Below are 111,162 nucleotides of genomic sequence, written 5' to 3'. Positions count from 1 at the left end.
AGGAGATGTGCGCGACGCAGTTGCGCTCGCTGCGCGAGCACGTCAGGGCCTTGTTCGCCGCCCGGGTCGCCGCGCTGCCCGCCCTGCCCGCGGCCCTGTCCGCCGTCAACGACGCGCTGAGCAAGGCCCCCACGGCCGCCCTGCTGTACTGGGACGAGAAGAACGGCCCCTACCGTGCGGCGCCGTGCCCCACCAACGAGATCCTCGACCGAGCCCTGGCGGCCATCGCCGCCAACACGGCCGACCTGCTCACCGGCCCCGACGCCGAACGCCTCACCAGCTGCGGATCTCCTCCCTGCAACCGCTTCCTGCTGCGCCACGGCCGCCGCCACTGGTGCTCCACCAGATGCGGCGACCGCGCCCGCGCCGCCCGCGCCTACGCCCGGCGCACCCAGCCGAAACCACGCTGACCGACCCGATCGAAGTGCCACCGCCGTTCGCGGGCGAATTCCGGCGGTCGTCGCAACACGATGATCAACTATTGGAGGAGCAGAGCGAGACGCTTGGCCGGTGATGCGCCGCCGCACCCGCTCACCGTCAGCGCCAGTACGGTCAGCAGCCTGGCCGTGCCTCTCGCGAGGGCGTCGTCATGGGAGTCATCTTGACCCCTGATCGGTTGTGACGGCCGTCCGCTCTATAGGTAGGTGACCGGTATATATTGATCACATGAGACAGATGCAGGAGCCGACCTTCCTGATCCTGACCGCGTTGGCTGCCGGTCCACAACACGGATACGGCATCATCACCGACGTGGAGCGCATCTCGGACGGCCAGGTTCGCCTGCGCGCCGGCACCCTGTACGCCGCTTTCGACCGCCTCCAGGACGAGGGCCTGATCACCGAGGACCGGGAAGAGATCGTCGACGGCCGGGTGCGCCGCTACTACCGGCTGACCGGCGACGGCGCCGCGAGGCTGGCGGCGGAGGCCGAGCGGATGCGCAGGCACGCCACGGCTGCCACCGCACGCCTGCGCGCGATCGGCTCGGGAGGAACGGCATGACCCCGCTCGAATCCCGCTACCGGCGGCTGCTGGCCTGATATCCCCGCGACCACCGGGCGCGGCACGAAGCAGAGAAGATGGGAGTGCTGCAGGCGGGGGCACGGCCCGAACAGACCCACCCGGACCTGGCCGACGTGGCCGACCTGCTGTGGGGCGCGGCGCGGGTGCATGCCCGGCGGGCCTTCGGCGCGGTCTCGGCAGTCGCCTGGCGCGACGGGCTGGCCGTCGCCGTGGCGCTGTGGCCGTTCCTGATGCTGGTCGCCGAGGTGGCGACCGTGTCGCTGCGAGCCGCCGAGTCCCTGCGTCACGGCGCTGCCTTTCTGGAGCAACCAAGCTCGATCCGTTTCCTGACCGAGCCGGCCCTGGTCGCGGCCCTGCCCGCGCTGGCCGTGCTGTTCGGCCGCCGGTGGATCGCCGTGCTCGCCGTCGTCGCGTTCGCGCTGCGTCAGGCCGGCTCCCCGGGCCCTGAACTGAATCTGGACATGCTGTTCGTCCCGAACTACGGCCCCCTCCTGGTGGCCGAGGTGATGGCGCTGGTCATCGCCTTCATGCCGGTGGCCTACCGTGCGGTCGGGCTGATCTCCCGGGGCGCCTTCCTGCTGTGGGGGCCGCTCGCCCTCATGGGGCTCATCGTCGGCAGGCCATCGTGCGCGCGCGCTGGGTAGACGTGATCGCCGACCATGTCATCACGAGCTGGAAGCCGGTGCCGTGGCTGATCGTGGTCGCGCTGGCGGCCGGGTACGCGTGCCGGTCGACCGTGGGTCGGCGGGCGGCGCTGCTGCTGTTCCTGCCCGCGGCGGCCCTGGGCGACCTCGGGGACCTGCCGTCGGTGCCCACCTCCACGGCCCTTGCCCAGCTCGGGTGTGCGGCCCTGGCCTTCACCGCCGCGGCTGCCTTGACCCGGTGGCGGGGCAGTCTGAGACGAGCCCCGGCTGCTTGAGGAAGAACGCCCAGCAGATCAACGACCAGGCAGCCCCGATGGGCCGGGACCGCCGTCGCTGAGCCTGGTACCAGAACGCACGCGTAGACCTAGGGTCTAGGTGCTTGCGGTGAGTGGCGTGGCCAGGCGCTCGGCCGGGGAGTCGTTGGAGCCGCGCTGCCACGGACTGACCGGAGGGCGTCGCGCATGCGCTCGGCGCTGCGGTCGATGGGGAGGTGGACGAGCATCACGTAACGCGTCGTGCGCTCGACCAGGATGCCGAGATCCATAAGCCGGAAGTATGCCTCCCGCTCACGGGTCAGGGAGGGCGGGGCTCGGCTGTCCCGGGGGCCCGCACCGGTGTGGCGCTTGTCACGTTCTCGTCTGTCACAGGGCCCGGGGCTCCGGCATCTCATGGTCGAGCCAATGACAGCAACAAGGAGCACATCATGGAAGCCCGCCTGAACCTCTTCGGCAGCCCGGTCGTCGCCAAGGTCCTGGGACACTACGCCGTCCTCTGCATCATGGCGTCTCCGTCCGTGAGGGGATGGCACCCTATGCGCGGCGGGGAGGGCTCGCCGACACCACCGCTCAAGGTGCGGATCCAGCGGAATCGTCCTCGATCTGAGGTTGGTCGACTTCCCGGGCCGTCACGCTGTCACCCGCGCCGTCACCCGCGCCGACGCTAGCTCCCGGCCGCGCCGCCCTGGGGCGGGAACCAGGTGATCGCCTGGCCGTGCGATCGGGTCCAGGCGAGCGGCCTCCCGTCCAGCGCGAGCACGTGGTACAGCGCCTCGCCCGGCGGCGTCGGGAGCGTGTCGTAGGGCAGCACGTCGGGGGCCTCGTTCGCGATCCAGTGTCCGGGTAGCCCGCGTACCGCCTCGGCGAACGCCGCCCGTCGCGGCATCGGCACGTGGTACAGCACCGAGCTGTGGAACACCACCAGCGTCGCATGGGGTGGGGCCTGCGCGGCCAGTGCCGGCAGGTCGTCCACCAGGTCGCCCCGTACGAGCAGCGGCGGGTCGGCCACGGCGACGGCCGCCGCCGACTGCAGTCTGGCGCGGCGGTGCGTGTGTTCGGGCCAGATGAGGGCGTCGAGCCAGGCGAGATCCGCGGGGTCGGTCACGTCGAGCGGGTTCAGGTCCAGCCCGGCCCGCCACACCACCTGGGGCAGGCTGGTCGGCGGCGCCATGTCGGTGGGCGTGCAGGCGAGGACCGGGTCACCGGAGCCGACCAGGTGATCGCCGTAGCGGTAGGCGTACCGGTCGGGGTAGAGGCACAGCCCGGCGGACGCGCCGACCTCCAGCAGCGCCAGCGGCTGCGGCAGCGCGGCGAGCACCGGCAGCAGGACGGCACACCGTCCGGCCTCGTTCGTCTGTGTGGTCCGTGTGCGCATCTCCGCTTCGATCAGCGGCCAGTTCGTCACCGTGAATTCATGGAACGCGGCCGGATCCTCGACCGGCCCGCCGAGCAACCGGACCACGCCGAACAGCAGGTTCGGCTGCCGCTTGGCCGGCGGAAGCTCGGCGAGCAGAGCCAGGAGTTCGAGATCCCGCGTCACCGCGTATGCCAGGCGCTCGTACATGGGCGACACACCGTGCGCCTCGCGCGCGGCGAAATCAGCGTAGATCGCAGCGATCGTCATGTTCCGATGATCGCAGGCGAGCTCCTTCCGCCCCAGGCGGCCACGGCCCCGGATGGGGCCTGCCGGGGTTCATTGCTGGGGGGTCTGGCTGCGGTCGATGATGGCCAGGACGGCGTTCCTGGTTTCGCGGAAGGCGGCTGCGGTGTCGTCGGCGGCGGCGGTGACGGCTTGGTCGGCGGGCGCGGTCCCGGGTTCCAGGAGCAGGGCCACGGTGTCGGCGAGGACGTCGGCGGGGTCGCCGGCGCTGGGCGGGGCGGAGTCCGGGACGGACATGGAGGTGCCGAAGCCGGTGAGCAGGGCGTGCATGGCGTAGGACTGGTCGGCCAGCGGGCGGTCCTGGCGGAGCAGTCCGTGGCGGCGCAGGATCGGCATGACCGCCTGGCACATCGCGCTGGGCCGGGTGCGTTCGAACAGGTCGCGGTCGCCGGCCTGCTCGGTGAGCAGCCGCATCTGGTCGGCGTCCTTGGTGGAGAGGCGGCGGGCCAGCGGGGAGCTCAGCCCGGTGCGGATCAGCAGCGGAGCCAGATGACGCGGCAGTACGGCGGCGGGGTCGGCGGTGACGCGGGCGATGACCGTCTCCAGGAAGGCCAGCAGTTCGCGGGCGAACATGCCGAGGATGAGGTCCTCCTTGGTGGGCCAGTAGAGGTAGACGGTGCCCTTGCCGACCCCGGCCGCCGCGGCGATCTCGCTGACGGTGACCTTGCGCACGCCGTGGTCGGCCACCAGCTCGCGCGCGCTGTCCAGAATGCGGGCGGCCTTGTGCGAGTGGTGTTCGATCAGCCGGCTCACTGCGCTGTCCTCCGTTGTCGTGCTGTCGCGGTGTTCGGTCTGGGATCAGAGGGCTGCGACGTCGAGGTTCTTGGCCCGCATGTCCTTGTTGTTGAACATTCTCCTGCCCGTGACCCTGCCGACGCCCGGCATCCGCATCAGGCGCATCATCCCAGCTCTCAGGAGCTGCTCCTTACGATCATGCGGGGTGAAGATGCGCCGTCCGGGCAGGGCGCTCTCCTGTTGCAGGTGGATGAACGGCCTCATGCGCGCCTCCCAGGCCCGCAGCGCCCGGGGCAGGTCGCCGGGATGGCGTTGCACCATGGTGCCCAGCAGCTCGCCGCCGGCCATGCCGCTGGAGGCGCCCATGCCCGCGTACAGGGTGACGCACCAGGCGGAGTCGCCGATCAGGACGACCCGGCCACGGTGCCAGCGCGGCATCCTGACCTGCTGCACCGAGTCGAACAGCGCGTCGGGCGCCTGCTCGAAGCGCGTCAGCAGCCCCTCCAGCAGGGGGCCGGTGGGTTGGGGGCCGAAGACGGCACGGACGGACTCGATCGGCGGGCGGCGGAACTCGGCGTCGACGTCGCCGGTGCGGTAGGAGAACAGCAGGCTCGGGGCATGGTCGGCGAACGGGAACGCCCACACCGAGCGGCCCGGCTCGGCCAGGACCAGCCCCTCGTGCAGGCCGAAGCCGTCGACCGGGCCGTCCAGCACGGTGGCGCCGACCATGTAGTTCAGCGGGTGCAGGTACTCCTCGTCGGGGCCGAAGACGAGCCTGCGGACCGTCGAGCGCATGCCGTCCGTGCCGATCACCAGGTCGAACCGCTCGGTCACGGTGGTGTCGGAGGCGGTGTCGTGCAGCGTCACCTCCGCCGCGGCGTCGTCCTGGACGATGCGGGTCGGGACGGTGGAGTAGCGGATCTCCACATCGTCCGGCAGCGCCGTGAACAGGCCACGCTCCACGTCACCGCGCAGCAGCGGACGGGGGCGATCCCCAGCCCGGCCACCAGCGCGCGACCGGCCGTCCTGCCGACGTTGGTCATGGCGAACTCCTTTCATGGACTTCCGGGGACATGCTAACGAACGTACTGACCAAATTGGTTCTGATGGTCAGTCTCGCCAAGGGTCCACGGGCTTCCGGGATCAGGGCCGCCCTGCCGCGTCGATGCTGACCTGCACCCCCTCGCTCCCCGCCTCGCGCCCTCACCGGAGCGGCCCTCGCCATGGCCCTGGTCGCGAACTCGGGCTTCGCCCCCGCGAACGCCATCGCTGTCACCGATGTCCCGCTGCTCAACGGATCGCGCGCGATGCTAACCGGAGGTCTCTGGCCCGTGGATGTTGCGGTGGATGGTGGAGCGTCCGACGCTGTACTCGGTGGTCAGCTCTACCAGCGACACCTCGCCGAGGGTCTGCACCTAACGGGCGATCGTCTCCAGCGGCCCGTACGCCAGTCGGCGGTCGCCTGCAGGAACGCCTTGCGGTCTGCCGGGCTCCTTGGCTCCCAGTAGCAACGAACAAATTCTCGACGAGGTTGATCCCCGGCGTCTCCTGTCCGTCTGCCCTGAACGCCATCGGCCGCGCCTGACGGAGAAGGCATGCTCCTTCCGATGGCGTCCCCGGGCAGATCGAGGTGCCGTCCTGCTCCGGGCCGGGACGGGTCCTCCGTCAGGCCGAAGGATCGCCTTCCGGGAGGAGTCCGGAACTCTGTCACTCGCCGACGATCGGCAGTGCGGCCTCGGGGATCATCGGGGCATCCGGTGGCGTCACAGACGCCTTTTCGCGTACCCCGCGACCTGACCGCAGGAGCCCATGTGACCCGTCTTCGTCCCGTATTCACCGCCGTGCTGCTGGCCGCGGCCCTCGTGGCGGCAACCAAGATCTTGTCCGCGTGGTGGCCGGTACGGACGAGCGCGCGCCGGGGGAGTCGGGCGCGGTCCTGATGCATCCTCCGAATCGATGCGACGGTCTCGCCGATGTAGTGCTCAAGGTCCAACTCGGGATGCGCGACAAGATGGAACGCCGCCGTGCCGAGTTCGCTCGGCGCTCGGAGGCTTGGCGGGAGTCCCAGCCGGATATGCACCAGTACAGGACCCCGACGCCGACTCCCCGTCGACCTCAACCCAGGGGCACGGACGCGATGCGCGTGAGTCGGCGCCTAACGCTCACCCCGAGTGACAACGCCGGATTCGTACGCCAGCACCACCGCCTGGACCCGGTCGCGCAGCCCGAGCTTCGTCAGAATGCGCCCCACGTGGGTCTTGATCGTGGTCTCCGACAAGAACAACTCGACCCCGATCTCGGCGTTGGACGCGCCTCCGGCCAGGCTGAGGAAGACTTCACGCTCACGCTCCGTGAGCACCTTGAGCACGGCGTCCGGGTCGGTGTCGGCCTTCGCGACGAGCCGCCCGATGAGCCGGCGGGTCGTGGCGGGCGCGATGATCGAGTCACCCCGGTGCACGTGCCGGATCGCAGCGATGATCTCCTCACCTGGCGCGTCCTTCAGCATGAACCCGCTCGCACCGGCGCGCAGCGCGGCCAGGGCGTGCTCGTCGAGATCGAACGTGGTCAGCACCAGCACCTTCGGCGGGTCGTCCAGCCGCTGGATCTCTCTGGTGGCGATGACACCGTCCATCCGGGGCATGCGGATGTCCATCACCACCACGTCGACGTGCCGCGACTCCAGCGCCGACAGGGCCGCCAGGCCGTCAGCGGCCTCGGCGACCACCTCCATGTCGGGCTGGGACCTGACGACCATGGTCAGGCCGTTGCGCAGCAGCTCCTGATCGTCGACGATCATGATCCGGATGATGGGAGACTCCTCGGCTCATAAGGCAGGGTGGCCGACAGCTCGAAGCCGGCGCCGGAGCGTCTGCCGGCCTCCAGGGTGCCTCCCACCATGCTGAGACGTTCGCGCATCCCGGTCAGCCCGACGCCTGCCTCTCCGGCGGGCGGCCCGGCGCCGTCGTTCGTGATGGTGATGTGCAGTCTGTCCGCGCGCCAGGCCAGCGTCATGCCGGCGGCGGCCGTCGCCCCCGCGTGTTTGATCACGTTGGTCAGCCCCTCTTGGATGACACGATAGGCGGTCAGGTCGACGGCGGGGCGCAGCGGCCGGGCGTCCCCCACCTCCTGTACGGCGAGCCGGACGCCTGTGTCGCGTACCTGGTCGAGCAGGTCGGAGAGATCGCCGAGGCCCGGTTGCGGAGTGGTGCCGCCGTCGGCGCGTAGCACGCCCAGGAGCCCGCGCATGTCGCGCAGGGCCTCGCGCCCGACCCCGGCGATGGTGGCGAACACATCCGCCCCGGGCGAGCCGAGGTCGGACAGCCTGCCACCTTCCGCCTGGCTGACCATGACGGCGAGCGAGTGGGACACCACGTCGTGCATCTCGCGGCTGATCCGGTCGCGCTCCGCCCGCGCCGCCTCTTGCCGCTCCCGCGCACGGTCGGCCTCTGCGCGCTCGGCCTTCGCTCTGAGCTCGGACAGGAACAACACCCGGATCCGGCTGAGGCGGCCCAGCGACCATAGGCATGCCGCTGCGGCGACCAGGCCGACCGACAGCCCGATCCGCCACGCGACCAGCTCGTAGGAGCCCGACGAGCCGCCCCATGAGGCCGGATTCCACAGACGTGCCAGGACCAGGGCCACACCCGTCAGGGCGACCCCCAGACAGGCCAGGCTGGGCAGCAGGTCGAGCCGGCCGCAGGCCGTGTAGAGCAGCAGCCCGAAGACCAGCGTGCTCGGCAGCAGCACCGCCGGATAGTAGGCGCCGCCCGGGTCATGCAGGGGCGGTAGTGCCAGCAGCAGCAGCATCGCCGCGGCGGCCAGGCCGTACGCCACCAGCGGGCGCAGCCGACGCGGAACGACGCACCCGTGCAGCACCAGCAGGCCGAGACCCGCGAGCAGGCGGGGCGGCAGAGGACTGTCCGAGGCCCGGAGCAGGCTCAACGAGACCAGGCCGAGCGGCAGGAAGAGCAGGACCGCGAGCAGGGCATCGGTGCTCACCTGATGCCGGTCGAGAAACGAGTCCACCGCGGCATCGGAAGATGACGGGGACTCTCGCACGCCCACCATTATGGTCGGTGTGCGTGAACGAGGTGCCGGCGGCGGGAGAGGTACGCCAGCGCGGCCACCGCCAGAGCCGCACCCCACAGCGGCCACAACATTTCTGGCAGCCAGGCCCCCAGTTCGGTGTTCGCCCCCGCAGGGCCGACCTGCTCGCCGGTGAGCTTCCTGCGGACGTACATCAGTCCGGCGGAGGTGACGGGGAGGGAGACGGCCAGAGCCGAGTAGGCCGGGAGCCTCGCCGGAATCGCACGCCCGCGCAGGAACGGCACCCAGCGCGGCCAGATCTCGCCCCACGGCCGGACCAGGCCAAAGGTCAGGCCCGCACCGATGAGACCGAGCGTGCTGAGACCGGCGCCGATCGGGGTGATCTCGGCGATGTGGGCCAGGAACTGGTCGCTGAGCCCGACAGGCACGCCCAGCAGCCAGCCGAAGCGGGTGACGGCGTAGACGACGGGGACGGCGACCGCGACGGCGGTCGCGTACTGCCCGACCCGTAGCGCGCGGGCGGCGCTGCCGGGCCGCCCGGTCCCTGCGATCAGCGCGCGCGTCCCCAGGAGCATCAGGCTGACGCCGGCCGCCATCAGGATGAGCAGGTTGACGCTCGGCCACGTGAGCATGGTGGCGATCATCGAGAACTCGGCCTGGCCGGCGAGCGCGGCAACCAGCATCACCGGCAGATATCCAGCGGTCATCATGATGCGCACGTCAGGCAGGAGCACCGCCAGGCCGGCGCCGAGCGCGACGGCCACGACGGCGGGGGCCCGGTCGAGCGGACCTCTGCCGGCGAGCACGGCCACGACGCCGGCCACCAGCGCCGACACCGCGAGCACGGCCCCGCCGGCTGCCGCTGGAAGAGGGTCGAGCAGGGTGCTGCCCGCGCTCGTACGGCCGGCGTCGAAGGGATATGCGGGCCCTCCGACAGCCCAGAGCAGGCTGAGGGGCAGATAGCTCACCGACCAGACGGCGACGATCAGGGTCGGCACGATTGTGGGACGGTTTCGTGGGGGAGAGGTGTTCACCCGGCCCAATCTGCTGCCGCTGGGGTGCCCAGCACATCGTCGCCGGGTCTCGGCCGTCTCCTCCGGAGGTCGCGACGGCGTCGTCCCAGAGGATGACGCTCGACCGTCCGGTCGGCGAGAACGGGGCGCCCCAAGCTGGAAGGCCCGTACTGTGGGTCAGCGGCCTTCTCGAAGGGACGTTCACGGGTGCAGCGTGCGCACCGTGGCGCTGCTGCGTTCCCTCGCCGACCCCGCGCTGCGATCGGCAACGACGGCGTCATCGCCGACAACGACCCGGCCGAGCAGGAGACATGGAGAAGATCCCGAACACCATGTCGCTGTCGCCGGCCTGATCCGTCGTGACCACCTCGGGTTTTCGGCCCGGCATCCAGGTTGATCAAGCAGTCCAGGATGTACAAGGAATCGCGGGGTGTACCCGGCACCACCATCTGTCCGATCCCTACTTATGGTGATGCACTGATCACTTGAGCCCCAGCTCGTTTGACGACGGGGAGGCGGTTCACATTGCGGTGCGGTGGACCAGGCCGTCCAGGATGAGGGTCAGGCCGGTCTCGAACGCCGACTCGTGGTCGATCACAGGCATGTCCGCCGGTGGATCCGAGCCGTCGCCGGAGCCGGCGTCCGCCTGTTCCTCCAGGACGCTGCCGACCGTGAAACGACCGGCGGCCAGCATCCCCATCTGGGCGTCCCGCTCGGGCACTCCGGAGGTGACCAGGAAGTCCATCTTGCGGCGGATCCGGTCGAGGTCGTTGGCAGGGGTGCTGCCTGCGTGGAGGCGTGCGCCGTCCCGGCGCATCAGCAGGGTGCGCCGGAAGCTTCGCGTGTTGTCCAGGAACCAGTCGCGCCAGTCGTCGCCCGGGGTCGGCAGCGGGGCGGCAGCATGCGGTGCCATCGCCGCCTCCGCCATGGCGGCGAGGAGGTCTTTCTTGGTGCGGAAGTACCAGTAGAGGGAGGGCTGTTCGACGCCCAGCCGTTTCGCCAGCCGCCGCGTACTGACCGTGTCCAGCCCGACCTCGTCGAGCAGGTCGAGGGCTTCGGAGACGACGATCTCTCGGTTCACCTTGGTCACGTTGACAAATCTATCACTGATAGATAACCCGAACGGATGGGGCTTCTTGACGCCGTCCGCGGCAAGCTGGTGGACGAGCCGGGTGTCGCCTTCGTCGACGCGCGCGGCAGGACCAAGGCGACGATCATGGCCAACACCTCCGGCCAGGGCCGGCAGACCCTCACCTCCGAGTACGAGATCATGCGCGGCGACCTGGTACGCATCCTGTACGACTCGTCCAAGGACGACACCGAGCACGTCTTCGGCGTGAGCGTGGACGGCTTCGAACAGGACGCACAGAAGGTCCTCGCGCACTTCTCCGACGGGTCCTCCGGCGAGTTCGACCTCCTGGTCGGCGCGGACGGGCAGGGATCGCGCATCCGGCGGGCGATCCTCCCCGCGGGCCGCGACCCGTACTGGCGGGTCGGCATCCACATGGCCTACTGGTTCATCCCGCGCATCGCGTCCGACAGCGACATCCGGGACACCTACATGGTCCCGGGTGGCCGTCAGATCATGCGCCGCAGCCACAACCCGACCGAGACGCAGGTGTACTTCGTGATGCGGGAGGAGTCCGAGGAGGCCTCGGCGATCCACCGGGAACCCGTCGAGCGCCAGCGGAAGTTCTGGGCGAGCAGGTTCCGCGACGCCGGCTGGCAGAGCGAGCGCTTCATCGACGGCATGCGGACGAGCCCCTTCTTCTACTCCCAGGAGATCGTCCAGGTCCGCACGGACACCTGGTCCAAGGGCCGCGTGGTCCTGGCCGGCGACGCCGCCCACTGTGCCTCCCCCTACAGCGGCATGGGCGTCTCCGGCGGCCTGGTCGGCGCCTACGTCCTGGCCGGCGAGATCAACCGGCACCCGGACGACCTGCCGACCGCACTGGCGAACTACGACAGCGTGCTGCGGCCCTTCGTCGACGAGATCCAGGGCCAGGTGATTCCGCGCCTCCTCCGCCTGGGCATGCCGACGACCCAGCGTGCGATCGACGCCTTCCAGGCCGCCACCGCACTGGCCTGCTTCCTGCACGTCCCCGAACTCGCCGCGCGCTTTTCGAAGGAGGACCGCGGCGGCGGCTGGCAGCTCCCCGAGAACCCGGCTCCGATCAGCGCCGCCTGAAGGCGGCCGGACATCGGGGAGCGACGGCCGTCGCGAGCAGCACGGCAAGAAGGAAGGCGCCGCCCCCGCAGAGTGGCCGGCGCCCTGTCGGCTATTGACGCCCACTCCTGCCCGCAAGCGGCCCGCGAAGCCCTGATCATGGTCAGTGACAGCGTCATCGAGACCAAGCGGCCACGACGCCTGGAACGTCTACGACGGCTCCAGCCCTCACAACACGTCTGTGGGCCCTGGCGGCCGTCGTCCGAGGGAGCGGGCGGCGGCCATGGTCCGCCCGTCTAAGAGCTCGCGCAGATAGGCGGCGTGGGGGACCCGGCAGCAAGGCGGGCGCAGGTCCCGGTGATCATGGAGTTGCGATGCTCTGTGATCACTGGGGAGACCCGTGCCCGTCCTGCCATCATGGCTGACCGACCCGCTCTGGGACCAGTTCGCGGCGCTGCTGCCCGAGCGCCCGATGGTCGACCCGGGCCATCCGCTGGGGTGCCACCGTCCCCGCATCAACGACCGGATAGTGTTCGACAAACTGCTGCAACTTCTCCGGTTCGGCTGCTCCTACCAGGGGATCGCCGACACGACGTGCTCGGCGACCACCATCCGCAACCGTCGCGACGAGTGGATCCGTCTCGGCGTCTTCGCCCGGCTCAAGCAGATCGCGCTCCAGTCCTACGACCGGATCGTGGGGCTCGTGCTCGACCAGATCGCCATCGACGGCTCCATCACGAAGGCCCCTGGCGGCGGTGAGGTCGCCGGACGCTCACCGGTCGATCGTGGCAAACAGGGCCTGAAACGCTCGGGCATGACGGATGGTTATGGAATCCCCCTCGGCAGGGTCTTGGCCGCCGCGAACCGCCACGACTCCCCGTTGCTCGCCCCGACCCTGGACCTGCTGGACGACCTCGGGCCGCTGCCCGACGACATCACCGTGCACCTGGACGCCGGCTACGACTCGGACAAGACCCGCTCCGAACTCACCGCCCGAAACCTGCACTGGCGCATCGCGGACAAGGGCGAGAAGGCGCCGATCCAGGCGAGCCGGAGGTGGCACGTCGAGCGCACCCATGCCTGGCAGAACGCCTTCCACCGGCTCACCCGCTGCTACGAACGCCGCACCACCGTCATCAACGCCTTCTTCGACCTCGCCGACACGATCATTACCGTGCGTAGCCTGATCCGCCGGGCATGGACCACCCACCGCTAGGACAACCGGCCAAACCGCCGCCCATGAGGGCACGCCTGTCTCCGCGAGCTCTTACGCGCCCCCGGGCTTGCGCGCCTCGACGAGGGTCCTGGTGGAGTGGGCGATGAACGGGCCCTCGGCCTCGATCTTCTCGTGCAGCTCGCGCAGGCGGCTGCGGTACTGCTCGACGGTGAAACCGGGCACCGTCCAGATCACCTTGCGGAGGAAGTAGATCACGGCGCCGACGTCGAAGAACTCCATCCCCAGCCGTTCCGTGCGCACGTTGATGATCTCCAGGCCGGCGGCCTTCGCCGCCGCGCTCTCGTCGTCAGGGTGTCGCTTCCGCCGCGCCTCGGGCTGCGGCCCCAGGAAGTACTCCACCAGCTCCCACACGCTGGCGGGCCCGACGTGCTGGGCGAAATACGTCCCGCCCGGTCGCAGCACGCGCGCGATCTCCGACCACCACACCGTCGCGGGATGCCGACTGGTCACCAGGTCGAATGCCTCATCGGCGAACGGCAGCGGCGGCTCGTCCGGGTCGGCGACGACCACCACCCCGCGCGGGTGCAGCAGCCTGGTCGCCTTGGCCACGTTCGGCGGCCAGGACTCCGTCGCGGCCATCGCGGGAGGCAGCTTCTCCGCCCCAGCCAGGACCTCACCACCACCGGTCTGAATATCAAGCGCCGCCGACACCACCGCCAGCCGCCGACTCATCGCCTGCTGATAGCCCCACGACGGGCGTTCCTCGGTCGCCCGGCCATCCAGCCAGGAGAAATCCCAACCCTCCACGGAAACCGATTCAGCCTCGGCGACAAGCTCTTCAAAAGGACGTGACATACGCACATCATTACGCCCCAGCCCACCCGAACGCACACAGTTTTCCGCTGTGGCCCCCCGGCAAGCCGTGACAGGAACAACGTACGGTAGCAGCCGAACCGCTGCCCATGAGGGCACGCCTATCTGCGCGAGCTCTAAGGTGGGCGCATGGCCGAACGGCGTCCCTTGATCGCGCGCAGGCTGCGGCCGGGACACTGGGTCGCCGTCGACGCGTTCGCGGCCGTTGCCCTGGCCGCCGGGTTCTCGGTGCCGGCGGTGCTGGTGCCGGAGTCCGCCGGGGTGTCGCCGTACGCGGCCGTGCCGGTGATCGCGCTGGTCTGCCTGCCGACGGCGGGGCGGCGGCGGTGGCCGGTGCCGGTGTGCGCGCTGGTCCTGGTGGCGGCGGTGTTCGCGCCGTTCGCCGGGTGGGGGGAGGCGTTCGTGCCCTTGGCGGTCGCGCTGCACGCGGTGGCGCTGCTGGAAGCGCGCCGGACGGCGGTGGCGGCGCTGGTGGCCGCGCTGGCGGTGACCGCCGCCGGTGCCGCGATCGACTCGCCCTCCTGGACGGAGGCGGCGTCGGCGTGCGGATTCGCCTGGCTGGCGCTCGGTCTGGCGTGGACGATCGGGCTTGCCGTACGGGAGCAGCGCGCGTACGCCGCGCAGGCCGTCGCACGGTCGGCGCAGGCCGCGGCGACGGCGGAACGGCTGCGTGTGGCTCGTGACGTGCACGACGTCGTCGCCCACAGCATGGGCCTGATCTCCATGCGGGCCGGCATCGCCAACCACGTCGCCGCCACGCACCCGGAGGAGGCGGGTGAGGCCCTGTCGATCATCGAGGAGACCAGCCGGAAGGCGCTGGCGGACCTGCGCGGCCTGCTCGGCCTGCTCCGCGACGCCCCAGGAGATCAGGACGGTCCGCCGTACATGCTGGACTCGCTGCGCGGGCTGGTCGCGGCGATTCCGGCCGGCGACGTACGGGTGGAGCTCGACGTCGAGCCCGGCCTCGCGCTCGGCGGCGAGGCGGCCCTCGTCGTCTATCGCCTCGTGCAGGAGTCGCTGACCAACGTGCTCAAACACGCCAGCCCGGCCCGGTGCCGGGTGGCCGTCGGCACCCGGGCGGAACGCGAACTGGTGGTCGAGGTCGTCGACGACGGTCGCGGGGGAGCGCCGCGTGCGGACGGCCACGGGCTGGCCGGGCTGGAAGAGCGGGTGATCCTGTACGGCGGCACGTTCTCGGCGGGACCCGAGCCCGGAGGCGGCTTCGCCGTTCGCGCGACGCTGCCGTTGCCAGGAGCGTCGCCGGGCGGTTCCGGGGAGGACGAGAGGTGAGCACGTTCACGGTGCTGGTCGCCGAGGACCAGGCGTTGCTGCGCGCGGGGCTGCGCAGGCTGATCGACACCGCCCCCGACCTGGAGACCGTCGGCGAGGCCGGGACGGGGGAGCAGGCCGTGGAGCTGACCCGCGCCCTCCGGCCCGACCTGGTGCTCATGGACGTCCGCATGCCCGGCCTCGACGGGATCAAGGCCACCGAGCTGATCCGGGCCGACCCGATGACCGCCGGGACGCGGGTGGTGATGCTGACCACGTTCGATCTCGACGAGTACGTCTACGGGGCGTTGCGGGCCGGAGCCAGCGGGTTCCTGCTGAAGGACACCCGGCCGGGCGACCTGCTGGAGGCGCTGCGCATTGTCGGGGAAGGACAGGCGCTGCTGGCCCCGTCGGTCACCACGCGACTGATCGGGGAGTTCGCCCGGCGCGAGTCCACCGGGATCCCGGCCCGGCTGGCGGCGGGGCTGACCCGGCTGTCCGGCCGGGAGCGGGAGGTGCTCCTGCTGGTGGCGCGAGGGCTGACCAACCCGCAGATCGCCGAGCGGCTCGGCGTCGGGCAGGCGACGGTCAAGACCCATATCCGCAGCCTGCTGGCCAAGCTCGCCGCGCACGACCGGGCGCAGCTCGTCATCGCCGCCTACGAGGGTGGCGTGGTCACGGCCGGCGGGCAGGCGCCGTCAGCGGCGGTAGGAGACCTCGGGGAAGGCGGCTGACGGGCCCTCCAGCAACGCCTGCGGACGGCCGCGCAGGTTCTGCTCGAAGAAGGCCAGCGGGTAGGCGCGCTGGAAGGCCAGCGCCCGCTCGGCCGGGATCGTGCCGACGACCTCCTCAAGTTGCTCCTTTCCCAGCCCCAGCGGCTCGGCCGACATGGGGATGAGCAGGACGTCGTCGCCGAAGGAGTTGTGCGCCGCCCCCTTGAGCGTCACGTTGAGCCGCCAGCCCCGCAATCCGTCCCAGAAGGTGCGCAGTGTCGGATTGGTCGCCATGCCGCCCTTCCCGTCGGTGTCGACCACCATGTACGGCCGGTCGAGGCCGGACTGCGCGACCTTGCCGAAGACGGCGCCGTCCAGGCCGAGCCCGGCCTTGATGCGCGGGTCGGCGTACATGGCGGAGGAGGTGGCCGCGCCGCCGAGCGAATGCCCGAACATTCCGATCCGCGCGAGGTCGAAGAGCGGCTTCCCGTCACGGCCGGGCAGCTTCTCCTCCAGGGAGGGCAGGCTGTCCAGGACGAAACGCACGTCGGCCACCCGGACGTCGACCGCCTTGGCGAAGTCGGTCAGCTCGGCACCCGTCTCCACCCGGCCGCCGGGGAACTCCACCACCGCCGCGTCATAGGGGTGATCGATCGTGACCACCGCGTATCCCCGGCTGGCCAGCTCCTCGACGACGCCGGTCCCGTACGCGCGCGAGGCGTTGGCGCCCGGCGAGTACAGGACGACCGGCAGCTTGCCCAGGCTCGTGTCGGCGGGCGCGCCCTCGTGGCCGTCGGTCCTGTCCAGGAGCACCGAGCCCGGCTCCAGGTCGTTCATCTTCAGGTACCGCTCCGCCGCCGCCTTCGGCATCCAGGGGGCGACCGGGTGGGCCCGCACGTCCTTGGCCGGGTACCACAGGCCGACCATCAGCTCCCGCTTCCTGCCGGAGCCGTTCCAGGGATCCGGCCGGGACTGATCGACCAGGTGGACCGAGACGGTCCCCACCGGATGCGGGCCCGTCGGCTTCGGGACCGTCAGGCGTTGCGGTGGGGTGGAGGCGCATCCGGCCAGTGTGAGGGCCAGGGCGCTGATGATGAGTGCACGTTTCACCCTGTTCACGGTGCCAATCGCGTACGGCCGCCACCTCTGGCGTGAGGAGGACATCCGACTCAACCCAGGAAGGTAGAGCTCGACGAAGATCGTCTTCAGGGATGACGCCCCCGACCCCGGGAGGCGGCAGCGACCGCACGCGGCTCTCGCCGTGAGGGCGCCCACGAACGCGACCACTACAGATCGCCCAACGAGGACAGAATCCGCCCGATCCAGGCGAACAACCGCAGGACCCGGCGGAATGGCCAGACCGCCACCCGGAAACCGGTTCGAGCCACCGGAACGGGCTGCGGAAGCGGCACGGCCACCACGGCCGCGCTCCCGGTCCTGGCCAGGTCGTCGAGGCGGCCCAGGAGGAGATCGACGCCGCCCTCCAGGAACTGGTGTCTCGTCTGGCGGCCATCGGACACCGGCCGATGGGTCGCGCTCGCCGTCGGTCAGGCTGATCCGGAGTTCCCGGTCCTGCTGCTCGCGGCGCGCCTGCTAGAGGCGGCCCAGGCCGCGAGCCAGCAGGGTCGCCGTCTTGGCGATCACGCTGTCGTCCATGGCCGCGGCCGGGTCGTCGCGGTTGGTGTAGACGGCGATGATCAGTGGGGCGCCGGTGGGCGGCCAGGCGACGGCGATGTCGCTGCCCGGCGCGTAGGCGCCGGCGGCGCCGCCGGTCTTGTCGCCCACGGTCCAGGTGGACGGGAGCCCCTTGCGGATGCGCTCGGGGCCGGTGGTGCTGGCCCGCAGCCAGTCGTTGAGCCGCTGCCGGTCCTTGGGCTGCAGGGCTTGGCCGACAGTGAGCTTGTGCAGGCTGCGAGCCATGAAGGCCGGCTTGATGGTGTCGCGTTTCTCGCCCGGCTTCCAGTCGTTGAGTTCCGGCTCCCAGCGGTCGAGCCGTCCGACGGGGTCGCCGAGCGAGCGGTAGTAGCGGGTCAGGCCCGCAGGCCCGCCGATCTGCTTGAGCAGGACGTTGCCCGCGGTGTTGTCGCTGACCGTGATCGCGGCGTGGCACAGGCGCTCGGCGGTCATGCCGTTCTTGGTGTTGGCCGGCAGTCCCGTGATGGGGGAGTTGGTGACCACCTCCTGCGCCGTCCAGCGCAGCGTGCGCTCAAGCAGGCCGGGGTCGGTGGTGCGGGCCTTGGCCAGGACGGCGCCGCACAAGATGGCCTTGAAGGTGGAGCGGCTGGGGAAGCTCTCGCCGCCCCGGTAGGAAAGGGTCTTGCCGGTGCCCGTGTCGATCGCGTAGGCCCCGATGCGTCCCTGGTAGGAGAGCTCAAGTGCGCGTAGTTGCTTCTTGACCTCGGCCGCACCGGTGACGGGCTGCGCGGCGGACGCGGGGCGCGTCTCGGCTCCCGCGGGTGCGCCCAAACCGGCGACGGCCGCGAGCGCCGTGGCGATCGCCACTATCGATCCCCCCAAGCCTGGCCGGCCGTGACGGACATGCCTCATGTCAGCTCCCTGGTCTTCGTCCTGATCTTTCATGGCGGCGATCAGAAGACCACGGACGGCGGCTGGGTGTCCAATATTGATATTGGTTTCTCCACCATCCAGATTGCGATATCAGCGCAGGTCACGCGGGCATGGGCGAGCAAGCCGCCGGTGCCGCTGCGCGGTCAGCGCGGTGCGCCGGACGGGACACGGGCCACCTGCGCCGCCAGCAGGCCACCGGCCGTGAACACGACCGCCGCCGCCAGGTAGAGCTGCGCCACGTCCCAGCCCGCGTCGAGCAGCCCGCCGGCCAGCAGCGGTGAGGCCAGCGAGCCGACACGTCCGGCGCCGACGCCCCAGCCCAGGCCGGTCGCGCGGACCTCGGCCGGGTAGGCGGACAGGGCGAGGGTGTACAGGGCGGCGACACAGCCGTTGACGAACAGTCCGATCAGCACGCCCAGCGCGAGCGACAGCCCGTACAGGGAGACGGCCGGGATGAACGCGGCGAGCGGCGCGGCCGCGGCGAGGGTGTAGACCACCAGCAGGCGCCTGAGCCCGAACCGGGCGGCCAGCAGGCCCAGCAGCAGGGTGCCGACGACGCCGCCGAGGTTGAGCGCCACCCCCCAGACGATGCCCTGTTCGGCCGACAGGCCCGCCTCCACCAGTAGCTTCGGCGTCCAACTGGAGACGAAGTAGAACGTGGACATGGCGATGAGAAACCCGGCCCAGATCAGCAGCGTGGCGCGGCGCAGCCGCGGGGTGAGAAGCCGCCGGACCCGGGACGCCTGCCTGGCGGGCGCGCCGGGCAGGGACTCCAGTCCGGGCTGGCCCATCGCGCGCAGCAGCCCGTTGAGACGGCCCAGGGCGTGCGGCGGGCGGCGGGTGAGCAGGAAGTCCAGGGACTCGGGAAGCCGCCACAACACCGCGCCGATCAGCAGGGCCGTGGCGGCGCCGCCGAAGGCGAACACCGACCGCCAGCCGGTCCCGCCCTGCAGCGCGGCCGCCAGGACGCCGCCCGCGCCCGCGCCGACCGCGTAACCGGTCACGTTCAGGCTGACGGCCAGGCCCCGCCAGCGGCTGTTGGCGTACTCGGCGGTGATGACGTTGCCGGCGGCCAGGATTCCGCCGGTGCCGAGGCCGGTGAGCACCCGCAGCAGGCCGAGCTGCACGGCGTCCTGGCTCAGCGCCGAGCCCAGCATCCCGGCGGCGGCGACCACGAGACAGGCCAGGATCAGGGCCCGCCGCCCGACGCGGTCGGCCAGCGGGGCCAGCAGCAGCGATCCCGCCGCCATCCCGGCCAGGCTCGCGCTGAGCAGCAGGCCGAGCTGTGAGCTCGACAACGACCACTCCTGCGACACCGCGGCGGCCGTGAAGGACATGACCATGACGTCGAACCCGTCCACCACGTTGAGCAGCACACACACGGCGACGGCCGACCATTGGGTACGTGACATCGGGGAGCCGTCGACACGGGCGCGCAGCTCCGCGAGGTTCACATCCACCTGACCGCCTTTCACCACGAGTGGATCTCTTGTCCATGTCGGTCCACCTCGCCGGCCGCCGGTGGAGGACTCCCATACCTGGAGACCGGCGGACAGAGGGCGCGGCACCATGGCCCCGGCTGGATCCTCTCCTCGGCTCGACCTCGGGCCAAGGCCGGGAAGGCGAGCAACGCGCTTTCGCCGCCCGTGATCTGCATCGACGGCATCCATCGGACCAACGCGACCCGACATGGCCAAGGGCCGGACTTCCGCGCTGCCATGCTGCCACAGCCTTCAAGCGGGATCGAACCCCCCACGCTCGCCACCTCGTCAACGCACCCCGACGGGCCGCCCTTGCCACGCCCGGCTCGCGGTCGCCGGCGCGCAGGCGAGGTACGGCTGATCGCCCGTCGCGATCAGACCGGGCGTGGGCAGCGGGCAGAGCGGCATCGCCGTGGAGGCCGGGAGGGCGTACCGGCTGGGCTTCAGGGCCTCGGCGACGCGGACGGCGAAGATCACACACCGCGATCGTGCACGGCTACCCCGAGGTCGGCGGCACGTCGCTCGCCGTCGTCGTCCTCGTCGCCGTCCTGGCCGGGCTCGTCGCCGCCGTTCTCCCGGCGCGCCGGGCCGCGCGGGTCACTCCGGCCGCGGGGTTGTCCCTCGACTGACAGCCTCGCCGGCCGCGCCGGAGGCGGGTGCGGTCACGTCAGGCGACGGCGGTGCCCTCGAGCTCGACCATCAGGGTGGGGATCGCCAGCCGGGTCACCCCGAGCATCGTGGTGGCCGGCGCCACCCGTGCGCCGCCCAGCCGCGCGGCCAGCACGCCGTAGTGCTGGAAGAGCAGATCGACGTCGGTGGTGTAGACGTTGAGCCGGACGAGGTCCGCCAGGGACATGCCGGCCTCGCCGAGAACGGCCTCAAGGTTGTCGAGGCTCAGCGCCAGTTGCGCCGCCATGTCACCGTCGTGCAGGGGCTTGCCGTCGTCGCCCGTCGCCGTCTGCCCGGAGCAGTACAGGGTCCGGGTGTGCCCGGAGACGAGCTCGCCCTGGTTGAACCCCATCTCCACCGACCACGTCACCGGGTTGATCGCCGTTCGTTCCATTGCCACACCAGCTCCATTCGATGTCACGATTTCTGATGTCATGGTGATCAGCCTCCCAACGAATCACGACATCCTGTGTCGTGTATTTCGGTAGGGTTTTCGAATGCGTGCCGATCGGCTGGTCTCGCTGGTGCTGCTGCTGCGGCAGCACGGCCGTCTGTCCGCGGCCACGCTCGCCCGCGAGCTGGAGGTGTCCACCCGTACGGTGCTGCGCGACATCGAGGCGCTGTCCGCGGCGGGCGTGCCCGTCTACGCCGAACGCGGCCGGCACGGCGGTTTCGCGTTGTTGCCCGGCTTCCGGACCGAGCTCACCGGGCTGAACCCCGACGAGGCCCTCGCCCTGCTGGTCGCCGGATCGCGGCGCGGCGCGCAGGCGTTCGGCCTCGGCTCGGCGCTCGCCTCGGCGATGCTCAAGGTGGTCGACGCCCTCCCCGAGAGTTACCGGGACACCGCGGCCGGCGCGGCCGAGCGACTGCTCATCGATCCGGAGACCGACCTGCTCTCACGCCGGCTGGCCACCGAGGAGGTGCCCGACGCCATCGCGGCCGAGGTCCTGCGCGCGGTGTTCGCCGGACGCCGGCTGCGCATCCACTACGCGGCCGTCGACCAGGTCCCCGAGTGGCGCACGATCGACCCGATCGGCCTGGTCACCATCCGCGACCGGGGCTACCTGCTGGCCACGAGGTCCGGCGCGGACCGCACCTACCGCCTGTCGCGGATCGTGGCCGCCGAGGAGCTCCCCGAACCCGCCCAGCGGCCGGACCGCGTCGATCTGGACCGGGCCTGGCAGGAACGCAGCACCCGCTTCCGCACCGGCGGCGACCAGGTCGCCGTACTGGTACGGATGAACCCGGCGCGGCGGGAGGAACTGCTGGGCACCGCGCTGGCCGTCCTCACCGAAGAGGCCGACGCGGACGGCCGGCTGCGGCTGGAGGTGACCTTCCAGGACCGCAGACACGCCGTCTGGGCGCTGTGGCAGCTCGGCATGGACGCCGAGGCCCTGGCCCCACAGTGGTTGCGCACCTCTCTGCGCGCCCGCGCCACCGCGGTCGCCGCCCGCTACGATTGCCCGTCCTGAGGGCCGACCGCGTCTTCGGCCTCATCGGTCGATCATGCAGCCGAGGCCGAGCCGGGAGACCTCGGGGCCGGCGGGCCCGAGGGAAGTGCTGAGCGTCACCCTTCCAGGGCCGCGCGGAGGAACTCGAAGATCTCCGCCTGGGCGTCCACGGCCTGCGATTCCACGCCGGGCAGGGTGAGGAACGCGTGCCGCGCTCCGGGGTACTCGGTGAGCCGCACGGACGTCCCGGCCGCCCGCAGCCGCTCGGCGTAGCGGCGGCCGTGATCGGCGACCGCGTCCTGGGTCGGCACCACGAGCAGCGCGGGGGCGAGCCCGCTCAGATCGTCCGCGTGCAGCGGCGAGAACGCGCGGGCGTCGGTCCCCGGCGGGACGGCGAGCCGCCGCAGGAACCGCAGGAGCGGCAGGGCGCGGCTCGGCTGGTAGGCGTACTCGGCTACCGAGGGGTGGTCGTCCATCGACTCGGTCACGTCCACCACGGGGTTGACCAGCACCTGCGCCCGGAGCCGCAGGCCGGCCTCCCGGGCACGGACCGCCGCCAGCGCGCTGATCAGCGCGCCGAAGCTCTCGCCGAAGACGGCCGTGCGCGTCGGATCGATGCCCCACTGCGCGGCGTCCTCCACCAGGTGCCGGAGTACGTCCCAGCCGTCGTCGGCGGCGTTCGCGATCGGGCTGTCCGGGGCGACGAGGCGGTGCTCGACCGAGACGACGAGCGCGGGCAGCCGGGCGGCGAGATGGCTGTTGGTCCAGTCGCACTGCGCCGCCGTGCCCACGAAGCCGCCTCCGTGCACATGGACCACGAGCGGCAGGCGGGCCCCGCCGCCGCCCGGCGACACCGGCCGGTACACCCGGACCGGGAGGTCGCGGCCCGGCAGCGCGACGTCCTGCCACGCGATCGCGGCTCCGGGGTCCGGCTCCCCGAGGATCGCACGCGCCACGCCGGACGCCCGCCAGCTGTTCTCCGCGGCGCGGTAGGCGATCAGTCGCTCGGTCGTCATCGTCGACAGGTCCGGCTCCGGTGGCCGCTTCACAGCAGTGGTCTCGCTCATGTCTCCATCTCTCCTCATCTGGCCTGCCCTCATTATGCACGCACTGCGTGCAACAGCAAGTGCATCGCCTGGTGCTAGGCTGGACGCGGACGAGGGGGGCACGATGACAGGCCGAAGGCGTTGGTCCACAGAGGAGATCCTGGGCACGGCGGCGGAGCTGCTGCGCACGAGCGATGCCGAGTCGTTCAGCGTGCGCAAGCTCGCCGCGACGCTCGGGACCGACTCCTCCAGCCTCTACCGGCACTTCCGCAACAAGACCGAGCTGCTGCGCGCGGTCGCCGACCGGACCATCGCGGCCGCGATGGACGGCTACCACCCCCCGGACGGCTGGAAGCAGCGCATCACCGCCACAGCCCTGCGCCTGCGGGAGGCGTTCGGGCAGCACCCCCAACTCGCCGTGATCTGGGGACGCTACGGGTCCGGCGGCACCGGTTCCCGGGTGGTCATGGAGGAGATGCTCCAGGCTTTGCGGGCCTCGGGCCTGCCCGATGAGGAGATCCCGTCCCGCTACCACCGGATCGTGATCCTCGTGGCCGCACTGATCGCCTCCGAGGCCGGCATCGACGCCCTCACCCCCGACGAGTACGAACAGGGCATGGAGCAGTTCCGGGTCGCGGTCCTCGGCGCCGATCCCGAGCGCTTCCCCGCTCTGGCCCACTTCGCCCGTGAGATCCGGCCCCTCGGAGTCGACCGCCGCGGCGCGTTCGACGAGATCCTCGCCGCCCATCTCGCCCAGATCGAGACCGCGCTTCCCTGACGCGGTCTGGCGACGGCGTAGCCGAGCACCGACGGCGGGCTGCCCGGCGTGAGCCGCCACCACAGCGGCAGGGTGGCCGCGTTGAGCGCGGCCAGGGGCAGGCCGAGCGCCAGGAAGCCGAGGACGACGCCGGTGAGGCCGTGCGCGAGGAGCCAGAGCACCTCCCGCGGCGTGGCGGGGTCGCCCAGGGCCGCGCGCACGCGTACCGGCAGCGGCCCCTCAAGCGGCAGGTACGGCGGAGCCGGCACCCCCAGACGGCGGCGCTGCCACCCGGACAGCCGCCTGACCAGACGCGTCACCGGCGTGATCAGGGGCAGGCCGACCCCGGCCAGGCTCAGCAGCGTGACGCAGACGACCAGCCAGAACAGCGGCAGTGCGAGCAGCGCGGCGCCCGACCCGAGGATCAGGAAGAGCGCGGCGTTCCGCGTGGCCGTCAGGACGTTCATGGCCGACATTCTGCATGGTGGTGCCCGCACCACCGCCAAGACGCCCACCGGTGGGATGTCGCCCCCTCGTCCCTCGCTCCTACGTCTGGTGCGGTCCAGGAAAGATCGATGGGGGGCTGCGTTGGCGGTTCGGGTGGAGGAGCTCCACAAGACGTACGGGAAGGTGGCCGCGCTCGACGGGGTCACGCTGGAGATCGCCGACGGCGAGTTCGTCGCGATGATGGGCCCGTCCGGCTCGGGCAGGAGCACGCTGCTGCACTGCGCGGCCGGGCTCGACACGCCGAGCTCCGCCCCACCTGGCACGGTCATGCCGAGCCGGCGCCCGGACTACTCAGGCCACAGGTCGAGGTGGATCAGGCCGGGCGGCAGGTCCGGTAGGGGGAGGCCACGTAGCCGCATGTTGTCGCGGAGGTGGCCGATGCGTTCGGCGGCGTGCGCTGCCTGCTCGGCGTGGCCGTGCGCCGCCTCCCTCCACGCCTCCGGGAGGGGCTCGGTCTCGTCGTTCGCGCGGCCGCGGGCCTCTGCGGCGGCGCGAGCGCGGGCGGTCCACTCACCGACCAGGAGCCGGTGAGTCCGCAGGGCCTGCAGCTCGGCACGGGCGCCGGCTCCCTCTTCGTACGGGGTGTCGGGGAGCGGTGCTGTGCCGTCGAGCCAGAAGACGGCCTCTCCCGGGTCTGCGTCGACGCCGGGCAGGATCTCCACCGACTCGGTGGAGCGGCCGAGGGGAGTGAGCAGGAGCACCGGCGGGGTGTTGAGCGCGCGGGCGAGCACGAGCAGTTCGGCGACGGTCAGAGACGCGCGGTGGCCGGATTCCAGCTTGGCGAGGTTGTTGCGCTCCAGAGGGAGCCCCTGGGCGGCACACCGGTCGGCGACGTTCTGCACGGACAAGCCCTGGCGTCTGCGATGGTGGCGGATGTTCTCGGCGACTTGTCGGGTGTAGGCGGCCGTCCAGGTCGTCGAGCTGCTTCCTGGCACCGGTCCACGGTAGACGATCTTGTACTGCGACACAACAGGAATTGACCATCCCGCGTCATGACCAGGAAGCTCCCGTACTTCACCGAGGCCGCCGCTGACGCCGGGGCAGAGCGGGCCACCGTACCGGGCGGCAGGTCAGGTCGCGAGGCGGGTGCCACGGCGCCAGACGGCACGCGTGTCGAGCGTGTCGGAAAGGGTGATGGTGGGAGGGCGTGGCGGCTCACACCTTTTTCTCACGGTCGGCCGGTAGAACGATGTCGTGAACCAACAACGTGCCGCGAAAGTGCTGGTGGTCGACGACGAGCCGAACATTCGCGAACTGCTGTCGGAGGCCCTGGAGCTGAACGGCTTCGCCGTGCGGACGGCCTCGGACGGCCGCCGGGCGCTGGAGGAGGTGGCCCGGGAGCGTCCGGACATCTTGGTGCTGGACGTGATGATGCCCGGCATGGACGGCTTCGCGGTCGCGCGCAGGCTGCGCGAAACCGGTGACAGCCCTCTGGTGCTCTTCCTGACCGCCAAGGACGCGGTGTCGGACCGGATCGCCGGGCTGACGGCGGGCGGCGACGACTACGTGACCAAGCCGTTCAGCCTGGAGGAGGTGGTGCTGCGGCTGCGGGCGATCATGCGCAGGATGCGACCCGCCGCGGACCAGCTCGACGACGGCGTGCTGCGGTACGCCGACCTGGAGCTGGACGAGCAGGCCCACACCGTCAGGCGGGCCGGGCGGCCGATCCACCTGTCGCCGACCGAGTTCAGCCTGCTCAGGTACCTGATGATCAACGCCGAACGGGTGGTCAGCAAGGCGCAGATCCTCGACCGCGTATGGGACTTCGACTTCGACGGCGAGAGCAGGATCGTCGAGTCCTACATCAGCTACCTGCGGCGGAAGATCGACGCCGACGGCCCGCCGCTGATCCACACCCTGCGTGGCGTGGGTTACCGACTCCAGAGCACGTCGTGAGCGTGGCACGACGTCCGTGGCCGCTGCGGCTGCGGCTGCTGGTGGCGTTGCTCGGACTGTCCGCGGCGGGGCTGGCCGTCTTCGCGGTCGCCGGCACCGTGATGCTGGAGCGGTCGTTGTTGTCCCGCGTCGACGCGCAGCTCGCCGAGTTCTCCGCCACCACCCCCGCCCGGCGCCCGCCGGCCATGCCTCCGCCGCCGCCCGGGAGCGTCCAGCTTCCCACCCAGTTCCGGATCGCCGTCTACGACCCGTCCGGGAGGCTGGTCCGGATGATCCCCGCGGACGCGACGGGCGGGCCGCGGGTTTCGGCCGAGGCGATCTCGTCCGTACCGGATCGGCCCGTCACCGTGCAGGACGAGGCGGGGGAGGAGGACTGGCGCGTCCTGCTCAGGAAGCTGCCGAACGGCGAGCGCGTCGCCCTGTCGATGTCGCTGGAGGCCACCCGCGCCACCGTGCAGCAGTTGCTGGTCATCGAGGTCGCCGCGGGAACGCTGGTGCTCGTGCTCCTCGGCGCCGTGGCCTGGGCGATGGTACGGCTGGGCCTGCGCCCGCTCACCCGCGTCGAACGTACGGCGCAGGCGATCTCGGCCGGAGACCTCGACAGAAGGGTCGCCGACACCGACCCCCGCACCGAGATCGGACGGCTCGGCCAGACGCTCAACACCATGCTGGAACGCCTGGCCACCGCCCTGCGCGCCCGCCAGCAGTCGGAACAGCGGCTCCGCCATTTCGTCGCCGACGCCTCCCACGAGCTGCGCACACCGCTCACCTCCATCCGGGGCTTCGCCGAGCTCTACCACCACGGCCAGGGCCCCCGGGACCCGGCGGCCGAGCGGCTGCTGCGCAGGATCGAGGCCGAGGCCGAACGGATGGGCGTCCTGGTGGAGGACATGCTGCTGCTGGCCCGGCTGGACCAGGAGCCCACGCTGGAGCCGACCGTCGTGGACCTGCACGTGCTGGCCGGGGACGTGGTGCACGCCGCCCAGGCGCGCGACCGCGAGCGGCCGATCCGGCTGGTCGTCTCCGACGAGCCGGTCTTCGTGCTCGGCGACGAGCACCGGCTGCACCAGGTGATCGCCAACCTGGTCGGCAACGCCCTCCAGCACACCCCTCCGGGGGCCGAGATCCGGGTCGAGGTCGCCTGGCGTGCCGTCGCAGGGGTTCCCGCTCCCACGGTCGTGCACGCCGGTTCCGGGCCCGCCGCGCACACCAGGGCCGCGCTGGTCGAGGTGCGCGACGAAGGGCGGGGCATCGAGGCCGCACACCTGCCGCACCTGTTCGACCGTTTCTACCGGGCCGCCCCCGACCGCTCCCGTGACAGCGGCGGAACGGGGCTGGGCCTGGCCATCGCCGCGGCGCTCGTGCAGGCGCACGACGGCCGGGTCGAGGTGACGAGCGCCCCGGGCCGCGGCACCACGTTCCGGGTGCTGCTGCCGCTCGACCAGTCTCAGGACGGCTGAACCGCCCGGCCGTTCACCCTTCCGTCAGGCGGGGTTCACACATTATTCCCAGCTTCGTGCAGTCAGATGTGTGCCGACGAAAGGAGGGACATTGCTGAAAAGGTTCCGCAAATCAGCCGCTTCGGCGGCGGGCAGCGACGATCAGCCGGTGTCCGCCGCCGAGTCAGCCGGTGACCAGGGGCACCGGCTTCGGGCCCCCAGCAGGCTGCACGCCTTCAACCGCTACGAGATCAAGTACCTCGTGGACGTTCCGGAGGCGGCCGCGCTGCGGGAGGAGATCGAGCAGCGGCTCGATCGCGACCGTCACAGCGGCGACGCGGGCTACGGCATCTGGAGCGTCTACTACGACACCCGGCAGTTGCGCTTCTACTGGGAGAAGATCGAGGGGCTGAAGTTCCGCAGGAAACTGCGGGTGCGCCACTACGGCGACCGCTTCGCCGTGGACGACGCCACGCCGGTCTTCGTCGAGATCAAGCAGCGGGTCAACCGGGTCACCCAGAAGCGGCGGGTGTGCCTGCCGTACGCCGACGCGCTGCGCCTGTGCGACGGACGGCAGCCGGTCGAGCACGACCCTTCCCAGCGGGCCTTCCTGGAAGAGGTGCTCGACCTGGTGCTCCGGCTGGACCTGCGGCCCGTCGCCGTGACCGGCTACCAGCGGCACGCCTACCTGGGCCGCGACGCCGACGTAGGGCTGCGGGTGACGTTCGACCAGCGCATCCGCGGCCGTGATCGGGACTTCCACCTCGGCGCCGACGCCGAGAACCGGCTCATCGTCCCGGCCGGCAAGTCGATCGTGGAGGTCAAGGCCGACGAGCGGGTGCCGTACTGGCTGACCGACCTGAGCGCCAGGCGGAACCTGCAGGTGGTTCGGGTCTCCAAGTACTGCCAGAGCGTCGAGGCCCATGGGCTGGCCCCGCGCTCGATCTTCCACGTTCCCGACCACGACCTCGATCCCGGCCGCGGCCGGCCGACCGTTCTCTCGGAGGCATGACCCCATGGACCTCTCCTTCCAGGACCTGTCCGGAACGTTCAGCGTGGCCGACATCGCCATCGCGATGGCCCTGTCGTTCGTGCTCAGCGCCATGATCGGCTGGGTGTACCGGGCCACGCACCGCAACGTGTCCTACAGCCAGTCCTACGTCCAGACGCTGGTCGTCCTGGGCATGCTGATCTCGCTGATCATGCTGGTCGTCGGCTCGAACATCGCCCGCGCGTTCGCGCTGGTCGGCGCCCTGTCGGTGGTGCGCTTCCGCAACGCCATCAAGGAGACCCGGGACGTCGGGTTCATCTTCCTGGTGATGGGCGTCGGGATGGCCGTCGGCACCCGCTTCTACCTGCTGGGCATCGTCGCCGCCGTGGCGATCTCGCTGATCGTCATGGTCATGCACCGGTTCGACTGGTTCCAGCTCAACGTGCGGCGCCAGGTCGTCAAGGTCCAGGTCCCGTCGGACGAGGACTTCACCGCCTCGATCCAGGACGTGCTCGTCCGGCACACCGACGAGTTCGAGCTGGTCAGCATGGAGTCGATCCGGGCGGGCGCGCTCATCGAGCTCATGTACACCGTCAAGATCAAGAAGGGCGGTGAGCCGGCCGACCTCATCGCCGCCCTGCGCGAACGCAACCACGGCCAGTCGGTCACCGTCCTGACCGGATACGACCAGACCGACCTGTAGGCCCGGCCCATGGCGCAATCCAAGCAGCTCAAGCACCGCGTCCCCGTCAAACTCCGGCAGAACTGGAAGCTGGTCGCGCTGTGCGCGGCGTTCCTGGCCGGCTGCTGGGGCGTGTTCGGCAGCGGGACGATCCGTCCGTACGTCACCACCGCCCAGGCCGCCGAGGCCAGGACCGTCACCACGAACCTGACCGGCGCCAAGAACCTGTTCGACGCCTCCACGGCGCACGAGGTGAAGCTCACCTTCACCGACGAGGCCTACGAGGACATGCTGAGCGAGTACTTCAAGGACGGCGAGAAGAAGTACGTCGAAGCCGACCTGACCATCGACGGCACCCGCGTCCCCAGCGTCGGCGTACGGCTCAAGGGCAACTCCACTCTGCAAGGACTGACCTGGAAGGGGCAGTCCAAACAGCGGGCCGTGCCCGGCGGAGGCCCGCGGCCGGAAGGCATGCCCGAGGGCGGGGCGGGTCCGCCCGGAGGCGGCATGTTCGGTTCGTCCCTGAAGGCGGAGGAGCCGGAGAACCTGCCGTGGCTGATCAGCTTCGACGAGTTCGTGGACGGCCGCCGCTACCAGGGGCACAGCCAGGTGGCCGTGCGGCCCGCCGCGATGGGCTCGACGACCATGCTGAACGAGGCCCTGGGCATCGCGCTGGTCGGAGCCTCCGGCGAGCCGACCCAGCGCTCGGCCTACAGCTCCTTCACCGTCAACGGCCGCTCCTCGACGCCGCGCCTGGTGGTGGAGTACCTGGACGAGGGCTACGCGGAGGGCCTGGGCGACGGCGTGCTGTACAAGTCGCTGGCCGGCGGCACGTTCACCTACAAGGGTGAGGACCAGACCGGGTACACCACCGACTTCAAGCAGGTCAACAAGGTCGGCGGCAAGGACCTTCAGCCAGTCATCGGCCTGGTCGAATGGGTGGACGAAGCCTCCGACGCCGAGTTCGCGCAGGGCCTCGCCGACCGCGTGGACGTGACGTCGTTCGCCCGCTACCTGGCCCTGCAGCACATCATGGTCAACTTCGACGACATGGCCGGCCCCGGCAAGAACTACTACCTGTGGTACGAGACGGGCACCAAGAAGTTCAAGGTCATCACCTGGGACCTCAACCTGGCCTTCAGCGGCGACGCCAAGAGCGGGGTGAACGACACGATCGGCATGGGCGGCCTCGGCCAGGGACGTCCCCGGCAACAGGGACAGCAGCAAGGTCAGCAGCCCCCGCAGCAGGGCCGGCCGCCTCAGGACGTCACCCCGCCCGAAGGCGGCGGCCCGGAGCGTCCGGGCGGCGGCATGATGCGCATGGGCCACCCCCTGAAGGAGAAGTTCCTCAAGAACGCCGCCTTCAAGAAGCTCTACGAGGAGCAGTACCGCGCCCTGTACACCGAGCTGCTGGGCGACGGCACGGCCTCCGGCCTGCTCGACGACCTCGTCGCCGCCTACAAGCGCAACGACGGGGCCGACACCGCCAGGGTCGACGCCGAGGCGCAGACCCTGCGCACGTTCCTGCGGACCCGGACCGAGACCCTGAGCTCCGACAAGGCGATCACCGGCGCCTGACACGTACGCGGTGCCGGGTTCCCAGGCCAGGCCCAGGAGAACCCGGCACCGGCCTGACCGATGTCACGACCGCCGCTCCAGTCGTGAACGAAGCCGATCAGCCCCACGACGCGGCCGCCGGCGATGACGGCGCCGTCGTTTGGGCCGTGAGACACGATCCTTACCGGTACCCCTCTTTCCGGTTACCTTCCACCTCGTTTCGTGAAACGGCCTCTGCTCCTGAACGCGCCGCGCCTTGACCAAGTCTGTGTAAATGTCCGGCGGCAGTGGGATGCACGGCATTCGACGCGGAAAGGAAGCCCAGCGTGGAAAACGACCAGGCCTTCCTACGCGAGCTCGTGACCTTGAAGGATGAGGTGGGCGTCGTGTCGTTGTACACGACCGCCGACCCGACGGAAGAGGCCTCGGCCCGGCCCGCCTGGGGCATCCGTCTGCGCAATGAGCTCGGCGCCATCCGGGAGCAGGTCGCCTCGTGGCCGGACAGGGACCGCCGCGCCGCCGTACTGTCCCGCTTGGAGGCACTGGAGCCGGACATCCGCGACCTGGTCGACGCGGCCGAGTCGGGGCTCGGGCGGGCGCTGTTCGCCGCCGTGAGCGACGAGGACGTTCGCAAGGTCTCGCTCCAGGTGCCCGTCCAGGACTGCGCGGTGCTGGAGTCGACGGCGTACGTGCGGCCGCTGGTCACCGCCATGGCCACCAGCGCGCCCGCCGGGCTCGTGCTGGTCTCGCGCGAGGGGGTGCGGCTCATCGACCACCGGTACGGTGCGGCCGAGGATGTCACCCGGATCGCCTTCGACCTGAACACCGAGGACTGGCGCCAGATGCGCGGCCCCGGCCCCGGCGGAACGACGCAGACCGACTCCACGCAGGTCGACAGGTACCAGCGGCGAATCGACGACCACCTCAGGCGGTTCCTGAACGGGGTCGCACCTGAGGTCCGGCATCGAGCAGAAGCGCTGTCGTGGACGGACGTACTGCTGGTCGGCGATCCGGCCCTCACCGAGATCCTGGCCGGAGCGCTGCACTCGACGCAGGTCGTCCAGGTGGACACCATCGTGGACACGCAGTCGGCGTCGGAGGCGGCCGAGCATGTGGCTGCCGAGCTGGCCGCCGCCCGCGAGCGACGGGACGCGGCGCTGGTGACCCGGGCGCGGGACGCGGCGTTGTCCGGCGGGAAGGGCGTGCTCGGCCTCAACCAGACGCTCGCCCTGCTGAACGAGGGCCGGGTGGACCATCTCCTCCTCGACGAGAACGGCCGCTGGAGCGGGTTCCGGGGAGCCGACGGCTTCCTCTACGACGAGCAGACTCCGCGGTCCATGGTGCTGGAGCAGGAGCCTGACCTCGGCGAACGCATGATCGAGGCGGCCCTGGACAACGGAGCCCGCATCACCGTCCTCGGCACGGAGGCCGCCGAGCCGCTGACCCCGTACAAGGGGGTCGCCGCCCTGCTCCGCTGGTGAGGCCACGAGCCGGCCGGCACCGCGACAGGGTGCCCCGGCTCAGGATGAACAGCCGCGCGGCAGAGACGAACCGGGATCAGCCCCGAAGGCGGTCGGAAACGAGATCGGTGAAACCGTTCGCCAGAAGGATGACGGCGATGGCCGTGAGCAGGATGCCGGCGATGCGATCCAGCAGCATGGCGCCCTTCAGGGAGATGCGCCGTTGCACATGCCCGGCAGCGTAAATGGTGGTTCCCGTGACGGCGGCGAAAGCGGCTGCGGCCAGCGACAGGAAAGCCTTGTCCAGGAGGGTCGCGGCGGAGGCGGACGCGGCGACGGCAAAGGCGAAGGTGGTCCCTCCGACGGTGAGCGGAAAGGTCACCGGCGTGAACAGCACGGACTTCACGTTCTCCGGCGCGGCCGCCTGCGGCTCCTCATCGGGCGGCTCTTTGTCGAGTTCTTCGACGACACCCGCCTTGCCCAGCATCAACGGGATGGCGGCGAAGGCCAGGGCGATGCCTCCGGTGGCGGTGAGGGCGGCTGTGCTGATGCCGAGGAGTTCCAGGAGCGGCTCGCCGACCCAGAGCGCGAGGAGTACGAACACGACGACATTGAGCGCAAGCCCCACGGCCAGGCGCAGGACCTGCCCCTGGTCGAAGGGCCGCACGATCGGCAGGTAGGAGGCGAGCGCCGCGACCGGACTGTAGAGGCCGAACAGGGCCAGGAACAGCAGCAGTGCCGGGTGGCTGCTCATCGGACGCCCTCGTGCCGACATTCGTCGTTCAGGCTCACCATGACCCCCGGTCGTCCGAAAAGCACTCAAAGCGTTTATATAGTTACCCAATGTAACAATAGGCGAATCGGGTGGATCGACGGCAGATCAATAGCCCCTGGTACGGCGGGCGGCCGGGCGGATCCGCCGGGTCACGTCGCGACGACGCAGAGCACGCAGCACGTCGATCCCCAAGATCACACTCGCTCCGATGCCCAACGCCGCCGACAACGCCTCGACGAGATAGCGTGAGCCGCCCTGCACGTCGCCCAGGCTCAGCTTCAACCTCCCGCGATACAGCAGCACCCCGGCCTTGACGGCGACGGCCAGCATGGTGCCGATTCCGGAGATGACCGCCGCCAGTGCCACCACCGGACCACCGCCGCTCAGCGGTGACCGGCAGGCGGCCGTCGTCCGGAACGAGCGACAGCGTCAGCGCCGACAGGGTTCACATCCGCCTCGATCCGGCGCAGGCCGTACGCTCGCGTGATCGCCGGCATCGTTGCCGTAACGCGTTCGGTCCCCTCGCCGTTGGCGAGCAGCAACTCTCCCACCCGCAGCGCCAGGCTCACGGCGCGGTTGGCGTCGGCGTCGGAGACGGCCTCGCTCACCTCCTTGACCGGCCGCGCTGCTCAGATGGCGTCGCGTTCGATAGGACAGGTCATGCATCGGGCGCCGCCGCGACCCTTACCCAGCTCGAAGCCCTCTATCTCCAGCACTTCGACGCCGTGGTCGCGCAGCTTGCGGTTGGTGAAAACGTTCTTGTGGTAGCCGATCACGACGCCGGGCGCCACGGCGAAGAAATTGTTGCCCGAGTCCCACTGCTCGCGGGTCATCTGGTAATCGTCGCCGCCGGTCGGGATGACCTCCAGGCGGGTCAGCCCGAGCGCGTCCTGCAACGCGGCGACGAAGCTCGCGTCGCGGTGCACCTCCACCGTCCCCTCCTTGTCGCCTGGACGCAGCGAATAAGTGGTGGCCGTGTCCAGGAACGGCGGATAGGCGGTGGCCTTGTCGACGTCCAGGAAGGTGAAGACCGTGTCCAAATGCATGTAGGAACGGCTCTTGGGAACGTGGACCGCGATGATCCGGTCGGCCGCGCCCGCCGCGAACATCGAGACCGCAATGTGCTCGATGGTACGGGCGTTGGTGCGCTCGCTCATTCCGATCGCCACCGTGCTGTTCCCGATGGGCATCATGTCGCCGCCCTCCATGGCGGCCATGCCGTAGGACTCCTCGTTGAAACGCTCGTCCTCGCCGGCGTACGGATACCAGAAGGCGAAGTCCTCATGGGCAAACATCGGATGGTAGTGGTAGATGACCGACTGGTTGATCGTCTCCAGCAGGCGGGCATGGTAGAACATCGGGTTCAGCGAGACCCCGCCGTACAACCAGGCCGACGGGTCGCGCTGGTAGAGCGAGTTGGGCAGCGGCGGCAAGATGAACGAGCGCGGGTCCGCCGAGGCCGCGACCAGGGAGTGAACGTCCAGGTCGGCGATGCCGAACTCCTCTTTGGTCAGCCCGCCGATCAGGTGCCTGGCCAGCTTCTCGCCACTCCAACCGGCCAGCGTCTCACGAACGACGTCGACCAGCGACGGCCCGACGGTCAGGTGCGTGACGGTCTGCTCGATGGCGTGCTGCTTGGCCTCGAAGTCCGCGTCCAGCGCCTGGGCCAGCAGTTGCTGGTGGTAGAACACCTCCACACCATGCTCGCGCATCACCGCGACGAAGGCGTCGTGCTCCAGTTGCGCCTGCTCGACCCAGAGGATGTCATCGAACAGCAGCTCTTCCATATTCTTGGGAGTGAGTCGGTGGAAGCTGAGCTCAGGTCTGTGCACGATGACCTTACGCAGCGTGCCGACCTCGGACCATACTCCCAGCAGCTGATCGGTCATCGCCCATCCCCCGTTTCGGCGCAGAGCCGGATACTTCCTCCGGAAGCAGGCGTCAATCGGGGTTTGACGAAGCTTTACCGCAGGTGAGGGCTCTCCTCGAGGGGCAGACAAGATAAGCCGGAAAGGGACGGTGGGCAGATCACCGGAGTGTGGCCCTGTGGGGGGACTACGTCCTGGGGAAACGGTGACTGCGGCGGTTGAGGGGGTCGTTTTGGCGGCTTGAGCTGCAACCGAACGGAAAACGGCATTAGTGGGTCGGGTCAGGCGGAGTTATCGCCGCCCTGGGGCCTCCCGCGCTGATGTGACACATAACGTTGCCGAGTCGGCTCCGGTCCGCCCGATGGCGGGCTGGGCGTCTTCCCGGCACGGCAGGCAGTGGGACAGGTAATACGAATTCTGTGTCACAGGAAAGGCGGAAGGTAAGGCTTCAGTCTTGCGCAGACGCTCGCGTGACAAGCCCAGGTTGCCAGGCCGCCAGGGCCACGCTCCCTGTCGGCACAGGCTGCGCTCGGCGGTCGTGATCAGCGTCTTTGCGACCTCATCGACGGATGGGGTTCGGCCGGTGTACAGCAGGTCGAAGCTGTCGAAGCTCGTCAGCAGCCAGAGCAAGTCGGCGGCCTGGTCGGCGGTGACGTCCGGACGTAGCACCCCCTGATCGGCCAGGCGCTGCGCGAGGTAGGCCATTCCGCTGGATCGGCCTTGCTCCATCCGCTGGACCGCCCCACCGACCGCGTCGGCGTCGAGCAAGGCGGCCTCGCCCGGGCCGCGCCACGGGTGCTCTTGGGCGGCGGGTAGGGCAACCGGCCGGGCCGGACGACCTCGCCCTCCGTGGCCGCCGTCGCGAGCGCGGGGGCTCGATGTACCTGGTCACGCGGTACCTCCAGCTCGTCGAAGGGCTCACACCCTTCGACGCGGGGCTCTGGATGGGACCACCGGCGCTGGCGATGTTCGCCGCCGCCATCGGTGGCCCCCTGGTCGCCCGGCGCTTCCGCCCCGGCTCGGTCATGGGCGCCGCCCTCACGAGCGTCGCCGACGCCTACACCGCCCGCATCCGCGACATCATCGACACCCCCGGCGACAAGCTCAACGGCCTGGCACACCTCATCGCCGAGTCCGCCGGTCCCGGGCGTGAACGCGCCCTGGCCGAACGCGAGCCGGCAACCCTGGCCGCCCGCCGCTCCGCACTGCGACCCGTGGCACGCCGCTGGCGGGAGAACATCGCCGAACTCGCCACTACGCTGACCGACGACCCTGCCGCCATCGCCGCCCTCGTCGCGGCCTCCGACGGACTGTGCACCGCACTCCTCCTCGACAACGCCCCCGCCGACCCTGATCACATCCAAGCCGTCCTGCAACGAGCCGTCCGCAACTGACCCGCTGGGGGCCGTACGGCCCGCGGCCCGGAAACGGCCTGTCGCCAGGCCCGCGCCCTGGTGTCGACGCCGAGGTGGCTGCTCACCTCGACGGGACGCCTCATCGCGACCTCGGGATCAGCCGGATTCCGCGAGCAGATGCACGACACCGGCCGGGTTCTTGATCCAGTGGGTTCTGGAATCGAGACCCTCCAGGGGCTCGACCTCGTCACACGGGTGGATACCGCTGTCGGCCAGTTTGGCCGTTGCCGCGTCCAGGTCATCGGTGTGCAGTTGCAGCCACAGGTCGGGCCGGCTGTAGTTGTCGACACAGTCCAGCCAGAGCGTATTGGGCCCGAACCGCACCGAATGAGTTCTCGACACGGTCGGAGCGTAGGAGACGTCGTCCTCCTTGACGTCGAAGCCCAGAGTGTCGCGGTAGAAGGCCACGGTGGCCTCGTACTGCGCCTTGGGGATCTTCATGGCGATGTTCAGGCCGGCTGTGAATTCAGGCTTGTTCATGGTTCTTGACTCCTTCGTTTGGGTGACGTCCAGCGCGCAGGGTGAAGTCCACAAGCGTCTGGGGGTGCGTCACTCTCTGGGAGGCCGTCCCAACGGAAGAACGCTCCGCCTCCGAGCCGAACCGCCGCAAGAGCCTTCGGCAGGCCCACACCCGCTCGGCGGGGTGCCGCAGCACCACCACACGTTCGATCGCGTCCGAACCCATGCCTCCCCTTTTGCAACCTGTAGGTTGCCATTTATCGCAACCTACAGGTTGCGATCGTCGCCCACAAGCCCCGTCCCGGCCGCACGCATCGAGGCGACTGCCGCAAAGCGGGCTTCTGTCGCAGAAGGGCTTCACGCCATGCGGAGGATGACCTTGCCGGTGGTGCAGCGGTTGGTCAGGGCGGTGAGGGCGGTCGCGGCCTGGTCGAGAGGGTACTCGGCGCCCAGCATGGGGTGGATGCGTCCCGAGGCGGTCAGGGCGAGCAGGTCGTGGAGCGGCGCGGCGGCACGGCTGCCGGGCAGGCGCAGGTGGGCGCCCAGCCAGTGGCCGCCGACGGCGATGTTGCGCTCGCTGAGGACCCCGGGGTCGATGGGGGCGGCAACGCGGCGACCGTCCGGGGCACGGCCGACGACCTCGCCGCCGGGGATGAACGGCAGTCGTGGCGGCAAGTAGGTGCCGCGCAGGCGTTCGGCGTCGGCGAAGTTGAGACCGGCGGCCTCGACGTCGAGGAGGGTTTGGCCGGGGCCCGGCACCGGGTCGGGAAGGTAGGCGGGGGTCAGGACATCGGGTCCGCCCAGGCGTTCTGCAACCATTGCTCTCATGCCGTAGACGCTAGGAGCCGCACGGTTGCGCAGGTAGCGGGTGGGATTTCTGGATAAGGCGGAATGTATGAGGGTTTTTCATACTTGGTTGCCGACCACAGCTTCACAGGCGCTTCGGGCGGGACGGGACGCGGACGGCCGGCGGACGGGACGCTGTGCGGTCCTGATCGAGGAATAGTTCGAGCAAAGGCGGTTCGCGGTCCGTTTCGGGGCGGGCTCGGCCGATCACTTTCCCGGGAGGGAGAGAGGTCTACTGATGCCGCCACGTTCGAGCACCCGGGGTTTCGTGCACGCCGAGGTCCACCGGGCACGGTTCGTCCGCCTCGGCGCCGCGACGGTCCAGCGGTACGCCCGCACCGCCTGCCGCGACGTCTCGGTCACCGGCCCGGCGGGGTGCAGCGGAGTCCGTACCGCGCCCCAAGAGGCGCGCCGACCTTCGGAGCGGGGATCCCCGGCTGCCCGCCCGCCCCTGGAGGGGCCATGGGCCGCAGGCCGACGCCCGGCACAGCCCGCTCCCGTCCGGCACGCACTCTCCGCTCCCGCCGGACATACGCCCTCCGCCCCAATCCCATGCGCGCCCTCCGCCCCAATCCCACGCGCGCCCTCCGCTTCCATCCCACCGGCACCCTTCGCCCTCGTCCGGCGGGCATTCTGATCCGGCTTCTGCGGTGGGTGTTCCGGCGGTTCGACCGGGCCTGGGAGTTGTTGCGGCCCGAGGGCGAGCCGGACGTGCCGGCCGGGCTCGTGGCGGGCGTGTCGATCATGCTGCCGCTGCTGGCCGGAACCGCGCTGGGGCAGACCGCGTACGGCGCCGCCATGTCGTTGGCCACCACCCTCATGCTCTACCCCGCGCCCTTCCGCCTGCTCCCGCTCATGCTCGTCCGAACCGCGGCGGTCACCTGCGCGGGCGTGTTCGCCTGGCTCTCGACCGGCCATCCCTGGCTGCTGGCGGCGGGCGTGACCGCGGCGGCCGTCGCCGGAGCGTTGTGGCCGCTCCTGGGGACGACGGGCGCGCTGGCGGCCCTTCTCATAGCGATCATGGGAACTCCCGCCACGACCGGACGGGCGTTGATCGCGCTGCCGGGCACGGTCCAGCTGGCGGGGGCGGTGTGGGGAGCGGCCGTCGTCCTCGTGCTCGGGCGTTTGTCGGCGACCGGTCTGCCGCCCGAGCCGTTTCCCCGCCGGCGGCGGCACGCGGCCCGGCTCGGGGTCCTCGTCGGGGCGTCCATGTCGCTCATGGCCGTGCTCGGCCTGCACGTCGCCGAGGGCCACTGGCTGGTCACGTCGATCCTCAACACCCTGCAGCCCACCACGGAGGCCACCGGCACGCGCTACGCCAAGCGCCTGCTGGGCAACGTGCTCGGCAGCGGGATCACGGCGCTCATCCTGCTCGGCCATCCGTCGGCGGTGGTCACCGCCCTGTGCGTGGGGGGCGCGGGCGTGCTGGCGCACACCTACCGGGCGGCGAACTACACGTACTGGTCGATCTGGATGCCCATGATGCTCCTGCTGCTGAGCGACTTCAGCCGTCCGGAACCCTGGGACGCCTCCCTGATCAAGATGGCCATGAACGTCGTCGGCGGCCTGGCGGCCGTCCTGGGCGCCCGGTGGTTGTGGCCCGCGCCCGGCGCGGGGCGCGACGGTTCAGCTGGAGCCTGAGCAGGCGTTCTGGTCCGTGGGACGGCCGTTCAGGGCGTCGCGGAGGGCGGCGGCGAAGGCCGGGTAGTCGATCGGCGGGGCGTCCGGGCCCTTCAGGACCGCCTGGCGGACGCAGCTCCGGAACACCTCGCTGAAGGCCGGATAGTAGGGGGAGGCGGGCCGGGTGACGGTGTCCTGGAGACCGGCGTGGATGGCCCCGGCCAGCGCGCTCAGTTCCCGGGGGCCGACGGTGTCGCCGGGCGGGTCCGTGGTCGTCTTCCGGCAGGCCGTCGGCCGGTCGCGGAACTCGGCGTACACGGCCTCGATCACCGGGGGATAGCCGCCGCAGGCGAACAGCCTGCTCTGGCGCCTCTGCTCGGTCAGGAACCGGATGAGCTCCATCGCCTCCTTCGCGTGCGGGGAGTCCTTGGCGATGGCCAGGTTGAAGCCGCCCAGGGTGCCGTGCGTGGGGAACTTGCCGACCTTGAAGCGCAGGGTCCCGGGGGTGGGGTGCAGGGCGGGGCCGGCGGCCAGCTCGTGGAAGGAGAACGCCCAGTCGCGCAGGTAGCCGACGTCCGGCCGGCGGAACTCGCGCATGCTCGTACGCTCCTGAAGGGCCGCGTAGTCCGGACGGTCCTCCAGGACGGCGCGGGTCATCGCGCTCCAACGTTCCAGCGCCGAGCGCGCCTTGTCCGCGTTGTCCTGCTCGTCCAGCACCACGCGGTCGCCCCGCATGATCCGGCCGCCGCCGGAGAGCATCGCCTCCAGCAGGTTGACCGTTCCGCCTTCGTAGTCGTCGAGCTGGGCGGCGTAGCGGTGCCGGGAGGCCAGGCCCAGGAACTCGTCGAGGGTGCGGGGGTAGGGCAGGTCCGACTTGTAGTACAGCAGCGGGACGTTGGTGCCGAAGGGGACGGCGTACTGGGTGCCGTCCACCTCGCCGGTGCGCAGGGCCTGCGGCACGAACGCCGCGCGCTCCTCCTGGGTGAGCGAGGTCTCCCGCAGGAAGCCGTTGCGGGCGAACTCCGGCACCCAGGCCACGTCCATGACCAGGACGTCGTACGCGCATCGGCCCGCCTGGGCCGCGGTGACCATCTCCTTGCGCTCGTCGTCGGTGGTCTCGCCCATCTCCACCAGCGTCACCCGGGGCTGGTGGTGGGCGTTCCATTCGTCGAACAGCTCGCGCCGGTAGGTGCTGGCGCTGATGTCGTCGCCGGCCGCCACCCGCAGCCCTTGCTGGAGGTGGGGCGGGCACACGCGGTCCGACCGGGCGGTGCGGTCGGCCACCAGCAGGTACGCCAGCAGGCACACCGTCACCAGGAACGCGACGCCCGCCACCACCCGCTCGGCGACCGGCCGGCCGGCCATCAGGGCCGCCCTCTGATCGCCGAGATCAGGTTGCGCAAGGCGTCCTCCAGGTTGTTGTGGGCCACGGCGGTGCAGGTCACCCCTCCGGCGGGGACGGGCCCCGGTCCGAGTCCGGGCGGGCAGGCGGCGTCGCCGACCACGAGGACGTGCACGTCCAGGACGGTGTCCGCGTCGCGCGCCGCCCGCTCGACGGCTCGCGCCACCTTGTCGTCGTCCTTCTCGTCGGACCTGAAGGGGCCGCCGTCGGTGATCACGACGACCGGCCTGCCGGGCGGGTCGAGCTCGTGGCCGAGGTCACTCAACGCCTGCGAGATCGGCGCGTCCCTGGCGCCGCGCGGCACCTCGGCCAGGCGGGACAGCAGCCGGTCCCAGTCCCGCCGGTGGTAGACCTCGGGATCGAACCTGACCACCCGCCCGCCGTCTTCGGGACGGTGGAACAGGCTCACCGACAGCCGGTCGTCATTGCCCAGCGAGCCGCGTACGGCCGAGAGCGCGTCCCGGATCCTGGCCAGCAGCGAGGACGGCGACTCCGCCATCGAACCCGAGCCGTCCAGCGCCACCTGGACGCTCACCGACGGCAGCTTGGCGTCGATCCGCTCACGGACCTCGCCCAGGTCGTCCTGCGTCGCCCTGCCGAACGGGCCGGGGTGCGTGTCGAGCGGCCGCGTCCGGGCCAGCCAGCCCGCCAGGTCGCGTACGGCTTCCATGCGCGTGGACACGTCCCCCGGCCAGCTCACCCCGTAGACCGGATGGGTGATGAGGGTGCCTGCCTCGGGTTTGACGTCCATGAGGGCGTCGCCGCCGCTCAGCGGACTGCCCGGACAGGGGGTCGAGCCCGGCAGACCTGCATTGAGGTCCACGACGGCACGGGACGGCACGAGGAAGGCGAGGTCGTCGCGCTCGCCCTCCGGCCCCTTGCGGAACCGGCACAAGGTCTCCGCGACGGTGCCACCGAGACCTGCGCTGCGGGCGATCTCCCTGCCGCTGTCGGTGTCCACGACCCGCGCGGCGGCGACCAGCCCGGCGACCGACAGGCTCGGCTCGGGGTAGGTCAGGCGCATCCGCTGCCTGCGCCGGGCGGCCGCCAGCGCCACGTCGAGACCGCGGCCGGGACCGCGGGCGGGCAGGATCTGGTTGAGTACGCCGTAACGGGAGCTCGACACCGCCAGGGTCAGCCGATCGGCGCCCGCGTCGCCCAGGGGCTCGATCCGCACGGGCGCGGCCCGCGCCTTGTCGTCCCCGCCGAACACCAGGCCGATCTCCGCCGCCGTGGTCGCCACCCACAGGTCGGGACGCGGCGTGAGCAGCCGCGTGTACGGGTCGCCGTTCTGGTTGTAGCCGTCCCGCTGCCAGTCGTTCTCGAAGCCGTAGGCCAGCTCCTCGACGGAGGCCTCCGGATAAACCGAGACGCGGTGCAACGCGCAACCGCGCTCCGACCGGCTCCTGACGAACTCCTCGGCGCTGAGCCGCAGCGCGCTCACGTTCTCCGGCGCCGTCATGACGGTCAGCTCCTGCGGGGAGTCGCACTGCCCGAGGCCCAGCCGCCGGTACGCCCACACGCCGCCCGCGCCCACCGCGACCACGCACGCCCCCGCGACGGCGGCCAGGTAGGCCGCCAGCAGCAGCCGGGCCACGCGGTTGAGGCGCAGCGCCCGCGCGGCCCGGCGCAGGCCTTGGGGCATTTTCCGCCAGATCCACCGCCAGAGGCGGGCGCCCCGCTCGGCGGCGGCGACCCGGACCCGTGCCGGGCTCAGCCTCGAAGCGGCCCAGATCGTCAGGAAGACCACCCCGGTGAGCAGCGACACCCCGACGTAGTAGCCGCCGGGCATCTGCTCCACGAATGCGGTGAAATCCGTCCAAACCCGGGTGACGATCACACCCGCCAAAGTGCTCAGCACCGTCTCGACCACGATGGCACGCGGGTGGTCCTGGCGCGGCGGCGGGCTGTCGCCCTCACCGTCGTGCGAGTTGTCTTCACGCGAACGTAATGACGGCATGGGGGGCTTCCGTAGGGACCAGTGAAAACGTACTGAAATCGGTGGACGGGGGCCAGTGGCGATTGGGGATCGTAGCCGCCCGGCTCCCCAAGTGTGGCGGTAATGCTCGTTCGGTCTACGTCATCGGGTCGCCCGCGGACGGCGAGGGGCGGGCGCGGACCCCTGCGGACCTCCCGAAAGCCGCCGCCCGGTCCCGCCCGTCCGGCCGTGTCATAGCGCCGCCATGGCCCGGCAAAGATCGTCATCGCTACCTGAGCGGCGAACCGGGACAAATAGCAGAGCTTCGCGAACCTGAAAATTCTCAATCTTTGTGGGACGCCATCCCGTACACACGGCCATACCCGTGAACGCTCCAAGTAAGTTGGTCGCTGCCCGCGAATCAGGGCGATTATCAGAATGGAGGCCAAAGATGAGCGAATTTTCGCGATAAGTAGGACAGCCATATCCACCCCCTGTTCGTGGATATCACGCTCTGAATTGATCGCCGTTGTTTTTTCGCAATGGAGCAGATATGGTCACACCCCTTCGGGAAGAGGAACCCTTCCCGCACTCCCCGTCAAAGGGCATCCTGCTGTCGCAGCGAGGCGCCCCCCGCCACGCCCCCGGCCGGCGGCGTCCGGTGACATGCTGGACCATCTGCTCCCTGGCCGACGCGAGCGTCGACGCCGCCGCGCTGGCCGCGCCCGTCCTCGACGCCGGTTACGGCGCGCTGCTCGCCTTCCTGGCTGCGGGGTTGCTCGTCCTGCTGAACCTGGCGGGCGGCACGTACCGGATCCGGCTGTCGCCGTCCGTGATGGACGGATGGATGTGGCGCGGGGGATGCGCCACCGCGATCGCCGGTGCGCTGACCGTCGTGGCCCTGGACCACGAGGCGACGCTGATCGCCTGGACGGGCGAGTCGGCGCGGGTCGTCGTCGCCTACCTCGGGCTGACGCTGACGGGACGCGGGCTGGTCTACGCGGTCCTGCGCCAGGCCCGCCGCCGCGGCGCACGGGTGCCCACGCTGGTGGCGGGCTCCGGCGCGCACGCCAGGAACCTCGCGCTGACCCTGCTGCGCCACACCGAGTACGGCCTGCTGCCCGTCGGCGGCGCCTGTGACGTGCTGGGCCAGGCCCCGTACGCGCCGATCGTGGACGACCCGGAGACCCTGCTCGCCATGGCACGCCGGCACCTGGCCCGCGTGGTCGTCCTGGCCCCGCCTCCCGGCGGCGAGGAGCAGACCCACCGGCTCGCGCAGCAGGCCAGGCAGGCGGGGTACCCGGTGTACCTGGCGCCGCAACCCGGCGGCGTGCTGGTCGACTTCGTCCCCGCCGGCGAGCACATCCGGGGGTTCCCGGTGCTGCGCATGCGGCCGTTGCCGCAGCGGCGCGCGTCCTGGCCGCTCAAGCGCGCCCTGGACGTCGTGCTGGCGGCGGCCGGGCTGGTCGTCAGCGCCCCCGTGCTGGCCGCCTGCATGGTGCTGCTGCGCAGGCAAGGCGGGCCGGGCGTGCTGTTCCGGCAGGTCCGGGTGGGGCTCGCCGGGACGCCCATCGAGATCGTCAAGCTCCGCACCTTCGCCCCGCTGCGCGCCGGCGAGTCCGACACCCGCTGGAGCATCGACGACGATCCCAGCCTGACCCGGGCCGCCCGGCTGCTGCGCTCCTGCTCCCTGGACGAGCTGCCGCAGCTGTGGAACGTGCTGCGCGGCGACATGAGCCTGGTCGGCCCCCGGCCTGAGCGGCCGCACTTCGTCGAGCTGTTCTCGCGCGGCGACCACCACTACGGGCGCCGCCACCGGCTGCCCGTCGGCCTCACCGGCTGGGCCCAGACCCACGGCCTGCGGGGCGACACCTCGATCGAGGACCGGGCGCGGCTGGACAACCACTACATCGACACCTGGTCCCTGCGCCGGGACATCAAGATCATGATTCGGACGGTCGGTTGCCTGCTGTGGCCGGGACGATCGTGATCAGGACGTTCCTGCCGTCCCTGGGCCGCCTGCCGGCCCGTCCCAGCTTCTGGGCCGCGCTGACCGTGATCGCGGTGTGCGTGCCCGCCGGACCGCACGCCGCGGACGTCGTCCAGCCCCAGGTCGCCGACCTGATGTCGGTGGCGCTGCTGGTGTCCGTCGCGGTGAGCCTGGCGCGCGGCGGCGCGCGTCCCGGCCGGTGGACCCTGCTGGTCGCGCCCGCGGCGCTCGCGGCGACGGCGGCCGCCCTCGCGGCGTCCGACGTCCTGCTCGCGCTGCCCGGCCTGGCCCGGTTCCTCCAGGTGTTCGTCCTGGTCCCGGTCGCCGTGACGGTGGCGGTACGGCGGCGGTCGGACCTGCTGCTGGTGGGCGGCTCGGTCGCCGCGGTGGCGCTCGTCCAGGCCGGGCTCGGCTGCTGGCAGGCCCTCACGGGCAGCGGCGCGTCCTACGCGGGCCGGCCGATCCGCGCGGTCGGCACGTTCGGCGCGGGCGAGGTCATGGCGCTGGCCAGCATGGTCAGCTTCGGGCTGATCATCGCCCTGGCGGTCGCGCTCGCCGGCGCCCCGGCCCGGCGCGCCGCCGCCCTGATCGCCGCGGCGGCGCTCTGCCCGCCGCTCGTCATGTCCCTCAGCCGCGGCACCTGGCTCGCCGTGGCCTGCGCCGTGGCGGTGATGCTCGTGCTGTGCGGCGCGCGGCCGGCCGCGCGGGCCGTCGTCGCCGCCGTGGCCGGGGCCGTGCTGCTGACGCTCCTGGGCGGGGCCGCAGGCGGGATCGTCGCCGAGCGGGTCGCCTCCATCTCCTCCTCGGTGGCCCAGCCCGACAGGTCGGTGTCGGACCGGTACCAGTTGTGGCAGGCGGCGGCCCGCATGTGGCAGGACCACCCGGTCACCGGCGTCGGCCCCAAGGGGTTCGCCGCCTGGCGTGACACGTACGCGCCGCTGGCCCTGTCCTCGGGCAGCGACATCGAGGACGCCGCCGGCGGCTACCGCCGCCAGCCCCTGCTGTCCCCGCACAACATGTACCTGCTGGTGCTCAGCGAGCAGGGGCTCGTCGGCCTGTCGGCGTTCGCGCTGCTCGTGGGCGGGGTCCTGGTACGCACGCTCACCCGGCCCGGACGGTCCCGCCCGGCGGGGCTGGCCGCCGCGGGCTTCATGACCTGGCTGGCGGTGGACTTCGCCTACGCCGACATCGGCGGCGCGACCAGCCTGGTCATGTCGGTCATGCTGGGCCTGGCGATGGGATGGACCGGCGCCGCCGCGCTCCCGTCGCGGCGGCCCGCGTGCTGAGCAGGGGCGCGGCAGACCTGCGCGCCGCGGCCCTCACCACGATGCTCGTCGGCGCGGGCTCGGCGCTCGGATACGTACGCGACCTGCTGATGGCCGCGCTGTTCGGCGCCAACGCCGACACCGACGCCTTCCTGGTCGCCTGGACCGTCCCCGAGACCGCGGCGCCGCTGCTCATCGAAGGGGCGATGGCCCTGTGGCTGGTCCCGCTGTTCAGCACGGCGACCGGGGACGGGCAGCGCGCGGCACTGGTGGAACGGACGCTGCCCGCCCTGTCGGCCGCGCTCGCCGCCGTCGCCGTGTGCGCCGCGGCCTGCGCGCCCTGGCTGGTGGCGGCTCTGGCCCCCGGCCTCCCGCAGGCCGGGCTGGCCGTGCAGTGCTGGCGGATCTGCTGCGGCTGCATCCTGCCGTTCGCGCTGGCGGGGTACGCCAGCGCGGCCCTGCGGGCCCATCACGTCTTCGGCCCGCCCGCGGCCACCGGCCTGGCCTACAACGTGGCCCTCGTCGGCTGCCTGGCGGTCTGGCACGACTCGCTCGGGGTGCGGGCCGCCGCGTGGGGCGTCGCCGGGGGCGCCGTCCTCATGGTCGGCATGCAGGCGCCGGCGTACCTTCGGCGGGTCGGGCTGCCCCGGCGGCTGCCCCGGCGCCTGGTGCTGCCGGTCGCCGGGCTGCTGCCCATCATCGCCTTCACGCTGCTGCGGCAGGGGCAGGTGCTCGTCGAGCGCGTGCTCGCCGCCGACCTGCCCGCCGGCGCGATCTCCCATCTCAACTACGCCCAGAAGATCGCCCAGGTGCCGATGGTGGTCTCGCTGATGCTGGCCACCGTCACCTATCCGCACCTGGCCCGCAGCATCGCCGCGGGGGACACCGGCCGGGCCTGGCGGCTGCTGGCCCGCGACCTGGCGACGGCGGCGGCCGTCACGGTCACCGCCGCCGCGCTGCTGCTCGCCTTCGCGCCGGCGATCGTGGGCGTGCTGCTGCACCGCGGCGCCTTCGACGACGAGGCCGCCACCGCCACCGAGCACGTCCTGCGGCTGTACACGATCGGCCTGCTCGGCCACACCGTCGTGGGCGTGGTCTGCCGCGCCTACTTCTGCGCCGGTGGCGGGCGCGGGCTGTGGTACCCGGCCCTGGCGATGGCCGCCGGCCTCACCCTGACCGCGGCGCTGGCCGCGGCGCTCGTCCCGGGCATGGCGCAGGGCGGCATCGCCCTGGCCAACGCCGCCGGAATCACCGTGACCGCCGCGCTCCTGCTGGCTGGTCTCCATCGACTCGGCCTGTCGCCGCTCCGGAGGGCCGTCACGACCGTCAGGGAAGGAGAGCGCGTATGAGCACGCGCATCGGCGCGCTGCCGCTCATCTGGATGTACCACTCCGTCGCCGAACGCGGCGAGGACCCCTTCGACATCGTCGTCACCCCCGAGCGCTTCGCCACGCACCTGCGCTGGCTCGCCCGGCGCGGGCTGCGCGGCGTGTCGGTACGCGAACTGCTGAACCACCCGGGCGACCGGCGCAGGCTCGTCGGGCTCACCTTCGACGACGGCTACGCCGACTTCGCCACCGACGTCGTCCCCCTGCTGGCCGGTTACGGCTTCACCGCGACCGTGTACGTGGTCGCCGGCCGGATCGGCGGCCACAACGCCTGGGACCGCGACGTCGCCCCCCGCCCCCTGATGGACGCCGCCACGCTGCGCCGGGTGGCCTCCGCCGGCATGGAGATCGGCTCCCACACCCGCAGCCACCTCCACCTGCCGGCCGCCGCCCCCGGCGAGCTCGCCGACGAGCTGACCACGAGCAAACTCATGCTCCAGGACGTGCTCGGCACCCCCGTCACCGGTTTCGCCTACCCCTACGGCGAGCTGACCGCCCGCGAGATCGCCGCCGTCCGCCAGGCCGGGTACGAGCACGCCTGCGCCGTCCGTCCGGGCAGGCTGGCCGGGCCGCACGCCCTGCCCCGCCGCTACGTCGGCGACCGCGACACCGCCGTCCGGCTGCTCGCCAAGACCGCCTGCCACCGGCTGCGCTGGGGGCTGGCGCGGTGAAGGTCCTGCACGTCATCACCGGGCTGGCCGCCGGCGGGGCCGAGCAGCAACTGCGGACGCTCCTGCCCCACATGGACTGCGCCAGCGAGGTCGCCGTCCTGACCCGGCCCGGCGCCCTGGCCGACGCCATCCGCGCCGGCGGGACGCCCGTACGCGCCGTGGGCATGGGCGGCAACCGGGACCTGCGCGCGCTGCCCCGGCTCACCGCCCTCATGCGCGCCGGCCGCTACCAGGTCGTGCACGCGCACCTGTATCGCGCCTGCGTCTACGCGCCCCTCGCCGCCCGGCTGGCCGCCGTGCCGGTCGTCGTCACCACCGAGCACTCGGCCGGGGCCCGGCACATCGAGGGACGGCCCGTCACGCGCCCGATCCGCACGCTCTACCGCACGACCGCCCGCCTGACGCACGCCGTCGTCGCGGTCTCGCCGACCGTGGCCGACCGGCTGCACGGCTGGGGACTGCCGCCCTCGCGCGTCGTCACCATCCCCAACGGCGTCGATCTGGCCGCCTTCCGCCACGATCCGCAGGCCGGGGGCCAGGCCCGGCTGAGCCTGGGGATCCCGCCGGAGGCGTTCGTCGTCGGCGGGGTCGGCCGCCTGGTGGCGGGCAAGAACTTCCATCTGCTCGTCGAGGCGCTGCCGGGGCTGGACGGCGCGGTGCTCCTCCTCGTCGGCGCCGGGCCGGAACACCCCCGCCTGCGCGGCCTGGCCGCGCGGCTCGGCGTCGAGCGGCGCGTCGTCTTCGCCGGGGAGACCGCGCACGTGCCGGCCCTGCTGTCGGCCATGGACGTGCTGGCCGCCCCGTCGCAGGAGGAGACGTTCGGGCTGGCCGTCGTCGAGGCGCTGGCCGCGGGCCTGCCCGTGCTGTACGGCTCGTGCCCGGCGATCGACGACCTGCCGCCCGGAGCGGCGCCCGGAGCCCGCCGGGTGCCGCCCCACCGGCTGGCCGCCGAGCTGGCCGCGCTCCTGGACGCCCCCCGCACGCGCCTGCCGCCGCCCCTCGCCCTGGACCGCTACGACGTGCGCCGGCAAGCCCGGCGCCTGCACGACCTCTACGACCGCCTGCTCACCAGGCGCCACCAGGAAAGGCTGTCATGACTCACCCGGTCCAGCGCGCCGCCGGCGCGTTCCGCACCTGGTCCCTGCTCGCGCTCCCGCTGATCGGCATGGGGGCGGGGCTGACGTACTCGCTGGTCCAGGAGCCCGTCTACACCGCCGACGCCTACGCGGTGGTCAGCGCGGCGCGGCAGGGCGTTCCCACGCAGGAAGCCGACTTCGCCCAGGCCTACGCCAGGGTGACCGTCCACCCCGGCCTGCTCGCCGGGAACGGCGACGCCTACCTGGCCGACGGCGAGCTGCTGCGGACCACCCTCCAGGCGTCGGCCTCGCCCGACGCGCCGCTGATCCGGCTGGCCGCCATCGCCGGCACCCCCGAGGAGGCCGCCAGGCGGGCCAACAGTGCGGCGAGCGCGCTCACCGCCTACGCCAACCGGCACAGCGCCGACACCGGCGTCCGCCTGTCCAGCTTCGCCCCGGCCGTGCCGCCCGCGTCGCCCAGCTCGCCCCAACCCCTGCTCGCCACCGCCGTCAGCACGGCCGCCGGCCTCCTGCTGGCCGCCCTGGTCTGGATGGCGGTCCCCGCCGGGCCGCGGCGGGACGGCCAGGAGGCCGCCCCCGCGCGCCGGCCGGTCGAGACGACGTCGGCATGACGACCACCATCCGCCAGGCCCCGGACCTGGCCACCGAGATCGTGACCGGCTCCGGCCGCCTGCGCGCCCTGGCGGGGGAGTGGGCCGACCTGCACGACCGCTCCCCGGCCGCGACGCCGTTCCAGTCGCACGCCTGGCTGTCGTCGTGGTGGGAGACCTACGGCCATGGCACGAACCTGAGTGCCGTCCTGCTGCGCCGGCGGGGACGGCTGGTGGCCGCCGCCCCCGTCATGACCGTACGCCGGGCGGGGCTGCGCGTCCTGCGGCCGCTCGGCGGCGATCAGTCCGACTACACCGACGTCCTGATCGAGGACGGTGACCCCGATCTCCCGGCGGCGCTCGGCCGGGCTCTGGCCGGGCTGCCCGGATGGGACGTGCTCGACCTGCCCGAGGTACGGCCGGGGGCCGACGCCGAGCGGCTCGTGGCGGCCTGGCCGGGCCGCTCCTGGCGGCTGCCCGCCTCGACGTGCGTCGAACTGCCCGGCGTCCCCCTCCACCAGTTGCTCGCCGGGCTGCCCGGCAAGAACGGGACCAAGCTGCGCCGCGAGCTCAGACGCGTGGACGACGCCCCCATCCAGGTACGGGACGTACCGGCCGCCGAGGCCGAGCACGCCGTCGCCCGCCTGCTCGACCTGCACGCCCTGCAATGGCGGGGCCGGGGCATCAACGTCGAGCACACCAGGCCGCGCTTCCACGCCCACCTGACCCGCGCCGCCCGGCGGCTGGTGGACGAGCAGCAGGCGCGGCTGACCGAATACCAGCTCGACGGCCGGATCGTCGCGGTGGACCTGGCGGTCGTGGGCAAGGACTTCGTCGGCGGCTACCTGTACGGCACGCATCCCGACCTGCGCGCCCATGTGGACGTCGTGACCCTGTTGCTCCGCACCGACCTCGGCCTCGCGCACGGGCTGGGCCGGCCGACGATGTCGCTGCTGCGCGGGGCCGAGTCCCACAAGACCAAATGGGGCGGCCGGCTCGCGGTCAGCAACCGGCTCCTGCTGGCCAGGACGCCGGCCGCGACGGTTTACGCCCTCGCGGCCCGCGCCCGGGTGGGCGCCCGGACGCTCCGCGGGCGGTGGGACGTGCTCGACCGGGTCCTGCGCGGGCCGCGATGACGACCTCGGTTCCGCACTCACCGCACACTCCACCGCGCGTGCTTCACGTCACGCAGCCCACCGAGGGCGGCGTCGCCGCCTACGTCGAGAGCGCCTGCGCCGACCAGAGCCGGCGCGGCTGGACCGTCGCCGTCGCCGCGCCGCCCCGAGGACGGCTCGGCGAGCGGCTGGCGGTCCTCGGGCTGCCGCACCTGGCCTGGCCCGCCGCACGGGCGCCGCACCCGGCCGATCTGGCCGCCGCCGTCGTCCTGGGCCGCATCGTGCGCCGGTTCCGTCCCGACGTGGTGCATCTGCACTCCTCCAAGGCCGGGCTGGTCGGCCGGGCGGTGTTGCGTGGCCGCGTGCCGACGTTGTTCCAGCCGCACGGCTGGTCCTGGCTGGCCTGCCGGGGGACGCTCGCCGCCGCGTCCACCGCCTGGGAACGCGCCGCCACCCGGTGGACGCATCTGGGGCTCTGCGTCGGCCGGGGGGAGTACCGGCAGGCCCAGGAAGCGGGCGTGGGCGGCCCGCTGACCGTCGTGCGCAACGGCGTCGACCTGACCCGCTTCCCGCCCGCGACGCCGGACGAGCGCCTCGCCGCCCGCCGTGACCTGGGCCTCTCCCCGCGAGCGCCGCTGGTCGTCTGCGTCGGCCGGATCACCCGGCAGAAGGGCCAGGACCTGCTGGTGGAGTCCTGGCCGCGGGTCGCCGCCCGCCTTCCGGACGCCCGCCTCGCGCTCGTCGGGGACGGGGACGACTTCGGCCGCCTCCGCCGCGACGCGCCGCCCGGAGTCCTCATGCCGGGGGCGAGCAACGATCCGCGGCCCTGGTACGCCGCCGCCGACGTGGTCGCGCTGCCGTCCCGTTGGGAGGGGCTGCCGCTCACCGTGCTGGAGGCCATGGCCACCGGACGGTCGGTGGTGGCCGCCGCCGTCCCCGGTCTCACGGAGGTGGTCACCCCGGCGACCGGAGCGCTCGTCGAGGCGCGGGATCCGGCGGCGCTGGCCGCGGCGATCGTGGCCCGGCTGGCCGATCCGGCCGTCCGGCACGAGGAGGAGCGGGCGGCGCCGTCGCGCGCGGCCGAGTTCGACCTCGGCGTCACCCTCGACCGGCTGGCCGCGCACACGCTGCGCCTGGCCCGGCCGGATCAGCCCGTCGCCACCGGGGTGGAGATGACGGCCGCGGAAGTGACGGCGGCGGAATCGACCGTGGCGGAATCGACCGTGGCCGAGGTGACGGCCGGGCTCGGCTGAGGCGTCGGCGGCGCGCTCCCGCTCGGCGCGGCGGCCTGGGCGGCCGGGGCGGCGGACGTGACGGGCGATGACGCCGGAGTGGCGGACGCGTCCGGCGGGCCCGCCGGGGTGACGGACGCCGGCAGTGGCGAGGTCGCCGGAGGCGGGGACGGCCCCGGCCGGAAGCCCGGGTCGCGCAGGATCTGCCGGAAGACCCGCGCCGACCTCGGGTTGGCCGGGCAGCGCCAGACGCCGTGCGGGCAGTAGTCCACGATCGAGTGGTAGGCCACGTCGTGCCGCGCTATCCAGTCGAGCATGTCGCGCACGAACTCCGGCCGGTCGCCGTACCGGAACAGCCCCCATTCGGGGAAGGAGATCTTCTTGCCGTGCGAAGAGGCGAACTCGGCCTGCGCCTCCAGCCCGTACGGCTGGTCGACGTAGTCGGCGAACCGGTGGCCCGGCCCCTGGTCGTAGCTGTCCATGCCGATGATGTCCACCACGTCGTCGCCGGGGTAGCAGGCGGTCCAGCCGATGGCGTCCGGGCCTCGGTTGGGGCTGAAGTCGAAGCGGAAACGCTGCCCCGGCACGGCCCGCATCACGGCGACGATCCGCCTCCAGTACGCCATCCACGCCTGCGGATCGGCCGAGCAGCGGCTGGAGTAGGTGAGTCCGTTCATCTCCCAGCCCGGGACGATCACCGTGTCCGGCGCGTGCCCGGCGACCAGCGTCCGGGCCAGCCGGTCGAAGTACGGGTCGAACGCGCCGTCCGCGCCGGCGTTCAGCAGCACCGACACCGCGTCGTCCGGGAGGTCGCCCTCGTTCGGCATGACCATCGGCACGTTGAGCACGAGCATGCGCGACGGCTTGGCCGCCCGCCACCGCATCCAGGGCTGCAGGACGAAGTCGGGCCCGCCCAGAGCGTTCCACGCCTCGCCCGGCACGTACGTCCGCCCCACCCGGACCTCCGCGCCCAGCCACGTCTCGAACGCGCCCAGCAGGTGCGGCCCGCGCCAGTCGGAGGCGAGGAACACCCCGAACGGCACGTCGGACAGATCAGGGCGGGCGGTGGACGGCTCCTCCCGCGGCTTCGTGCTCAGCACCGGTGGAACCACTGCGGCGATCACTGCCAGCAGTGCGCAGACCCATGCCATCCTCACGGTCATCGCCCGCCCCCTCTCTTACAGGGTGTATCAGCTCACGTACCCAGAGGGAGGACTCCGGTGATCAAGTCACTGCAAAAGTGATCGCCGGGAGGCCGATGGTGGACGCCGGCCGGGCCGTCAAGCGTTGGCCGGGTGCGTCCGGCCACCGGTAGGGTGCCGATCATGGCTAGTCGCATTTCCGAACTGATCGTCCCTTGCCGGGATCCACACCGGCTCGCGGCCTTCTGGTGCGAGGTGCTGGACTTCGTCGTGCTCGACACCGAGGATGCCAGGACGCCGAACTCGAACGCCTGCTGAAGCTCGGAGCGCGCCCGGCAGACGACGGCCAGACCGGCGAGGAGCCGTGGCACGTCCTGGCCGATCCCGAAGACAACGAGTTCTGCCTGCTGCGCGCCCGCCTGAGCTGAGCATCCGCCCCCACCGTCACCCCATCCCCTTGTGAGGACTTCGCGCGCATGACGCCGCCTGCTCTCTAGACCTGACACCTTCCCGCGCATCGGTCGCCGACGGACGCCGTCGGCTCTGTTTTCCGTGCTCTTCGTCAGGTCTTCAGAGAGATCATGTCTTCACATCCTCATATCGTGCTGCCCTGGGTGGTGCGCCGCACCCGCCTGCCCCTGCTCGTGCTGCGGTGCGTGGCCTGCCCGTCCGGCCGCGCCGCCGTCGGTGACGGCAGGTTCCGCGTCAACGCCAATGGCAAGCTTCTCGACGTCTGGCTCCTGGTCAACTGCGTGTCCTGTGACCGGACCGGCAAGCTCACCGTCCACGACCGGGTTCCGGTCCGGTCGCTGGACGCCGGCCTGCTGGCCGGTTACTCGGCCAACTCGCCGTCCCTGGCCGCGGAGGTCCTCCTCGACCCGTTGACCGCCCGCCGCAACCGGTACGCGCTCGACTGGGACGGGTGCTGGGAACTCCACGCGCCCGCCGTCCCCGAGGATCCGTGGCCCCTTCGGATCACGGTCACCTTCGACGATCCCGTGCCTGTGCGTCCCGAACGGCTCATCGGCCTCGGGCTGGGCGTCAGCCGGAACGAGATCGCTCGCCAGGTCAAGATCGACATCCCGCCGAACCGCAGGACGAAACAGGACTTCTCCTTCATCCTGATCGGTCCCTAGGTTCAGGACGTCGGTCTCCGGAGGACGTCACATCGCGTCACGCCCTCCGGAGACCTTCGTCGGTTCCCGTACCGCGACCGGGGTGCCGCGATCGGCGAAGGCCTTTCCGGGGGCGGGACGGGAGCGGGACAGCAGGCCGCCGGCCAGGGCGGCGACGAGGCCGGCCAGCCCGGCGGCCGCGAAGCCGCCACCCGGCATGGAGGCGTCGATCGCCAGCCCGGCGAGCGGCGCTCCGAGCGCGAAACCCGCGCCGGCCGCCGACGACTGCAGACCCGTCGCCTCCCCCCGGACGCCGGCCGGCGCCAGCCTGCTCACCGCGTCGGCCACCGTGGACAGGGCGGGCGCGGTGAGCAGCCCGGCGGCGGCGACGGCCAGGCACAACCAGCGCCAGTCGTGGGCCAGCCCGGCGGGGATCGTCACCAGCCCGAGCAGGCCGAGCAGCAGCCCCGCGGGCAGCGACCGGGGCAGCGCGCCGTAGATCAGCCCGCCGGCGACGGAGATCACGCCGAACACGGCCACGACCACGGCGGCCCAGGACACCTGACCCGCTTCCCTGAGCGTGGCGACGATGGCCAGGTCGATGCCGCCGAGCAGCGTCGTGACACCGAACCCCATCGTCAGCACGGCGATCATCCGGCCGTCCAGCCACTCCCGGCGCGCCTGGCGCGCGGGCGCACCGGCGTCCGGCTCGCCCTCGGCCCGCAGCGGCGGGTCGAGCAGGGCGATCCCGAGCCCGCCGATCGCGATCACCGCGCCGAGCCCCCACGCCACCACCTCGGGAGACAGCTGCGCCGCGCACAGGATGACCACCGCAGGCCCCACCATGTACGACAGCTCGCCCTGCACCGACTCCAGCGCGAACGCGGCCCGCCGCTGTCCCGGCGTCGTCGTCGCGGCGATCGCCTGCCGGATCACCGTCGGGACCGGCACCATCAGCAGCCCCGCCACGACGGCGGCGCCCAGCAGCAGCCCGTACGGCAGGACCGGCACGCTCGCCCAGAACACGGCCTGCGCGGCGACGGTCGTCAGCAGCACGGCGCGCAGGCCCCGCCGGTCCATCATGCGGCCGAGCAGCGGCCCGCCCAGCGCCACCCCGGCGGTCAGGGCCGCCGCGACGCCGCCCGCCGCCACGTAGCCCATGTCCAGGCGCAGCACGACGTACATGGTCAGCGCCGTCACGTCGGCGGTGATCGCGGCACGGGCGAGCAGCGAGACGCCCAGCAGCGCCGCCATTCCGGGAACGGCGAGAACCTGTCGGTATCCGGTCACCCGGGCGACGCTAGGCCATCCTCCAGGCCATAGGAAGGCGTTGTTTCGTTGGAGCCCCCATAATGGATGCTTATGGCCAGGGATCTTGAGACCGGGTTGCTGCGGTCGTTCGTCACCGCCGTGCGGGCGGGCAGCATCAGCCGCGCCGCGACCGCGCTCGGGCACACCCAGCCCGCGCTCAGCCAGCAGTTGCGCAAGCTGGAGAGCGCCGTCGGCCGCCCGCTGCTCCACCGGTCGCCGTCCGGCGTCTCGCTGACGCGGGCGGGTGAGGAGCTGCTGCCGTACGCCGAGCGCATCCTCTCGCTCTCCGCGCAGGCGCTCACCGCGACCGGGCGGGCGCTCACCGGCCGCTGCGGCGTCGGGCTGCTCGAGGACCTGGCCGCTGCGCAGCTTCCGCAGGCCCTCGCCGACCTCGCCAGGCTGCACCCCGGCGCGACGCTGGAGGTGCTCAGCCTCTCCGGCCCCGCGATCCGGGAGGCCTACGACGCGGGCCGCGTCCAGCTCGTGCTCGACGAGCTGCCGGACCTGCCCGGGCCGCCACGCTGGACCGTGCGCCGCCCGCTGGTCTGGGCGATCGGCCAGGGCGTCGACCCGGCCGCCGATCCGCTGCCGGTGGTGCTGTTCACCGGCACGTGCGCGTGGCGCAGGTCGGTGGTGGAGACGCTGGACGGCACCGGCCGGCGCTGGCGGACGGCCTTCGAGAGCAACAGCCTGGCCGGCGTGCTCGCCGGGTTGCGGGCCGGGCTCGGCGTCACGGCGCTCATGCCCGGCAACCTCGAACCGGACATGGCCTGCCACGACCCGGACGCGCTGCCCGCCCTGCCGGACGTCGAGCTCGGCCTCACCCGGCATCCGCGCACCGAGGGCGATGCGCTGATCGACGCCGTGGAGACCGCGCTGCGACGCATGATCTGAGCGCCGTGGCCTCAGAGCACGAGGGCGATCTTGCCGGTCAACCGGACGCGCCCGCCACCGGCAGCCGTTCGCCCGCCCGCAGGTCCAGCCAGTCGAGCGTCTGCAGGGCGGTGAGCCCCGGCAACGGCAGCGTCGCCGCCTCCACCAGGCTCACCGCCGAGGGCGCGACGGCCAGCGAGCCGACCGGCATGGCCACGAGATCGGCCCAGGTCCCTCGCGTGGTGCCGAGCTGATGGGACATGCCGAAGACCCGCTCACCCACGGGCAACGACTCGTCCCGGCTGTCCACGACGATGCCCGCCAGCTCCCATCCCAACGTCATCGGCAGCGGAGGGGCGCCCTCGCCGATGGCCCCTTCACGGGTCCTGTCGTCGACCGGGTTGAGTGCGGAGGCGACCACGCGTACCAGGACCTCGCCCTCCTCCGGCCGGGGCGCCGGTGCCTCGGCGATCGTCAGGACGTCCGGGCCGCCGAAGCGGGTGATCCGTACAGTGCGCACGTTCGACTCCTCGAATCTCACAACAGACAGGTCAGCCGTCGAGCAGGCCCAGGGCCGACAGTGCCGGGACGAGGCGTGGGTCTGCCTGTCCGGCCTCCTCCAGGACGTTCCTGAGCGTCGCCTCGTACGTGGCGTTCGCCTCGGCGTAGCGGGTCCGGCCCGACTCGGTGATGACGGTGTAGACCCCGCGCTTGTCGTCCGGGCACAGGTCCCGGTACGTGAACTCCGCCGTGATCAGCCGCGTCACCAGCCGGGTCACCGAGCTCTGGTTGAGCCCGATCTTGTCGGCCAGTTCCTGCATGCGCAGTTCGCCGGCCGCCGAGGTGGCGAGATGCCCGAGCGCCCGGTACTCCGACAGGCCGATGCCGTGCCGCCGCTGGAGGGCGGCGGCGAGCGCGTTCTCCACGCGGGCGTGCAGCAGCAGGACGTCGTTCCAGGAGCTGGACAGCGCCGAGGGCGCCGGGGCCGGGGGCGGGGTGGGAGCCGTCGGAGCCATGGAAGCCTCCTCCTTCTTCGAGGACCCGGTCCCTGGGACGCGGGATTGACAAAAGCATACATGCACATGCAAGCTTCTCTCTGTCGCCAAGAAGCTTGCATATACATACAACTAAGGAGGGCCCGAGATGGCCTGGATCCATCTGCTCATCGCCGCCGTCTTCGAGGTCGTCTTCGCCCTGGCCACCAACGCCACCGAAGGCTTCACGCAGTTGTGGCCGTCCCTGCTGACCGCCGCCGCCGCGGCCGGCGGGATCTTCTTCCTGAGCCTGGCCCTGAAGACCCTGGACGTCGGCGTCGGCTACACCGTCTGGACCGGCATCGGCTCGGTCGGCACCGTGCTGCTCGGTTCGGTGATCTTCGGGGAGGAGCTCACCGTCTGGAAGGGGCTGGCCTTCGTCCTGATCATCGGTGGCGTCCTGGGGCTCAAGCTCGCCGACCGCCTGTCCACGTCGCAGTCCGCCGCCGCCTGACCACTCGCCCACCACTTCCCAAGGAACGTCATCATGGCCTGGATCTACCTCTCCATCGCGATCGTCTTCGAGATCGGCTTCGCGCTCGGCACCAACGCCACCCAGGGCTTCACCCGGTTGTGGCCCTCCGTCTTCACCCTGCTGTCGGCCGCCGGCGGCATCTTCACCCTGAGCCTGGCCCTGAAGACCCTGGACGTCGGCGTCGGCTACACCATCTGGACCGGCATCGGGTCGATCGGCACGGTCGTCCTCGGCGCGCTCATCTACAAGGAGAAGATCACCCCGGCCAAGCTCGCGTCGTTCGCCGCGATCATCGGCGGCGTGGTGCTCCTCAAGATCGCCGCAGGGGTCTGACCGCGGGCGCCGGGTCAGGGTGAACGTTCGGCGCGGCCCCCGTCCGTCGTGCCGGCACGTTCCCGTGGCGCCGGCACGACGGACGGGCCCGTGCGGCGCGGCCGGTCAAGCTGCCGCCATTCGGGCCGCAGTCCCGTCAGGCTCGTGGTGAGCGCGTAGGCCGCGCCGCCGGCGAGCAGCACCGGCGTCAGCCCCGCGGCCACCACCGCCGCCCCGCCCACCAGACCGCCGAGCGGGATGCCGGCCCAGGCGAGGGAGTCCCTCAGCGCGTTCACCCGGCCCAGCAGGTGCCGGGGCACCCGCTCGTAGGAGATCGCCCCGAGGATCGGGTTCAGGAACCCGGCGGCGAACCCGCCCACCGCGAACACCGTCACCATGGCCCACACCGGCGCGTCCACCGCCAGGACGAGGAACCGCGTCGGCCCGGCGAGCAGGAACGCCACGAAGAACACCGGCCTGCGCCGCATCCGGTGCGCCACGGCGGCCGCGACCAGGCTGCCGCCGACGGCCGTCGCCCCCGCCACGCTGCTGTTCAGACCGACCACGGCGGCGTCGTGGCCGGACTCCCTGGCCCACACGAACACCAGCACCTGACTGAAGGCCGCGTCGAGCAGGTTCGTGATGCCGACCATGACGACCACGGAGAGCAGCAGCGGTTCGCCGCGCAGGAACGTGAAGCCCTGGCCGAACCGCCGCCAGTACCCCTCCTGCCCCGCCTCCTGCCCCTTCTGTCCCGCCTCCGGCGCCTCCTGCGCCGGCGCGCTGTGGCCCATGCCGCGCGGCAGCGCCCATGCCACGATCATCGAACCCAGTGCGAAGCAGGTGACGCTGATGGCCAGGCCGGCCAGTGGCCCGAGCAGCGCCACCATCGCGCCCCCGGCCGCGGGCCCCGCCGTCTGGGCCAGCCGTTCGGTCACGCCCATCAAGCCGGTGGCCCGCTCCAGCGGCACCCGCCCGCGCTCGGCCGCCTCGGGAATCATGATCTCCTTGGCCAGGTCCCCGGGGCCGCGGGCCGCGCCGACCACCGCGACGAGGGTGACCAGCGCGCCCAGCGGCAGCAGGTCCAGCGCGTGCAGCAGGACGACCGTCCCGGCCGCCGTGGCGCTCACCACGTCCCCGACCCACGAGATCCGGCGCGGCCCGACCCGGTCGACCAGCGGCCCGGCCAGCGCCTTGACCAGCACGTACGGGGCCATCTCCGCGAACGCCACCACCCCCGTCTGCGCCGGGCTGCCCGTCGTAGTCAGGACGAACCAGGGCAGCGCGATGGCGGACACCCGCGTGCCGGTCAGCGACACCGTCATGGCCGCGAGCAGCCCGGCCATCGGGCGTAATGACCCGCGCGACCCCATCACGCCCCCTCGGGCAGCTCGGGCAGGAGCTGCGTGATCAGTGAGACCCGTGCGGCGTCCTCGGGCGCCGCCTGGCCGGGCAGGTCGGGACGGTAGCGGGCGACGACCTCATCCAGGTCCGAGCGCAGCCGCACCGCCTCCTCCGGGGTGAGGCGCAGCGCGACGGAGCTGAGGTCGAGGACGCGCCGCCACTCCGCCGGCATGGTATGCAGCTCGTTCAGCGTCCGCTGGGTGCGCAGGCTGTACAGGGCGGCGATGGACTGCATGTAGGCCAGCACCGCCTCGGGTTCCCGCTCCGACAGTTCGTCGTCGCTGAGACGGGTGATCTGGTGGACCGAGCGCCACCAGCGTTCGCGGGCGTTGCCGCGCTCGGCGTCCTCCTCCACGAACCCGGCGGCGCCGAGCCTGCGCAGGTGGTAGCTGGCGGTGCCCGAATTGACCCCCAGGCGTTCGGCCAGGCGGGTGGCGGTGGACGGGCCGTGTTTGCGCAGCAGGTCCACGAGTTGCACCCGTACCGGGTGGGCCAGGGCCCGCAGCCCCTTGGCGTCGAGGACGACCACGCTCTCGCGGGGTTCGGTCATGCCTCGAAGCCTAGACCGCAAAGACTTCTTCGCAAAGAGTCATTCGCGAAGAAGTGTTTGCGATCCTGCAGGGACGCCACCGGTGGGCCGCAGGCGGGACACTCGGTCAGGGCTGACGGGCGGGTCCGGTGCGGCCGAACATGGCCAGGGGCGCACGAGCCGGATTGTCGGCTCGCACCAGCGCGCCCGCCCCTGCTCATCGAGACGGTATCCCCGGCAGTCCGGCCATCGAGGGGCGGGGGAGGTGTCAGTGACGGGCCTGTGCCGGTGGGGGCGGTAGTTCGATGTTGGCCCTGCTGACGGACGTGCTCTGCGACAGGACCTGGAGCACGTCGCGGCGTACGCGCTCGCACCGCCTGCGCATGGCCTCGCGGGCGCCGTCCGCGTCCCGGGCGCGCAGGTGCTCGTGGATGCCCTCCAGTTCCCCGGGCGGGCTCGCGACCTCGGGAGCGATCAACGCGGCCATCCGCAGGACCCGCTCCAGCTCGTCGAGCACGCCGACGATCGCCTTGGCGTAACGGTCGTTGCCGCCGGAGTGGGCGATGACGGCCTCGAACTCGATCCCGGCCCGGAGCGATTCCTCCAGGTCCGCCTCGCCCGCCGCGAGCGCGAAGGGCACCCTGGCCAGCGCTTCGAGCCGCTCCAGCGCCGGCGCCCCGACGCCCGGGCGCGCGGCGGTGGCGGCGGCCTCGCCGGACAGCAGCGTACGCAGCGCGCACAGGTCGTCGGTGTCCTGGAGGGTCACCGGGCTCACGACGTAGCCGGAGCGGGGCAGCGCGTCCACGAGCCCGTCGCGCCGCAGACGCGCCAGCGCCTCGCGTACCGGCGTCTTGCTGATGCGCCATTGCCGCGCGAGCGACGCCTCGCTGAAGCTGCTGCCCGGAGGCAGCGTCAGGTCGATGATCTGACGCCTGATCGCCCGGTACGCCTGGCCGGTGCGGTCGAGGCCGGCGTCCTCCTGGCCGACCAGCAGCAGTGCCGGGAGGTGGGCCATCCCGGCGGTCACGGGATGGAGCGGCCGGGACGCCTCCGCGCTCAAGCTTGGGCCCCCGGGTGCCAGCCGTCGCACGACACCACGTCGAATCCCCGGCTCGGGAAGACGGCGTCCATGAAGAAGTCGTGCATCGCCGGATCGCCGTCGCCGCAGCCGTCCCGCAGCACGGTCACCTGGTAGCCGCGGTCGGCCGCGTCGTAGCACGTCGCGGCCACCATCGCGCTGGTGGCGACACCGGCGACGGCCACCGTGGTGACGCCGCGCGCGCGGAGCACCAGGTCGAGGTCGGTGCCGGCGAACGCGCTGGCGCGGCGCTTCAACACGACGACGTCCTCGTCGGTGACCGGCAGGTCGAGCTCGGTCCCGGCCGACCCCTCGTGGAAGGCGTCCCCGGCCTGGAAGAACGACTTCATCAACGCGCTGTGAGGCGGCACGTCGGCCCCGTTGGCGCGGAAGGCGAAGTGCACGAACACCACGAGCGCGCCGGCCGCGCGGGCGCGGGGGAGCAGTTCGGTGAGCGGTGGCACGACCTGCCGGGCGAACGGGAAACCGCCCGTGATGCCCCGCTGGATGTCGCCGATGATGAGTGCAGTGGTCACGACACGCTCCGTCCAGGGATTCCGGGGATCGCGACGGAGCGGGATGAATCTCCTTCGCGAACAACTGGGATCACAGTAGGAGCACACTGAGATATCAGCAACCTGGCATGGGGGCGGCGAGCTGGTCGGTCTTCGTGCGGGAATGCGGGGATCCAGGTGCTAACGTCACCTGCCATGGAGGACCTGTCCACCACCGGAACGGCCGGTGCGGCCCTGCCCGGTCGCCCGCGCACGCGCTGACTCGGATCCCTGATCTCGTCTGACGCGTGCTGCGCCCGCTCCGCGCGTGATGCGCAGCCCGGAAGGGTGGCCTTCGCGTGCCGTTGTTCTTCCTGGCCTATGTGGCTTATGTCTCCATCGCTCTGCCCGACAACGTGGGCGGCATCACGTGGCCGCTGGTCCGGCTCGACCTCGGTCAGCCGATCGAGGCGCTGGGCGTCGTCGTGCCGTTCGGCGTCGCCGGATATGTCGTCTCCAGTTCCTCGACCGCGTTTCTCCTGGCCCGGACGGGGGTCGGGTGGCTGCTTGCCCTGAGCGCCGCGCTGTCCGCGGGAGCGCTGGCGGTGTACGCGCTCGCGCAGGCGTTCTGGGTCGTGCTGTTCGCGGTGTTCCTCGGGGGGCTGGCCTCCGGCGCGATCGACGCCGCGCTCAACGCCTACGCCGTACGGCACTTCGGCGCCCGCCGGATCAGCTGGATGCATGCCTGCTTCTGCGTCGGCGCGGCGGCCGGGCCGGTGGCGGCCACCGGGCTGCTGGCCGACGGCCGGTCATGGCGGTGGGTCTACGCCGGGCTCGCGGCCTTACAGGCGCTGCTCGCGGTCACGTTCGCGGGCAGCGCGAAGCGCTGGATCCCGTCCTCGACGCCCGCACCGGCTCACCGAGCGAAACGGCCGAGATCCGGCCCACGGACGTTGTGGCCCAGCCTGGCGGCGTTCGCGTTGCAGTCCGGCATCGAGGCGGGGACGGGGATCTGGGCGTATGTCCACCTCACGGCCGGGCGCGGCATGCCGGACGGCCCGGCGGGGCTGACCGTCGCCGGGTTCTGGGGGGCGATGTTCGTCGGGCGCATCGTCGTCGGGCACGGGACGAAACAAGGAGGAACGCGGCGCTCCCTCCTGCTCGGCGTGTCGGGGATGCTGCTCGGCGCGGTGCTCGTCGCGGTTCCGGGGCCTGCCTGGCCGGCCGCGGCCGGTGTGGTCGTGATCGGGCTCGCGGCGGCGCCGATGTTCCCGTTGCTCACGCTGACGACGTCCGAACGGGTGGGCGAGGCGGCGGCGGAGCGCGTGATCGGGCTGCAGATGGCGACGTCCTCGGCGGCCGGGGCGGTGCTGCCCGGCGCGGTGGCGGGCGCGCTGGTCGGCGCGTTCGGCGTCGGTGTCATCGGCGGGTTCCTCGTCGTCCTGGCGGGCGCGATGTGCCTGCTGTACCGGCGACTGTGATCGCGCCGGGGCCGAGGGGCGTCCTCGGCCCCGGGCGCGCGTGGGACGGGGGTCAGTTGCCCCAGACCTGGACGGGTCGCAGGCAGGCGGTGTCGTACACCTGGTCGGCGCCGGTGATCAGCAGTTCGGGCACGAGGAGGTCACCGAGCGGGGCCAGCGGCGACGGGTCGGCCAGAGCGCCGACGGGGGCTTCGGACAGGTCGAGGTAGGCCGGCGCGAGGATCCTGCCGTGGAGGGTGCCGGCGACCAGGTCGGGGCAGAACTCGTCCCAGAAGATCGAGACGGTGGTGCGCAGGTCCCCGTGGATCATCACCAGCTTCTCGGTCATGTCGCCGACGAACGTCTCGGCCGTCACGTGGCCGTGCACGATCAGCTTGGCGTCGCCGGCCAGGTAGACGTTCCTCGCCCGCAGGTTCCCCAGGACGATCAGCGCGGCGCAGCCGTCGTCCACGTCGGTGACGTTCCCGTCGACGACCAGGTCGCCGTCGATGATGTAGCCGGTCGTCGCCCCGGGGGTGCCCTCCCGCCACGGCGTGCGCGCATGCTCGTCGAGGGGCAGCTCGCCGGTCACCGTGGCGGGACCCGGCACGAGGATGTACTCCTCCTCGTACAGGTTCTGGTACGTCTCCTTCGGCAGTCCGCGCCGCTCGAACAGGTCAACCGCATCGTCCCAGGCGAGGTAACTCGATCACATGCGCGTGACCATAGCAACGAAACACCCCCAAACCGGCCCGGACGCTCGACCTGGGCCCCGAGGCGGAGACGCAGGATCGTGGACGCGTACGTGTTGCCGTGTTCGAGGTCGAGGGCGCGGACCGCCGGCCCGAGCGCGCGGGGGAGCGCCTCGTGGGCGGCCAGGACACGGGCCGGCGCCGACCTCGCGCCCGAGGCGACGTCGGACGGGCTTGAGGTCACCCGTGCTTCGCGTCACTGTGGGTACGTGTACGTCACCGTGCAGTTGCCGATCGTGGACCTGAGGCCGCTGCTGCCCGCCGATCCCCGGCGGCGCGAGCCGCCGCGCTGGCCGCGGCCCGACCGGGCCTTCCCGAGCCGCTCGCCGGAACACCACCGCTCCGACCACGTACGCGGCCTGGGCGCCGTACGGCCTCGGCTGCGCGGCGGGGTCGCCCCCTGGATCTCGGAGTCGTACTACGTCGACGTCGGCAACCTGGTCCGGCTCACCCGGCAGCGGCACAAGGAGGGGATCCGCCGGTCGGTGACGGTCACGCCGGTGCTGCGCAACTTCTACGCCGACCGGGTCGTCAACCGGCTGGAGGTGGGCTTCCAGCGGCGATGGCTCGACCCCGACCAGGTCTGGGACGGCGAGGAGAACGCCGTACGGCTGGCGATGTCGGCCACCACCTGGCTGCGCGGCGAGCGCGGGGCGCACGCGCCGCTGGTGGCGTTCGGGCCGAGGTTCGCGCGGCACCTGCTGGAACGCACGTCGGCGGTGGCGGACCCGGAGGAGTGGTGGGTGGTCGCGGGCGCGCCGTCCGTCGTGGTGGAGGACTACCACTGGCGTTACAAGGCCGTCCATCACGCCTGGGTGCGCGAGGCGGGCCTGCGGGTGTCGATGTGGAAGGTGATCCCGTCCCACGACCAGGACAGGCCGGACGAGGAGCTGCGGCGGATGCGCGTGCTGCTGTCGCGGCTGCACGCCGAGTACGCGGCCGTCGAACAGGTGCTGGCGCTGTGCGAGGACGGCCGGCTGGACGTGCGGCGGACGGAGGTCGAGCGCTACCTGATGCGGGCGCTCGACCTGCTGCTGCGGCCCTCGCGGCACGGGTTCGCCGCGGCCGAGATGCTGGCGCAGATGCTCGCCCGCACCCGCGAGGTCTACGCCGACACCGTGCAGACCCTCGACTTCCTGGCCGGTTCGTCCGGGAATCCGGTCATCGCCGCCCGGGTCGAACAGTTGCGCGTCCTGATGGCCGCCGCCGGGTCCGACCGGCCCTTCCACTACTCCCCGGAGGTCAACGTGACCACGTTCAACCGCGGCACCTTCAACAACAGCGCGATCAGCACCGGCAGCGGGGACGCCACCGTGCACAACACCTCCGGCGAGGACGCGGCCGGGCTGCGGGCGCTGGTGGAGGAGCTGCTCGACGCCGTCTACGTGCTGCGCGACCAGCTCCCCGAGGAGCAGGCGGTGGCGGTCGAGGACGCGGCCGGCGGCGTGCAGCGCGAGCTGGACAAGGCGCCGGACAAGCGCAGCGAGGGCGGGCTGAAGGCCCGGCTGAAGACGATCTTCGAGATCGCCGCGGACGCGGGCGCGGCGGGCACCGCGCTGGCCGGAGTGGTCACCGCCATCCAGGGCATCCTCGGCGTGACGTGAGGCGGCCTCCGGGGGACGGAACCCCCGGAGGGTGACGCTTCGCCCGGAACGACGCGCGATCCGAGCAGGCTGTGACGCCTGAAGAGGACCTACACACAGTCGAGGCCGTGGTTCCCAGGTGGCCGTCGGCCCCGGGGCGGCCTGCCGCCGAGTCTAGTGGCCGGTGCCGGGACCGGCCAGGCCGCCGTTTGGCGACGGCGGCTCGTAGCATGTCGGGGTGCGGTCGGCCGAGCGGGTAAACGCCCATGTGCCTCGATGGGAGATCACCGTCCCGTCGCGGCCCGGCCGCCTGCCCGGGGTCATGATGGCGGGGTTCAGCGACCGGGCCAACGAGCTCCGCGACCTCGCCCTCGTCCCGCACCCCGCGGTCACGCTGCTCCTCGACCTCGGCGACGAGCCGTTCGTCGTCGAGGACGATCGCGGCTCGCGGCAGCACGAACGCGTCGTCGCCGGCCTCGCGCCCGGGCAGGTACGGGGGCACGGCCTGACCAGCCGGATGGAGTGCCTCCAGATCCGGTTGTCGCCGATGGTCGCGCACGCCGTCCTGGGCGCGTCCTCGGAGCTGGGCGGCACGGTGGTCTCGCTCGACGACCTCTGGGGGCGGGAGGCCGTACGCCTCCAGGAGCGGTTGCGGGCCGCCGGGTCGTGGGAGGACCGGTTCGCGATCGCGGAGGAGGCGCTGGCCGGGCGCGCCGAGGCGGGCCGCGCCGTCGATCCGGAGGTCGCCTTCGCGTGGCGGCGGATGGCGGCCAGCGGGGGCCGGGTACCCGTCGAACGGCTCGCCGCCGAGGCCGGCTGGAGCCGCAAGCGCCTGTGGTCGCGGTTCCGCGCCCAGGTCGGCCTCACCCCGAAGCGGGTCGCCCGGCTGATCCGCTTCGACCGGGCGGCCCACCGTCTGGCCGCCGGTGAGCGCGCCGCCGACGTGGCGGCCGAGAGCGGCTACGCCGACCAGTCGCACCTGCACAGGGACGTCATGACCTTCGCGGGGGTGACACCGGCCGCGGTCGCGCTCTCGCCGTTCCTCGCGGTGGACGACGTCGCCTGGCCGTCCGAACCCTAGCGGCTCACGGCCGGTCGCGTGCTGATGCCGCTCTCGTTCGCCGGCAACATCTTCGTCCGGCTGGCTGAGGGCCTTCGTCGAGGTCAACCCGCTCAGCCACGTCGCGACCGCCGTCGTCACCGCGGTGTGCGCGCCCCTCGTCCTCCGCCTCTACGGCAGGCGCGGGTGAGGCTCCGGCCTGGTGATCTCGTGCACCGCGACCGGCCGTCCGTGGGCGGGGACCACCGTCTCGAACGCGAACCGCAGGCCGAGCTTGTCCATCACCCGGCGGGACGGCTGGTTGTCCACGTGACGGATGCTGACGATCCGGTCGAGGCCGCACTCGGCGAACCCGAACTCCAGCAACCGCCGGGCCGCCTCGGTGGCGTAGCCGTGCCCCCAGTGCTGTCGTCCGAGCCGCCAGCCGATCTCCACGGCGGGCAGGATCTCGGGGAGGAACGTGGGAACCGCCAGCGTGACCCAGCCGGCCGTCCGCCCGGTCTCGCGCACGACGACGGAGAGCGGGCCGTGGCCGCGTTCGTCCCATTCCTGCCGGGCGCGCGCGATCCAGGCCGCGGCGCGGTCGGGGTCCGGGGGCTGGACGGAACCGTCGCCGATGTACCGCATGACCTCGGGATCGGCGTTCATGGCGGCGAAGGGGGCGAGGTCGTCGTCGTCCGGCTGACGCAGGAGAAGCCGGTCGGTCGTCATGGGGATCATCCGGCGATGATGCCAGAGCCGGGGCGGGTGGTCCGTCCCGGCGCGGCCTCACGGGTCGCCGTACGGCGCAGGGCCGTCCACATCGCGAACGCCGCGTACGCGGCCAGGACGGCGAGCCCGGCCCATCCGGGCAGCGGGAAGTACCCCGCCGAGGGCGCGTAATGGGCGGTCACCTGCGGATACTCCATCCGCGTCTGCAACACGGCGAAGCCCGCCGCCGGGGTCAGCCGCAGCAGCCAGCCGGAGACGGCGTCGGGCAGCAGCGGGAACGCCGTCACGCCGTACGGCAGGGCCACCAGCGCGAGCGCGACGAGGATCGCCGCCCGGCCCCGGCGCAGCCGCACGCCCAGCCCGTACGCGAGGACGGCGCTGAGCGCGAGCACCAGGGCGACACCGACGATCATCCGCGCGCCGGTGAGCACCGGCAGCGGCTGCGCCGGCACGCCGTTCCCGATCATGATCGCGACGCCCACCGGCAGGACGACCCCGGCGGCGACCAGGCCGGTCACGAAGGCCGCCGCCCCGACGACGGCCGCGCGGGCGGCGACCGCCCGCCGCGAGCCCGCCCCGCCGGCCGTGCGGGAGCCGTGGCGGGCCGCCACGACGAGCACGACGACGAGCACGATCACCAGCCCGGCCAGCAGGTTCTCGGCGACGCGCGGCGAATCCTCGCCGATCGGGCCGATGTCGCCGGTGCCGCTGATCGTGACGACCCCGTCCTTCAGTACGGCTCCGGAGGGATTGTGGTACTTCTCCCAGTCGGTGTGGTTCATCTCGCCGACGGGATCACTGGCCCAGGCGTCGTCGCGGCCGCCTTCGACGGTGAGGTGATCGAAGACGCCGACGGCCTGGGTGAACCGGGACTCCTCGATCGCGCCGCCGAGACCGGTCTCGCGGAGCGTGAGGTCGCCGGGGGAGGTGGCGAAGAGGCCGACCTGCACGGTGTCCGGCAGCCCGGCCAGCTTCGCCGTGCCCACGGTGTGCCACTGCCTGCCGTCGGCGGACTCGGCGCCGGTGACGGTGTCGCCCGAGCGGGTCAGGCGCAGCCAGCGCGGGAGCCGGTCCGGGCTTCCCGCCACGTCGTGCGCGTAGTCGTACTGGAAGCGCAGGCCGTGGGCGCCGGTCGTGGCGAGGGCCGCGTAGCGGGAGCCCTGGCGCAGGCCGTCCTTGACGATGATCCCGGCCTTCGCCCAGGGCACCAGCCCGGCCACGAGCTGGTCGTGGTTCGGCGGGGGGTAGGTGATCGTCCCGGTCATGGACGTCATCCGGACCGTGATGCTGCCCTCGCGGCCCAGGGCGCGGTGCAGGAACCAGAACGTGTCGCTGACGGGGGAGCCGTCGGCGGCGACGGGGGCGGCGGGGCAGGGGCCGTCGCAGGAGGAACGGCCGGCGAACGCGGACATCAGGCCCAGCCCGATGACGGCGAGGGCCGCGAGGGTCAGGGCGGTCAGGCGGCCGGGGCGGCGGAAGACGGCCCATTCCCGCCGGAGGAGGTCGTTGATCGACATGCCTTCGGTTATAGGGGTCGGTGCCTAACACGCCCGGAACGGCGCCTGTCACGCTGCTGTCACATGGTCCTTCAGCGGCGCTCGTGCCCGGTGGTGGGGGAGCGGCGGAGGGCGAGGGCGATGAGCGGGCCGATGGCGAGCAGGATCGCGAGGGCGGCGTAGCCGTAGGTGAGCGAGGCCAGGGTGGCGACGCCGGCCACGAGCAGCGGGCCGCCCGCGTCGCCCAGCTCCCGGCCGAGTTCGGCGGCGCCCATCGTCTGGCCCATGCGTTCGGCGGGGGTACGGGCGGCGAGGGCGGCGAACCCGAGGGGAGTGATGAGCCCCGTCCCGGCCCCGATCAGCACGGCGGCCGACAGGATCCCGCCCAGACCGGGCAGCATGGCGCAGGCCAGTCCGGCCGCGGTGACCAGCAGCCCGGCCAGCAGCCCGGTACGGGTCGTCAGACGTCCCGCGTCGAGGGCGCGCCCGGCCCTGGGCTGCACGACCGCCGCGCACGCCGCCAGGACGGACACCGCGGCGCCGGTCGCCACCGTGCCGAGGCCGGTGACCCTGCCGGACACGGGCAGGAATCCCACGCCGACCGACAGCGCGGCCGTGGCCCCGGCCAGGGCGGCGGTCGGGGCGAGGAAGGCCGGATCGGCCAGGCGGCGCGCCAGGTCCAGCACCGTCTGGCGGGCCTTGGGCAGCGGCGGCACCGCGGGCACGGCCAGCGCCGCCCACACGGCGACCGCCACGCCCAGCACCGTCATGACCGCGAACAGCAGCCGCAGGCCGCCGGCCCACACCAGCACGCCGCCCAGCAGCGGGCCCAGGGTGTAGCCGATCGACTTCCAGAAGCCGTAGCCGCCGAAGGCCCGGCCGAGCTTGGCGGCCGGGTTGAGCCGGGCCACCAGCGCGGAGGCCGACGGGGAGAACGCCGAGGCCGCCGCGCCCTGGCCCAGGCGGGCGGCCCACAACCAGCCGGGGCTGTCGGCGACGACGTACAGGCCGGAGGCGACCGCGAAGGCCACCAGCCCGCCCAGCAGCACCGGACGGGCGCCGACCCGGTCGGCGAGGCTGCCGAACAGCGGCTTGAGCAGCACCTCGGCGCCGTCGTAGAGGGCCAGCAGCGCGCCGAGGACGAGCAGCGAGGTGACCGCGTCGTGGGAGAACCCGCCGAGGTTGGCGGCGATGCCGTGCGCGCCGAACGCGGTGGTGAACCCGGCGGCGTACAGCGGCCACATCCGCCGGCCCGACGGGGGCGACGCGGGGGGCGTCATCGCACGCCCTCCGGACCCGGCTGCGGGGGGTCGCCGGCGGGGGCGGGCCGGTTTCCGGACCGGGCGGCCGGTGTCACGCCTGCGGGCCGGACGAATTTGGCGGCCACGGCGTCGAGGATCCAGTGCAGGCCGGTCGCGAAGGTCTCCTCGGCGTCCACGTCCGTGCCGTCGTGCACGACCTTGGCCAGCGTGGGGAAGCGGCCCGTGGCCAGCATCCTGCGCACATGCGGGCCGTGGGCGCGCTGCCAGTCGAGCTTGGACAGGCCCGTGGCGCGCTCGGCCCGCAGGTTCGCGACCTCGCGCCTGATCGCACCGGTGGTGTACGCGCTGACGGTCTCCACGGCCCGTATGACGGTGTCGAGGTCGGCGAGGCCGTCGAGGGCGGACAGCATGCCCTCCGTCGCGGCGAGGGCGTTCGGGCCCAGGCTCGGGCGTCCGCCGAGCAGGTCGGCCAGCCATTCGTGCCGGAGGGCGGCCCGCCTGGTGAGGTCGGCGTGGAGGCGCAGCGCCTCCCGCCAGTCGCCGGGCTGCTCCTCGGGGCGGATCTCGGTGTAGACCTCGTCCACCATGAGGTCGAACAGCTCCTCCTTGGTGGAGATGTATCCATACAGCCGCATCGGGCCGACGTCCAGGCGGGCGGCGACCTTGCGCAACGACACCGCGTCGAGCCCCCCCTCGTCGGCCAGCGCGACGGCGGCGGCGACGATGCGCTCCCGGTCGAGCGGCGCGGGGCGGGTCGGCGGCTCCGGACGGTCCCACACGGTCATGGCCTACATCGTACTGTTGCGATACAGCGTCTCAGCAAAATACAGTGTATCGACATGAGACATCGTATTGCAGTGGTCGGCGGCGGGCCCGCCGGTCTTACCTTCGCCCGCGTCCTGCACCGCCTTGGGCACCCCGTCACCGTCCTCGAACGTGATCCGGCCCCCGACGCCCGGCCTCCGGGCGGCACGCTGGACCTGCACGACGGGATGGGCCAGCTCGCGCTGGGCAAGGCGGGGCTGCTGGCTGAGTTCCGGGAGCTGTCCCGTCCGGAGGGGCAGGCCATGCGCATCCTGGACACGGACGGGACCGTCCTCCGCGACTGGCGACCCCGTCCGGATGACCGGGCCAACCCCGAGATCGACCGCGGCCAACTCCGCGACCTGCTGCTCGGCCCTCTGGACGTCCGGTGGGGGCGGAACGTGACGGAGGTGGTGCCCGGAACGCGGGACGGCGTGCTGGTCCGTTTCGCGGACGGGCGACAGGAGACGTTCGACCTCGTGGTCGGCGCGGACGGCGCCTGGTCCCGGGTCCGCACGGCGCTCTCGTCCGTGACGCCGCACTACACCGGCGTCACCGCCGTCGAGACCTCCCTGGAGGACGTCGACACCCGCCACCCCGACCTCGCCCGGCTGATCGGTGACGGTTCCCTGGCCGTGTACGGCGCGAACCGCGCCCTCGTCGCCCAGCGCAACAGCGGCGGCCACGTCAAGGTGTACGCCCAGTTCCGCACCCCCCCGGACGGCCACCCGGACCTGGACACGGCCCCCGACCGGGGCGCGGGGCTGGACCCGGCGGCCCCGGCGGCGGACGGTGTCGAGGCGGTGCGGTCGAGTCTGCTGGCCCTGTTCGACGGGTGGGCCGCTCCCGTCCTCGACCTCCTCCGCCACGGCACCGCGTTCGTCCACCGCCCCCTCTACGTCCTGCCCGTGGCCCACACCTGGGCCCACGTGCCCGGGGTGACGCTGCTCGGCGACGCCGCCCACCTGATGCCCCCGCTGGGGGTGGGCGCGAACCTCGCGATGCTGGAAGGCGCCGAGCTCGCCGAGTCCGTCGCCGCCGCCCCGGGCGACCTGGACGAGGCCGTCCGCGCGTTCGAGGAACAGATGTGGGCACGGGCCGCCAGGTGGGCGAAGATGACGGCGGCCGGTCTGGACCGCCTCGTGAGCCCGGACCCCGCCGAAGCCCTCGCCCTCTTCGACGAAGTCCAGCCCTCCTGACCGCCGGCCGGGGCGAACGCGTCACGGCCGAACGCAACGTCAAGGACGCCTGACGACTACACGACCGCCTCGCCGTGCGCCGTCTCCGGCAGCCGGTCGTACGGAACGGCATGACGGACGTGGCCGCGGACGCCGGTGGTGGTCGTCGCGGTGAACAGGGAGTTGAGCAGCGCCTCCTCGACCGCGTCCATGACCGCGGCGAACAGGGGGTTCAGCCCGGCGTCGGGCATGGCCGGGAGCTGCGGTGGCGCGGTGGTGAAGGCGATGGCGTAGTCGCCGCTCCCGTGGGAGTAGGACGCCCCCACGCGGCCCATCGCGAAGATCCCCCGGCGGGTCAGGCGGCCGAGTTGGCGTGCGTCGAGCGGCGCGTCGGTGGCCACCACGATCATGCAGGAGTTGCCGACGGGCTCCTCGTCCACCGCTCCCGGGATGAGCTCCTCGACCGGCATCGGGACGCCCCGCACGGTCAGCACGCCGCCGAAGTTCGCCTGGACGAGCGCTCCGACCGTGACCGGAGCACCGTCCACCACCGGCCGCCGGGACGAGGTGCCGATGCCCGCCTTGAACCCCAGCGCCGTCGTCCCGGTGCCCGCGCCCACGCATCCCTCCGCGGGCAGCCCGCCGGACGCCCCTTCCAGCGCGTCGAGCACGTGCCGTTCGGTGATCGGGCGGCGCCGGATGTCGGACAGGTAACCGTCGTTGGTCTCGCCCACGACCGGGTTGAAGGAGATCCCCTCCGGGCTGCGGTCCATCAGGTAGGTGAGCAGCGCGTCCGCCGCCCGGAACGCCGACAGCGTGGCGGTCAGGACGACCGGCGACTCCAGCATGCCGAGTTCGTCGATCTGGGTCGAGCCGACCAGCTTGCCGTATCCGTTGCCGGAGTAGACGGCCGCGGGCAGCCCTCGCCGTTCGGCGGTCAGGTGCCGTGGGACGATGGCGGTGACCCCGGTGTGCAGGTCGGCGCCGTCGTCGATGGTGGTGTGGCCCACCAGGACGCCTTCGACATCGGTGATCGCGTTCAACGGCCCGGTCGGCAGGGCGCCGACGACTACGCCCAGGTCGCGCGCCCGCGCGCGTCCCCTCATGGATGGGGTGAGGTGATTGTCCATAATGTTCCCATTGTCGGGGCTACGCCCTGCCGCCGCGCGAGACGTCACTCCCCTGGCCGGCCGCAGCCGTGAGGACGGAAAGGGTGACGCGGGCAGATGACGGCCGGCCGATGCACGCACGACCTCGAACTCCACGACGACGTCGTGATCAAGCGGTACGCCTCGTGGGAGCGCGGAGAGCCGCACCGGGAGTGGAAGGCGCTCACCCTGCTCGCCGAGCACGCCCCCGGCCTCGCGCCCACCCCCGTGGATGCCGCGCTCGACGCTCGTCCGCCGGTGATCGTGATGAGCCGGCTGCCCGGACGCGTCCTCCGCGGTGAGCACGCCACCGACGAGCAGATCCGGGCGGTGGCCGCCGCCCTCGACCGGCTGCACCGGGTGCCGCGCCGGGTGGTGGAAGCGGTCGAACCCGCCCCCTGGGGACCCGTCGCGGCCGTGACCAAGACCCGTGCCTGGGCCGGGAGGCGGCCGGACCTGGGCGGCGACCCCGTGGTGCGAGAGGCGTACCGCGCGGGCGTCGCCTGGCTGGCCTCCGCCGCCCCCGACAGGCTCGTCGCCGCTCCCTCGTCACCCGTTCTCGGGCTGGCCGACGGCAACCGCGCGAACTACCTCTGGGACGAGCACGGGCGTCGCGTCCGGCTCATCGACTGGGAGGACTCCGGCCGCAACGATCGTGCCTTCGAGCTCGGCGAGCTGTGCGAGCACATCTCCCACCTCGACGGCTCCCTGGACGCCCGGCGGCTGCTGGCCCATGTCGACCTCGCTCCGGGCGAGGCCGAACGGGTGAGGGACTTCCGCCGCCTGATCGCTCTGGGCTGGTTCCTCCAGCTCGGTCCCGGCGGCCCGGCGGCACCGCACAACCCGGCGGGCACGCTGGAGGCCCAGGCCGCGCGGGTTCTGCGGCTGCTCGGCTAGCGCCTGCCCGCGCGCGCCGTCAGAGCAGGGTGCCGCCCGAGGCGTCCAGCCAGTGGCCGGTCACCCAGCGGCTGTCGTCGCAGGCCAGGAAGGCGACCGCGTCGGCCACGTCCGCGGGGGTGCCCACGCGGCCCATGGGGGACAGGGAGGACAGCCAGGCCAGCGCCTCCCCGACGAGCCTGCCCTGGTGCATGTCGGTGTCGATGACGCCGGGCGCCACGGTGTTGACGGTGATCGCGCGTGGGCCGAGCTGCTTGGCGAGCGTCGAGGTGAGCACGTCGAGCGCGCCCTTCGACATGGCGTAGCTGATGGACTGCGGCATCGCCGAGCCGCGGGTCAGCATCGTGGAGATGTTGATGATCCGGCCGCCGTCACGCAGCCGGGGGAGGGCGAGCTGGGTGACGAAGAACGGGGCGGTGGCGTTGATCGCGAAGATCCGCTCGAACTGCTGTCTGGTGACGTGCTCGATGCCGGGCTCGTCGTTGAGGACACCGGCGTTGTTGACCAGGATGTCCAGCCGGTCGGCGTGGACGTCGAAGGCGTCCCACAGGCGTTCGGCATCGCCGGGCGTGCCCAGTTCGGCCCGCAGGGCGAAGGCCCGCCCGCCGGCCGCCTCGATGGCGGCGACGGTTTCCGCGGCGGCCCGCTCGTTGCCGCCGTAGTGGACGGCGACGCGCGCGCCGTCGCCGGCCAGGCGCTGCGCGATGGCCCGGCCGATTCCTCTGCTCGCGCCGGTGACGAGCGCGGTCCTGCCATGAAGGTTGCGCATGTTGTCTTCCTGTCGGTGGGGATGGGTCACCTGCCGGCAGCGTGGAGCCCACAAGGGCGCGCCAGGCGGTGATCTCGGCCACGGGTGGCCGGTGGTGTGCCGCTCGATGCCCGGAGGGCGATCAAGGGGTGTTCTGGAGGAATCCCAGGGTGGCCAGGTCGTTCACGGTGGTCTGCAGCTCGTCGATGCGTGCGCGGCCGATCCGGACGAGTTCCTCACCGGCGGCGGCCCACTGGTCGAGATCGCGGGAGAGGGGCGAGATGCCGGCGAGGATGCCGGCGCTCTCCTTGAGGGTGATGCCGACCCGCTGGGCGGCGAGGGCGAGCTTGATCCGACAGATCGCGTCGACGGTGAACCGGCGGGCGTTGCCGCTGTTGCGGTGGCCGGTGATCACTCCGTAGCGCTCGTAGAAGCGGACGGCGTTGGGCGTCACCCCGGCGGCCCTGGCCACCTGCCCGACCGTGAGCGAGGCCGCGCCCGCCTCGAAGCCGGGGTGGTCGGTGACGGTCATGGCACCCTCCCGCCTTCGCAGCCGACTCTCGCAGGTCCAGTATCGCCGAACGCCGTCATCAGCCGTGGCCGCGCCACCGCGACGATCGTGACGTCCAGCACCGCCGGGCTGCAGTTCGTGCATCGGCAGCGAGACCGTGGCCAGGTCGATCAGGTCGAGATCGAGCCAGTCGATGGTGGTGAGTTCGTGCTCCAGCCACGCGGCGAGCGGGTCGGCCATTCTGGGCTTGCGCACGCTCCCGATCATCACAGCGATTCGGAGGCGGGCGTCGATGATGTTCTCCGTCATGGCGACGACGCTAGAAGTTCGCCCATAGGCGAACTCAAATCGTCCGCGCCGACCGGCCGCCGCGCGCCCGCGGACGTCACCGTAAGGTGGCCAAGGTGGTGAGTGGGTCGTCCAGGAGGCCGGCGAAGGCGAGTTCGGCGGCTCCGGCGAGCGTGGTGTCGCCGCCCAGGGCCGTCACGGCCAGGCGGACGCGTTCGCGCGACACCGGCAGGACATGCGCGTCGATCCGGGCGCGGACGCGTGGCGCGGCGCCCGGGTAGACGTCGCGGAGCATCCCGCCGAAGACCACGAGCGCCGGGTTGAACAGGTTGATCAGGTTGACGACGCCGACGCCGAGCCAGTCGCCGACGCGGTCCAGCGCGTCCCGCGCCCGGGCGTCACCGGTTCCGGCGAGGGCGACGACGGCCCGGATGCCGTCGCGTCCGATGAGGCCGCCGGAGCGTCCCGCGTAGTCGAGCAGCGCCTCTTCGCCCACCTCGGCCTCCAGGCAACCGCGCGACCCGCACAGACAGGGCCGCCCGTCGAACGGGTTGACCAGCATGTGCCCGAGTTCGCAGCCGTAGCCGGAGTCGCCGTCCAGGAGTTCGCCGCCGACGATGATGCCGCCGCCGACGCCGACGTCCCCGTGCAGGTAGATGAGGTTGTCGACGTCGCGTCCCGCGCCGCGCACGTGCTCGGCGACCGCGCCCAGGTGCGCCTCGTTGCCCACCTCGACGGGCAGCCCGAGGCCGAGCCCGGCGGCGAGTTCCGCGCCGAACGCCTGGTCCACCCAGCCGAGGTGCGGCCCGTACCGGACCGTGCCGTCGGCCCGCCTGATCAACCCGCAGTACGACGCGCCGACGCCCACGCACAACGCGCCGGGATCGGATTCGGCGACCAGTTCGCGGCCGAAGGCGGCGAGGACGCCGACGACGTCCTCCAGGTCGACCCCGGCGCGGGCGCGTACGGCCTCGCGGCGGTCGAGTACCCGGCCGCCGAGCCCAACGCGGGCCGCGAGCAGCCGATCCACGGCCACGTCGAAGGCGAGCCCGTACACCGTCCCCTGCTCGGGCATGACGACGATGGACGGCCGGCCCGCGCGTCCCCGCCCGGTGGGGATCCCCTCGTGGACGAGCCCGGCCGCGGTGAGTTCGGCGGTCAGGTCCATGATGGTGCTGCGGTTGAGGCCCATCCGGCGGCTGAGCGCGGCCCGCGACACCGCGCCGTCCATGTGGACGCGCCGCAGCACCTCACTCAGGTTCCGCTGCCGCATCTGCTCCTGCGTCCGCGCGCCCGCCGCCGATCCCGTCATCCCCGTCAGCCTAGGACCTGTCCTCACGCGATCACAGCCGCGAAAAAGATCGACGTCTTGCCGAATTGCGCTTCATGAACGGCCACCAGTTTCGCCACGTCCGGAAGGGAGTACGCCGAACTGGCCGAACGCGCCCGCAGAGCGGGTTAACGCGGTGCGTGCCCGCCTGTCCACTGTGTGGTGCCGGGGGCCGGGGTGCGCAGCAGCAGGTGGCCGCGGCGGAAGCGTTCGTCCTCCAAGGGCTCGCGCAGCATCCGCCCCACCTCGAGGAACTCCTCCTTGCGCGCCAGGTCGGCCAGGTCGTCGATCGGCCACCGGTAGGCCGGGGTGACCTTGTGGTCGAACTGCGTCACCGGATCGCCCTCGGCCTCGAAGAAACCGAGCAGGAGGTGACCGCCGGGCGCCAGCACCCGGCGGAACTCGGCGAGGTACGCCGGCATTTCCCCCGGCGGGACGTGGATCAAGGAGTACCAGGACACCAGCCCGCCCAGCTCACCGTCGGCCACGTCCAGAGCGTCCATCGAACCGAGCTCGAACCGCAGGTCGGGATAGTCCTTGCGGGCGATGTCGAGCAGCGCGGGGGACAGGTCGACGCCGAAGGCATCCAGTCCGAGGTCACGCAGGTGCGCCGTCATGTAACCGGGGCCGCAACCGGCTTCGACGACGGGCCGGGGTCCGGCGGCCCGTACGAGTTCGGCGAACACGGAGACCATCGCGCGATCCAGCGGCAGGCGGGCGAGGGAGTCCCGGGCGAGATCGGCGTAGAGCTCGGCGACGGCGTCGTAGGCGTCCGCCGTCACGGTGAGATAAGAGGATTCGGCCATGGCGGACGACTGTAGCCCATCGGTCGGCCGTCCTTGCCGGGTCGTATTCTGTGAACAAAAAACCAGAAAGTTCATACGGATATAGTGGCGATCGGAAGGGATCACCATGCTGAACGACCTGCCGTACCTGTCGGCCGGTGAAGGACCGCCCCTGATCGTCCTGATCCACACCCCGCGGGCAGCCGACCCGACGGGCCTCGCCGCCGACCATCCCGGCCTGATCGACCGCCTCGTCCTGGCGGGCACGGCCTGCACCCTCGGCCCGGCCGTCAGACGGTCGACGGCATCCCCGACGCCCAGCTCGTCGTCTACCCCGGCCGGACCCACAGCGGCACCTTCACCGACGGACGTTTCGCCCCCGACGCCCTCGCCTTCCTGACGGACAGGTGAACGCGCGCCTCAGAGCCCCTGGCCGACCGGCCGCGCGACGTTCCGTACCGGCGCCCGCCGGAGGGCGACCACGCCGAGCACCACGTGCAGGACCGCGGCCACCGCCGCCGCGACGTGCAGCCCGGCGACGAAAGACGTTCTGGCCTGCGTGACCGCCGCCGGCACGAGGGCGGGGAGCTGGAGGGTCTCGTCCAGGGTGGGGGCCAGGTCCGGCCCCTGGAGCCGGAAGACCAGGGCGGCGAGCGAGCCGAGGAGCGCGATCCCCAGGGCGTTGCCGATCTCGTTGCTGGTCTCGGCGAGTGCCCCTGCGGCCCCGGCCCGTTCCGGCGGGACGGCCCCGACGGCGGTGTCGGCGACGACGCTGAACGAGATGCCGTAGCCGACGCCCGCGACGACCGTCGAGGCGACGTACCAGCCGACCCCGCCCGTGACAGCCGTGGGGAGCAGGACCAGCAGCCCCGCGGCGACGGAGAAGTGGCAGACGGCGAGCGCGGCCCGCTTGCCGACGCGTTCCACCACGAAGGGGGTGACGACGCAGGTGACGGTGAGCACCACCGCGCCGGGCAGCGCGAGCAGCGCCGCGTCCAGCACGGGCAGGCCGAGGACGGACTGGAGGTAGACGCCCGACAGGTACGCCGTCGCCGACCACGCCGCCAGCGGCAGCAGCCCGGTGACGATCGCCACCGTGAACACCCGGTCGCGGAACAGCGAGAAGTCGATCAACGGCTGCGGAAGGCTGCGCTGCCTGCGGCCGAACCACGCCAGCAGCCCCAGCCCGGCCGCTCCCGCGAGGACCGGGACGATCGACAGACCTTCGGCGGCGGCGTGCTTGAGGGCGTAGATCGTGAGCAGGAGACCGGCCGCGGAGGTCACGACGCTGGGCACGTCCACGCGGCCGACGCGCGTCGTGCGGACCTCGCGGAGCAGGATGGGCGCGAAGATCAGGAACAGCGCGATGACCGGCAGGTTGATCAGGAAGACCGACCCCCACCAGAACCGTTCCAGCAGGACGCCGCCCGCGACCGGCCCGGCCGCGAACCCTGCCGCGAACGCCGCGGCGAAGACGCCGATGGCCTGCGCCCGTCGCCGCGGGTCGGCGAACAGCTCGCTCAACACCGCCAGCGCCGACGGCAGCAGGGTCGCGCCGGCCACCCCCATCAGTGCGCGTGCCACGATCAGCAACTCGGCACCGGGCGCGAACGCCGCCGCCGTGGAGCCCGCGCCGAAGACCGCGGCGCCGATCAGGAGCAGCCGCAGCCGCCCGTACCGGTCGCCGAGGTTGCCGAACGCGATCAGCAGGGAGCCGACCGCGAAGCCGTAGATGTCGAGGGTCCACAGGGCCTGGCCGGCGGTCGGCGTGAGGGCCTGGCTGATCCGGGGCATCGCCAGGAACAGGATCGAGCCGTCCATGGAGACCAGCAGGACGGGCCCGAGGATCACCAGGAGGCCGAGCCAGGCCCGCGGGCCCGGAGGAGTGTGCGTGTGCTGTCGGGACATGCGGCCGACACTCGGGCAGGACGCGCCCGGCAACCATCCCCCTGGCGTGGGTGCACCCGGCAGGTACACCCACGGATCCGTCCGTCGGCCTAGGCTCGACGGTGTGGAGAGCCTCGGAGCGTTTCTGAAGAGCCGTCGTGATCGGGTCACGCCCGCCGCGATCGGGCTGCGTACCTTCGGGACGGCCCGCCGGGTTCCGGGGCTGCGGCGTGAGGAGCTGGCGCAGCTCGCCGGGGTGAGCGCCGGGTACTACACGCGTCTGGAGCAGGGGCTGGCGGAGACGGCCTCCGAGCAGGTGCTCGACGCCCTGGCGCGGGTGCTGCGGCTCGACCGGATCGAGACCGTCCACCTGCACAATCTCGCCCGGCAGCCGTCCCGCGCCCGGCTGTCCCGGCCGCCGGGCGAGGAGCCTCATCCGCGGGTCCTCGCGCTTCTGGAGTCGCTGAAGGAGACGACGCCGGCGGTCGTGCTCGGCCGGCGGGGTGACATCCTGGCGTGGAACCGTACGGGTCACGCGCTGATGGGCGAGCACCTGCCGTTCGAGGCGCCGGGGGAGCCGGCGGACCGCCCGTCCGTCCCGCGGATGTTCTTCCTGGACCCGCTCTTCCGCGATCTGCACCGCAACTGGGACGAACTCGCCCGCGTCCACGTCGCCTACCTGCGGCTCACCGCGGGCCGCTTTCCCACGGACGCCCGCCTGGCCGAGCTGATCGGGGAGCTCACGATGCGCAGCGACGAGTTCGCGACGTTGTGGGCGGTGGGGGAGGTCTCCGACTGCACGGTGGGCACGATGCGTCTTCGGCATCCCACCGTCGGCGCCGTCGACGTGGACTACCAGGTCTGGCTCCAGCCCGACAGCCCCGGCCACCGGGTCGAGATCTACACCCCGGCCGACCCGCCCTCGGCCGACGCCCTGCGCATCCTGACCCACCAGGCCGACCGCTGACAGGACGGCGTCATGAGAAGGGCCCCTCGGGGGCCCGCCGGTCGCGGAGGCTGTGGGGCCTTGACAGCCTCCGCGGCGCGTGTCGCGCCCGGCGGGCGGCCCCGACGGGCCACCCGGTCGCCCGGGGTCAGACGGTGCCGTTGAAGCGGCTGTAGTACGCGCCCACCTCGTCGCGGTGGACGTCGTCGTTGTATGTGGCGTCCTCGTCGAACTTCGGCGAGTCCTTGATCTCCTGCTTGGTCCGCGCGAGGTGGACCTTGCGCTCCTGCGGGTCGATCCGCGTGACGGTGCCGGCCGGCAGCACGACCTTCTTGCCGAAGATCCACGGGCCGGTGTCGACCACCAGGTAGCTGTCGCCGACGGTGTGACTCGCCTCGTCCACCGACCCGATCGAGCCGTCGGTGGCCTCGACGTCGAAGCCGACCACGTCCAGAGTCTTGTCGCCGTAGACGTCGGAACCGTAGCTCCACATGTCCTGAGACAAGGCGTTTCCTCCTGATGATCTCGAGTACGTTGCCCACCCACTCTTCCCGGACCAGCCCCGGCAAACATGGAATCTCAGCTCGTCGTGCGGGCGGCGTACGTGGCGAGGCCGTCGGCCGTTCCCTGCATGAAACGGGTCAGGTACCACCGCCAGAAACCACCCGACAGCGGCAGCTTCGGCTCGAAGGCGGCGGACCAGTGGATGTCGGTGCCGCCACCGGCGGCCGGGGCGAGCTCGACCGTCCCCCGGTAGGAGCGGAACGGGCCGCCCAGGTTGTCGTAGACGAACCGCCGGTCGGGGACGAGCTCGACGATCCGCTCCCGGGAGACGTTGCGGCCGGTGCGGAAGACCCTGGTGTCCCCGACCTGCTGCCGCGCCGCCGGATCGCCGCCCTCGACGTCGGCGGAGTCGATCGGCGACCACGACGGCCAGGTCGCGGCGTGCGTGAGCGCCGCGAAGACGGCGTCGGGGGCGGCCTGCGAGCGCGCGGTCACGGCGAAGGAGTACGGCATGAGCCCCAACGTAGGCACCGGCCACAGCCGGGGGCCATGCGCGCGATTGCCGACGATCGATCAGTTCTTGCGGTACGCCGACGGCCGTACGCCGGTCCGGCGCAGGAAGGCCGACGACAACGCGCCCGGACTGGCGAACCCGCACCGCCCGGCGATCTGCTCGACGCTGAGGGACGTGGACGACAGCAGCCGCCGCGCCTCCTCGATGCGCAGCCGGGTGAGGTACCGGTGGGGCGTCTGGCCGGTGCCCTCCCGGAAGACCCGGACGAAGTGGTACACGCTCAAATGCACCTCGGCCGCGATGGCGGCCAGCGTCAGCGGCTCCGCCAGGCGCTCGGTCATGATGGCGACGCCAGCCCGGACCGCGGCGTGCTCGGGGCCCGGCAGGCGTTCGGCCCGGCCCTGGGTCAGCAGGTGCGTCACGAGGAAGGCGGCGGCGGACTCCGCGTACAGGTCGCCGGCTCCGGCTCGGCCCGGCAGCGCGCGCAGCAACTGCTCGACGACCGGATCACCTGCCGCCAGGGCGGCGGCGGACGCCTCGAAATCGGGTTCGCGCCCGCCCAGCGCGTCGGCGGCCCGCCGGACGGCCGCCGCGGGGACGTGCACCTGGACGGTGCTCAGCCCGGCCCCCGCCCGGTAGCTCATCGACCCGGCGCGGCCGGGGACCATGAGCTCCAGGTGCCCCGGGACCCAGCGCCGCCGGACCGGCCTGCCGCCGGACCGCGTCCGCAGGTCCGCGTTGCCCGCCACGCAGAGCACGAGATGCAGGTCGGACACGGCGGGCAGGGTGAAGTGCTCGGCCTCGGGCGCGTGCCGGAAGCTCTGCACCAGCAGTGACCGCCAGCCGGCGTCGTCCCAGCTGTTGTACGTGTGCCGCACGTACGCCGAGGTGTCGAGACCGGCGTAGGGCGCCAGATCGAAGTCAGCCGAGTCGAACACGTCCCGAGCCTAACCGGATCACCCCGGCGGGGCCTCGGCGAGCGAGAGGCTGTTGCCGTCCGGGTCGAGGACGTCCACGTGGCGCACGCCGTTGCCGTACGTCTCCACGGGCCCGTGCTCGATGCCGTGCCCGGCCAGCCTGGCCAGGATGTCGTCGAGGCCGGACACGCCGAACGTGATCATGGTTCCGCCCACGCGCGCGGCCCGCATGTGCCGGTCGTCGATGACGACCCACGCGTTCTCGCCGACCTGCCACAGGTGCTCCTCGCCGACGATCTCGTCCGCCGGGCGGCCGAAGAACACCTCGTACCACTTCTGCGCCGCCGCCCGGTCGCGTACGCACACCACGCTGTACAGATCCACCCGGACCACTCCTTCTTGTCGTTCCACGAGAGGGACCGCGCCCGCGGCCGAAACTCATCGGCGGGTTGACAGCGGGATGTGTGCGGTTTGTGAGCGGGTGGTCGGAGGGTGGGGGCGTTCGCGTCACCCAGCTCAGGAGGAACCGGTTCATGTTCCCATGTGATGTCCCGTCCCGTCGTGCGGCGCGGCCACGGTGGCCGCGCGCGCTCACGGCCGCGGTGCCGGTCGTGAGCCTGGCCGTGACCGCGCTCTTCCCGGCCGCCGCGACGGCCCGGCCGGCCGGGAACGACACGCGGGCCCTGCTGACGCGCCTGGCACGGGACGTGGTGGCGGCCGGGGCGCCCGGCGTGATCGTACGGGTCGACGACGGCCGCGGCCGGCCCGTCGAGATCGCCGAGCAGGCCGCCTGGGCCGGACGCGACCACCTGCTCAAGGCCGGGGACGAGTTCCGGATGGGGTCCAACACCAAGACCATGGTCGCCGTGCTCGTGCTGCAACTCGTCGCCGAGGGCAGGCTCGCCCTGACCGACCCGGTGGACAAGTGGCTGCCCGGCAAGGTGCCCGGCGGCGGGGCGATCACCCTGCGCATGCTGCTGAACCACACCAGCGGCCTGTACGACTACACCGACGACCCCGCGATCCGGCCCTCGATGCTCGGCAGGGACCGGCGGCGGTGGACCCCGGCCGAGCTGCTGGCCGTCGGGGTGAAGCACCCCCCGCTGTTCGCGCCCGGCGCGAAGTGGTCCTACAGCAACACCGGCTACGCCGCGCTCGGCGCCGTCCTGGAGCGGGTCACCGGGGCGAGCGTGGCCGACCTGCTCAGGGACCGGATCGCCCGGCCGCTCGGCCTCGATCACACCTATTACGCCACCGGCCCCGCCTGGCGCGGCTCCCACGCCCGCGGCTACGAACCGGACGCCGCCCACCTGCCGCCCGCGGTGCCGGCCGCGTTCCGGCGGCTCGCCGGGCCGCGCCACGACGGCCACGTGGACGTCTCCGGCCACGACCCCGGGTGGGGCGGCGTGGCCGGGGCGGTGGTGTCCACCACGCGCGACTGGTCCCGCTTCCACGCCGCGCTCATGTCCGGCAGGCTGCTGCCCGCCGCCCAGCTCGCCCGGCTCCGCACCACCGTGCCGATGGACCCGCGCGACCCGGACGGGCCCGGCTACGGGCTGGGCATCCAGACCGCCGCCCATCCGTGCGGCACGTTCTGGGGCCACGACGGCGGCATGCCCGGCTACCTGACCACCAACCTCACCGACCGCACCGGCGGGCGCACGGCGACCGTCCTCATCACCGCGGAGTACTGGGCCGAGTTCGAGTCCGACCCGAAGCTGGCCAAGGCCGCCCAGGCCCTCCAGATGGCCGTGACCTGCACGATGTTCGGCAAGCCCGTGCCCGGCGCTAGCTGAGCAGCGCGGCGATGACCGCGGCCACCAGGCCCTCGGCCCCGGCCCGCGACATCGCCGCACCGCCCGCGTGCGCGGCGGCGAACCCGGCGGCGCCCAGCGCGGCTTCGGCCCGCCGGGCGAGCCGCGGCGCGTTGGCGGCGCCCGGGCCGGTCCAGCCGCCCAGCCCGGTGGCGGCCCCGAGCAGCCGTCCCGCCCGTTCCGGGCGACCGCGGCACAGCTCGATCGCGGCGGCCAGGACCGCGGTCGCGGCCGCGACCGGCGTGTGCCAGGTCAGCGTCAGGCGCACCGCCGGATGGTCGAGCCGGCGGGCCGCGCGGTCGGGGAATCCCTCCGCGAGGTCCACCTGAGCCAGTACGCCCAGCAGCAGCGCGGTCAGGGGCGGCGTGGTGGAGCGGCCTGGCGGGGCGGCGGCCACCCCGGCCAGGGCGTGTTCGCGGGCCCTCGCCGGCCGCCCGGCGGCCAGCTCCAGCCGTGCCAGGCCCAGGCGCACCTGGGTGTGCGACTCCGCCGACCAGCTCCGCCCGGCCTGGTCGAGAAGGGCGTCCAGGCGCCGCCGGCCGCCGTCCACGTCGCCGGACTCGGCTCGGTGCAGCGCGGCGGCCACCTCGTTCTCCATGGTGTGCTCGGGCATGCCGAGCTCGCGGAAGTACCGGGTGGCGCGCTCGGCCAGGGCGGGCGCGGCGGCCGGTTCTCCGGACCGGATCATCGCCGAGCCCAGGGCGCTCAGCGTGATCGCCAGGCCCCACCGCTCGCCGGCTTCCTCGAAGCCGTCCAGCGCGCGGGCCAGCGCGTCCCTCGCCTTGTCGAGGTGGCCGGTGTTCATGGCCAGCACGCCCCCGACCAGCAGCGCCAGCGACCGGCTCCACCGATCCGTCCCCTCGTCCGGTACGACGTGGTCGCCCTTCGCGGCGATGCCGAGCGCCAGACGGGCCATCTCGACGATGGGATGGGCGCCGGGGGCGACATGGGCCAGGGCCGTCCTGATCCGGTCGAAGGCCGCGTCCGCCTGCTCCGGGCCGGCGGCCTCGGTGGTGGCCATCGCGTGGGCGGTGGCGACCAGCGCGCGGGCCTGCGGATCGGCCGGCCCGGTGACCTGGAGCACCCGGTCGAGCAGGTCCCAGCTCCAGGCGACGGCGGCGGCCAGGGTGCGGTGGCGCGGCAGCGCCGTACGGCTGCCGCCGGTGAGCAGCCGGAACCGGTCGTCCAGCCGGGCCGCGACCGCCTCGACCGGCAGGGCGCGCAGCCGGGCGGCGGCCAGCTCGATCGCCAGCGGCAGGCCGTCGAGGCGGCGGCAGATCTCGACGGCCGCGGCCAGCGCGCCGCCTTCCAGGGTGAAGCCGGGCCGTACCGCGGCGGCGCGGTCGTGGAAGAGCCGGACCGCCGCGCTGGACCGGGACAGGTCCGGTGTCGCGCCCGGTTCGGGCAGGTCCAGCGGGAGCACCTCGTGCAGGGTCTCTCCGTCGATCCGCAAGGGTTCGCGGCTGGTGGCCAGCACCCGCAGCCTCGGGCAGCGGCCGAGCAGGGCCTCGCACAGCCCGGCGACGGCCTCGATCACGTGCTCGCAGTTGTCCAGCACCAGGACAACGTCGTCGTCCGCGAGGGTCTCGACCAGGTGGTCCAGCACCGCCGCCCGCGGGGGCGTGCCGTCCTCGCGCGTCCGCAACAGGTCGAGCACCACGCGGGGGACGTCGTCCGGGCCGATCGCGGCCAGTGGGACGAACCACACCCCGCCGGACGGCGTGAGCCGCCGGCCGACCGTGTTCGCCAGCCGCGTCTTGCCCGCCCCTCCAGGGCCGACCAGCGTGACCAGCCGGGCCCGGCCGAGCACGGCGGCCACGCGGTGCACGTCCTGGTCACGGCCCACGAAGCTGGTGAGCGGAACGTCGAGATTCCCACGCGCCCCCCGAGAACGCCGCCCGGACAGCCCGGACGTCTCGGACAGCCCGAATGTCTCGGACAGCCTGGACGTCTCGGACAACCCGGACGTCCCGGAAGGCCCGGGCCGCGCGTGGGGGCCGGGGAGGGTGCCGCGCAGGACCGCCAGGTGGGCTGCCTGGAGGTGTGGTCCGGGGTCGCCGCCGAAGTCCTCGGCGAGCAGCTCGCGGATCCGCTGGTAGGCGGCCAGCGCCTCGGCGCCCCGGCCGTCGAGGGCGAGGGCGCGGATGAGCTGGGCGTGCAGGCGCTCGCGCAGCGGGTGCGCGGCGGCCAGCGACTCCAGCTCGGCGACCAGGTCGAAGCCGGCGCCCAGCGTCAGGTCGGCCTCGACGCGGTCCTCCAGGGCGGCCAGCCGGGCACGTTCGAGCCGTTCGGCCTCGGCGGCGGCGAACGGCGCCGCCCGTACGTCGGCCAGCGCCGGACCGCGCCACAGACCCAGGGCTGCCCGCAGGGTGGCGGCCGCCTCGGCGGGCCGGGACCGCGCGGACGAACGCCGCCCGGCCCGGGCCAGCCGCTCGAACCGCACGGCGTCGACCGCGTCCGGCTCGACGGCCAGCCGGTACCCGGCCGGGCCGGAGGTGACCAGCCCGGGGTGCCCCAGGACGCGCCGGAGCCGGGACACCAGCGATTGCAACGCGTGCGAGGGAGCCTCCGGCGGCGCCGCGTCCCACAGGGCCTCGGCCAGGGTCTCCGGCCGGACGGCACGCCCGGCGTCCAGGGCGAGCCTGGCCAGCAGCACCCGCAGCCGCGCGCCGCCCACCTCCGCCGGGCCGTCGGCGGTCACCAGGGTGAGGGGGCCGAGGACGCCCACGCGCACGGGCCCGTCGTCGCCGCTGTCGGGCCCGGTCGAATCCGCCATGGCCAGGAGTCTGGCACGCGACGAAGGGCCGGTTGACGAACCGGACCGCAGTCCGATAACTTGCGGAGCCCCTCAAGGCCGGCACCCCCTTCGCCCCGCACTGGCACACCAGCCCCGAGCACGTCGTCGGCGTTTCGGGCGTCATGCTCTGGAACGTGAAGGGCCACAAGACCTACCGGATCGGCGCGGGCGACTACCTGTACTACCCGTCGAAGGCGGAACACTCGGGCAAGTGCGCCCCGGGCGCCGACTGCGTCTACTACGTGTACGACTCCAAGCCCTACGACTTCCACCCCGCCGACCGCTGACCCGGCGTCGTCCGGCGGGCGCGGAAGGTGCGGCGGTAGGCGTCCGGGGGCACGCCGACCGTGCGGTTGAAGTGCCGGCGCAGCGTCGCCGCGGTGCCCATGCCGGTGGCCTCGGCGATGGCGTCCACGCTGTCGTCGGTGGTCTCCAGGAGCTCCTGGGCACGGCGGATCCGCTGGGTCAGCAGCCACTGCAACGGGGTGGTGCCGGTCATGGACCTGAAGTGGCGGCCGAGGTGGCGCGAGCTCATGTTCGCCCGGCGGGCCAGGTCCTCCACCGTCAGGGGCCGGTCCAGGTGCCGGCCCGTCCAGGCGAGCAGGTCGCCGAGGGGGTGGCCGTGCGGCCCGTACGCGCCGTAGACCCGTCCTGACGGGCCGGGACGGGGACGCGCTCAAGGCGCTGGCGGAGTCGATCCCGCGGACGGAGGTCAGGCAGGCGTCGGTGGACGACCCCGTGTCCCTGGACCGCACACTGGACGGCGTGGCGGCGGTGATCAACTGCGCGGGGCCCTTCGCCGCCACGGCCGCCCCCGTGATCGAGGCGGCCCTGCGCGCCGGGATCCCGTACGTGGACGTCGCCGCCGAGATCGAGGCCAACGTCGACACCTTCGAGCAGTTCGCCGGCCGCGCGGAGGACTCGGGGGCGGTGATCGTCCCCGCGATGGCCTTCTACGGCGGCCTGGGCGACCTGCTGGTCACGGCGGCGATGGGCGACTGGACCGGCGCGGACCAGGTGCACGTGGCCTACGGCCTGGACAGCTGGCACCCCACGACCGGCACCCGCGTCGCGGGCCGGGTCTCCCGGGAGCGGCGGGGCGGCCGTCGCGTCCGCCACGCCGGCGGCCGGCTGGAGTACCGCGACGACCAGGCGCCGGCCGAGAAGTGGTCCTTCCCCGAGCCGACCGGGACGCGCGACGTCATCGCCGAGTTCTCGATGGCCGACATCGTGACCGTCCCGAGCCATCTGGACGTTCCCGAGGTGCGCACGTACATGACCGTCGAGGCGGCCACGGACGTGGCGAGCCCCGACACGCCGGCCCCGGTCGCGGCCGACGAGCACGGGCGGTCGGCGCAGCCGTTCGTCGTGGACGTGGTCGTTCGCTCGGGGGCCGAGGAACGGCGGGCGGCGGCCCGCGGCCAGGACATCTACGCCGTCACCGCGCCGCTCGCGGTGGAGGCCGTCCAGCGGATCCTCACCGGCCGGACCAGGGCCGCCGGGGTCGCCTCGGCGGGGAAGATCTTCGACGCGGCCGACTTCCTGCGGGCGCTGTCACCCCACATCGTGGTCGAGCTCGGCGTCGGGACAGGGCACTGACGCGCGCGATCAGTCAGGACGCCCTGAGCGAGGTTCAGCCCGGCAGCACCGACAGCTCGCAGGCGTAGGAGTCGGCCGGCCCGTTCAGCGCCGCCTTGCTGGCCACGAACGCCGACCAGCGCGGGACCCCGGTCAGCCCGGGGGAGGCGTTCACGAGATCACATGGCCCTTGGCGCGCCGCAACGCGGGCAGCGTGAGCCGGACGACGGCGATCACCCGGTGCCCGGCCTCGCCGAGGGCGGCGACCAGGGTCTTTCCGATGCCTCCGGTGGCCCCGGTCAGCAGCACGTTCCCCATGTCGGCCGATCATCGCGAATCGGGCGCGTAGGACGCAACGGCCTCGCCGGGTCACACCCATCGGGAACGGTTCGATTTCACCTCTGGTGCATCAAGCGTATTCAGCGTACGTTACTCAGCACTCAGTATTCAGAGTGTGACATGTTACAGATGCAAGAGGTCACCGTGAAGATCCACACAATCGCGGCCGGGCTGCTGGCCACCGGACTTCTCGCCGCCGGATGCGCCACCGGCGGCACCGGCACGGCCAAGAAGCCGGCCCCCACGATTGCCGCGTCCACCCCCGCCGAGTTGTCCGGCGAGGTCAAGGTGTGGTCGTTCGACGTCGGGGCGACCGCGCTCAAGCGCCTGGCGCCCGAGTTCGTCAAGCTGCACCCGAAGGTGAAGGTCGACGTGATCGACGTCGGCTACGACAACATCTACGAGAAGGTCACGGTCGGCATGCAGTCGGGCACGGGCCTGCCCGACGTCGTGCACCTGGAGGACGAGCGGGTCGCCGGCTACGCCAAGAACTTCCCCGACGGGCTGGCCGACCTCGCCCCGGTCGCCGGCAGGCTCAAGGCCGACTTCGACCCGGCCAAGTGGCAGACGGCCTCCGGCGAGGGCGGCAAGCTGTTCGCGCTGCCGTGGGACTCCGCGCCCGTCGGCCTGTTCTACCGGCGTGACTACTTCGAGCAGGCCGGGATCAAGGCCGACGACATCCAGACCTGGGACGACCTGATCAAGGCCGGCGAGACCCTGAAGGCCAAGACCGGCAAGAAGCTCATGGTCTCCGACCTGGGCAACAGCGAGCCGCTGTTCACCACCTTGTTGCAGCAGCAGAAGCAGGGCCGGTTCGTGGACGGCAAGGTCGCGGTCAACACGCCCGCCGCCGTCAAGGCTCTGACGGTGATCAAGACGTTGAACGAGAAGGGCCTGCTCCAGAACGAGCAGGGCTGGGACGGCCGGGTCACCGCCACCAAGGAGGGCAAGGCCGCCGTCGCGCCGACCGCCGTCTGGTGGACCGGCACGCTGGTGTCGGAGATGCCGGAGCTCAAGGGCAAGTTCGGCGTGATCCCGCTGCCCGCGTTCGAGCCGGGCGGGGTGCGCACCTCGGCCAACGGCGGTTCCATGTTGTCGGTCACGGGCCAGACGAAGAACCAGCAGGCGGCGTGGGCGTTCGTCGAGTTCGTCACGGCGAACAAGGACAGCCAGCTGTCGATGATGAAGCAGGAGTCGCTCTTCCCGGCCTACCTGCCCGCGCTGGCCGACCCGTACTTCTCCGAGCCGGTCGAGTACTTCGACGGGCAGCCGGTCAACAAGATCTTCGCCGACCAGGTGCGCAACATCCCGGCCGTGGAGTCCACCGACGACGACGCCGAGGCCAGTGAGCTGCTGAAGAAGCTGCTGCAGCGTGCGGTGGTGGGCGGAAAGGACCCCAAGGCCGTGCTGGACGAGGCGGCCGAGCAGATCGCGTCCGCCACGAAGCGGGAGATCGCATGATCCTTCGGCGCCGTCTGGTCCCCTGGGTTTTCGCGGGACCCGCCGCCGCGCTGCTGGCGCTCTTCTTCGCCTACCCGCTCGGGGCCAGCCTGTTGCAGAGCCTCCAGCGCACCGAGGACGGCCTGACGGAATGGGCGGGCCTGGAGAACTACCAGCGCCTCCTGCACGACGACAGGTTCCTGCAGTCCCTGATCAACGTCGGGCTGATCCTGGTCGTCCAGGTGCCGATCATGATCGGGCTGGCGCTGGCGCTGGCGTACGTGCTCAACCAGTCGTGGCTGCGGTTCCGTGCCACGCTGCGGATCGCGTACTTCCTGCCCGCCGTGACGACGCTGGTCGCCTACGCGGTGGTCTTCCGGGTGCTGCTGCGCACCGACGGAGGCATGGTCAACCAGTTGCTCGGCGCCGAGATCGCCTGGCTGGACGACCCGGCCTGGGCACGGGTGGCCCTGATCGCGTCCATCACCTGGCGGTGGACGGGCTACAACATGATCATCCTGCTGGCGGGGCTCCAGGCCATCGGCAAGGAGCAGTACGAGGCCGCCTCGATCGACGGGGCCGGCCCGTTCCGTTCCTTCGTCAGCGTGATCGTGCCGCAGCTCAAGCCGGTGATCCTGTTCTGCTCGATCACCTCCACGATCGGCACGCTCCAGCTGTTCGACGAGAACAAGCTGCTCACCGACGGCGGCCCCGACGACGCGACCACGTCGCCGATCCTGCTGCTCTACCAGGTCGGCTTCAGGCAGTTCGACTTCGGTTACGCCGCGGCGATGGCCTGGGTGGTGGTGCTGCTCATCGGGGTGCTCTCCTACGCCCAGTTCAGGTGGTTCGGGAAGGAGAAGTCATGAAACGCCTACTGCTCTGGCTGTTCATGGCGGCCGGCGCGCTGATCAGCATCGCGCCGTTCTACTGGATGTTCGTCGCCTCCACGCACGACACGACGGAGCTGTTCCGCAGCCCGCCCCCGTTCCTGCCCGGCGACGACCTGCTGGACAACCTGAGTTCGCTGGAGGAGACGATCGGCTTCTCCCGCGTGGTGCTCAACAGCCTCGGCACGGCCGTCGTCTACACCGCGCTGTCCGTACTGGTCAGCGCGATGGGCGGGTACGGCCTGGCCAAGTACCGCTTCCGCGGGCGCGGCCTGCTGCTCGCGGTGATCCTGGCGACGATGATGATCCCGTTCCAGGTGCTGCTGGTGCCGCTGTTCCAGATGATGGCCAGCATCGGCTGGGTCGACTCCTACGAGTCGATCGTCGTGCCGTTCCTGGCGAACTCGTTCGGCATCTTCCTCATGCGCCAGGCCTTCCTCGACTTCCCCGACCAGCTCATCGAGAGCGGACGCCTGGACGGGGCGGGAGACCTGCGGATCTTCTACCGGATCGTGCTCCCCGTCGTCCGGCCGCAGCTCGGCGCGCTGGTCATCTTCACCTTCATGGGCCAGTGGAACTCCTTCATCTGGCCCCTGCTCATGCTCACCAGCGAGGAGAAGTACGTCCTGCCGGTCGCGCTCAGCCACCTCACCGGGCTGACCCACGTCGACTACTCGGGCCTGATGCTGGGCGCGCTGCTGGCCACGCTCCCGCTCATGCTCATCTTCTTCGTCTTCCAGAAGCAGTTCGTCTCCGGGCTGCTCGGCGGAGCGGTCAAGGGATGAGGCCGCGGCCTGCCGGAGCTGTGACTTTGATGGATTGTTGGCGTGAGTTACCCAGCGGTATTTGGCGTTCACGGCCGAGCCGGGTTGTGCAGAGGGTTCGTTGATAACGCCGTCGGGCGGCCCTGAGCACAGAGGGCCGCCCGACGGGGTGGTGGCTGGTGGATCTCGGCTGTTGGTGAGCGGTGGCCTCACATGATTCCGATGACGAGGTTCTCGCGGGCGGCCTCGACGACTTCTTTGGTGACGGTGCTCAGCTGGTTGATTTCCAGGACTCGTTCGATCTGGTCGACGAGGCGGGTGGTGAGGCGGAAGTTGCCGTTGGTGATGCGGGTGATGGCGGCGATGGCCTCGGTGGTGGCGAAGTCGTTGGAGTTTCCGAGGCCGAGGTGGGGCCAGTGACGGGCGAGGACGAAGGCTTGTTCGTCGGCGGACAGGGGCTTGTAGTGGTGGACGAAGCCGACGCGGGAGTAAAGCTGGGGGTAGCGGGCGAGGCGTTTTTCGATGCCGGGCATGCCGATGAGGATGAGGCCTATGCCGGTGCGGTCGTGGTGGTCGCGGAGCTGTTCGAGGGCGGCGGTCTTGAGCCGGTCGGCTTCATCGACGATGAGAAGTTCGGCGTGTCCCGCGCTGGGCGGGGTACCGCCAGGGCCGGGGCGGTCGCCGTTGCCGCGGCCGGTCTGGAGCATGAGTTCGACGGTCCAGCCAAGCCGATCGCACAGGTAGGAGATCTCCTTATCGAGGTTTTGTGGGGCGGAGTGGACTTTGGGGGGTGTACATGACGGCGCGGGCGGACAGCACGTCGTGGACGTCGGCGTCGCCCGCGTCGCTGCCGGTGGCGCGGACGCCGGCGAGGTGAGGAGCGAGTTGGTCCCACTCGGCGTAAGTGCGGGCCGATTCGGTCTTGCCGACGCCGGGGGCGCCGAAGCACAGGCCGACGTAGCGTTTGCGGCGGACGGCGTCGGCGAATTCCAGGAACCGTTTATGTTCCTTGGTCGCCATGATCGGCGCGAGTCCGGGTGGGGTGCCGCCATTCGCGGCATGGGTGTGCCCGGCGGGCTCGGGTGGCGGGAGACGGTCGCTTGCGTAGTGCAGTGCGCCGGTGGGGGTGTCGGAGTCGGCGGATGCTGGCTTCGGTGGGTCGGGGGTGCCGCGGGGGGCGTAGCCGGGCAGATGGGCCAGACACATCTGGTTGACGGTGCCGATCAGCCGCTCGATCTTCCCGTGGCCGTGCGGCTGGCCCTTCTTGCGTGCCGGAACACCAGCGCGGTCGTCAGCGCGGAGGGGGCTTCGAGGTTGACGGCGTAGCCGGCGACGGCGCGGGAGTGGTCGTCCTCGATGGCCGTCAGCCAGGGCCGGGCGGGCTTGCCGGAGGAGTCGATCACCCAGATGTCCAGCTCGGTGTGGTCGGCTTGCCAGATCTCGTTCGGTTTGGACGCTTCCCGCCGGTGCACCAGCTCATACACCTCCCGGTACCGTTTGGTCCCTTCGTGCGCCATGACCTGTAGTGCCGGGTCGATGCCGGTCACGATGTCGTGCACGGACCCATACCCAGGCCGCGGCCAGCCACCGCTGCGCCGTCCGGTACGGCACGGCGGCGCTGGCCGCGGCCGCCTTGAGCGTCACCCCGTCGTACAGATGCGGCACCAGGACCCGGTACCGCGCCAGCGCCACCGGTGTCGCGTCGGGTGCGCCCGCAGAGGTGTCGCCTGGCGGGGCAGCGGGAGCGGCGTCGGGTGGTTCGGCGCTCATTCCTTCATGGTGACCCTGAGGTGGGAGGTCGCGCCAGGCCGTCGTAGAGCAGCGGCGAGGTGACCGATGCTGAACAGCTGGTCAGGGCGAGGCCAGCGCCTCTGTCGGGGCCAGGTGGCTGGCACGGATGGCGGGGTAGAGCCCGGCCAGGCTGCCGATCAGCAACGTGGCGACCAGAGCGCCGGCCGGCGCCCAGACGGGGATCACCATCGGCAGGGCCTGGATGGCCGCGTACACACCGGTCACCGCGGCGCCCAGGAACAGGCCGCCGAGACCGCCGAGGCCGGACAGCAGCAGCGCCTCGGTCAGGAACTGGACGCGGATCTGCCCCTGCGTAGCGCCGAGTGACCGGCGCAGCCCGATCTCGGCCTTGCGTTCCAGGACCGAGATGACCATGGTGTTGGCCACGCCCACACCCCCGACGACCAGGGCGACCGCGCCGAGGCCGAGCAGCAGGCCGGTCAGGGCCCGGTTTGTCGCCTGGCGAGCGGCGAGCGCGTCGGATGGCCTGGACACGTTCACCTCGCCGGGCACCTGAGGTTTGGCGGTGGCGGCCAGCACGGCGCGCACCGCTTCCACGGCCGAGTCCTCGGTGCGGGTGTAGATCGTGGTCGGATGCCCGTCGAAGGACAGGTATCTTGCGGCAGCGGGCCAGCCGATCAGCGCGGAGGAGTCCAACTCCGGCGCGAGCGGCGCCGCGTCCAGTAAGCCGATGACGGTGAACCAGTGTCCGCGCAGGTACACCTGCCGTCCCAGTGCCGTGACGCCCAGCCGTTCGGCCGCCGTCGAGCCGAGCACGACGGCCGGGTACCGGGCCGTCGCGGCGTTGAGCCAGGTGCCTCGCGCCACGGTCGCCCCAATGAGATCGGGGACGGTGAGCTCTGTGGCGACGACGGCGATGCCGCCGCTCTCGGCGGCAGGGATCCGATCGTTGCGGTACACGTGCGCGTCGGGCAGCAGCGCGGTGGCGGCGGCACCCGTCACAGGGGGGATCCTGCGGATCATGGCCGCCGCTTCCTGCGGCAGTTGCGCCTGCTTCCCGAAGACGGTCTGGCCCGGCGCTACCGTGAGCAGGTTGGTGCCGAGCCTGGCCAGGGTCCGGTCCAGCTCGGCTCTGCTGGAAGCGGAGATCCCGACGACCGACACCATCGCGGCGAGCCCGATGGCGATGCCGAGGGCCGACAGGAGGGCTCGCAGCGGCCTGGTGCGCAGCCCGGCCCCGCCCACCCTGATCACGTCCCTGGCCGACAGCGCCGTCATGGCAGCACCCGCCCGTCCCGCATGCGCACCTGCCTGGGCAGGGCATGCGCGATCTCCAGATCGTGCGTGATCACCACGATCGTGGTCCCTGACGCGTTCAGCTCCCGTAGCAGCGCGAGCACGCCCGCGCCCGCCGCCGAGTCGAGGTTGCCTGTCGGCTCGTCGGCCAGCAGCAAGACAGGCCTGCGCACGGCCGCCCTGGCGATGGCCACGCGCTGCCGCTCGCCGCCGGACAGCTCGTGCGGCCGGTGCCGTACGCGATGGCCGAGGCCCACCTGGTCGAGCGCCTCCAGCGCGCGGGCGCGCCGCTGCCCGAGCGGCACCCCCGCATACAGCAGCCCGTCGGCCACGTTGTCCAGCGCCGACGCCCCTGTGGTCAGGTGGAACTGCTGGAACACGAACCCGATCCTGGTGGCCCGCAGCTCCGACAGGGCACGGTCCGGCAGCGCGGCCACATCCTGGCCGTTGAGGTGCACCCGGCCGCTGGTCGGCCGGTCCAAGGTACCGAGGACGTGCAACATGGTGGACTTGCCCGACCCGGATGGCCCAACGATGGCCAGCAGCTCGCCCTCCTCGATCTCCAGCCAGACGTCATCCAGCGCGATGACACCCCCGGGGTAGGCCTTGGTGACGCCCTCGAGCCGCGCGATCATGTCGGCATCCCCACCTTCAGACCTGCGGTGAGTCCCTGTCCTGACACCTCGACACGCCCGCCGGCGAACAGCCCCGTCCGGACCCGAACGATCCGGCCGTCCGCGAGCTCGACGCCGTACCCGCCCTCGGACAGTGCCAGGAGCGCCGCGACCGGCACCGTGAGGACGCCCTTGCGCACCTCGGAGACGAGCGTCACATCGACCGCCGCCCGGTCGTAACCGACGGCCCCGATCGCCACGGTCAGCTCCACTTTCGTGGTCGTGCCTCCCTGATCGGAATTGACCACGAACTGCGCCGTGGCGATCTTTCCCTGGACCTGCTCGCCGGCCGGCGTCCTGACCGTCGCCGTCGCGCCGACCTTGGCCAGCCGGTATTCGGTCTCATCCAGCCGTACGGTGACCAAGTGCGCGGTCTCGGTGACGGTCAGGAGTGGAGAGCCCGGACGGATGAGCGTCCCGGGCACTGCCGTCTGGTCGTTGACGCGGACAGCGTCCGGCTGGAAGACGGCCCGGCCGAGCTCGACCACGCCGGTCTGCTTGACGCCGAGGTCCTTCTGCCATCTGCGTACGGCCCGCGTGCTCTCCTTGCTGAATACGTCGTCGACGGTGAATCCGCGATAGCCGAGCTCACGCAGGTTCTCTTCCAGCTGCCGGACATCGGCCCCTCGCACTCCGGACCGCAGCGTCCGGTAGGCGGGCACCTTGCCGTACAAGAGCACGGTGGGGGCCTGGTCGACCTTGAACAGCACGCCACCACGACGGACCGTCGAGCCGACGGCGGGGAGCGCGGTGACCGTGCCGGGAGCGGCCGCGGCGAGCGGGCGCTCGCGGCCGTAGCCCACGATACCCGTGGCCGTCGTGGTGTCGGCCAGGTCCTGCTTGGTGACCTCGGCGACGGCGGCGGGCGCGGCATCGCGGGTGGCCGGTTCGTCTCCGCGCCCGCTGAGCACGATCACCGCGGTGATGGCGCAGGCCGCCGCGAGGATCAGCGACCCGGCCGCGAGCCGGCCGGTCATGCCGCGCGGCACTTTTCCATGGCGGCCTTGAACTTCGGGTCGTCAGGGCTGGCTCCGAGGGCTCCGACATCCAGCTTGAGCCTTCCGCTGGAGTCGGGGTCGGGGAACTTGGGGTATCCGTTCTCACGCATGCACTTGGCCTGCTTGCGCGCGCTGTCGAGATCTTGCGGGCTCGGCTTGTCTCCCTGACCGCCGGGAAGGAGGTAACCGCACTTGGCCATCGCGGCGTCCATCTTCTTCTTCTCGGCGATGTCGCTGCTGACCTGAAAGCGGCCGTCGGTCGGGTCCTTGATGTCGATGCCTTCACCTCGCATGCAGCGGGCGAATGCCAGCTCGCCGTCACCGGCGGCCGAAGGGCTCGCGGCCCCGCTCGCCGTGGCTCCGCTCACGGTGGCGACTTTGGTCTCGGGTTGGGCGCCGCAGGCGGTAAGGGTGAGGCCCACGGTGAGAAGCGTGATCAGCGCCTTCGTCTTCATAGCCCCGAAGTTCATCGCAGAGCCGATTACCGTGGCGTTAGCGCGAACGTTAACGGTGGCGATACACCGAGCCGGATAGAACTTCTGAGCGTGCGTGTTCTAATCGTTGAGGACGAACCGGTGCTGGCCGACGGTATCGCCGAGTGGCTGCGTCGCGACGCGCTGGCCGTTGACGTGGTCAACGACGGCGGCTCGGCGCTCGAGCGACTCGGAGTGAACGACTACGACGTGGTCATCCTTGACCGCGATCTTCCTGCCGTCCATGGCGACGACGTGTGCCGATCGATCGTGGAATCGGCCACGCGAACCCGCGTTCTCATGCTGACCGCTGCTGCGGCCGTACGGGATCGGGTCGCGGGCCTCCAACTCGGCGCCGACGACTACCTGCCCAAGCCGTTCGCACTGGCCGAGTTGTCGGCCAGAGTGCAGGCGCTGCTGCGGCGCACCGGGCCCGTCACGCCTCCGGTCCTCAACCGCCGTGGCATCCGGATGGATCTGGCCAGGCGGGAGGTTTACCGCGACGGGCGTTACGTCGCGCTGTCGCGCAAGGAATTCGCCGTACTCGCCGAGTTGCTGCGCGCCGACGGGGCGGTGGTGTCGGCCGAGGACCTGCTGGAGCGGGCCTGGGATGAGCACACCGACCCGTTCACCGGCGTCGTGCGGGTGACGATTCTGAAGCTGCGCCGCAAGCTGGAGGTCCCCGTGATCGACACCATTCCTGGAGCCGGGTACCAGATCGCATGAAGAAGCTCACGATCAGGGCCAGACTGACCCTGGTATACGCGGCGTTCTTCCTGGTGGGCGGAGTAGTGCTGCTCGGCGTCACGACCCTGCTGGTGTCCCAGCAGGTGCCATCGGCCATCAGCGGCAAGCACATCCTGTCGTCCACGCCATCTGAACCGCCGATGGACGAGGGACGGCAGATGCTGAGCGAACGGATCCGTACGGCGACCACCACCTCCCTGATATCGCAGGGCGCGATCGGGTTGCTGCTGGTCGGCGCAGCCTCGGTCGGGTTCGGCTGGCTGGTGGCGGGCCGCGCGCTGCAGCCCCTGCACCGCGTCACCGAGACCGCGCGGCGGCTGTCCGTGGGCGCGGGGCGGGGACTGCACGAACGGATCGTCATGAACGGCCCGCAAGACGAGGTACGCGACCTGGCCGACGCCTTCAACCTGATGGTGGAGCAACTGGACGCGGCCTTCGACGGACAGCGCAGGCTGGTCGCCAACGCCTCTCACGAATTGCGCACCCCGCTGGCCATGAACAGGATGCTGGTGGAGCTCGCGGTCAGCAGGCCGGGCGCCTCGGAGGACTGCATCCAGCTCGGCACGTCGTTGCAGACCGTCAACGAACGGCACGAACGGCTGATAGACGGCCTGCTCACACTGGCCGACTCCGAGCACAGCATCACCGAGCGCACCCCCGTCGACCTGGCCGACATCGCCGGCCACGTCTGCGACCAGTTCGGCGTGCCCTGCTACGGCGCGGCCTCCGCGATCACCAGAGGCGATCCGATCCTGCTCGAACGGCTGGTGCAGAACCTGATCGAGAACGCCGTCGAGCACAACGTGCCCTCCGGGCTCGTCTCTGTGACCACGGGGACCGTCGGCGAGGACGCGGTGCTGACCGTGGCCAACTCGGGGCCCATCGTGCCGCACTACGAGATCGAGTCGCTGTTCCAGCCGTTCCGGCGGCTCAACCGCGAGCGTACCGGTGGCGGGAGGGGATTCGGCCTCGGCCTTTCCATCGTGCGCTCCATCGCCCGCGGTCACGGCGGCTCGGTGACGGCCGTCCCTCGCGACCGCGGCGGCCTGGTGGTAACCGTACGATTGCCGGGCCCAGGCACCGCCCCACCGCGAGAGGCCGTGTGACGCACTCGGCCGGCTATCTGCCGGCCGAGCTACCCAATTGCCTGAGCTGCGGGAACATCACAAGGTGGGAACAGTGCAACGGCCGCCCAGGGAACCGACGGCCCTACCTTGTTCCACAACCACGCTCCCACTTCCGGCCCGCGCCCCTCGTCCCGTGAGTGTCGACAAAGGGCCGTCTGTCGACACTTTGGAGGCTGATCAAAATGCCCAGGTCGAATGGGTCGACAACACGCGCCGACTTTCAACGTCGGATAACGGTCCACAGAGTAGATTCCGACACATGATGTTCGGCTACGCGCGGGTCTCGACCGCGGACCAGAACCCCGACCACCAGATCGACGCCCTCCTGCGCGCCGGAGTCTCTCGCGAGAACATTCACATCGACAAGGCGTCCGGGGCGAAGGCCTCGCGGCCGAAGCTCGATCTGGTGCTGCAGCTGCTGCGTGAGGGCGACACGTTGAAGGTCACCCGGCTGGATCGGCTGTCGCGGTCGGTGCTGCACCTGGTGACGCTCGGCGCGGACCGCCGTGAACGGAAGATCGGCCTGCATGTGATCGAACAGGGCATCGACACCGAGACGGTCGAAGGTCGCGCCATGTTCGGCATGCTCTCAGTGCTGGCCGAGCTCCAGCGCGAACTGATCGTGGTGAACACGATGGACGGCCTGGCCTCGGCGCGGGCGCGCGGCCGGGTCGGCGGCCGCCGACCGAGGCTTTCCGCGGAGCAGGCCGCCCTCGCCCAGGAGCTGTACGACGCGCGGGTCAAGACGGTCCAGCAGATCGCCGATCTGTTCGGCGTGTCTCGCTCCACGGTGTACGGGCACTTGAACAGGGAGATCACCGTGCCCCGCCAGCCGAAGAAGAAGACCGCGGCGAAGGCGTAGCCCGTCAGCCGATCAAGTACTCCAGGCGGCCGCGCACTGGTGCGCCGCCAGCGCCTACCTGCAACTGCTGTGCCTGCGCAAAGACGAGATCGACACCGCCCGGTCAACCTCATCATGGCCAAGACCCGCCACAAGAACTCGCGCACCGCCATGCTCTATGTCCGACCCGGCGGCGAAGTCACCGGCGTCCTTGCCCCACCCCGCCGCACCGACTGAGCGGCCCCACCAACAAGACGCCAAATACCGTCGGGTAACTGACGCCATCAAGCCATCAAAGTCACATGCCGGAGCCGCCCGGACTCCGGCAGGCCGCGCCGGGCTGAACGCCCGGGAACGGCCGCCTATGACGTAACTCACCCCTCCCCGACGTCACATGTCGCCCGCGGATCCCGTCTTGAAGGGCGAAGACGAAACGAGGAGGGTCCAATGCGCTCACCGGTACGGAAACGTCGGTCGTCCGGGCTCGGTCATTGGTCGTTCATGTTCGCCGAGGTGGCGATCTGGTCCTTCGCCGTCCTGGTGGTGACCGGGCTGTTCCTCATGGTGTTCTTCGACCCGGACATGTCTCCGGTGCTCTACCAGGGCGTGTACACGCCGCTGAGCGGCATCCCGGTCAGCGGGGCGTTCGACTCGGCCATGCGGCTGAGCCTGGAGGTGCGCGGCGGGCTCTTCGTCCGGCAGGTGCACCACTGGTCGGCGCTGGTGTTCGTGGCGGCGGTCGCGCTGCAGTTGCTGCGGATGTTCGTGACCGGCGCCTTCCGCCGGCCGCGCGTGCCGCAGTGGCTGATCTGGGTGACGCTGCTGCCGCTCGGGATGGCCGCGGGGGAGACCGGCAACGTGCTGCCCGACGACATGCTCTCCGGCGGCAGCCTGTGGCTGATCCAGTCGGTCCTGCTGGCCGTTCCCGTCGTGGGGTCGTACGCCGCGCAGCTGCTCTTCGGCGACGGGTTCCCCGGGGACAGCATCATCCCCACCATGTACTGGGCGCACGTGCTGGTGATCCCGGCGGTCATGGTCGCGCTGCTCGCCGCCCGCGAACGGCTGGTGCGGCGGCACGGGCACTCGCGGTTCGCCGCGCCCGCGCCGGCCCGCGCGGGCGTGCGGCCCCTGATGGCGGGCGCGACGATCGGGGTGCTCGTCATCCTCGGCCTGGCCTTCCAGATCGCCCCCATCTGGCTGTACGGCCCGGCCGGTCCCGGCCAGATCTCGGCCGGATCGGTGCCCGACTGGTACATGGGCTTCCTCGACGGCGCTCTGCGGATCATGCCGGGCTGGGAGCTGACGATCGGGGGGTACACGCTCAGCCTCGCGGTCCTGGTGCCCACTCTGGTCGTGCCCGGCGTGTTCTTCACCGTCCTGGCCGGGTACCCGCTGGGCGAGCGCGTCGTCCTCAGGCGTCTCCACCGGCGGGACGCGCTCAGCCGGCCCAAGAGCGGGAGCCGTATGGCCGCCGAACGGACCGGCCCAGCCGTGCTGGACCGGCCGCGCGAGGCGCCCGTGAAGACCGCGATCGCCGCCGCCGGGGTCGCCTTCTACGGGCTGCTGTGGGCCGCGGCGGCCAACGACCAGCTCGCCCACCAGTTCCACCTCACGGTGGAGGCCGTGACCGTCTTCTTCAGGTACGCCGTCCTCATCGGCCCGGTCGTCGCCTTCTGGCTGACCCACCGGCTCTGCCTGGGCCTGCGCCTCCAGGACCGGAACGTCCAGGAGCACGGGCCGGAGAGCGGCGTGATCGTCCGCAGCGCGCGGGGCGGGTTCCACGAACGCCCGATGCGCGTGGAGCCCGAGCGCCGGCCGGCCGTCACCGCGTCGCTCGACTGAACCGCTCGGCCGAGCCGACCGACGGCAGGACAGGTGAGCCCGCTTGACCTTGACACGGTGACAAGGTCTTCACTGGTCGCCGAGGAGGTGGTCCCGATGACCAGACAGGACCAGCACCAGGACACGACCCGCGCCTTCGCGGGGCTGGCGGACGACGACCCGTCGGTACGGCTGCGCGCCGCCCTTGCGGTCGGCACGACGCCCGACCCGCGCTTCGTCGGCCAGCTCGTCGAGCGGTGCGCGGTCGAGCCGCAGTTCCACGTGCGCGACATGCTCACCTGGGCGCTCACCCGCCACCCGGCGGCGCTGACCGTTCCGAGGCTGCTCGGCGAACTCCGTTCGGAGCGCGCGCAGGCGCGGAGTCAGGCGTTGCACACGCTGTCCAAGATCGGGGACCGGGGGGCGTGGCCGGCGATCACCCGGGAGCTGCTGACCGACGCCGACGACGAGGTGGCCCGGAGCGCCTGGCGGACCGCGGTGGTTCTGGTACCCGAGGATGAGAAGCCCGGACTGGCCGCAGTATTGTCGACCCAGCTCGGGCGCGGCCAGCGTGAGACGCAGCTGAGCCTGAGCCGGGCGCTGGTCGCGCTCGGCGAGGTGATCGAGCCGGCGCTGCGCGCCGCGATGACGGACCCGGACCCCGGCGTACGCACGCACGCCGGGGCCACGGAACGGCTGCTGCGTGACCCGGACGCCGGATTCGAGTTCGCGATCGAGGAGGCGAAGCGCGTCGTGGCCCTCGGCGCCGGCGGCCAGGAGGGATGATGGGCTGTGCTGATCGGCGACGTGGCCAGGCGGTCCGGGGTGAGCGCCCGCATGCTCCGCCACTACGACGCGCTCGGCCTGGTACGCCCGACGGGCCGTAGCGGCGCCGGCTACCGCGAGTACTCCGGCGAGGACATCCGGCGGATCTTCCACATCGAGAGCCTGCGTTCCCTGGGGCTGTCGCTGCGCGACGTCGGGCGGGCGCTCGACGATCCCGGCTTCACGCCCTCGGGCCTCGTGGACGACCTCATCCGCCGGACGCGGGAACGCATCGCGGCCGAGACGGAGCTGCTCACGCGACTGCGCCGGATCGACGCCACCGGACCGGCCGGCTGGGAGGACGTGATCCAGATCGTCGCCCTGCTCCAGGGGCTGGGGTCGAAGAACGCCGGCAGCCGCCAGAGCGCGGCCCTGGCCTCGGCCGAAGAGGTTCCGGTGCCGGTGGAGGCGCTGGTCGAGGCGGCGCTGAGCGAGAGCGACCCGAACGTCGCCGGAGCCCTGCGATGGGCTCTGGCGCGATCGGGTGACGACGCCTCGGCGCTGCTGGCGCAGGGCCTGCGCGCCCCGGCGGCCGAGGTGCGCGAGCGCGCGGTCCGGTCGCTCGCCGAGCTCACGGACGGCCGGGCCACCGCGCTGCTGCGGGACGCCCTGACCAACCCCGACGTCGTGGTCCGCCGGTACGCGGCCCTGGCGCTCGGGGCACGCGGAGTGGCCGACGCGATCCCCACGCTCGTCGACATGGTCGTCGAGGGCACGAACGACGTCGACGCGGCCGAGGCCCTGGGCGCGCTGGCGGCCCGTCCGGGGGCGGCCGACCCGGTCGCCGCCGGGCTGGTGGACCGCCTCGCCATGAGCTCCGCCGAACCGTCCGAGCGCCTGCGGCTGACGCAGGCGCTCGCCGACATCCCGGGAGCGACCGCCTCACGTGCCCTCGCGGACCTGTCGCGCGACGACGACCGTGCCGTAGCGCTCACCGCGACCTACATCCTCGGCCTCCGCGACGCGCGATGAGCGCGCGGCCCGATCAGGGCAGCAGGGCGCGGACGCTCTCCTCGATGGCGGCGACCGCCGTGGCGAAGGCCGAGAAACGCTCGACGCCCGAGCCGAGCACGCCCAGGAACCGCTGCGCACGTCGCCGTAGTGGCGCCGGTCGTCGGTCCTGCGGGAGTGCGCCTGCGCGCGCGGGCCCGCCGCCATGGCGTCGGCCTGGACGTGGGCGCCGCCGCTGATGTGGATGCCGCTGTTCTCGTTCATCCCGCGCTCCGCTGCGCCGCCGCGGCGGCCTGGCCGATGCCCTGCCTGATGCGGCTCTCGGCGCGCGCGACCGCGCCCGTGCCGGCCGCCATGCTGTTGCTGGTGACCTGGGCCTGGCCGGTGACGAAGATGCCGTTGTTCAGGATGGTCGTCTGGCGGTCGCGCAGGTCGCTCACGTCGACGTTGTGCTCCTCCAGGAAGTCGGTGACGGCGTCCATGATCCGCTGCTCGGCGGCCTTGACGTACATCTCCTTGTCGAGCTGCTGGAAGTAGCGGTGGTAGAGGTGGTCGGTGGCGTGCTCGCGCGGGTTGTACGCCGCCCCGTAGTTGAAGGTGTGGCCGCGGATGGCCTTGATGCTCGCCTTCTGCTGCCGCCTGCGCCTCCTCGGCTCCGAGATCGCGGCCAGGGTGTTGGGCAGGGCCAGCACCAGCCCGCCGAAGGTCCGCCCCAGCGCGGACAGCGCCATCCGGGCCATCCGCTCCGACGGCGCGCAGTTGGCCAGCCGGTCGACCTCGCGGTACGCCTCCCGCAACGGCGGCAGCAGCGAGTAGCCGGCCTCGGTGAACATCATCCCCTTCTCGGCGAGCAGCACGAACCGGAGGAAGATCGAGATGACCACCTCGCCCTCCCAGCCGGTCACGCTGACCGTGAGGTAGGGGCGGGCCCTGGTGCGGGGGTTGTCGCGCAGCTCGTGGATGAACCGCTCGCTCACCGTGGGCACGGGCGGCAGGAGGGCGTCGGGCAGCACGGCCGCCTGGAGCTCGGGGTCGGTCTCGTAGCGCAGGTCGAGGCCGTTGACGAAGAGCTTGTCGCCGACGGTGAGACCGGGCAGGCCGAGGGCGGCGATCTCGGCCTCCACCCGGTCGTAGAGCTCGCCGACGGCGAAGGGCACGACGGTCTCGCCGGGCCGGGCCTTGGCGACGTTCATGGTGAACGACCAGTTGTTGATCCTGCTGCCGTAGCCGACGAAGGGGGAGTAGTCGGCGAACACCGTGACGTTCCCGGCGCCTCGGTCGGCGATGTCGACCAGGTGGTCGCGCAGCGCGGGCGAGCTGGGGAGCGGCGCCTCGGCCGGGTCGAAGGAGTCGCGGGTCAGCTTGGTCAGGATTACCGACTCGTAGGCGTCGTAGAGCTCCACGAAGACGACGAGCCAGGCCAGGAAGAGCGGGAGCAGGACGAGCGAGCTGGACAGCAGGGCCAGGGTGGCCAGCGCGAGCACGGCCAGCACGGCGTCGCGCACGCGTTGGCGTCGTTGGGCCATCAGGCCGTACTTGAGCATCGTGGCCAGGTCGACGCCGGGCGACTGCGCGACGGCCCGGAAACGGTCATGAAGAATGGAGCGAATGGTGGAATTACGCACTTTCGCATCGAGCAGCATGGCGATGCAGAGATATCGCGTCACTTCCGTCGCGGCCGGGCGATCGCGCTGGAAATGGCGGCCACAATTCGCGCATACCTGAGAATCGGGGAGGTTGGGGCTGTCGCAGTGACCGCATTTCATCAGCTCGTCCTCTGGTCGGGGCGTCCGTGGAGCCTGACGTTACCCCGACTTTAACGAGCGCGCGTTCGGCGCCGCCACGCGAATAGAATTCACCTTGCGGACATTGTTCGCTAAATGCCATAAACAAATGCGGCGACCCGGGCGCGTCACACGGTTCTCAGGAGTGCCAACCTTTCGCCACGCCCACAGCGTCTGGAGGGTACCGAGACTGAGGAGAGACGTTGGATCGCGACACCGCCTTCCGGGCGTTCGTGGATGCTCACCAACGCCCGTTGATGCGCCTGGCCTACCTGCTCACCGGAGAGGTCCACCTCGCGGAGGACCTCCTCCAGAGCGTGCTGGTCCGCATGATCGGGCGGTGGTCGAGGTTACGCCACGTGGACAACCTGGACGCCTACGCGCGCAGGACGATGGTCAACCAGTACATCTCGTGGCGCCGGCGGCGCGGTCGACATGGGCAGGCTGGACCTGGCGCAGACCGACTACGCCACGCTCCTCAAGGCGGACGAGCTCGGCAAGTCCTTCAGGATCGTCTCCGGCCTGCACCGGGCCGCGCCGGGGAGCTTCGCGATCGCCGTGGACCCCGGGTCCAGGATCCGGACCGCGGCCGATCTCAGGAAGAAGAAGATCGCGGTCCCGAACCTCACGGGTCTCGGGCCATTGGCGCTGGCGGCCGTGCTGGAGCGGGCCGGGCTGACGTTCCAGGACGTCCTGCTGGTCGAGCGGCCCTATCCCGAGATGCTCGGCGCCATGGGCAAGGGCCAGATCGACGCCGCGCTGCTGGTGGAACCGTACGTCACCATCGGCCGCGAGACCGGGCGCGCGCGGATCGTGGAGGACGCCATGACCGGCGAGTTCGCGAACCTGTACACCGCGGGCATGTCGGCCACCGACCAGTGGATCAGGGCGAACCCTCGCACGCTGGCGGCCTTCCGGCGCGCGCCGGCCAAGGCGCAACGCCTGATCGCGGCCGACCCCCAGCAGGTACGCGACGCGCTGACCCGCTACACGAAGATCACCAAGGCGTCGGCGGCACACGTCGCGACCGGCTCCTACCCGGCCGCACTGGACCCGGCGGAGCTTCGGCGGGTCGCCGACCTGGCCCGGGCGTACGGGTTCCTGGACCGCCCGGCGGACCTCGCGAACGCCGTCGCGAAGGGCGGCTGACCTCAGATCTCCTTGAGGAAGACGATCGCGTCCGCCTGGTCGACGGTGCCGGGGTCGAGGGCCAGGTAGGTGTGGTCCACCGGCACCCGGGGCGCCGGCTCGCGGTCGAGCGTCGCGGCCAGGCGGCGGGGATCCACCACGGCGCGGGCGTCGGGCAGGGCCGACAGCATCCCTTCGAGGGTGCCGGGCGCGGGGACGTCGCCGCCGCGCGAGCCGAAGGCGGCGGCGGCGAAGGCGTACCGGTCGCCGAGGCGGGCGGCGAGGATGGCGCCCGCGCTCCACCAGCGCAGCGGCTCGCCCGCGAACCACAGGCGGCTCTCGTCGCGCTGCAGGTGGCGGTTGTGGGCGAAGACGAAGGTGGGGCCCCGGCGGTCCTCGCGCCGGACGATCGCGTCGAGGTTGTCGGCCATCATCGCGTCGCGCAGGCTCATGAGCGCGCCGAGGCGGGCGGGCGAGGGGTCGGCCATCCCGGCGTGGTAGCGCAGCAGCCCGGCGGCGGCACGGGCGTACAGGCCGGCGCGCCACATATCACCGGCGGACGTGACGGCCGTCAGGTGGGGGGCGTGCGCGGTGAGCAGGGCGCCCAGGTCGTCGGCGATCAGGCGCAACTCCTTGACCTCCGGCCCGCCGCCGATCGACCGGGCCGGGTCCGTGAGGGCGGCCGGGGCGGTCCAGCGGTCGTCGGGGCCGAGCAGCGCGTCGAGGGTGTCGCGGGTCAGGGGCAGGTCGAGGTGGGCGGCGAGGTAGTCGTACAGGGCGGTCAGGGCCGGGCGGGGGGCGGCCGGGCCGGTGATCTCCACAGGGGCGTCGAAGCCGTCGAAGCGCAGCCGGTCCAGCGGCGGACGCCGCTCGTTGTGAGCGCGCATCCAGCGCAGGAGCTCGCGGTTGGCGGCCGAGGCGCCGAACCCGTGGCTGAAGCCGCGGCTCATCGCCTCACCGAGGGTGCCGGCGCCGCCGGTGACGTACGCGTCGGCGGCCAGGCCGGCCAGGCAGTCGCTCTCGATGGCGATCGAACGGTAACCCTCGTGCTCGACGAGGTGACGGAAGAGCTCGTTGCGCAGCTCCAGGAAGGCCTCCACGCCATGGGTGGGCTCGCCGAGGCCGAGCACGCGGACGCCGGGGGGCAACAGCGCGGTCAGGGCGCCGCCGGTGAACGGCTGGGCGGCGTCCCGGATCGAGGTCGTCATGGCTTCAACCGTATCGTTGAACTCCTCGTGTAAGCTTCTGGCCGACCTACAGGCGGTTGGGAGGGCGTACCTTCAAGATGCGGCCCATCGATCTGGCGCGCGTGCACGGGCTGTCCACGCAGGCCGTGCGCAACTACGAGAATGCGGAGATCCTGCCGCCGTCCGAGCGTTCCCCGCACGGCTACCGCCTGTACACCCCGCGCCACGCGGCGGCGCTGCGGACGTTCCTGGCGTTGATCCCCGCCCACGGCCACGCGACCGCGACCGCGATCATGCGGGCCGTGAACGGCGGCGGCGTCGAGGAGGCGCTGCGCCTGATCGACGACGGCCACGCCCAGCTCGCCGACGACCGGCGCACGCTGGAGGCCGTCGAACACGCGCTGCGCGACCTGGCGCCGCCGCGCGAGCTGGAGCCGGGCGTCACGTTCATCGGCCCGCTGGCCCGCCGCCTGCGCATCAAGCCGGCGACGTTGCGCAAGTGGGAGCACGCCGGGCTGACCGTGCCCCGGCGCGACCCGCGCACCGGCTACCGCGTCTACACCTCCGCCGACGTCCGCGACGTGCTGCTGGCCCACCAGCTCCGGCGCGGCGGCTACGGCCTGGAGCAGATCCGGCAGGTGCTGGACCAGGTACGCGCGGCGGGCGGCCCCGAGCCTTTGCAGGCCACGCTCCGCGACTGGCACGACCGGCTCACGTCCAGGGGGCTGGCCATGCTCACCGCCGCCGCCGCGCTGGACTTCTACCTGCGCGAGGGGAACTTCGACACCGGACGGGACATCTAACACGCCGTGGAAGCGTCGAACGGCGGAGAACCGCAGCGCATTGGGCAGTACTGGCTGGCCGGACGGCTGGGATCCGGCGGTCAGGGCGTGGTGTACGACGCCTACGACCCCGAAGGCCGCCGGGTCGCGCTCAAGGTCCTGCACATGGCCGACAGCCCGGTCAGCCGCGAGCGCTTCGCCAAGGAGGCGGCGGCGGCCGGGCGGGTGGCGTCGTTCTGCACGGCGCGGGTGCTCGACTGCGACCTTTCGGGCAGCAGGCCGTACATCGTCAGCGAGTACGTGCCGGGCCCCAGCCTGCGCCGGGCGGTCGAGCAGGGACGCCGGTTCGCCGGGGACGACCTGCACCGGCTGGCCACGGCGATCGCCACCGCCCTGACCGCCGTGCACGACGCGGGCGTGATCCACCGGGACCTGAAGCCGGACAACGTGCTGCTCGGCACCGACGGCCCCCGCGTGATCGACTTCGGCGTCGCGCGTACCGTGGACATGTCGCTGACCAGGACCGGCGAGGTGGCCGGGACGCCCACGTACATGGCGCCCGAGGTGTTCACCGGGCAGCGGGCGGGCGCGCCCGCCGACGTCTTCGCCTGGGGCGCGATCATCGTGTTCGCCGCCACGGGCGCGGACCCGTTCCGCGCCGACAACCTCGGCGGGGTCATGCACCGGGTGTTGTCGTCCCAGCCCGACCTGAGCGGGCTGCCGCCCCGGCTGGCCTCGCTGGTCTCGGCCGCGCTGGAGAAGGACCCGGCGGCCCGTCCCACGGCCCGCGACCTGCTGCTCGCCCTGGTCAGCGGCAACAACGCCGACACCCGCGGGCTGCTGACGGCGGGCAGCCGCGCCGCCAGGGGCGTGCACGTGCCCGAGCAGGGCGACCCTGCGCTCGGCACGATCGCCGAGGACGCCTACGGCGCGCTCGCGCCCGAGGAGCGCGAGCTGGCCGCCGAGGTGTTCCTGCGCCTGGTGACGGTCACCGACGACGGGCACGAGGCCGTGCGCTGGGCGCTGAAGGAGGAGCTGCTCGCGGGCCGCTCCGAGCGGGAGACCCGGGCGATCGAGCACATCCTCCAGGTGTTCTCCTACCTGGTGACGCAGAAGGACGAGGCCGTGGCGCTGTCGCGTCCCGCGCTGCTGCGCGCCTGGCCGCGGCTGCGTGTCTGGGTGGACGGCGACCGCGACGGGCTCGCCATGCTCGGCCAGCTCAGCGACGCCGCCCGCCAGTGGGCCGGCAACGGCCACAAGGACGGCGACCTGCTCCAGGGCAGCCGCCTCGACCAGGCGCTGACCTGGGCCGCCACCGGCCGCAGGCACATCACGCTGACCCCGCTCGAACGTGACTTCCTGGCCGCCGGCACCGGCCTGGCCAGGCGGCGGGTGCGCCGCAGGCGGCTGACCACGGCGGCGCTGGCCGGGCTGCTGGTGGTGGCGCTGGCGGCGGGCGGCCTCGCCGTGCTGCGCGGCAGGCAGGTGACCGAACAGAGCCAACTGACGGAGGCGCAGCGCGACCAGGCGGTCGGGCGGCAGGCCGCCGCAGAGGCCGACCGGCTGCGGACGACCGACCCGGCCAAGGCGATGCTGCTCAGCGTGGCCGGCTGGCGGCTGGCCCCCGGCCCCGGCACCCGGCGGAGCCTGACGACCTCGCTGACGATGCCGGAGAGCGCGGTCTTCCGCGACCCCGGCGCCAAGGGCCGCTCCGCCACGGCGTCGGCGGCCGGCGGGCGGGTCCGGGCCATCGCCGGCGAGGACGGCGTGCGGGTCTACGACGTGCCCTCCGGGCGGCAGACCGCGTTCTGGCGGTGGCCGAAGGGTCTCGACGCGCTGCCGTCGGCGGCGGCGCTCAGCCCGAGCGGGCGCACGCTGGTGGTCGTCAGCAGGGACACGGCCTACGCCTGGGACACCATGACCGGCGCCAAGCTGCGCGAGCACCGCGTCGGCGAGGACAGCCCGAACGTGCACGTCACCTTCGACGGCAACGAGAACCTGGCCGCGGTGATGCGCGAGAGCACCCTGGAGTCCCTGTGGGACACCAGGACCGGCGCGTCCTACACCCCCGAGCTGGAGGCGGACGTGTCCCCGGCGATCGCGCCCTCCGGGGCGTACATCGCGGGCGTCGGGCCCAACCAGGGCGGGCTGAAGGTGATCCGCCTTCCCGGCCTCACCGTGGACACCCGCCTGCCCAAGGCGTGCGGGCCGGTGGTGGCGTTCACGCCGGACAGCAGGCGGCTGCTGTGCGCGAACGGCGACATCACGGCCTACGACCTGGCCACCGCCAGGAAGGTGCCCGACACCGACCGGCCGTTCTGGCAGGAGTCGGCCCTGGACGACACGCTGAACGGGCGGCTGCGGCTGAGCCCCGACGGGCGCCGGATGATCGCCGTCGAGGGCCGTACCCTGCACCTGCTCGACGCCGACGACGGCGACGAACTGGCCCTCTACCGGGCGGAGGGCGAGCCGGAGGACGTCTGGCTGGAGGCCGACGGTCACACCGTCCGCTATGTTCTCGACAACTCGACCATCACCGCCGATCTGACCTCCCGCCTTCCCGCGTCCCGGCTGCCGCAGGGCTACGAGATGGACGCGTTCAGCCAGGACGGCCGCCTGGCCGCCGCCACCAAGGACTCCGGACCGGTGCGCGTGTGGGACGGCCGCCGGCTCGGCGTCCCGATGGCCGGCAGCGCGGGCGTCGCCGGGCAGCTGTTCGACCCGGCGGCCGCGCGGCTGGCCGCCGACGGTGACGACTCCTCGACCGGCCTCTGGGACGTCGCCACCGGCCGCCGCCTGTGGCGGCACGCCGTGCCCCGGACGCAGAGCGTGGTGTCGAAGGCGTTCACCCCCGACGG

Annotated in this window: 111 protein-coding genes and 6 pseudogenes (2 of these 117 running past the window's edge); 55 read left to right on the top strand and 62 right to left on the bottom strand. The window is 72.1% G+C overall.

What is annotated here, in order from left to right:
- From ACIHAD_RS37810 to ACIHAD_RS37795, 4 genes are all read left to right on the top strand, one after another.
- A protein-coding gene (locus ACIHAD_RS37810) for a CGNR zinc finger domain-containing protein (protein WP_397359539.1) crosses the window boundary here: on the top strand, positions 1-410 show its 3' portion. Its footprint begins 190 nt before the window's first position; the window shows 410 of its 600 coding nt (coding positions 191-600); its start codon lies beyond the left edge, outside the window; it ends in the stop codon at positions 408-410.
- Between the two features lie 256 nt (positions 411-666).
- Positions 667-999: a PadR family transcriptional regulator gene (locus tag ACIHAD_RS37805; protein WP_397359538.1), complete on the top strand. Its 333-nt coding sequence runs from the start codon at positions 667-669 to the stop codon at positions 997-999.
- A gap of 77 nt (positions 1,000-1,076) precedes the next feature.
- Positions 1,077-1,664 carry a hypothetical protein gene (locus tag ACIHAD_RS37800; RefSeq protein ID WP_397359537.1) on the top strand — a complete coding sequence of 196 codons (588 nt, stop codon included), beginning with the start codon at positions 1,077-1,079 and terminating at the stop codon, positions 1,662-1,664.
- 2 nt (positions 1,665-1,666) lie between these two features.
- Positions 1,667-1,939: a hypothetical protein gene (locus tag ACIHAD_RS37795; protein WP_397359536.1), complete on the top strand. Its 273-nt coding sequence runs from the start codon at positions 1,667-1,669 to the stop codon at positions 1,937-1,939.
- A 664-nt stretch (positions 1,940-2,603) separates the two neighbouring features.
- On the opposite strand, the gene ACIHAD_RS37790 is transcribed toward ACIHAD_RS37795, so the two are convergent.
- The 8 genes and pseudogenes from ACIHAD_RS37790 to ACIHAD_RS37755 all read right to left on the bottom strand — a co-directional run bounded on the left by ACIHAD_RS37790 (position 2,604) and on the right by ACIHAD_RS37755 (position 10,484).
- Positions 2,604-3,563 (bottom strand): DUF2332 domain-containing protein, encoded by a 960-nt coding sequence (locus ACIHAD_RS37790; protein ID WP_397359535.1) that lies wholly within the window; start codon positions 3,561-3,563, stop codon positions 2,604-2,606.
- 69 nt (positions 3,564-3,632) lie between these two features.
- The gene (locus tag ACIHAD_RS37785; protein WP_397359534.1) at positions 3,633-4,352 is read right to left on the bottom strand and encodes a TetR/AcrR family transcriptional regulator; all 720 of its coding nucleotides are present in this window, start codon (positions 4,350-4,352) and stop codon (positions 3,633-3,635) included.
- Between the two features lie 45 nt (positions 4,353-4,397).
- Positions 4,398-5,297: an FAD-dependent monooxygenase gene (locus ACIHAD_RS37780; RefSeq protein ID WP_397359533.1), complete on the bottom strand. Its 900-nt coding sequence runs from the start codon at positions 5,295-5,297 to the stop codon at positions 4,398-4,400.
- Between the two features lie 1,192 nt (positions 5,298-6,489).
- On the bottom strand, positions 6,490-7,131 hold the full coding sequence (locus tag ACIHAD_RS37775) for a response regulator (protein ID WP_397359532.1): 642 nt from the start codon (positions 7,129-7,131) through the stop codon (positions 6,490-6,492).
- Positions 7,128-8,360: a sensor histidine kinase gene (locus ACIHAD_RS37770; RefSeq protein WP_397359531.1), complete on the bottom strand. Its 1,233-nt coding sequence runs from the start codon at positions 8,358-8,360 to the stop codon at positions 7,128-7,130. The genes ACIHAD_RS37775 and ACIHAD_RS37770 overlap by 4 nt, the downstream gene beginning before the upstream one ends.
- Before the next feature lie 41 nt (positions 8,361-8,401).
- On the bottom strand, positions 8,402-9,379 hold the full coding sequence (locus ACIHAD_RS37765) for a hypothetical protein (protein WP_397359530.1): 978 nt from the start codon (positions 9,377-9,379) through the stop codon (positions 8,402-8,404).
- 325 nt (positions 9,380-9,704) lie between these two features.
- Positions 9,705-9,855, bottom strand: a pseudogene (locus ACIHAD_RS37760) (Tn3 family transposase); the annotation flags it as partial.
- Positions 9,856-9,914: 59 nt separating this feature from the next.
- A complete protein-coding gene (locus ACIHAD_RS37755; protein ID WP_397359529.1) occupies positions 9,915-10,484 on the bottom strand; it encodes a TetR/AcrR family transcriptional regulator C-terminal domain-containing protein in 570 nt (189 codons plus the stop codon).
- A gap of 36 nt (positions 10,485-10,520) precedes the next feature.
- On the opposite strand from ACIHAD_RS37755, the gene ACIHAD_RS37750 reads away from it, so the two are divergent.
- Positions 10,521-11,582, top strand: coding sequence for an FAD-dependent monooxygenase (locus ACIHAD_RS37750; RefSeq protein WP_397359528.1), 1,062 nt, complete (start codon positions 10,521-10,523; stop codon positions 11,580-11,582).
- A 379-nt stretch (positions 11,583-11,961) separates the two neighbouring features.
- Positions 11,962-12,777: an IS5 family transposase gene (locus ACIHAD_RS37745; protein WP_397359526.1), complete on the top strand. Its 816-nt coding sequence runs from the start codon at positions 11,962-11,964 to the stop codon at positions 12,775-12,777.
- Positions 12,778-12,828: 51 nt separating this feature from the next.
- Here ACIHAD_RS37745 and ACIHAD_RS37740 read toward each other — a convergent pair whose 3' ends face one another.
- On the bottom strand, positions 12,829-13,593 hold the full coding sequence (locus tag ACIHAD_RS37740) for a class I SAM-dependent methyltransferase (protein WP_397359525.1): 765 nt from the start codon (positions 13,591-13,593) through the stop codon (positions 12,829-12,831).
- 147 nt (positions 13,594-13,740) lie between these two features.
- Here ACIHAD_RS37740 and ACIHAD_RS37735 point away from each other — a divergent pair, with 147 nt between their 5' ends.
- Both ACIHAD_RS37735 and ACIHAD_RS37730 read left to right on the top strand, forming a co-directional pair.
- Positions 13,741-14,901, top strand: a complete 1,161-nt coding sequence (locus ACIHAD_RS37735; RefSeq protein WP_397359524.1) for a sensor histidine kinase — start codon at positions 13,741-13,743, stop codon at positions 14,899-14,901.
- Complete coding sequence (locus tag ACIHAD_RS37730; protein WP_397359523.1) at positions 14,898-15,614, top strand: response regulator; 717 nt, start codon at positions 14,898-14,900, stop codon at positions 15,612-15,614. The genes ACIHAD_RS37735 and ACIHAD_RS37730 overlap by 4 nt, the downstream gene beginning before the upstream one ends.
- Here the strand turns inward: ACIHAD_RS37730 and ACIHAD_RS37725 are convergent.
- The 5 genes from ACIHAD_RS37725 to ACIHAD_RS37705 form a co-directional block, all read right to left on the bottom strand.
- Positions 15,579-16,703 carry an alpha/beta hydrolase family protein gene (locus ACIHAD_RS37725; RefSeq protein WP_397359522.1) on the bottom strand — a complete coding sequence of 375 codons (1,125 nt, stop codon included), beginning with the start codon at positions 16,701-16,703 and terminating at the stop codon, positions 15,579-15,581. The two genes, ACIHAD_RS37730 and ACIHAD_RS37725, sit on opposite strands and share 36 nt — an antisense overlap.
- Before the next feature lie 176 nt (positions 16,704-16,879).
- Positions 16,880-17,113, bottom strand: a complete 234-nt coding sequence (locus ACIHAD_RS37720) for a hypothetical protein (RefSeq protein ID WP_397359521.1) — start codon at positions 17,111-17,113, stop codon at positions 16,880-16,882.
- A gap of 73 nt (positions 17,114-17,186) precedes the next feature.
- Entirely contained in the window at positions 17,187-18,095 is a 909-nt protein-coding gene (gene bla / locus ACIHAD_RS37715; protein WP_397359519.1) for a class A beta-lactamase, read from the bottom strand.
- 209 nt (positions 18,096-18,304) lie between these two features.
- Entirely contained in the window at positions 18,305-19,621 is a 1,317-nt protein-coding gene (locus ACIHAD_RS37710) for an MFS transporter (RefSeq protein WP_397359518.1), read from the bottom strand.
- 309 nt (positions 19,622-19,930) lie between these two features.
- A complete protein-coding gene (locus ACIHAD_RS37705) occupies positions 19,931-20,119 on the bottom strand; it encodes a hypothetical protein (RefSeq protein WP_397359517.1) in 189 nt (62 codons plus the stop codon).
- An 11-nt stretch (positions 20,120-20,130) separates the two neighbouring features.
- Here ACIHAD_RS37705 and ACIHAD_RS37700 point away from each other — a divergent pair, with 11 nt between their 5' ends.
- Complete coding sequence (locus ACIHAD_RS37700; RefSeq protein ID WP_397359516.1) at positions 20,131-20,271, top strand: hypothetical protein; 141 nt, start codon at positions 20,131-20,133, stop codon at positions 20,269-20,271.
- A gap of 38 nt (positions 20,272-20,309) precedes the next feature.
- Here ACIHAD_RS37700 and ACIHAD_RS37695 read toward each other — a convergent pair whose 3' ends face one another.
- Positions 20,310-20,705, bottom strand: a complete 396-nt coding sequence (locus ACIHAD_RS37695) for a RidA family protein (RefSeq protein WP_397359561.1) — start codon at positions 20,703-20,705, stop codon at positions 20,310-20,312.
- 103 nt (positions 20,706-20,808) lie between these two features.
- On the opposite strand from ACIHAD_RS37695, the gene ACIHAD_RS37690 reads away from it, so the two are divergent.
- Entirely contained in the window at positions 20,809-21,783 is a 975-nt protein-coding gene (locus tag ACIHAD_RS37690) for a helix-turn-helix transcriptional regulator (RefSeq protein ID WP_397359514.1), read from the top strand.
- Positions 21,784-21,878: 95 nt separating this feature from the next.
- Here ACIHAD_RS37690 and ACIHAD_RS37685 read toward each other — a convergent pair whose 3' ends face one another.
- Positions 21,879-22,829, bottom strand: a complete 951-nt coding sequence (locus ACIHAD_RS37685; protein WP_397359513.1) for an alpha/beta hydrolase — start codon at positions 22,827-22,829, stop codon at positions 21,879-21,881.
- A 103-nt stretch (positions 22,830-22,932) separates the two neighbouring features.
- On the opposite strand from ACIHAD_RS37685, the gene ACIHAD_RS37680 reads away from it, so the two are divergent.
- The gene (locus ACIHAD_RS37680; RefSeq protein ID WP_397359512.1) at positions 22,933-23,586 is read left to right on the top strand and encodes a TetR/AcrR family transcriptional regulator; all 654 of its coding nucleotides are present in this window, start codon (positions 22,933-22,935) and stop codon (positions 23,584-23,586) included.
- A 20-nt stretch (positions 23,587-23,606) separates the two neighbouring features.
- On the opposite strand, the pseudogene ACIHAD_RS37675 reads toward ACIHAD_RS37680, so the two are convergent.
- A pseudogene (locus ACIHAD_RS37675) lies at positions 23,607-24,032 on the bottom strand (sensor domain-containing protein); the annotation flags it as partial.
- On the opposite strand from ACIHAD_RS37675, the pseudogene ACIHAD_RS37670 reads away from it, so the two are divergent.
- Positions 24,031-24,306 (top strand): annotated as a pseudogene (locus tag ACIHAD_RS37670) (ATP-binding cassette domain-containing protein); the annotation flags it as partial. The pseudogenes ACIHAD_RS37675 and ACIHAD_RS37670 overlap by 2 nt on opposite strands.
- Before the next feature lie 53 nt (positions 24,307-24,359).
- On the opposite strand, the gene ACIHAD_RS37665 reads toward ACIHAD_RS37670, so the two are convergent.
- Positions 24,360-25,007: a helix-turn-helix domain-containing protein gene (locus tag ACIHAD_RS37665; RefSeq protein WP_397359566.1), complete on the bottom strand. Its 648-nt coding sequence runs from the start codon at positions 25,005-25,007 to the stop codon at positions 24,360-24,362.
- Positions 25,008-25,266: 259 nt separating this feature from the next.
- Between ACIHAD_RS37665 and ACIHAD_RS37660 the strand changes: the two genes are divergently transcribed.
- The 6 genes from ACIHAD_RS37660 (at position 25,267) to ACIHAD_RS37635 (ending at position 32,118) form a co-directional block, all read left to right on the top strand.
- A complete protein-coding gene (locus ACIHAD_RS37660) occupies positions 25,267-25,968 on the top strand; it encodes a response regulator transcription factor (RefSeq protein ID WP_397359511.1) in 702 nt (233 codons plus the stop codon).
- Between the two features lie 2 nt (positions 25,969-25,970).
- The gene (locus tag ACIHAD_RS37655) at positions 25,971-27,428 is read left to right on the top strand and encodes a sensor histidine kinase (protein ID WP_397359510.1); all 1,458 of its coding nucleotides are present in this window, start codon (positions 25,971-25,973) and stop codon (positions 27,426-27,428) included.
- Between the two features lie 91 nt (positions 27,429-27,519).
- Positions 27,520-28,419, top strand: a complete 900-nt coding sequence (locus ACIHAD_RS37650) for a polyphosphate polymerase domain-containing protein (RefSeq protein WP_397359509.1) — start codon at positions 27,520-27,522, stop codon at positions 28,417-28,419.
- A 4-nt stretch (positions 28,420-28,423) separates the two neighbouring features.
- Positions 28,424-29,101: a DUF4956 domain-containing protein gene (locus ACIHAD_RS37645; RefSeq protein WP_397359508.1), complete on the top strand. Its 678-nt coding sequence runs from the start codon at positions 28,424-28,426 to the stop codon at positions 29,099-29,101.
- Positions 29,102-29,110: 9 nt separating this feature from the next.
- Positions 29,111-30,658: a CotH kinase family protein gene (locus tag ACIHAD_RS37640; protein WP_397359507.1), complete on the top strand. Its 1,548-nt coding sequence runs from the start codon at positions 29,111-29,113 to the stop codon at positions 30,656-30,658.
- Positions 30,659-30,963: 305 nt separating this feature from the next.
- Positions 30,964-32,118 (top strand): VLRF1 family aeRF1-type release factor, encoded by a 1,155-nt coding sequence (locus ACIHAD_RS37635; RefSeq protein WP_397359506.1) that lies wholly within the window; start codon positions 30,964-30,966, stop codon positions 32,116-32,118.
- A gap of 76 nt (positions 32,119-32,194) precedes the next feature.
- Here the strand turns inward: ACIHAD_RS37635 and ACIHAD_RS37630 are convergent, their stop codons facing one another.
- The 5 genes from ACIHAD_RS37630 to ACIHAD_RS37610 form a co-directional block, all read right to left on the bottom strand.
- Positions 32,195-32,851 carry a MarC family protein gene (locus tag ACIHAD_RS37630; protein ID WP_397359505.1) on the bottom strand — a complete coding sequence of 219 codons (657 nt, stop codon included), beginning with the start codon at positions 32,849-32,851 and terminating at the stop codon, positions 32,195-32,197.
- Positions 32,852-32,977: 126 nt separating this feature from the next.
- Complete coding sequence (locus ACIHAD_RS37625) at positions 32,978-33,241, bottom strand: hypothetical protein (protein WP_397359504.1); 264 nt, start codon at positions 33,239-33,241, stop codon at positions 32,978-32,980.
- Between the two features lie 14 nt (positions 33,242-33,255).
- The gene (locus ACIHAD_RS37620) at positions 33,256-33,480 is read right to left on the bottom strand and encodes a threonine/serine exporter family protein (protein ID WP_397359503.1); all 225 of its coding nucleotides are present in this window, start codon (positions 33,478-33,480) and stop codon (positions 33,256-33,258) included.
- Positions 33,481-33,501: 21 nt separating this feature from the next.
- Positions 33,502-34,761, bottom strand: coding sequence for an arginine deiminase (locus tag ACIHAD_RS37615; protein WP_397359502.1), 1,260 nt, complete (start codon positions 34,759-34,761; stop codon positions 33,502-33,504).
- 270 nt (positions 34,762-35,031) lie between these two features.
- Positions 35,032-35,508, bottom strand: a complete 477-nt coding sequence (locus ACIHAD_RS37610; protein WP_397359501.1) for a hypothetical protein — start codon at positions 35,506-35,508, stop codon at positions 35,032-35,034.
- Positions 35,509-35,618: 110 nt separating this feature from the next.
- On the opposite strand from ACIHAD_RS37610, the gene ACIHAD_RS37605 reads away from it, so the two are divergent.
- On the top strand, positions 35,619-36,134 hold the full coding sequence (locus tag ACIHAD_RS37605; protein WP_397359500.1) for a hypothetical protein: 516 nt from the start codon (positions 35,619-35,621) through the stop codon (positions 36,132-36,134).
- Positions 36,135-36,251: 117 nt separating this feature from the next.
- Here ACIHAD_RS37605 and ACIHAD_RS37600 read toward each other — a convergent pair whose 3' ends face one another.
- Both ACIHAD_RS37600 and ACIHAD_RS37595 read right to left on the bottom strand, forming a co-directional pair.
- Positions 36,252-36,635: a VOC family protein gene (locus ACIHAD_RS37600; protein ID WP_397359499.1), complete on the bottom strand. Its 384-nt coding sequence runs from the start codon at positions 36,633-36,635 to the stop codon at positions 36,252-36,254.
- A gap of 336 nt (positions 36,636-36,971) precedes the next feature.
- Positions 36,972-37,442, bottom strand: a complete 471-nt coding sequence (locus tag ACIHAD_RS37595; RefSeq protein WP_397359498.1) for a zinc-binding dehydrogenase — start codon at positions 37,440-37,442, stop codon at positions 36,972-36,974.
- Positions 37,443-38,114: 672 nt separating this feature from the next.
- On the opposite strand from ACIHAD_RS37595, the gene ACIHAD_RS37590 reads away from it, so the two are divergent.
- Positions 38,115-39,101 carry an FUSC family protein gene (locus ACIHAD_RS37590; RefSeq protein WP_397359497.1) on the top strand — a complete coding sequence of 329 codons (987 nt, stop codon included), beginning with the start codon at positions 38,115-38,117 and terminating at the stop codon, positions 39,099-39,101.
- Here the strand turns inward: ACIHAD_RS37590 and ACIHAD_RS37585 are convergent.
- Both ACIHAD_RS37585 and ACIHAD_RS37580 read right to left on the bottom strand, forming a co-directional pair.
- The gene (locus ACIHAD_RS37585; protein WP_397359496.1) at positions 39,087-40,445 is read right to left on the bottom strand and encodes an extracellular solute-binding protein; all 1,359 of its coding nucleotides are present in this window, start codon (positions 40,443-40,445) and stop codon (positions 39,087-39,089) included. The two genes, ACIHAD_RS37590 and ACIHAD_RS37585, sit on opposite strands and share 15 nt — an antisense overlap.
- Positions 40,445-42,442, bottom strand: a complete 1,998-nt coding sequence (locus ACIHAD_RS37580) for a vWA domain-containing protein (RefSeq protein WP_397359495.1) — start codon at positions 42,440-42,442, stop codon at positions 40,445-40,447. Before ACIHAD_RS37580 ends, ACIHAD_RS37585 begins: the two co-directional genes overlap by 1 nt.
- Positions 42,443-42,953: 511 nt before the next feature.
- Between ACIHAD_RS37580 and ACIHAD_RS37575 the strand changes: the two genes are divergently transcribed.
- The 8 genes from ACIHAD_RS37575 to ACIHAD_RS37540 are packed head-to-tail and all read left to right on the top strand — an operon-like array spanning position 42,954 to position 51,769.
- Entirely contained in the window at positions 42,954-44,390 is a 1,437-nt protein-coding gene (locus tag ACIHAD_RS37575) for a sugar transferase (RefSeq protein ID WP_397359494.1), read from the top strand.
- A complete protein-coding gene (locus ACIHAD_RS37570) occupies positions 44,372-45,676 on the top strand; it encodes an O-antigen ligase family protein (protein ID WP_397359493.1) in 1,305 nt (434 codons plus the stop codon). Before ACIHAD_RS37575 ends, ACIHAD_RS37570 begins: the two co-directional genes overlap by 19 nt.
- Entirely contained in the window at positions 45,631-47,004 is a 1,374-nt protein-coding gene (locus ACIHAD_RS37565) for a lipid II flippase MurJ (RefSeq protein ID WP_397359492.1), read from the top strand. The genes ACIHAD_RS37570 and ACIHAD_RS37565 overlap by 46 nt, the downstream gene beginning before the upstream one ends.
- Positions 47,001-47,714, top strand: a complete 714-nt coding sequence (locus ACIHAD_RS37560) for a polysaccharide deacetylase family protein (protein ID WP_397359491.1) — start codon at positions 47,001-47,003, stop codon at positions 47,712-47,714. The genes ACIHAD_RS37565 and ACIHAD_RS37560 overlap by 4 nt, the downstream gene beginning before the upstream one ends.
- Positions 47,711-48,811, top strand: coding sequence for a glycosyltransferase (locus ACIHAD_RS37555; protein WP_397359490.1), 1,101 nt, complete (start codon positions 47,711-47,713; stop codon positions 48,809-48,811). The genes ACIHAD_RS37560 and ACIHAD_RS37555 overlap by 4 nt, the downstream gene beginning before the upstream one ends.
- A complete protein-coding gene (locus ACIHAD_RS37550; RefSeq protein ID WP_397359489.1) occupies positions 48,808-49,422 on the top strand; it encodes a hypothetical protein in 615 nt (204 codons plus the stop codon). The genes ACIHAD_RS37555 and ACIHAD_RS37550 overlap by 4 nt, the downstream gene beginning before the upstream one ends.
- Complete coding sequence (locus ACIHAD_RS37545; RefSeq protein ID WP_397359488.1) at positions 49,419-50,537, top strand: GNAT family N-acetyltransferase; 1,119 nt, start codon at positions 49,419-49,421, stop codon at positions 50,535-50,537. Before ACIHAD_RS37550 ends, ACIHAD_RS37545 begins: the two co-directional genes overlap by 4 nt.
- Before the next feature lie 38 nt (positions 50,538-50,575).
- Positions 50,576-51,769: a glycosyltransferase gene (locus ACIHAD_RS37540; RefSeq protein ID WP_397359487.1), complete on the top strand. Its 1,194-nt coding sequence runs from the start codon at positions 50,576-50,578 to the stop codon at positions 51,767-51,769.
- Here ACIHAD_RS37540 and ACIHAD_RS37535 read toward each other — a convergent pair.
- Positions 51,664-52,911, bottom strand: coding sequence for a glycosyl hydrolase (locus ACIHAD_RS37535; RefSeq protein ID WP_397359486.1), 1,248 nt, complete (start codon positions 52,909-52,911; stop codon positions 51,664-51,666). The genes ACIHAD_RS37540 and ACIHAD_RS37535 overlap by 106 nt on opposite strands.
- A gap of 162 nt (positions 52,912-53,073) precedes the next feature.
- On the opposite strand from ACIHAD_RS37535, the pseudogene ACIHAD_RS37530 reads away from it, so the two are divergent.
- Positions 53,074-53,318: pseudogene (locus ACIHAD_RS37530) on the top strand (VOC family protein).
- Positions 53,319-53,492: 174 nt separating this feature from the next.
- Entirely contained in the window at positions 53,493-54,026 is a 534-nt protein-coding gene (locus ACIHAD_RS37525) for a DUF1062 domain-containing protein (protein ID WP_397359485.1), read from the top strand.
- Positions 54,027-54,053: 27 nt separating this feature from the next.
- Here ACIHAD_RS37525 and ACIHAD_RS37520 read toward each other — a convergent pair whose 3' ends face one another.
- Entirely contained in the window at positions 54,054-55,295 is a 1,242-nt protein-coding gene (locus ACIHAD_RS37520) for an MFS transporter (protein WP_397359484.1), read from the bottom strand.
- Between the two features lie 72 nt (positions 55,296-55,367).
- On the opposite strand from ACIHAD_RS37520, the gene ACIHAD_RS37515 reads away from it, so the two are divergent.
- Positions 55,368-56,210: a LysR family transcriptional regulator gene (locus ACIHAD_RS37515; protein WP_397359482.1), complete on the top strand. Its 843-nt coding sequence runs from the start codon at positions 55,368-55,370 to the stop codon at positions 56,208-56,210.
- Positions 56,211-56,247: 37 nt separating this feature from the next.
- Here the strand turns inward: ACIHAD_RS37515 and ACIHAD_RS37510 are convergent, their stop codons facing one another.
- Together ACIHAD_RS37510 and ACIHAD_RS37505 are read right to left on the bottom strand one after the other, a co-directional pair.
- Positions 56,248-56,709: an alcohol dehydrogenase catalytic domain-containing protein gene (locus ACIHAD_RS37510; RefSeq protein ID WP_397359481.1), complete on the bottom strand. Its 462-nt coding sequence runs from the start codon at positions 56,707-56,709 to the stop codon at positions 56,248-56,250.
- A gap of 31 nt (positions 56,710-56,740) precedes the next feature.
- Positions 56,741-57,205: a MarR family winged helix-turn-helix transcriptional regulator gene (locus ACIHAD_RS37505; RefSeq protein ID WP_397359480.1), complete on the bottom strand. Its 465-nt coding sequence runs from the start codon at positions 57,203-57,205 to the stop codon at positions 56,741-56,743.
- A 127-nt stretch (positions 57,206-57,332) separates the two neighbouring features.
- Here ACIHAD_RS37505 and ACIHAD_RS37500 point away from each other — a divergent pair, with 127 nt between their 5' ends.
- Both ACIHAD_RS37500 and ACIHAD_RS37495 read left to right on the top strand, forming a co-directional pair.
- Entirely contained in the window at positions 57,333-57,677 is a 345-nt protein-coding gene (locus ACIHAD_RS37500) for a DMT family transporter (RefSeq protein ID WP_397359479.1), read from the top strand.
- A 33-nt stretch (positions 57,678-57,710) separates the two neighbouring features.
- Entirely contained in the window at positions 57,711-58,031 is a 321-nt protein-coding gene (locus ACIHAD_RS37495; RefSeq protein WP_357979246.1) for a multidrug efflux SMR transporter, read from the top strand.
- Positions 58,032-58,045: 14 nt separating this feature from the next.
- On the opposite strand, the gene ACIHAD_RS37490 is transcribed toward ACIHAD_RS37495, so the two are convergent.
- From ACIHAD_RS37490 to ACIHAD_RS37475, 4 genes are all read right to left on the bottom strand, one after another.
- Positions 58,046-59,356: an MFS transporter gene (locus ACIHAD_RS37490; RefSeq protein ID WP_397359477.1), complete on the bottom strand. Its 1,311-nt coding sequence runs from the start codon at positions 59,354-59,356 to the stop codon at positions 58,046-58,048.
- Between the two features lie 26 nt (positions 59,357-59,382).
- Positions 59,383-59,964, bottom strand: coding sequence for an ArsR/SmtB family transcription factor (locus ACIHAD_RS37485; protein ID WP_397359476.1), 582 nt, complete (start codon positions 59,962-59,964; stop codon positions 59,383-59,385).
- A 247-nt stretch (positions 59,965-60,211) separates the two neighbouring features.
- The gene (locus ACIHAD_RS37480) at positions 60,212-61,003 is read right to left on the bottom strand and encodes a GntR family transcriptional regulator (protein ID WP_397359475.1); all 792 of its coding nucleotides are present in this window, start codon (positions 61,001-61,003) and stop codon (positions 60,212-60,214) included.
- Positions 61,000-61,557 carry a cysteine hydrolase family protein gene (locus ACIHAD_RS37475; RefSeq protein ID WP_397359474.1) on the bottom strand — a complete coding sequence of 186 codons (558 nt, stop codon included), beginning with the start codon at positions 61,555-61,557 and terminating at the stop codon, positions 61,000-61,002. The genes ACIHAD_RS37480 and ACIHAD_RS37475 overlap by 4 nt, the downstream gene beginning before the upstream one ends.
- A 317-nt stretch (positions 61,558-61,874) precedes the next feature.
- On the opposite strand from ACIHAD_RS37475, the gene ACIHAD_RS37470 reads away from it, so the two are divergent.
- A complete protein-coding gene (locus ACIHAD_RS37470; protein WP_397359473.1) occupies positions 61,875-62,996 on the top strand; it encodes an MFS transporter in 1,122 nt (373 codons plus the stop codon).
- 52 nt (positions 62,997-63,048) lie between these two features.
- On the opposite strand, the gene ACIHAD_RS37465 is transcribed toward ACIHAD_RS37470, so the two are convergent.
- Positions 63,049-63,585, bottom strand: coding sequence for a hypothetical protein (locus ACIHAD_RS37465; protein ID WP_397359472.1), 537 nt, complete (start codon positions 63,583-63,585; stop codon positions 63,049-63,051).
- Between the two features lie 351 nt (positions 63,586-63,936).
- On the opposite strand from ACIHAD_RS37465, the gene ACIHAD_RS37460 reads away from it, so the two are divergent.
- On the top strand, positions 63,937-65,331 hold the full coding sequence (locus ACIHAD_RS37460; RefSeq protein WP_397359471.1) for a hypothetical protein: 1,395 nt from the start codon (positions 63,937-63,939) through the stop codon (positions 65,329-65,331).
- A 247-nt stretch (positions 65,332-65,578) separates the two neighbouring features.
- Positions 65,579-66,391 carry a helix-turn-helix domain-containing protein gene (locus ACIHAD_RS37455; protein ID WP_397359470.1) on the top strand — a complete coding sequence of 271 codons (813 nt, stop codon included), beginning with the start codon at positions 65,579-65,581 and terminating at the stop codon, positions 66,389-66,391.
- A 150-nt stretch (positions 66,392-66,541) separates the two neighbouring features.
- Here ACIHAD_RS37455 and ACIHAD_RS37450 read toward each other — a convergent pair whose 3' ends face one another.
- The 4 genes from ACIHAD_RS37450 to ACIHAD_RS37435 all read right to left on the bottom strand — a co-directional run bounded on the left by ACIHAD_RS37450 (position 66,542) and on the right by ACIHAD_RS37435 (position 70,624).
- Positions 66,542-67,090, bottom strand: a complete 549-nt coding sequence (locus ACIHAD_RS37450) for a GNAT family N-acetyltransferase (RefSeq protein WP_397359469.1) — start codon at positions 67,088-67,090, stop codon at positions 66,542-66,544.
- Positions 67,087-68,598: a hypothetical protein gene (locus ACIHAD_RS37445; protein ID WP_397359468.1), complete on the bottom strand. Its 1,512-nt coding sequence runs from the start codon at positions 68,596-68,598 to the stop codon at positions 67,087-67,089. Before ACIHAD_RS37445 ends, ACIHAD_RS37450 begins: the two co-directional genes overlap by 4 nt.
- A 71-nt stretch (positions 68,599-68,669) precedes the next feature.
- Entirely contained in the window at positions 68,670-69,857 is a 1,188-nt protein-coding gene (locus ACIHAD_RS37440) for an MFS transporter (protein ID WP_397359467.1), read from the bottom strand.
- Positions 69,854-70,624 (bottom strand): TetR/AcrR family transcriptional regulator, encoded by a 771-nt coding sequence (locus ACIHAD_RS37435; RefSeq protein WP_397359466.1) that lies wholly within the window; start codon positions 70,622-70,624, stop codon positions 69,854-69,856. Before ACIHAD_RS37435 ends, ACIHAD_RS37440 begins: the two co-directional genes overlap by 4 nt.
- 54 nt (positions 70,625-70,678) lie before the next feature.
- Between ACIHAD_RS37435 and ACIHAD_RS37430 the strand changes: the two genes are divergently transcribed.
- On the top strand, positions 70,679-71,842 hold the full coding sequence (locus ACIHAD_RS37430) for an FAD-dependent oxidoreductase (RefSeq protein ID WP_397359465.1): 1,164 nt from the start codon (positions 70,679-70,681) through the stop codon (positions 71,840-71,842).
- Between the two features lie 56 nt (positions 71,843-71,898).
- On the opposite strand, the gene ACIHAD_RS37425 is transcribed toward ACIHAD_RS37430, so the two are convergent.
- A complete protein-coding gene (locus ACIHAD_RS37425; protein WP_397359464.1) occupies positions 71,899-72,927 on the bottom strand; it encodes a P1 family peptidase in 1,029 nt (342 codons plus the stop codon).
- A 120-nt stretch (positions 72,928-73,047) separates the two neighbouring features.
- On the opposite strand from ACIHAD_RS37425, the gene ACIHAD_RS37420 reads away from it, so the two are divergent.
- Entirely contained in the window at positions 73,048-73,866 is an 819-nt protein-coding gene (locus tag ACIHAD_RS37420) for an aminoglycoside phosphotransferase family protein (RefSeq protein WP_397359463.1), read from the top strand.
- Between the two features lie 19 nt (positions 73,867-73,885).
- Here ACIHAD_RS37420 and ACIHAD_RS37415 read toward each other — a convergent pair whose 3' ends face one another.
- From ACIHAD_RS37415 to ACIHAD_RS37395, 5 genes are all read right to left on the bottom strand, one after another.
- A complete protein-coding gene (locus tag ACIHAD_RS37415; protein ID WP_397359461.1) occupies positions 73,886-74,635 on the bottom strand; it encodes an SDR family oxidoreductase in 750 nt (249 codons plus the stop codon).
- A gap of 121 nt (positions 74,636-74,756) precedes the next feature.
- Entirely contained in the window at positions 74,757-75,434 is a 678-nt protein-coding gene (locus ACIHAD_RS37410) for a MerR family transcriptional regulator (RefSeq protein WP_397359460.1), read from the bottom strand.
- A 76-nt stretch (positions 75,435-75,510) separates the two neighbouring features.
- Positions 75,511-76,725, bottom strand: coding sequence for an ROK family protein (locus ACIHAD_RS37405; protein ID WP_397359459.1), 1,215 nt, complete (start codon positions 76,723-76,725; stop codon positions 75,511-75,513).
- A gap of 146 nt (positions 76,726-76,871) precedes the next feature.
- Positions 76,872-77,549, bottom strand: coding sequence for a class I SAM-dependent methyltransferase (locus ACIHAD_RS37400; RefSeq protein WP_397359458.1), 678 nt, complete (start codon positions 77,547-77,549; stop codon positions 76,872-76,874).
- Between the two features lie 399 nt (positions 77,550-77,948).
- The gene (locus tag ACIHAD_RS37395) at positions 77,949-79,436 is read right to left on the bottom strand and encodes an MFS transporter (protein WP_397359456.1); all 1,488 of its coding nucleotides are present in this window, start codon (positions 79,434-79,436) and stop codon (positions 77,949-77,951) included.
- 103 nt (positions 79,437-79,539) lie between these two features.
- Here ACIHAD_RS37395 and ACIHAD_RS37390 point away from each other — a divergent pair, with 103 nt between their 5' ends.
- Positions 79,540-80,382, top strand: a complete 843-nt coding sequence (locus tag ACIHAD_RS37390) for a helix-turn-helix transcriptional regulator (protein WP_397359455.1) — start codon at positions 79,540-79,542, stop codon at positions 80,380-80,382.
- Between the two features lie 127 nt (positions 80,383-80,509).
- On the opposite strand, the gene ACIHAD_RS37385 is transcribed toward ACIHAD_RS37390, so the two are convergent.
- The 4 genes from ACIHAD_RS37385 to ACIHAD_RS37370 all read right to left on the bottom strand — a co-directional run bounded on the left by ACIHAD_RS37385 (position 80,510) and on the right by ACIHAD_RS37370 (position 82,680).
- Complete coding sequence (locus tag ACIHAD_RS37385; RefSeq protein WP_397359454.1) at positions 80,510-80,866, bottom strand: PRC-barrel domain containing protein; 357 nt, start codon at positions 80,864-80,866, stop codon at positions 80,510-80,512.
- A gap of 74 nt (positions 80,867-80,940) precedes the next feature.
- On the bottom strand, positions 80,941-81,378 hold the full coding sequence (locus tag ACIHAD_RS37380; protein ID WP_397359453.1) for an SRPBCC family protein: 438 nt from the start codon (positions 81,376-81,378) through the stop codon (positions 80,941-80,943).
- A gap of 60 nt (positions 81,379-81,438) precedes the next feature.
- The gene (locus tag ACIHAD_RS37375) at positions 81,439-82,317 is read right to left on the bottom strand and encodes a helix-turn-helix domain-containing protein (protein ID WP_397359452.1); all 879 of its coding nucleotides are present in this window, start codon (positions 82,315-82,317) and stop codon (positions 81,439-81,441) included.
- 18 nt (positions 82,318-82,335) lie between these two features.
- The gene (locus ACIHAD_RS37370; protein ID WP_397359450.1) at positions 82,336-82,680 is read right to left on the bottom strand and encodes a VOC family protein; all 345 of its coding nucleotides are present in this window, start codon (positions 82,678-82,680) and stop codon (positions 82,336-82,338) included.
- 227 nt (positions 82,681-82,907) lie between these two features.
- Between ACIHAD_RS37370 and ACIHAD_RS37365 the strand changes: the two genes are divergently transcribed.
- The gene (locus ACIHAD_RS37365; protein ID WP_397359449.1) at positions 82,908-84,092 is read left to right on the top strand and encodes a serine hydrolase domain-containing protein; all 1,185 of its coding nucleotides are present in this window, start codon (positions 82,908-82,910) and stop codon (positions 84,090-84,092) included.
- Here ACIHAD_RS37365 and ACIHAD_RS37360 read toward each other — a convergent pair.
- Complete coding sequence (locus ACIHAD_RS37360; protein WP_397359448.1) at positions 84,085-86,886, bottom strand: AfsR/SARP family transcriptional regulator; 2,802 nt, start codon at positions 86,884-86,886, stop codon at positions 84,085-84,087. The genes ACIHAD_RS37365 and ACIHAD_RS37360 overlap by 8 nt on opposite strands.
- An 86-nt stretch (positions 86,887-86,972) precedes the next feature.
- On the opposite strand from ACIHAD_RS37360, the pseudogene ACIHAD_RS37355 reads away from it, so the two are divergent.
- Positions 86,973-87,194: pseudogene (locus ACIHAD_RS37355) on the top strand (cupin domain-containing protein); the annotation flags it as partial.
- On the opposite strand, the gene ACIHAD_RS37350 reads toward ACIHAD_RS37355, so the two are convergent.
- Complete coding sequence (locus tag ACIHAD_RS37350) at positions 87,167-87,487, bottom strand: helix-turn-helix domain-containing protein (RefSeq protein WP_397359560.1); 321 nt, start codon at positions 87,485-87,487, stop codon at positions 87,167-87,169. The pseudogene ACIHAD_RS37355 and the gene ACIHAD_RS37350 sit on opposite strands and share 28 nt — an antisense overlap.
- Before the next feature lie 71 nt (positions 87,488-87,558).
- Between ACIHAD_RS37350 and ACIHAD_RS37345 the strand changes: the two genes are divergently transcribed.
- A complete protein-coding gene (locus tag ACIHAD_RS37345) occupies positions 87,559-88,506 on the top strand; it encodes a saccharopine dehydrogenase NADP-binding domain-containing protein (protein WP_397359559.1) in 948 nt (315 codons plus the stop codon).
- Positions 88,507-88,656: 150 nt separating this feature from the next.
- On the opposite strand, the gene ACIHAD_RS37340 is transcribed toward ACIHAD_RS37345, so the two are convergent.
- Positions 88,657-88,803: an NAD-dependent epimerase/dehydratase family protein gene (locus ACIHAD_RS37340; protein WP_397359447.1), complete on the bottom strand. Its 147-nt coding sequence runs from the start codon at positions 88,801-88,803 to the stop codon at positions 88,657-88,659.
- A 165-nt stretch (positions 88,804-88,968) separates the two neighbouring features.
- Between ACIHAD_RS37340 and ACIHAD_RS37335 the strand changes: the two genes are divergently transcribed.
- The 3 genes from ACIHAD_RS37335 to ACIHAD_RS37325 are packed head-to-tail and all read left to right on the top strand — an operon-like array spanning position 88,969 to position 91,939.
- Positions 88,969-90,285: an ABC transporter substrate-binding protein gene (locus ACIHAD_RS37335; RefSeq protein ID WP_397359446.1), complete on the top strand. Its 1,317-nt coding sequence runs from the start codon at positions 88,969-88,971 to the stop codon at positions 90,283-90,285.
- Positions 90,282-91,133: a carbohydrate ABC transporter permease gene (locus ACIHAD_RS37330; protein WP_397359445.1), complete on the top strand. Its 852-nt coding sequence runs from the start codon at positions 90,282-90,284 to the stop codon at positions 91,131-91,133. Before ACIHAD_RS37335 ends, ACIHAD_RS37330 begins: the two co-directional genes overlap by 4 nt.
- A complete protein-coding gene (locus tag ACIHAD_RS37325; RefSeq protein WP_397359444.1) occupies positions 91,130-91,939 on the top strand; it encodes a carbohydrate ABC transporter permease in 810 nt (269 codons plus the stop codon). Before ACIHAD_RS37330 ends, ACIHAD_RS37325 begins: the two co-directional genes overlap by 4 nt.
- Before the next feature lie 188 nt (positions 91,940-92,127).
- Here ACIHAD_RS37325 and ACIHAD_RS37320 read toward each other — a convergent pair whose 3' ends face one another.
- The 7 genes from ACIHAD_RS37320 to ACIHAD_RS37290 all read right to left on the bottom strand — a co-directional run bounded on the left by ACIHAD_RS37320 (position 92,128) and on the right by ACIHAD_RS37290 (position 97,093).
- The gene (locus tag ACIHAD_RS37320; RefSeq protein WP_397359443.1) at positions 92,128-92,625 is read right to left on the bottom strand and encodes an AAA family ATPase; all 498 of its coding nucleotides are present in this window, start codon (positions 92,623-92,625) and stop codon (positions 92,128-92,130) included.
- 46 nt (positions 92,626-92,671) lie between these two features.
- Positions 92,672-93,124 carry a hypothetical protein gene (locus ACIHAD_RS37315; protein ID WP_397359442.1) on the bottom strand — a complete coding sequence of 151 codons (453 nt, stop codon included), beginning with the start codon at positions 93,122-93,124 and terminating at the stop codon, positions 92,672-92,674.
- Between the two features lie 17 nt (positions 93,125-93,141).
- Positions 93,142-93,477, bottom strand: a complete 336-nt coding sequence (locus tag ACIHAD_RS37310; RefSeq protein ID WP_397359441.1) for a hypothetical protein — start codon at positions 93,475-93,477, stop codon at positions 93,142-93,144.
- Positions 93,478-93,769: 292 nt separating this feature from the next.
- Complete coding sequence (locus ACIHAD_RS37305; protein WP_397359440.1) at positions 93,770-94,948, bottom strand: ABC transporter permease; 1,179 nt, start codon at positions 94,946-94,948, stop codon at positions 93,770-93,772.
- On the bottom strand, positions 94,945-95,601 hold the full coding sequence (locus ACIHAD_RS37300) for an ABC transporter ATP-binding protein (RefSeq protein WP_397359439.1): 657 nt from the start codon (positions 95,599-95,601) through the stop codon (positions 94,945-94,947). The genes ACIHAD_RS37305 and ACIHAD_RS37300 overlap by 4 nt, the downstream gene beginning before the upstream one ends.
- On the bottom strand, positions 95,598-96,617 hold the full coding sequence (locus ACIHAD_RS37295; RefSeq protein ID WP_397359438.1) for a peptidoglycan-binding protein: 1,020 nt from the start codon (positions 96,615-96,617) through the stop codon (positions 95,598-95,600). The genes ACIHAD_RS37300 and ACIHAD_RS37295 overlap by 4 nt, the downstream gene beginning before the upstream one ends.
- Complete coding sequence (locus ACIHAD_RS37290) at positions 96,614-97,093, bottom strand: hypothetical protein (protein WP_397359437.1); 480 nt, start codon at positions 97,091-97,093, stop codon at positions 96,614-96,616. The genes ACIHAD_RS37295 and ACIHAD_RS37290 overlap by 4 nt, the downstream gene beginning before the upstream one ends.
- Positions 97,094-97,183: 90 nt before the next feature.
- Here ACIHAD_RS37290 and ACIHAD_RS37285 point away from each other — a divergent pair, with 90 nt between their 5' ends.
- The 6 genes from ACIHAD_RS37285 (at position 97,184) to ACIHAD_RS37260 (ending at position 103,444) form a co-directional block, all read left to right on the top strand.
- Positions 97,184-97,837, top strand: coding sequence for a response regulator transcription factor (locus ACIHAD_RS37285; protein WP_397359436.1), 654 nt, complete (start codon positions 97,184-97,186; stop codon positions 97,835-97,837).
- The gene (locus ACIHAD_RS37280; RefSeq protein WP_397359435.1) at positions 97,834-98,964 is read left to right on the top strand and encodes a sensor histidine kinase; all 1,131 of its coding nucleotides are present in this window, start codon (positions 97,834-97,836) and stop codon (positions 98,962-98,964) included. Before ACIHAD_RS37285 ends, ACIHAD_RS37280 begins: the two co-directional genes overlap by 4 nt.
- Before the next feature lie 280 nt (positions 98,965-99,244).
- A complete protein-coding gene (locus tag ACIHAD_RS37275; protein WP_397359434.1) occupies positions 99,245-99,847 on the top strand; it encodes a recombinase family protein in 603 nt (200 codons plus the stop codon).
- Between the two features lie 426 nt (positions 99,848-100,273).
- Positions 100,274-101,668, top strand: coding sequence for a cytochrome bc complex cytochrome b subunit (locus ACIHAD_RS37270; protein ID WP_397359433.1), 1,395 nt, complete (start codon positions 100,274-100,276; stop codon positions 101,666-101,668).
- A gap of 96 nt (positions 101,669-101,764) precedes the next feature.
- The gene (locus ACIHAD_RS37265) at positions 101,765-102,433 is read left to right on the top strand and encodes a HEAT repeat domain-containing protein (RefSeq protein ID WP_397359432.1); all 669 of its coding nucleotides are present in this window, start codon (positions 101,765-101,767) and stop codon (positions 102,431-102,433) included.
- 6 nt (positions 102,434-102,439) lie between these two features.
- Positions 102,440-103,444 (top strand): HEAT repeat domain-containing protein, encoded by a 1,005-nt coding sequence (locus tag ACIHAD_RS37260; RefSeq protein WP_397359431.1) that lies wholly within the window; start codon positions 102,440-102,442, stop codon positions 103,442-103,444.
- A 239-nt stretch (positions 103,445-103,683) separates the two neighbouring features.
- On the opposite strand, the gene ACIHAD_RS37255 is transcribed toward ACIHAD_RS37260, so the two are convergent.
- Complete coding sequence (locus tag ACIHAD_RS37255; RefSeq protein WP_397359430.1) at positions 103,684-105,048, bottom strand: hypothetical protein; 1,365 nt, start codon at positions 105,046-105,048, stop codon at positions 103,684-103,686.
- Between the two features lie 392 nt (positions 105,049-105,440).
- On the opposite strand from ACIHAD_RS37255, the pseudogene ACIHAD_RS37250 reads away from it, so the two are divergent.
- A pseudogene (locus ACIHAD_RS37250) lies at positions 105,441-105,629 on the top strand (sigma factor); the annotation flags it as partial.
- 13 nt (positions 105,630-105,642) lie between these two features.
- Entirely contained in the window at positions 105,643-106,356 is a 714-nt protein-coding gene (locus ACIHAD_RS37245) for an ABC transporter substrate-binding protein (RefSeq protein ID WP_397359429.1), read from the top strand.
- A 2-nt stretch (positions 106,357-106,358) separates the two neighbouring features.
- On the opposite strand, the gene ACIHAD_RS37240 is transcribed toward ACIHAD_RS37245, so the two are convergent.
- The gene (locus tag ACIHAD_RS37240) at positions 106,359-107,543 is read right to left on the bottom strand and encodes an erythromycin esterase family protein (RefSeq protein WP_397359428.1); all 1,185 of its coding nucleotides are present in this window, start codon (positions 107,541-107,543) and stop codon (positions 106,359-106,361) included.
- A 77-nt stretch (positions 107,544-107,620) separates the two neighbouring features.
- On the opposite strand from ACIHAD_RS37240, the gene ACIHAD_RS37235 reads away from it, so the two are divergent.
- A complete protein-coding gene (locus ACIHAD_RS37235; RefSeq protein WP_397359427.1) occupies positions 107,621-108,325 on the top strand; it encodes a MerR family transcriptional regulator in 705 nt (234 codons plus the stop codon).
- Positions 108,326-108,331: 6 nt separating this feature from the next.
- Positions 108,332-111,162, top strand: partial view of a protein kinase gene (locus tag ACIHAD_RS37230; RefSeq protein WP_397359426.1) — the 5' portion only. 709 nt of this gene lie beyond the right edge of the window; 2,831 of the gene's 3,540 nt are visible here — the first part of the coding sequence; it begins with the start codon at positions 108,332-108,334; its stop codon lies off the right edge, out of view.

This window comes from Nonomuraea sp. NPDC052265, assembly GCF_044547985.1.
Lineage (GTDB): Bacteria > Actinomycetota > Actinomycetes > Streptosporangiales > Streptosporangiaceae > Nonomuraea.
Note: the sequence above shows the minus strand (reverse complement) of the source record. Positions and strands in the feature narration are given on the sequence as shown.

Excerpts from the sequence above, each read along its gene's own strand:
- ACIHAD_RS37585 (WP_397359496.1), bottom strand. The coding sequence starts at position 40,445 with ATGGCCGGCCGGCCGGTCGCCGAGCGGGTGGTGGCGGGCGTCGCGTTC.
- ACIHAD_RS37800 (WP_397359537.1), top strand. The coding sequence starts at position 1,077 with ATGGGAGTGCTGCAGGCGGGGGCACGGCCCGAACAGACCCACCCGGAC.
- ACIHAD_RS37440 (WP_397359467.1), bottom strand. The coding sequence starts at position 69,857 with ATGACGCCCCCCGCGTCGCCCCCGTCGGGCCGGCGGATGTGGCCGCTG.
- ACIHAD_RS37295 (WP_397359438.1), bottom strand. The coding sequence starts at position 96,617 with ATGACCGGCCGGCTCGCGGCCGGGTCGCTGATCCTCGCGGCGGCCTGC.
- ACIHAD_RS37425 (WP_397359464.1), bottom strand. The coding sequence starts at position 72,927 with ATGAGGGGACGCGCGCGGGCGCGCGACCTGGGCGTAGTCGTCGGCGCC.
- ACIHAD_RS37600 (WP_397359499.1), bottom strand. The coding sequence starts at position 36,635 with ATGAACAAGCCTGAATTCACAGCCGGCCTGAACATCGCCATGAAGATC.
- ACIHAD_RS37275 (WP_397359434.1), top strand. The coding sequence starts at position 99,245 with ATGATGTTCGGCTACGCGCGGGTCTCGACCGCGGACCAGAACCCCGAC.
- ACIHAD_RS37420 (WP_397359463.1), top strand. The coding sequence starts at position 73,048 with ATGACGGCCGGCCGATGCACGCACGACCTCGAACTCCACGACGACGTC.
- ACIHAD_RS37630 (WP_397359505.1), bottom strand. The coding sequence starts at position 32,851 with ATGAGCAGCCACCCGGCACTGCTGCTGTTCCTGGCCCTGTTCGGCCTC.
- ACIHAD_RS37565 (WP_397359492.1), top strand. The coding sequence starts at position 45,631 with ATGGACCGGCGCCGCCGCGCTCCCGTCGCGGCGGCCCGCGTGCTGAGC.
- ACIHAD_RS37680 (WP_397359512.1), top strand. The coding sequence starts at position 22,933 with ATGACAGGCCGAAGGCGTTGGTCCACAGAGGAGATCCTGGGCACGGCG.
- ACIHAD_RS37340 (WP_397359447.1), bottom strand. The coding sequence starts at position 88,803 with ATGGGGAACGTGCTGCTGACCGGGGCCACCGGAGGCATCGGAAAGACC.
- ACIHAD_RS37580 (WP_397359495.1), bottom strand. The coding sequence starts at position 42,442 with ATGCCGTCATTACGTTCGCGTGAAGACAACTCGCACGACGGTGAGGGC.
- ACIHAD_RS37305 (WP_397359440.1), bottom strand. The coding sequence starts at position 94,948 with ATGACGGCGCTGTCGGCCAGGGACGTGATCAGGGTGGGCGGGGCCGGG.
- ACIHAD_RS37325 (WP_397359444.1), top strand. The coding sequence starts at position 91,130 with ATGAAACGCCTACTGCTCTGGCTGTTCATGGCGGCCGGCGCGCTGATC.
- ACIHAD_RS37690 (WP_397359514.1), top strand. The coding sequence starts at position 20,809 with ATGCGTGCCGATCGGCTGGTCTCGCTGGTGCTGCTGCTGCGGCAGCAC.
- ACIHAD_RS37695 (WP_397359561.1), bottom strand. The coding sequence starts at position 20,705 with ATGGAACGAACGGCGATCAACCCGGTGACGTGGTCGGTGGAGATGGGG.
- ACIHAD_RS37430 (WP_397359465.1), top strand. The coding sequence starts at position 70,679 with ATGAGACATCGTATTGCAGTGGTCGGCGGCGGGCCCGCCGGTCTTACC.
- ACIHAD_RS37405 (WP_397359459.1), bottom strand. The coding sequence starts at position 76,725 with ATGACGGGATCGGCGGCGGGCGCGCGGACGCAGGAGCAGATGCGGCAG.
- ACIHAD_RS37490 (WP_397359477.1), bottom strand. The coding sequence starts at position 59,356 with ATGGCCGGGCTGCTCGCGGCCATGACGGTGTCGCTGACCGGCACGCGG.
- ACIHAD_RS37380 (WP_397359453.1), bottom strand. The coding sequence starts at position 81,378 with ATGCCGTACTCCTTCGCCGTGACCGCGCGCTCGCAGGCCGCCCCCGAC.
- ACIHAD_RS37410 (WP_397359460.1), bottom strand. The coding sequence starts at position 75,434 with ATGACGGAGAACATCATCGACGCCCGCCTCCGAATCGCTGTGATGATC.
- ACIHAD_RS37395 (WP_397359456.1), bottom strand. The coding sequence starts at position 79,436 with ATGTCCCGACAGCACACGCACACTCCTCCGGGCCCGCGGGCCTGGCTC.
- ACIHAD_RS37645 (WP_397359508.1), top strand. The coding sequence starts at position 28,424 with ATGGACCTCTCCTTCCAGGACCTGTCCGGAACGTTCAGCGTGGCCGAC.
- ACIHAD_RS37790 (WP_397359535.1), bottom strand. The coding sequence starts at position 3,563 with ATGACGATCGCTGCGATCTACGCTGATTTCGCCGCGCGCGAGGCGCAC.
- ACIHAD_RS37300 (WP_397359439.1), bottom strand. The coding sequence starts at position 95,601 with ATGATCGCGCGGCTCGAGGGCGTCACCAAGGCCTACCCCGGGGGTGTC.
- ACIHAD_RS37615 (WP_397359502.1), bottom strand. The coding sequence starts at position 34,761 with ATGACCGATCAGCTGCTGGGAGTATGGTCCGAGGTCGGCACGCTGCGT.
- ACIHAD_RS37805 (WP_397359538.1), top strand. The coding sequence starts at position 667 with ATGAGACAGATGCAGGAGCCGACCTTCCTGATCCTGACCGCGTTGGCT.
- ACIHAD_RS37495 (WP_357979246.1), top strand. The coding sequence starts at position 57,711 with ATGGCCTGGATCTACCTCTCCATCGCGATCGTCTTCGAGATCGGCTTC.
- ACIHAD_RS37360 (WP_397359448.1), bottom strand. The coding sequence starts at position 86,886 with ATGGCGGATTCGACCGGGCCCGACAGCGGCGACGACGGGCCCGTGCGC.
- ACIHAD_RS37265 (WP_397359432.1), top strand. The coding sequence starts at position 101,765 with ATGACCAGACAGGACCAGCACCAGGACACGACCCGCGCCTTCGCGGGG.
- ACIHAD_RS37595 (WP_397359498.1), bottom strand. The coding sequence starts at position 37,442 with ATGAGAGCAATGGTTGCAGAACGCCTGGGCGGACCCGATGTCCTGACC.
- ACIHAD_RS37445 (WP_397359468.1), bottom strand. The coding sequence starts at position 68,598 with ATGTCGATCAACGACCTCCTCCGGCGGGAATGGGCCGTCTTCCGCCGC.
- ACIHAD_RS37315 (WP_397359442.1), bottom strand. The coding sequence starts at position 93,124 with ATGTGTCTGGCCCATCTGCCCGGCTACGCCCCCCGCGGCACCCCCGAC.
- ACIHAD_RS37740 (WP_397359525.1), bottom strand. The coding sequence starts at position 13,593 with ATGTCACGTCCTTTTGAAGAGCTTGTCGCCGAGGCTGAATCGGTTTCC.
- ACIHAD_RS37415 (WP_397359461.1), bottom strand. The coding sequence starts at position 74,635 with ATGCGCAACCTTCATGGCAGGACCGCGCTCGTCACCGGCGCGAGCAGA.
- ACIHAD_RS37515 (WP_397359482.1), top strand. The coding sequence starts at position 55,368 with ATGGCCAGGGATCTTGAGACCGGGTTGCTGCGGTCGTTCGTCACCGCC.
- ACIHAD_RS37575 (WP_397359494.1), top strand. The coding sequence starts at position 42,954 with ATGGTCACACCCCTTCGGGAAGAGGAACCCTTCCCGCACTCCCCGTCA.
- ACIHAD_RS37280 (WP_397359435.1), top strand. The coding sequence starts at position 97,834 with ATGAAGAAGCTCACGATCAGGGCCAGACTGACCCTGGTATACGCGGCG.
- ACIHAD_RS37605 (WP_397359500.1), top strand. The coding sequence starts at position 35,619 with ATGTACCTGGTCACGCGGTACCTCCAGCTCGTCGAAGGGCTCACACCC.
- ACIHAD_RS37735 (WP_397359524.1), top strand. The coding sequence starts at position 13,741 with ATGGCCGAACGGCGTCCCTTGATCGCGCGCAGGCTGCGGCCGGGACAC.
- ACIHAD_RS37435 (WP_397359466.1), bottom strand. The coding sequence starts at position 70,624 with ATGACCGTGTGGGACCGTCCGGAGCCGCCGACCCGCCCCGCGCCGCTC.
- ACIHAD_RS37545 (WP_397359488.1), top strand. The coding sequence starts at position 49,419 with ATGACGACCACCATCCGCCAGGCCCCGGACCTGGCCACCGAGATCGTG.
- ACIHAD_RS37775 (WP_397359532.1), bottom strand. The coding sequence starts at position 7,131 with ATGATCGTCGACGATCAGGAGCTGCTGCGCAACGGCCTGACCATGGTC.
- ACIHAD_RS37505 (WP_397359480.1), bottom strand. The coding sequence starts at position 57,205 with ATGGCTCCGACGGCTCCCACCCCGCCCCCGGCCCCGGCGCCCTCGGCG.
- ACIHAD_RS37245 (WP_397359429.1), top strand. The coding sequence starts at position 105,643 with ATGGGCAGGCTGGACCTGGCGCAGACCGACTACGCCACGCTCCTCAAG.
- ACIHAD_RS37535 (WP_397359486.1), bottom strand. The coding sequence starts at position 52,911 with ATGACCGTGAGGATGGCATGGGTCTGCGCACTGCTGGCAGTGATCGCC.
- ACIHAD_RS37290 (WP_397359437.1), bottom strand. The coding sequence starts at position 97,093 with ATGAAGACGAAGGCGCTGATCACGCTTCTCACCGTGGGCCTCACCCTT.
- ACIHAD_RS37330 (WP_397359445.1), top strand. The coding sequence starts at position 90,282 with ATGATCCTTCGGCGCCGTCTGGTCCCCTGGGTTTTCGCGGGACCCGCC.
- ACIHAD_RS37485 (WP_397359476.1), bottom strand. The coding sequence starts at position 59,964 with ATGACCGAACCCCGCGAGAGCGTGGTCGTCCTCGACGCCAAGGGGCTG.
- ACIHAD_RS37450 (WP_397359469.1), bottom strand. The coding sequence starts at position 67,090 with ATGATCCCCATGACGACCGACCGGCTTCTCCTGCGTCAGCCGGACGAC.
- ACIHAD_RS37640 (WP_397359507.1), top strand. The coding sequence starts at position 29,111 with ATGGCGCAATCCAAGCAGCTCAAGCACCGCGTCCCCGTCAAACTCCGG.
- ACIHAD_RS37240 (WP_397359428.1), bottom strand. The coding sequence starts at position 107,543 with ATGACGACCTCGATCCGGGACGCCGCCCAGCCGTTCACCGGCGGCGCC.
- ACIHAD_RS37270 (WP_397359433.1), top strand. The coding sequence starts at position 100,274 with ATGCGCTCACCGGTACGGAAACGTCGGTCGTCCGGGCTCGGTCATTGG.
- ACIHAD_RS37400 (WP_397359458.1), bottom strand. The coding sequence starts at position 77,549 with ATGGCCGAATCCTCTTATCTCACCGTGACGGCGGACGCCTACGACGCC.
- ACIHAD_RS37235 (WP_397359427.1), top strand. The coding sequence starts at position 107,621 with ATGCGGCCCATCGATCTGGCGCGCGTGCACGGGCTGTCCACGCAGGCC.
- ACIHAD_RS37750 (WP_397359528.1), top strand. The coding sequence starts at position 10,521 with ATGGGGCTTCTTGACGCCGTCCGCGGCAAGCTGGTGGACGAGCCGGGT.
- ACIHAD_RS37320 (WP_397359443.1), bottom strand. The coding sequence starts at position 92,625 with ATGCTCCAGACCGGCCGCGGCAACGGCGACCGCCCCGGCCCTGGCGGT.
- ACIHAD_RS37560 (WP_397359491.1), top strand. The coding sequence starts at position 47,001 with ATGAGCACGCGCATCGGCGCGCTGCCGCTCATCTGGATGTACCACTCC.
- ACIHAD_RS37550 (WP_397359489.1), top strand. The coding sequence starts at position 48,808 with ATGACTCACCCGGTCCAGCGCGCCGCCGGCGCGTTCCGCACCTGGTCC.
- ACIHAD_RS37500 (WP_397359479.1), top strand. The coding sequence starts at position 57,333 with ATGGCCTGGATCCATCTGCTCATCGCCGCCGTCTTCGAGGTCGTCTTC.
- ACIHAD_RS37685 (WP_397359513.1), bottom strand. The coding sequence starts at position 22,829 with ATGAGCGAGACCACTGCTGTGAAGCGGCCACCGGAGCCGGACCTGTCG.